The following is a 111,693-nucleotide window of genomic DNA, read 5'->3' on the forward strand; positions in this document are numbered from 1 at the left end:
CGGCTTCGCCACGCTACCGCGGAGCCGCCCCGCCCCGGGGCTTGAGGAGACGCGCCTTGCCGGAGCCGCAGCGGGAGCCCCCGATCGTCACAGCTCCTGAGCGGAAGCCCGCCGCGGCGCGCCTGCGGCCGCGCGACGCCGCGACCATGATCGTGATAGACCGGCGCGGACGGGGCGGCCCGAAGGTCCTGATGGGCCGGCGCAACCCCAACCTCGCCTTCATGCCGGGCAAGTTCGTCTTTCCGGGCGGCCGGATCGAACTCGGCGACCGCCACATGCCGGTGGCCGGGGCGCTCCCCGACTACGCCGAGGCGGCGCTGACCCGGCAGGTGTCCCGGCCGCCGCACCATCTCGGCCGGGCGCTGGCGCTCGCCGCGATCCGCGAGACCTACGAGGAGACCGGTCTGCTCCTCGGCACGACCGAGCACGGTGCGCCCGAGGACGTCCCGGCGGGCTGGGAGGGCTTCGCCCGACACGGCGTCCTGCCCGACCTCGAGGCGCTGCACCTCGTCGCCCGCGCGATCACCCCGCCGAAGCGCGTGCGCCGCTTCGACACGCGCTTCTTCACCGTCGACCGCCGGATGGTGGTGGCCGAGGAGCCGGGGCGGGTCGAGGCCGACGCCGAGTTCACCGAACTCGCCTGGGTCCGGCTCGACGCCGCCCGCAAGCTCGACCTGCCCTACATCACCCGCGCGATCCTCGACGATCTGGAGGCGCAGATCGCCGCCGATTTCGCGCCCTACCGGATGATCCCCTTCCATTACGAGCGCTACGGGCGGCGCGAGCGGGTGGCCTTGTGAGCGGTCCGGACGGATTGCAGGACGGGCGGCGGGGGATCAGTTCGGAGGACGTGGCGGCGATCTCGGCGGCCGTGACCTGTGTCACCGTCGTCGGCATCGGCCTCAGCCTGTCGATCCCTCTCCTCTCGATCGAGATGGAGCGGCGCGGCGCGTCGAGCACGCTGATCGGGCTCAACACCGCGGTGGCGGGCATCGCCAGCATCTGCACGGTGCCGTTCGTGCCGCGCCTCGCCGCGCGGGTCGGCGTCGCCCCGCTGCTCGGCCTGGCGCTCCTCGTCGGGGCGATCAGCCTCGCGCTGTTCCCGCTGCTGCCGGGCATCGCCCTGTGGTTCCCCCTGCGCTTCGTCTTCTCGGCAACGCTCGGCGCGCTGTTCGTCCTCTCCGAGTACTGGATCAACGCCGCCGCCCCGCCGGAGCGGCGCGGCTTGGTGATGGGCATCTACGCCACCGTGCTGGCGGCGGGCTTCGCGGTCGGACCGCTGCTGCTGGCCCTGGTCGGGACCGAGGGGCTGGCGCCCTACGCGACGGGGGCCGCCCTCATGCTCGCCGGCGGCCTGCCCATCGCCCTGGCCCGCGGCCTGTCGCCCACGATCGAGAAGGGCTCCGGCCGCGGCATCCTCGGCCACGTCCGGCTCGCCCCCGGCGCCCTGGCGGCGGCCCTGGCCTACGGGGCGGTGGAGACCGGCATCTTCGCCATCCTGCCGCTCTACGGCCTGCGCCTCGGCTACGACGCGCAAGGGGCGGCCGGCCTCGTCAGCCTGATCGCGCTGGGCAACGTGCTGTTCCAGATCCCGTTCGGCTGGCTCGCCGACCGCCTCGACCGGGGCGCGGTGCTCCTCGGCGCGGGCCTCGCAGGGGCGGCGGGCTCGGCCCTGATCCCCCTCGCGGCCGGCCATCCGGCGGCGTTCGGCGCGCTGCTCCTCGTCTGGGGCGGCATCGCCGGGACCCTCTACACGGTCGGCCTCGCGATGCTGGGCGACCGCACGCCGCCGAACGATCTCGCGGGCGCCAACGCGGCCTTCGTGGTGCTCTACAATGTCGGGTTGATGCTGGGGCCGCCGGTGATCGGCGGCGGGCTCGACCTCGTGCCGCCGAACGGGTTCGCGCTGGCGCTGCTCGCCCTGTTCCTGGCCTTCGCCGGCTGGCTCGCCGCGACGGAGCGCCGGCGCGTCCGCTCTTGACCTGCCGGGCCCGATCGGGCATTCACCCGCCCGTATTCGGCCGGGTCCTCCCGGCCATTTGCGTTTCGCTCACGCGGAATGCCGCACCCTGCAGGAGCGCCGCGCCATGGCCAAGGCCGTCACCGTCAAGATCAAGCTCGTCTCCACCGCCGACACGGGCTATTTCTACGTCACCAAGAAGAACTCCCGCACGCAGACCGAGAAGCTGACGATGCGCAAGTACGACCCGGTCGCGCGCAAGCACGTCGACTTCAAGGAAACCAAGATCAAGTAAGGCCGCGGGCCGCTTCGCGGCCTGACCGCCCACGGGAAGCCGCTCCGGAGACGGGGCGGCTTTTTCCTTGCCCGGCGCGTTCCCGCGCACGGCGTCGCCGGGATCTCCCGAACCGCGACCTGACCGGCCGACAGCCCGGCGCCAGCACGACTCGTTAACCGTCGCTCGTCCCGAACGCTGCCCGACCCGCCGGCCGATCACCGGCCCGCGTTCTCGGCCAGCTCGGCGGTTGGAGGGCGGGTTCGATGCAGCGGATCCTGCTGGCGATTCTCATCACCGCGGCGATCCTCGCGCTCTGGCGCGTCCTGACGCTGCCGGTGTACGCGCTTCGGGCGACCCGCGGCTTGCTCGCGGAACGCCGCGTTCCGGCCCGCGCCCGGAGCCGACCGCTCAGGAAGGGCCCGGCGCGGCCAGATCCGGATCGAGCGTCCGTGCCAGGGACCGCGCGATAGCCACGAGCGCCGTCACCATCGGCGTGGACGGCTCGCGCCGCGGGGCGACGAGGCCGATCGTGTGCTCCAGGTCGGGTGCGGTGATCGGGATCGTGCGCACGCCCTCCATGGGGCCCAGGGCGTCGACCAGGATCTCCGGCATGATCGAGGCCCAGCGCAGGGTGCGCACGTGGGTCAGCAGCACGATCATCGAGTTCGACTCGAGGGTCGCGGCGGGATCCGCACCCGCCTCGCGGATCTGCTGGTCGATGATCCGCCGGTTCTGCATGTTCGGCGTGAGCAGGCAGAGGGGCAGGCGGCTGGTCTCGGCCCAGGTGACGCTGGTGCGACCCTCGAAGGGCCCGCCGATCGCCGTCACGAGGCGGTAGCGCTCCCGGTAGAGCGGGACAGAGATCACCCGCCCGAGGGGCTCGTTGTCGAGGTAGGTCAGGCCCGCATCCGCCTCCAGGTTCTCGATCAGCGAGAAGATGTCGACGGAGGTGGCCGATTCGACCGTCAGCCGCACGTCCGGGTGCCGCTCGCGGTAGGGCGTCGTGAGGTTCACGATCATCGGCAGCGCCGTCGGGATCGCCGCGATGCGGAGATGGCCGGTCAGGCCCCGGCGCAGGCCCGTGACCTCCTCGTGCATGGCCCGCGCGTCGGCCACGATGCGCCGCGCCCATTCGAGGACCCGCTCGCCCTCGGGGGTGAAGCCCTGGAAGCGGGAGCCGCGCAGCACGAGCTGCACGCCGAACCGGTTCTCCAGCTGCTTCACGCCGGCCGAGAGAGTCTGCTGAGTCACGCCGCAGGCTTCGGCGGCGTGCCCGAAATGCTGCTCGCGCGCGAGCGCGAGCAGGAAGTCCAGCTTGTCGATCACGACGAAGGCATCCCGGCACGGCGAGGCGCCGGAAACCTAGCGGCCCGCCGGGCCCGCCACAACCGAGCGTGCCCGCTCAGCGGAACAGGATGAACGCCTTCGACAGGGTGATGCCGATGCCCCAGACGATCGGGATGCCGACCACCGCCCAGGCCAGCGCGGCGCCCGCGCTGAAGCCGCCGCGGCCGATCCCGAAGGAGCCGGACGGCCCCGAGGCCGTGGCGCCCGCGCGGACGTCCAGGGAGGCCCGCTCGGAATCGGACATGAACCAGCGTTGCGCCAGGGGCCGGACGAGCAGGTTGCAGAGGAAGCCGACCGCCAGGAAGCTCGCCAGCACGTACATGGTCCGGCCGTAGAGATCGGCCCCCTGCACGCCCGCGGCGACCTGCGCCTCGCGGATCTTGGTGATGACGAAGGGCCCGACGATGCCGGCCATCGACCAGGCGGTGAGCAGGCGCCCGTGGATGGCGCCTACGAACTGCGTGCCGAACACGTCGGCGAGATAGGCCGGCACGGTCGCGAAGCCGCCGCCGTACATGGACAGGATCACGCAGAAGATCGCGACGAACAGCGCCTGCGAGCCGATGCCGGCGGCCCAGGGCGCGGCCGCGTACAGGAGGCCGCCCAGGGCGAAGAAGATCGCGTAGGTGACCTTCCGCCCGATGCGGTCCGACATCGAGGCCCAGAAGAACCGGCCCAGGATGTTGAAGAGTGAGAGCAGGCCGACGAAGCCGGCCGCGATGGCCGCGACCTGCGCCTTCTGGCCGGCGTCGAGGGCCGAGAAGCCGGTCCCGGGCAGGCCGATCAGCTCGCCGCCGAAGATCTCCTGGAGCATCGGCGAGGCCAGCGCCAGCACGCCGATGCCGGCCGACACATTGAGGAACAGGACGAGCCAGATCATCCAGAACTGGACGGTCTTGTGGGCGTCGCGCAGGTGGACGTGCCCCGAGGCGATCATGGCGTTCTTGGCGGCCGGGCTGGTCCAGCCGTCCGGGCGCCAGCCGGCCGGCGGCACCCGGTAGCCGAACGCGCCGCCCAGCATGAACAGGATGTACCCCACGCCCATCACCGCGAGGGTCTGCCAGACGCCGGCCGAATCGGCGGTCCGGAAGCTCTTGATCAGGCTGTCGGCCAGGGGCGAGCCGATCATCGCGCCGCCGCCGAAGCCCATGATCGCCATGCCGGTCGCCATGCCGCGCCGGTCCGGGAACCACTTGATCAGGGTCGAGACCGGCGAGATGTAGCCGAGCCCGAGGCCGATGCCGCCGATCAGGCCCATGCCGAGCCAGACCAGCCAGAGCTGGTGGATGTAGACGCCGAAGGCGCCGATCAGGAAGCCGCCGCCCCAGCAGAGGGCCGCCGCGATGCCGGCCTTGCGCGGTCCGGCCCGCTCCAGCCAGCCGCCGAACAGGGCGGCCGAGAGACCGAGCACGACGATGCCGATGGAGAAGACCGTGACGAGGTCGCTGACCCGCCAGTCGCAGGTGGTGGTGAACAGGGCCGTCATCACGCCCATGTCGGGGCAGGCGGCGGGCGCCGGCTTGCCCACGGAGAGCGCCCGGGTCAGCGGCAGCCAGAACACCGACAGGCCGTAGGCCATCCCGATGCAGAGATGGATCGCCAGCGCCGCCGGCGGCACCAGCCACCGGTTGAAGCCCGGCTTGGCGACGATCCGCTCGCGCGACAACAGACTCGGCGTTCCCTCAGGCGCGATCGCGCCTGCCACTCCAGCACCCATGATGGACTCCTCCGCCGCGGCCTCGTTGGCGGGCCTCGCGGCGGCGGACGATGCGCGATTTGTGTGCAGGGTGCCAGCGCGCGACACGCTGAGACGTCGATTTTAATCCAGTCCGGCGCCGACTGTATGCGGATTCCTCGTCAACGCGCCGTCCGGAGGCCGTATGGACCGCCGCTGCGGGCGCCGGTCTGTCCGGCGCCCGCAGCGGCTGCCGCCCTCACATGGGCGGGGTCAGGCCGTCCTTGCCGACCGCCACGAGCTTGCCCTCGGCCTTGCTGCCGTCCTTGGCGACCACGGCGAACACCTTCGACCCGGGGGTCAGGATCGCCTTGTCGGCGGGCTCGAAGGCCACGATCGGCGCCGAGGCCGGCACCACGATCTCCTTGGAGCCGTCCTTGCCGTAGCTCACCGTCAGCGTGCGCTCGCCGCCCGAGGCCGCCTTGTCGGCCTTCACGGTGCCGTTCGTCATCGCGCTCTTCACCTTCGGGGCGTTCGACGACTCGGCCTTCACCGTGCCGTTGGTCATCGCGCTCTTCACCTTGGCGCCGGCGCCCGCGGTGTGGTCGGTGATCGAATCCCAGCCGTAATGGCCCTCGCCCGTGCCGCGCATCGACTCGGGGAAGAGGACGACCTCAAGGGCGGTCATCGGGTTCTCGCCCTTGGTGGCGGTGCCGATGAAGACGCCGTCCTTGATCGCGTCGAGGCTCGACGGGACCACCCAGGCGAACTTGGCGCCGCTCACGTCGACGGTCTCGGTCTTGCCGTCGTCGGTCTTGATCGTGACCGTGCCGCCGTCGGCCTTGTCGACGGTCCCGCGGACGCGCTCGACCTGCGCGGCGAGGGCCGCACTCGACAGCAGGGCCGTCAGGCCGGCGGCGACGAGTGTCTTGCTGAGGTGCTTCATCGGGGTCCCATCCTGGCTTCAGGAGCCGGGTTATGGGGCGGCCCGCGCGCGAAACAAGGTTGCGCGCAAGCGAAACGACCTGCTAGGCGACAGGAGCGAGGTTGTCAGACTCCACCGTCTTTGCGAGCGGAGCGAAGCAATCCAGCCGGCGCAAGGACTTCCTCCGTCGCGCCGCCCTGGATCACTTCTCTGCGCTCGCGATGACGGCGTGGCGCGTCGGACGACGGCACCGACCGAAAACGAGTCAGGCGGCACCCGGTGGGCGCCGCCTGATTACCGCGCGGGCAGCGGGGACGCTGCCCTCCGGAGGCTCACGCCGCGAGCGAGCGCAGCACGTAGGGCAGGATGCCGCCGTTGCGGAAGTACTCGAGCTCGTCGAGCGTATCGATGCGGCAGGTCAGCGGGACCTGCTTCACCGAGCCGTCGGCGGACTTGATCTCCGCGGTGAGCGTCTGGCGGGGCTTCAGCTCGCCGGCGAGGCCCTTGATGGTGACGGTCTCGTCACCCTTCAGGCCCAGCGACTGCCAGCTCGTATCGCCCTGGAAGACCAGCGGCACCACGCCCATCCCGACGAGGTTCGAGCGGTGAATGCGCTCGAAGCTCTCGGCCACCACGGCGCGGACGCCGAGCAGCTTCGTGCCCTTCGCCGCCCAGTCGCGCGACGAGCCGGTGCCGTACTCCTTGCCGGCGAAGATCACGAGCGGCGTGCCCTGTTCGGCGTACTTCATCGCCGCGTCGTAGATGAACATCTTCTCGCCGGACGGCTGGAAATGCGTCCACCCGCCCTCGACCACGCCGCCGGAGGCGTCCTTCACCATCTGGTTCTTGATGCGGATGTTGGCGAAGGTGCCCCGCATCATCACCTCGTGGTTGCCGCGCCGCGTGCCGTACTGGTTGAAGTCCTGCACGCGCACTTGGTGCGACTGCAGGTACTCGCCGGCCGGCGAGGCCGCGCGGATGTTGCCCGCCGGCGAGATGTGGTCGGTGGTGATCGAGTCGAGGAACAGGCCGAGGATGCGCGCACCCTCGATGTCCTCGACGGGCTTGGGGGTCTTCTCCATGCCGACGAAGTAGGGCGGGTTCTGCACGTAGGTGGAGCCCGGGTTCCACGCGAAGGTCTCGGCCTCGGTGACCTCGACGTCCCTCCAGTTCTGGTCGCCGCCGAACACGTCCGCGTAGCGGGACTTGAACAGCGCGGAGGTGATGTTCTCCTCGATGAACTGCTGGACCTCGGCCGAGGACGGCCAGATGTCCTTGAGGTAGACGGGCTTGCCGTCCGAGCCCTGGCCCAGCGGCTCCGTGGTGATGTCGATCTGCAGCGAGCCGGCCAGCGCGTAGGCGACCACGAGCGGCGGCGAGGCGAGGTAGTTCGCCCGCACGTCGGGATTCACCCGACCCTCGAAGTTGCGGTTGCCCGAGAGCACCGCCGCGGCGACGACGTCGTTGTCGTTGATCGCCTTCGAGATCGCCTCCGGCAGCGGGCCGGAATTGCCGATGCAGGTCGTGCAGCCGAAGCCCACGAGGTTGAAGCCGAGCGCGTCGAGCGGCTCCTGCAGGCCGGACTTCTCCAGGTACTCGCCGACCACCTGCGATCCGGGCGCGAGCGAGGTCTTCACCCACGGCTTGGAGCGCAGGCCCTTGGCGACGGCGTTGCGGGCGAGCAGGCCCGCGCCGATCATCACCGAGGGGTTCGACGTGTTGGTGCAGCTCGTGATCGCGGCGATCACCACGTCACCGTGCCCGATGTCGAAGTTGGTGCCCTCGACCGGGTAGCGGCGCGCGAGGTCGGCGGCCTTCTTGAACTCGGTCTCCATCGAGGCGGCGAAGCCGGGCTTGGCGCCGTCGAGCAGCACGCGGTCCTGCGGGCGCTTCGGGCCGGCGAGCGAGGGCCGGACTTGGCCCATGTCGAGTTCCAGCGTGTCGGTGAAGACCGGGTCGGGGGTCTGGGCGTCGCGCCACATGCCCTGCGCCTTGGCGTAGGCCTCGACCAGGGCGATCCGGTCGTCGGAGCGGCCGGTGACCTTCAGGAAGTCGATGGTCTTCTGGTCGACCGGGAAGAAGCCGCAGGTCGCGCCGTACTCGGGGGCCATGTTGGAGATCGTGGCCCGGTCGGCGACCGCCATGTCGTCGAGGCCGGGGCCGTAGAACTCCACGAACTTGCCGACCACGCCCTTCTTGCGCAGCATCTGGGTGACGGTGAGCACGAGGTCGGTGGCGGTGGTGCCCTCGGGCAGCTTGCCCGACAGCTTGAAGCCCACGACCTCGGGGATCAGCATCGAGAGCGGCTGGCCGAGCATGGCCGCCTCGGCCTCGATGCCGCCGACGCCCCAGCCCAGCACCGCCATGCCGTTGACCATGGTGGTGTGCGAATCGGTGCCGACGAGCGAGTCGGGATAGGCGACGTCGGCGCCGTTCTCCGACTTCGTCCAGACGGTCTGGGCAAGGTATTCCAGGTTCACCTGGTGGCAGATGCCGGTGCCCGGGGGGACCACCGAGAAGTTGTCGAAGGCGGACTGGCCCCATTTCAGGAAGGTGTAGCGCTCGCCGTTACGCTCGTATTCGAGGGCGACGTTGTCGGCGAGCGCCTTCGGGGTGCCAAACTCGTCGACGATCACCGAGTGGTCGATGACGAGATCCACCGGCACCAGCGGGTTGATCTTCTGCGGGTCGCCGCCGAGCGCAACCATGGCGTCGCGCATGGCCGCGAGGTCGACCACCGCCGGGACGCCGGTGAAGTCCTGCATCAGCACGCGGGAGGGGCGGAACGCGATCTCGACCTCGGCCTTGCCCTTCTGGTCGAGCCAGCCGACGGCGGCCTCGATGTCGGCCTTCTTGACCGAGCGGTCGTCCTCGTAGCGGAGCAGGTTCTCCAGGATCACCTTCATGGAGAAGGGCAGCGCGGCCGCCGAGGCGAGGCCGTTCTTCTCGGCCTCGGGGATGGAATAGTAGGTGTAGGTCTTGCCGCCGGCTTCGAGCGTCTGGCGGGCCTTGAAGCTGTCGAGTGAGGGCACGGCTGGTTCAATCCTCGCTGCGGGTTGTCGAACACGCGCAGGCAAGACCTGCGCTACGAGATCCGTGTTCGGCCTGTGTAGCGCCCGACGGGCGCGCGCCGCCCCGGGAGTGCCCGGGCAGGACGATGCGCGGGGGCGATTTGGACGCCCGTGATGCCGCGCGGCGCAGCCGCGGAGGGATATAGAACTTTTCGAATCTGGCCGCTACCGGGTCGTCATGACAGGTGCGTTTTCCTGTCGGGGACCGTGGCGGCGACTGGGCGCGCGCCGCGGAGGCCTGCGCGACTCGCGCATCTCCAGCGGGCATCGACGGTGGCGGCCGAGCGCGACAGGCCCCCTCTCCCGAGCGGGAGCGGAGAGCCGCACGGGTGTTGCCGGTGCTGCTGCGTACGTCCGCGAGCCCGCAGAAGGGCGGGAGTCGCGTGGCGCGAGCGCCCTACCCTTGCCCGGGCACGCCCGCGACGGACAGGGCCTTCGATCGATTCGGCTGGGCCGCGAGCCTGCGCAGGGACGCGACGTTCGTGGCCGCCTCCTCGGCGCTCATGTCGCGGCGCAGGACGGCCTCGGCATCGGCGAAGCGGCCCTTGAGGCCGAGCACCATGGCGAGGTTAGCCCGCACCCGCGCGTCGGCGCCGGGCTGGTCGGCGGCGAGGCGCAGGGTCTGCTCGGCCTGATCGAGGTTGCGCGACAGCGCGTAGGACAGGCCGAGATTGGACAGGAGCGAGGGCTCGTTCGGGCGGATCTTGAGGGCGGCCTCGTAGAAGCCCTGGGCGCGGGCCTGCTCGCCGAGCTGGGCGGAGGCCGAGCCCTGCGCCGACAGGATGCGCCAGTCGGGATTGGCGGGCGTGTGGGCGTTGGAGAGCACGTCGATCGCCTCGCGGAAGCGGCCCGCCTCGACCAGCGACTTTCCGTAGGCACCGAGCAGGGCCTGGTCGCGCGGGTTGCGCAGGGCGGCCTGCTGCAGCACCGCCGAGGCCTGGCCGATCTGGTCGGTGGCCCGCAGGGCGCGGGCGTAGGCCATCGCCGTGCGCCCGTCGGCGGGGTCGGCGTTGTAGCGCTCGGCCAGCCGGTCGATGTCCTGCCGCGAGGGCGCCGCGGCGGCCGCGGACGGCCCGCCGAGGGGGCCGATCGACCCGGTCGTCTCGGGCGAGCGGGTGTTGCAGCCGGCCAGGCCCAGCGCGACGACGGCGGCCGCGAGGGCGGCGCGGCGTCCGGGGCGTGCCTGGGATCGGGTGACCCGGAACAGGGCCGTCATCATGGTGCGCTCCGCCGGCATCGGGACCGGACGCGATGGCACGCGCTTCACGCTCCCGGCCGGCCGGTGATAGAGCGTTAACCCTAATCACCGGTTAAGCCGCCGGTCCGGGCGGCACGCGAGAGGCACATGACCCAGGCCGAGATTCCGGCGACGACCCGCGGGCTCCTGCCCGGCGACACCCAGGCCGTACCGGTGACGCTGGTCCCCACCGGGGGCTGGGCGGCGGTCGAGTCCGGCCTGGAGCCCGCCCAGCGGAGCTTCGCCAGGGCCATCGGCTTCAAGCCGAAGGCGGGCAGCCTCGCGCTCCTGCCCGGCCCGGACGGCGGCCTCGCGCGCGTCCTGTTCGGCCTCGGCGATCCGGAGGCCGCGGCCTACGACAGGCTCCTCGCCGGCAAGCTGCCGGGGCTGCTGCCGGAGGGGACCTTCCGCCTGGACAACGCCCCCGAGCCGGCCGAGGCCGCCCTCGCCTGGCTGATGGGGAGCTACCGCTTCGGCCGCTACCGGTCCGGCGGCGGCACGAAGGCCCGGCTCGCGGCGCCCGCCGGCATCGACGCGGCCGAGGTGGAGCGGGTCGCCGCCGCGGTGGCGCTGGGCCGGGATCTCGTCAACACGCCGGCCAACGATCTCGGACCCGCCGAGATCGAGGCGGCCGCCCGGGCGGTGGCCGAGCGCCACGGCGCCTCCGTCGCCGTCACGGAAGGCGCGGCCCTCGCCGAGGGGTACCCGCTGATCCACGCGGTCGGCGCCGCTTCGCCCCGGGCCCCGCGGCTGATCGACCTGACCTGGGGGCCGGCGGACGCGCCGCGCGTGACCCTGGTCGGCAAGGGCGTCGCCTTCGACACCGGCGGCCTCGACCTGAAGCCGTCGGCCGCGATGCTGCTGATGAAGAAGGACATGGGCGGCGCCGCCGCGGCGCTGGCCGCCGCCGACATGGTCATGGGCGCGGGCCTGAACCTGCGCCTGCGCCTGCTGATCCCCGCGGTGGAGAACGCGGTCGCGGGCAACGCCTTCCGCCCCGGCGACGTGCTGCCGAGCCGGGCCGGGCTCAGCGTCGAGATCGGCAATACCGACGCGGAGGGCCGGCTGATCCTCGCCGACGCGCTCGCCCTCGCGGACGCGGATTCCCCCGACCTGATCCTCGACTTCTCGACCCTGACCGGCGCGGCCCGGGTGGCCCTCGGGCCGGACCTGCCGGCCTTCTTCACGGAGGACGACGCGCTGGCCGAGGCAGTGGCGCGGGCCGGCCGGGCGGCGATCGACCCGGTCTGGCGCATGCCGCTGCACGCGCCCTACGCGAGCCTGCTCGATTCCAAGGTGGCCGACCTCAACAACGTGTCGGGCGGCCCGTTCGCGGGGGCGATCACCGCGGCGCTGTTCCTGCGGCGCTTCGCGCCCAGCACGAAGGCGCACGGCCATTTCGACCTCTACGGCTGGAACCCCTCCGCCAAGCCCGGCCGGCCGGAGGGCGGCGAGGTCCAGACGGCGCGGCTGACCTACGCGCTGCTCAAGGCCCGCTACGGCGGCTGATCGCCTCCCGTCATCGCGAGCGCGGCGAAGCGATCCAGTTGGCGCCCCGCTGACAGATGTCGCGCTGCCCTGGGTCGCTTCGCTGCGCTCGCGATGACGGTGTGCTTAGGGGCGCGCTCAGGCGGTGCGCGGCAGCCCGGTCTCGATCAGGCGCGCCCACAGGGAAGCCCCGTACGGCGCGGCCGCGTCGTTGAAATCGTAGTGCGGGTGGTGGAGCGAGGCGCTGTCGCCGTTGCCGATGAACATGTAGGCGCCGGGACGGCGGGCGAGCATGTAGGAGAAGTCCTCGGCGGTCATCATCGGCGCCACCGTCCGGTCGACGTTCTCCTCACCCACCAGCGCCTCGGCGACGCCGGCCATGAAATCGGTCTCGGCGGGATGGTTCTCGGTCACCGGGTAGCTCGCCCCGTACGCGACCCCGCCCCGCGCGCCGAAGCCGCCGGCGATCTCGGCCACCAGGGTCTCGATCCGCGCCTTGATCTCGCCGCGCACGGCCTGGGACAGCGTGCGCATGGTGCCGCGCATGGTGACGGTCTGCGGCAGGACGTTGAAGGCCTCGCCGGCCTCCAGCGCGCAGACCGAGACCACGGCCGACTGCACCGGGTCGAGGTTGCGCGACACGATGCTCTGCAGGGCGATGATCACGTGGCTCGACACGAGCACGCTGTCGACGGCGTTCTGCGGCAGGGCCGCATGGCCGCCCCGCCCCTCGATCGTGATCGTGAAGCGGTCGGTCGAGGCCATGATCGGCCCCGGCCGGATCGCGAAGGTGCCGACGGCCATACCGGGGATGTTGTGCATCCCGTAGACCGACTCGACCCCGAACCGCTCCATCATTCCGTCGTCGACCATCGCCTCGCCGCCGCCGCCACCCTCCTCGGCGGGCTGGAAGATCAGCACGGCCGCCCCGTCGAAATCCCGGGTCTCGGCGAGGTACTTGGCGGCGCCGAGGAGCATGGTCGTGTGACCGTCGTGGCCGCAGGCGTGCATCTTGCCCGGCACGGTGGAGCGGTAGGGCAGGTCGCGCACCTCCTGGATCGGCAGGGCGTCCATGTCGGCGCGCAGGCCGATGGCGCGGTTGGAGCTGCGTCCCCGGCCGCGGATGACGCCCACCACCCCGGTCCGACCGATGCCGGTGACGACCTCGTCACAGCCGAAGGACCGCAGCGTCTCGGCGACGAAGCCGGCGGTGCGGTCGACGTCGTAGAGCAGCTCGGGATGGGCGTGCAGGTCGTGCCGCCACGCCGTCATCGTGTCGGCGAAGGCGCGGATCCGTTCGAGGACGGGCATCGGGGCGGGGCTCTCGTGGCCTTGGCTGGTGGGCCGGACCAGCAAAGCCGGGGCCAGAGCCGCCGTCAACGGCCAAGCTCGGTATCCGCGGCGCCCCGCTCACGCCGCACCCCGCCCCGTGATCCCGCGCCCGCGCCGCCGCGGCGCGGGTGTATGGTCGCCCGCGGCGAGGTCGTCCAGGATCGGGCAGTCCGGCCGCGCGTCGCCGCAGCAGGCCTCCGCCAAGTGCTCCAGCGTCCGGGCCATGCCCTCCATCTCGGCGATGCGGCGGCGCAGATCGGCGATCTGCTCCTGCGCGATCGCCTTCACCCCGGCGCTCGGCCGGGCGCGGTCGCGCCAGAGCGCCAGGAGATCCGCGATCGCGTCCACGCTGAAGCCGAGGTCGCGGGCGCGGCGGATGAAGCGCAGCGTGTGCAGGTCCGCCTCGCCGTAGTGGCGGTAGCCGGATTCGGACCGGGCGGCCGGCGGCAGCAGGCCGGTCGCCTCGTACCAGCGGATCATCTTGGCCGAGACGCCGGTCCGGCGCGCCGCCTCGCCGATCGTGAGGGTCGCCGCGCTCATGCCGGCCTCGCGGCCAGCGCCGGCCCCTCGGCCGCCGCGGGACGCCCGCCGGCCCGGCGCAGCCGCAGGGCGTTGCCCAGGACGAACACGCTCGAGAACGCCATGGCGCCCGCGGCTAGGATCGGCGACAGGGCCGGGCCGCCGAACGGCACCAGCACGCCGGCCGCCACCGGGATCAGCGCGGCGTTGTAGGCGAAGGCCCAGAACAGGTTCTGGCGGATATTGGCCATCACCGCCCGCGACAGCGCCAGGGCCTCGACCAGGGCCTCCAGATCGCCCGACATCAGCACCACGTCGGCGCTCTCGACGGCGATGTCGGTCCCGGTGCCGATCGCCAGTCCGACATCGGCCTCGGCCAGCGCCGGCGCGTCGTTGATGCCGTCGCCCACGAAGGCCACCGGCCCGTGCGCGGCCCGGAACCGCTGGACCGCCTCGACCTTCCCGCCGGGCAGCACCCCGGCGGCCACGGCGTCGATGCCGAGGCTCCGCGCCACGCCGGCGGCGGTGACGGGATCGTCGCCCGTGACCATCGCCACCGCGAGGCCGCGCGCCTTCAGGGCCGCGACCGCCGCGCGGGCGCCCGGCTTCACGGGATCGGCCACCGCCAGGATCGCGGCGTGGCGCCCGTCGAGGACGAGGTGGATCGGGCTCCGCCCCGCGCCCGCCAGCGCCTCGGCCCGGGCAGCGAGATCCGGGTCGAGGGCGACGCCGAGACGCTCCAGGTAGCGCGGCGCGCCGAGGGCCACGGCCCGGCCCGCGACACGTCCGGCGATCCCGAAGCCCGCCACCGCCTCGAAGCTGCCCGGTTCCGGCAGGTCGAGGCCGCGCTCGCGGGCCGCCGCCACGACGGCGCCGGCCAGCGGGTGCTCGGAGCGGGTCTCCAGCGCGGCGGCGAGGGCCAGCACCGCGTCCTCCGCGACACCGGCGGCCGGGACGATCTCGGTGAGCCGGGGGCGGCCCTCGGTCAGGGTGCCGGTCTTGTCGAGGGCCACCACCCGCACGTCGCGCAGGCCCTGCAGCGCCGCGCCGTCGCGGAACAGCACGCCGCGCGCCGCCGCGCGCCCGGTGCCGACCATGATGGCGGTCGGCGTCGCCAGCCCCATGGCGCAGGGGCAGGCGATGATCAGCACCGCGACGGCGTTGACCAGGGCCGGACCCAGCGCCGGGGCCGGCGCCAGCGCCAGCCAGGCCAGGAAGGTCACCACGGCGATGCCGATCACCGCCGGGACGAACCGACCGGTGACGCGGTCGACCAGCGCCTGGATCGGCAGCTTGCCGCCCTGGGCGCGCTCCACCATGGCGGCGATCTGCGCCACCACGGTGGCGCCCCCCACGGCCTCGACCCGCAGGTCGAGGCTGCCGCGGCCGTTGAGCGTCCCGCCGACCACGGGATCGCCCGGCCCCTTGCGCACCGGGGCCGGCTCGCCCGTCACCATGCTCTCGTCGACGTGGCTGCTACCGGCCACCACGGCGCCGTCCGCCGCCACCCGCTCGCCCGGACGCACCCGGACGACGTCGCCGAGGCGCAGGGCGTCGAGGGGAACCTCGGTCTCCGCGCCGTCGCGGATGACCCGGGCGGTCTTCGGCGTCAGGTCCATCAGCCGCGCGATCGCCTGGCCGGTGCGCCCCTTGGCGCGGGCCTCCAGCGTCCGGCCGAGCAGGATCAGCGTGACGATCAGGACGCTCGCCTCGAAATAGAGGTGCGCCGCCCCGGCCGGCAGGAGGTGCGGAGCCAGGGTCGAGACCAGGGAGTACAGGTAGGCGGCGCCGGCCCCGAGGGCGACCAGGGCGTTCATGTCGGGATGGCCGCGCAGCAGGCCCGGGACGCCGCGCAGGAAGAAGCGCCGCCCTGGGCCGGCGAGGACCAGGGTGGCCAGCGCGGCCTGGACCAGGGCCGTCACGGGGCCGCCGTGCAGCGCGGGCAGAAGGTGGCCACCCATGTCGAGGACCACGACGGGCGCCGAGAGCAGGGCGGCGACGATCAGGTCGCGCCGCAGGGCGCGCCCCTCCTCGGCCTGACGGGCGGAGGGGTCCACCGGGTGGCCGGCCTCGACCGGCCGGGCCTCGTAACCGGCCGTTTCCACGGCCGCCACCAGCGCGTCCATCGGCACCACCCCCTCGGGATGGCGGATCGCGGCCCGGCCGGCGGCGAGGTTGACGCTGGCGCCGGTCACCCCCGGCACGGCGGCGAGCGCCCGCTCGACGCGGCCGACGCAACTCGCGCAGGACATCCCGTCCACGGCCAGCAGGCTCTGCGTCTCTGGGACGGGGTAGCCGGCATCCGCGAGCGCCGTCGCGACGTCGCCCGGGCTCGTCGCCCCGTCGAGGACGAGGCTGGCGCGGTGGGTGGCGAGGTTCACCGCCACGTCACGGGCGCCTGGCAGCGCCGCGAGGGCGCGCTCGACGCGGCCGACGCAGGAGGCGCAGGACATGCCCTCGACGGGGAGGGTCAGGGCGACGGATCTCGACATGGCGGTTGTCCGGTTGGAAGCATCCATGCCCGGTCAGATGGAGCTTCCCATGATGGGAAGGTCAAGGGTTCGCGGGCGAGGCTCCGGATCCGGCCGGTCGATGCGGGCCGCGGCCGTTGTCGAATCGCGCCCGCCCGGCCAAGGTCACCGCCCACCGGAGCGATGGGGACACGGATGAGCGAGCCGCTGACGATCTACGGCGACCCGGGTTCCGGCAACTGCCTCAAGGTCAAATGGGTCGCGGCGCATCTCGGCATCCCGGCGGTCTGGCGCGACGTCGACGTCCCGGGCGGCGGGACGCGCCGGCCCGAGTTCCTCGCCCTGAACCCCGCCGGCCGCGTGCCGATCGTCGTCCTGCCCGACGGCACCGTGCTGTCGGAATCGAACGCGATCATCGTCTACCTCGCGGATGGCTCCGCGCTGGTCCCCGCGGAGCCCCTGCCCCACGCCCGGATGCTGCAGTGGATGTTCTGGGAGCAGTACAGCCACGAGCCCTACATCGCGGTCCGCCGCTACCAGCTCCACTACCTCAAGCGGGCGCCCGAGGATCTCGACCCGAAGCTCGCGGAGCGCGGCGCCGACGCCCTGCGGCTGATGGAGGACACCCTCGGGCGCTCGGCCTTCATGGCGGGCGAGATCCTGACCCTCGCCGACGTGGCGCTCGTCGCCTACACGCGCATGGCCCACGAGGGGGGCTTCGACCTCACGGACTACCCGGCGATCCGCGCCTGGGTCGGGCGCGTCGAGGCCGGGCTCGGGATCGGCCCCTATACCGGGCCGGCCTGATCGGCCGCGAACTGCGGCGGCGCGGCGCCGTACTCGGGCAGGCTGACCCGCACGGTCGTCCCCTCGCCGGCCGCGCTCTCGATGGCGAGGCGGCCGCGGTGGCGGTTGAGGCTGTGCTTGACGATGGCGAGCCCCAGCCCGGTGCCGCCGCGGGCGCGACTCGAGGCGACGTCGACCCGGTAGAAGCGCTCCGTCAGCCGCGGGATGTGCTCGGGCGGGATGCCCGGCCCGTCATCGGCCACCGACAGGACGACGCGGGGCCCGAGGCGCGGGTCGTCCTCGCGGGCGAGCCCGACGCTGATCCGGCCGCCGCCGTACTTCACGGCGTTCTCGATCAGGTTCTCGATCACCCGCGCCAGCTCGTCGGCGTCGCCGGGGACCGCGTAGGGGCCCGCACCCTCCTCCAGCCGGATCGTGGCGCCCCGCGCCTCGGCGGGCGGGCCCTGGGCGTCGACCATCTGGCGGGCGAGCGCCCCAAGATCGACCACCGCGGTGGGGGCGACGTGCTCGCGCAGCTCGATCCGCGACAGCGACAGCAGGTCGTCGATCAGCCGCGTCATCCGCAGGGCCTGGACGCGCATGATCTCCAGGAAGCGCTCCCGGGCTTGCGCGTCGTCGCGGGCCGGCCCCTGCAGGGTCTCGATGAAGCCGATCAGGGTAGCGAGCGGCGTGCGCAGCTCGTGGCTGGCGTTGGCGACGAAGTCGACCCGCATCGCCTCCAGGCGCCGGGCCGCGGTGAGGTCGCGCAGGAACAGCAGCGCGCTGACGCCGGACCCGTCGGGCATCGGCAGGGCGCCGATCTGGACATCGAAGGTCCGCTCCAGCGGCACCCGGGTCGACAGCGCGACGCGGCGCGGGAGGCCGGAACTCAGCACCGCCTCGATGCCGTCGAGGACCTCCGGGTCGCGGAGCGCGAAGGACAGCGGCCGGGCCTGGTGGAGGGCCGGCAGGAGCGCCCGGGCGGCGGGATTGGCCTCCAGCACCAGGGTGCGCCGGTCGACCAGGATGACCGGGTCCGGCACGTGGGCGAGCAGCGCCTCGGCGACGGCGTGGCGCGGCGTGGTGGTGGCCGGGCGCGGCACTGGCGCCTCGCGGCCGCGCCCGCCGAGCCAGCCGCCCAGGCAGACCGCCGCGAGGCCGATCAGGATCAGCGGGAGATCGAACCGCCCGGCCAGGGCGGTGGCGAGCCCGAGCAGGCCCGCGGCGATCGCGGCGCCGGTCCAGGCGGGGGAGCTGCGCAGGCGGCCGGACATGGCGGGCGCGGCCGGCCGATCAGCGGGGCTCGGACTCGTCGTGCCACGCCCGGCCGGACGGGCCGGCCGTGCCCTCCGGAGGCCCGGGATCGCGGGCGCCGCCCGCGCGCTTGACGATCTCGTACAGCCCGAGCATCGCCAGGGCGGTCACGAACGGCACGACGTAGTAGCAGCCCCGGAACAGCAGCAGCGAGGTCAGCACCTCGTTGCGCGGCAGACTCGACAGGGCGAGCAGGATCGTCGCCTCGAACACCCCGATCCCGCCCGGCGCGTTCGACGCGATCCCCAGCATGGCGGCGAGCACGTAGATCGCCAGGAAGGTGGTGAAGCCGAGCGTCGTCTCCTGGGGCAGCAGGACGTAGAGCACCGCCGCCGCCGCGCAGACGTCGCCGATCCCGACGATCATCTGGCCGATGGAGACCGAGGCGCCCGGCAGCTCCAGGCGCCACTGCTTGACGGTGATGCTGCGCTTCTTGGCCGAGACCCAGGCGAGGTAGCCGAGCACCAGGGCGAGCGCCGCGAGGCCGACGCCCTGGTTGATCCGGATCGACGTGAAGGCGAGGCCGGCGAGCTGGCCGGCCTCGATGATCAGGCTCAGGCCCAGCACCACGCCCATGCCGAGCCAGAAGGTGAACCCGGCGATGACGGTGAGCGCGGCGATCTTGGCCGTCGAGAGCCCCTGCCGGGCGTAGATCCAGTAGCGGATCGTCCCGGCGGTGAGCAGCGGGAAGCCGAGGGTGAAACTCACCGCGTAGCTCGTGAAGGAGGCGAGCGCGGTGATCCGGTACGGCACCTTGATCTTGAGCTGGCGCAGGGCCAGCGCGTCGTAGCCGGTCAGGAACAGGTAGCTGATGCCGACGAACAGGAAGGCGAGCCCGAGCTGCTCGGCGGTCGCCGCCGCGATGGCGCTGCGCACCTCCGCCCAGCTGACGCTCTGCACGAGCTTCCACAGGACGCCGAGGGAGACGGCGAACAGCACGATGCTGGCCGCCGTGCCGATCCAGGCATAGCGGCTGCGCCGGCTCTTCCGCTTCGAGCCCGCCTCGGCATCGTGCTGGACCGGCTCGACCGGCTCGGCCGGGCTCCGGTGCTGTCCCTGAAAATTCATGCCGATCGGCGTCCGCCCTTCCGGCTGCGCGGCCCGGCCCGAAGGCCGTCAGCCCGTGCCGGAATCTCCCGGACCGCGGCCCGTTGCCCCGCATGTAGGCCGAACCGGGGCGCAAGGCCAGGGAAGGCAGGCCCGTGACGGGCGATCTATCCTCAGCCGGAGGTCCGATCGAGGATCGCGGCCGCTTCCGCGAGGCCGCGCCGGATCCGCTCCGGCACCTCCGGCGCGGTGCAGACATAGGTCGGGCTCGGGTGCGGCACCCGGATCACCGGAAGGTCGGGGCGGAGCGCCGCGAGGGCGGGCGCGGCCTCGCCGGCGAAGCGGCCGGCCAGCACCGCCACGGCGAGGCGCGGCAGCAGGTCGAGGAGCGGGGCCAGATAGGGCGCGGCCGCCGCCACCTCCGCCCGGCGGGGCGCCCGGTTGCGGGCGCCCTCGGCGTGGATGAGCCAGGGGACCGCGTTCCAGATCAGCGTGTCGGCCCGGCTGAGCCCGGCCTCGGCGAGGAAGCGGAACAGGTTCGCGGCCGTGCCGTTCGCGCTGTCGCGGGTGACGAAGCCGGTGCGCAGGACCGCCGGGCCGGGGGTCTCGAGGAGGAGGAGCATCCGCGCGCCGACGCCGCCGTCCAGGGGGTCGGGCGCCGGGACCGGGGCGCCGCGCTCGGCCGCGACGCGCGCCGCCAGCGCCCGGATCGGTGCGATGTGGGGGCTGTCGATCAGGGCGCGGCGGGCCGCGAGGGCTTCCGGATCGGCCAGCGCCTTCGGCGCCCGCGGCTCAGCCGGCATCGAGGCCGGGGATCGTGAGGCCGAGGCGGCCCGACAGGCGGAAGCGCTCGGTGCCCTCCTCCCGGGCGAGGCGCGCGTCGAGGCCGGCCACGCCGCCGAACTGGAAGCCGATCTGGCTGGCATAGGCCGCGCAGGCGGCGCGCTTCCGGGTCTGGGCCTCCGGGGCGAGGCGCATCGCCGGCTCGGCGAGGTCGGCGAACAGGTCGGCGAGGGGCGCCTTCGGGGCGGCCTCCCGCACCGTGTAGGGAAAGTCGCGCCACCAAAGGATCGGCTGCGCCGGCGCGAGGCCGCGCAGCGCCCGCACGGTCTGGACGTGATCGACGTGCCCGCCGATCGCCTGCGGAGCCAGGAGGAGATCGGGACTCCCCGCGGCGATCAGCCCCGCGATGGCCGGTGCCAGCTCGGCCGCGACGCCGTCGTCGGCGCGCGTGTCGGCGAAGAGCTCCGGCGCCGAGCCGTAGCCCCGGTGCGGCGCCTCCCTGAACGGCAGGTGGACGGGCGGCGCGATGCCGAGCGCCGCGGCAGCCCGGACATCCTCGTCCCGGCGCAGGGCCATGTAGTCGACCTCCGGTCCCAGACCCTTGTCGAGCTGGCAGGCGAGCGCGAAGCCCCTCGGCTCGGCGACGCTGCCGGTGAACAGGGTCGCCATCACCACGCGCCAGCCAGCTTGCGCGAGGCTTGCCAGGAGGCCGCCGCACGAGAAGGCCGCGTCGTCGAGATGGGGGGAGAGGGCGAGCGCGGTGGGCATGGTCCGGGGTGCGACGGTCTCGATGGGTTCCAACCCGCGCGCTCAGAGCAGGTGCGGCTCGGCGCGGAAGCGACACGTCGGATCGTGGGGCAGATCCGGCGAGAAGCCGGTGGCCGGCCGCTCGCCGCGCACGCGGGCGTAGACGTCCATGATCTGCCGCCCGACCGCGTGCCACGAGTAGACGCGGCGGCACTCCTCCAAGCCGGCCGTCGCGATGCGGCGGCGCAGATCCGCGTCCGCGATGACCCGGGTGAGCGCGGCGGCCAGCGCCGGGACGTCGCCCGGGTTCACCAGCAGCCCGTTCTCCCCGTCGCGCAGGCAGTCCGAGACGCCGACCGCGTGGCACGAGACGGTGGCGAGCCCTGCTGCGAGCGCCTCCAGGATCGTGTTGGAGAAGCCCTCCGCGTAGGTCGGCGAGACGAACACGTCGGCGCGGCGGTAGAGGTCGGGCACGGTGGCGTACTCGGCGTAGCCCGTGAAGGCGATCTCCCGCTCCGAGAAGGCGCGCTCGGCGGCGAGCGCCTTGGCCGGGTCCACGTCGGGCCCGATCCCCGAGATGGTGGCGGCGAACGGCGTGCCCTGCGCGCGCAGGATCGCCAGGGCCTCGATGAAGTCGAGCACGCCTTTCCGGCGGTCGACCCGGCCGTGGTAGAACAGCCGCACCGGGCCCGGATGGGGCGCGGGCAGCCCGTCGGGCGTGCCCTGCGCGAACCGGTCGGTGTCGACCGCGCCGGGCACGATGGTGAAGCGGGCGGGGTCCGACCCGAGCCGCTCGCAGACCTCGTCCACGAAGGAGGCGCCGCCGATCAGCAGCGCGTTGGCGTGGGCCAGCACCTCGCACATGGCGACCCGGTGGGTCTCGCAGCAAGAGCCGACCCAGTGGCCGTCGCCGCCCTGGATCGAGACGACGCTCGGCACGCCGAGTTCGCGCGCGGCGAGCAGCACCGCCCAGCCGGTCGGGTAACCGTATTGCGCGTGCAGGATGTCGAAGGGTTGTCGGGCGTGCTCGCGGCAGATCGCGTCCACCATGGCGGCGATGTCGCGCTCGAAGTCGCCCGACGCCTGCTCGCCGAGCTGCTCCAGGCCGATCACCCGCACGCCCGGCACCGGCGGCGGCGGCCCGCCCCCGTAGACCCGGGTGCCGAAGGCGTCGCCCCGGTACTGCGAGATCATCGTGACGTCGTGGCCGGCGCCGACCAGCTCGCGCAGCAGGTTCTGCGCGTAGACGCTCATGCCCGATATCGCCGGGAAGTAGCGGCGGCTGAGGAAGAGGATTCTCATCGCGCCGCACCTTCGCATCGACTGGGCGAGGCGCCGAGGCGCCCCTTCTCCCGTGCCCGATCCTCGCCTCGCCGCGGTTCGGCTCTCACTGCCATTGCCGCCGCGTCTCCTGCTCGCCGGCCAGGACCGGGCCGGGGCGCCGGCAGCCGCGGAGGTACTCCAGCGCCTGCGGGATCATCACGTCGGCCCGGTGGCTCTCGCGGGACAGCTCGACGCAGATCAGCTTGCCGAAGCCGACCGCCTCCAGGGCCTCCAGGACACCCGGCACGTCCATGTCGCCCTCGCCGAACGGCAGGTGGATGTGGCTGCCGCGCTTCATGTCCTCGATCGCCACGGTGCCGATCCGGTCGGCGAATTCCCGCACGGCGGCCGCCGGCTCGCGCTCGCCCGTGACGAGGCAGTGGCCGGTGTCGAGGGCGAGCTTCAAGCCCGGCACGGAGAGGGAAGCGTAGTCGTCGAGCGTCTCGATCAGCATGCCGGGCTCGGGCTCCAGGCAGGGCACGACACCGGCCTCGGCGGCGAACGAGGCGACCTCGTGCAGCCCCTCCTCCAGCCAGCGCCGGGCCTCGCCGGGATCCACGCCCGGCTTCGGCACGCCGGCCCAGAACGAGACCGCCTCGGCGGAGAGCATGGCGCCGATCTCGATCGCCCGCTTGAGGAAGCCGACCCGCCGGGCGCGGCCCGCGGCGTCGGCGGTCACCAGCGTCGGCTCGTGCTTGGCGGACGGATCGAGGAGGAAGCGGGCGCCCGTCTCGATGACGCAGGTCAGCTCCAGCTTCTCCAGCAGGCTCGCCACCCGGCCGGCTTCCGCCGCCCAGGTGTCGGCGAAGGGGTCGAGGTGGTGGATGTCGAGGGTGAGCGCCACGCCGTCGTAGCCCGCCGCCTTGATCAGGTGGAGCGCGTCGTCGAGGCGGTGGTTGGCCGCGCCGTTGGTGTTGTAGGCGAACCGGAGCGTCACGCCGCCCTCCCCTTCCGCTGGGCGAGGCGGAACGGCGCGTGGTGCGATTCCGGCTCGCGGTAGAGCGGATAGTGCCGCCCGACGATCCGCTCGGCCAGGGCCACGTCGAACAGCGGCTGGCCGCCGAACCGCTCCAGGGCTTCAGGGGTCAGACGCACCGGCCGCAAAGTCTCGCTCTCGGTGCCGAACTGGATGAGCGGATGGTCGCGGTCGATGAGCTTCTTGGTGTTGCGCTCGCCGATCCGGTAGTAGCTCATGGTCTCGACCTCGAGCCCCGGCACGATCGCCTTCACGACGCCGACCCCGCCGCCCGGCGGTGTGCAGTCGACGTAGAGCACGTCGAACCCGGCTTCGAGCAGCCGGTCGCAGGCGATCTTCCCCCGCGCATGGCCGTCGGCGGCCCGAGTGGAGGGCAAGTCCGTAAATCGCTTCGTGCTGCGCTCGGAATAGACCGTGTCGGCGAGCACGCCGCGCAGGTCGGCCGCCGGCATCTCGATCCATTCGAGCATGGCCTGGAGAGCGCGGCTCTCCTCGAGGTCCAGGCTGGGCAGCGCCTTCTGGATGAACGCGTCGACGTAGCCGGGCGGCGTCACCGTGGCGGCCATGTCGAGCGGGCCGTGCCCGAAGGTCTTGCGCACCCGGGCCGCCTGGAATTCCAGCAGCGCCTTGCGCAGGGCCCGCTCCCGGTCCGGATCGCAGGCCTCGCCGCAGGCCGAGAGGGCGATCGGCGCCGGGGTGCGCGCCGGGTCCTCGTCGTAGCCGACGACGTAGAGGTTGGTCAGCCCGAACTGGTCGGTGGCGAATTTCGGCAGCGCCCGGATGCCCAGGTCCTTCAGTCGGGCCAGCATGGCGGCGTTCTCCGGGCCGATGCCGTCGAGGTCGAGCATCACGCCCTGGTCGAGGGCCCGGAACAGTAGGCCGTTGCCGTCCCGCTGGAGCAGCTCCAGCACGCCGTGGCCCAGCGCGAAAGGCACGTCGGGCCCGGCGCCGAGGCCGTTGGTGATCAGGTTGGTGAAAGGCTTGTAGCCCTCCGACAGCTCGAAATAATCGGTGGCGGCGACGTCGAGCGGCATCAGGACGATCTCGCCGGTGGCGTGGCGGATCGCGGGCGTCCACTCGAGCACCGTGTCGCGGCCGACCGGGGACCCGGCGGGCAGGCACAGGGTCAGCGGGTCGGCGACCGACTTGGCGCCGTAGACGCGGACGAGATCGGTATAGCTCGCCCGCTCCTTCGCGCGGGGCAGCACCGCGAGGGACGGCATCAGGTTCTCGGCGATCTCCGCCACGGCGCCGATCAGCGCCTCGTCGTCGGTGGCGCCGTAGCCGATCCCAGACGGCATCGCGCCCACGAAGAACGGGTCGTCGAGGAACAGGGCCACGAACCAGACCGGGATGCCGGTGCGATCGAGTGGCGCCAGCGGGAAGCCGACGACGCGCCCCTCCGGCAGCACGTCGAGATAGGCCCTGACCGGGTCGGGCAGGGTCTCGGGCAGGCCCTCGATCGGCCGCTTGGCGCCGAAACGGTAGGGGCGCGGCGCCTTGATCCGCTCGTGGCGGGCGCGGTCGTCCTGGTCGTGGAAGGCGTCTGCGTTGGTCACGTCGTGTTCCCGTCTTCCTCGAACCGTGCGCCGTGCCCCCTCCCATTCATCCCCTCATCCCGAGGAGCCGAAGCGCAGCGGGGGCCTCGAAGGAGGGCTCCAGCCGGACGCGCGATCCCTGGAGCCCTCCTTCGAGGCCCGCTGACGCGGGCACCTCAGGATGAGGGCGTGGGTGGGAGATGCCGGGGTGTGGTTCCGTGGCTGCGTATCCTGTGTCCGCTACCCCTGCCCGTAGGCGCGGGCGACGAGCCGCATCGTGTGAAGGTCCCGGGACGCCGCGTACGCGGCCCGCTCCTCGGGCCGGCGCAGCGCCGAGCCGAAGGCGCGCACCTGCTCGGTGAAGGGCGAGCTGTCGGCGTCGAAGGCGAGCGGTTCCGCGCGCCCGCTGGCGCCGTCGACGAAGGTCAGCGAGCCGCCGGCCGTCTGGCCCATCGTGTTCTCGGCGACGAGCAGACCCTTCGTGCCGACCACCTCCAGGCGGCGGCGGGGCAGCGCGTCGGGGCAATTGTAGGCGACGTGCAGGCTCGCCAGTGCGCCGCCCGCGGTCCGCCCGATCAGCAGGGCGCCGTCGTCGACCGCGTAATCCTGGGCCTTGGTCTGGGTCAGGGCCGCGATGGTGGTGATCGGCTCGCCGAGCAGGAAGTCCACGAGGTCGAGCCCGTGCGGGGCGAGGTCCATCAGGGCGCCACCGCCGGCCTGGGCGGCGTCGATCCGCCAGTTCGGCTGGCTGGCCTCCGACCAGTCGCGCCCGAGCCAGCAGGCATAGACGATCCGCACCGCCGTCACGGTGCCGAGCCGGCCGGCCTCGATCTGCGTGCGGATCATCCGGTGGGCCGGGTGGTGCCGCTGGTCGAAGGCCGTGCCGTAGAAGATTTTCTGCGACTCGACGGCGTGCGCGATGGCCTCGGCATCCGCCAGCGTCGCCGCCATGGGCTTCTCGCACAGGATCGCCTTGCCGGCGGCGGCCAGCGCCTCGACGGCGCCGCGGTGCAGGTGGTTCGGCGTCGCCACGTAGACCGCCTCGACCGCGGGCTCGGCGATCAGGCCGGCGAGATCGGCGTGGACGCGGGCACCGGCCCGCTCGGCGGCCGCGCGGCTCTCCGGGTTCGGATCGCTGACCGCCACCAGCCGGTGCCCGGCCGCGCGGATGCCGGGCTCCATGTAGTCGCGGGCGACCCAGCCGTAGCCGACGATGCCCCAGCCGACCGCGTCCATCACCACCGCTCCGGCAGGTCGACGAACTCGCGCACGCGCACGCGCTGCGTTTCCGACGCATCGAGGCTTTCGTCGAAGGTCAGCGACTCCGGTCCCGGAGAGTGCAGCGGGTACGTGGCGCGGGGGGCGTACTCCGCCTCGTAGCGCTCCGAGGGCCAGCGGATGACGTAACCGCCGCCCTCGGGCACGTAGAGCGGGTTGAGCCGCAGCACGGTGCCGGGCTTCGGCAGGGTGAGGCCGTCGACCAGGGCGCGCGGCGCCGGGCGCATCCCGGGACCGCACACCACCGAGAACGCCTCGCAGCTTCGCAGGGCGGCGGGGTCCTGCGGGCCCGGCGCCCGCGCCTCGACCAGCGCCCGGGTCAGCTCCGCGTCGTCGTAGACCAGGGCGTCGGGGAAGAACTCGGCGATCTCCTCGGCCGTCACCGCGCGACCGGCCGAGAAGCCCGGGCAGTCGCGGTTGTGGATGTGGCTCAGCGCCAGCCAGCCGTCGTCGCCGGCGTTCTGGCGGAGGTTCTCGAGGAGCGCCGCCTTGTCGTCGAGGAAGTAGAAGGCGTCGTTGCAGACGACGAGGTCGACCGGCGCCCCCGGGATCGGCCAGTGGGGCGAGCCGGCGTCGAAGCAGACGAGCTGCGCCTTCTCGGCCACGACCCAGTGGCGCGCGACCCAGAGCTTGGCGAAGACCACGTCGGCGCCGGCGACCTTGCAGCCGCGCCGCTGCAACTCGCGCAGGTAGTGGCCGATGCCGCAGGCGAACTCGAAGACGCAGACGGGCTCGTTCCAGTGCGCCTCCAGCAGCGACAGGCCGGCCAGGAAGGTCGGGTCGCTCCAGCGGTGCAGGAAGTAGTCGCCGACGCGGCCCCAGCCGAGGAGCTCGACCGCCTCGCGGAGGGTCGCCTCGCGGCGGGTCTTGATCAGGCGGATAATCCCGGCGGGATCGGCCGGCGGCCCGTTCCACCAATCATCCTGATCGACCAGCAGCGCGGCCAGCGCCTCGTCGGGCTCGCCGGCGTCGAGATGGGCGAGCACCCGCTCGACCAGGGCCGCACGGTTGATCCGCAGGTACGGGATGCCATCGATCACGGGCCAGCGCGCGCCGGTCTCCGCGTCGCGCAGGGCGTGCGGGCCGTCGGCCTTCAGCGGGTTGCCGGTGTCCGGCGATCTGAGTTCGAACGGGATCATGGTTCTCGGGGCCGCCCGGGCAGATGGGCGACCGGGTCCGGCGATCAAGGGATGCGCATGTCGGCGAGGACACGATCGTGGAAGCCCTTCACCGGGCCGGCATGGACCAGCTCCCACTCGTCGAGCACCATCCCCATCGTGGTCGAGGCCCCGCGCAGGTGCTGGGCGATCTGGAGGACGCGGTCGATGCAGTCGGCCGCGTGGAAGGCGCGGCCCTCGGCGGTGGAATCGTCGGGCAGCACCGCCCGGGCGCGCTCGACCTGGGCCCGCAGGGGCGCGTCGAGCTCGGCGAGCGCCCACGCGGTGGTGGTGGCCATGATCGGGCCGAGATGGTCGCCGAGCAGCATCTCGCCGGTGAAGCCGGCATCCGGCATGGCGGCGTTGTGGAAGTGGTGGGCCATCGCGGCCAGGAACACGGTGCCGGGATCGGCCCGGTAGAACGGGCTGAGGCAGACGCCGTAGACCGCCACGATCAGGCAGTGCTCGGCGTGGTTCTCCGGCGGCTCCAGCAGGATCCGGGCGCGGCCGGGACAGGTGACGCCCGCCCGCGGCTGCTGCGCCAGGGCGCCGACGAAGCCCGGCAGCGGCCCGGGCCGGCCGGCCGGACGCGGCGCGAGCCGCGCGCGCAGGCGGTCGCGGAGGTCCGGATCGAGCTCTCCGGTGACGGCGTCGAACCCCGCCACCAGCACCGCGGAGGCGGCCTCGTCCGAGAGCCCCGCCGCGGTCAGGAAGGCCGCGTCGAGGTCGCAGAGGCGCGTCGCCGCCAGCGTGACGGCCGCGATGTCGAGGGCGACGTCGTCCGGCGCGGCGCCGCCGGTCAGCAGCCCCCACCCCTGCGCGAACAGCCGCTCGGCGATCGAGCCCGTACGGCCCGCGGAGCGGACGCGCTTGAGGTCGTTCATCTCGACCAGAAGGTCGCGCAGGGCCTCGGGCGCTGCGGCACCGGATTGCGACGGGTGGTTCTCGCGGGGCATCACTTCTCTCGGCCGGATGAGGCTCACGGCCTCACAGGCGGCTGGGACGGACTCGCCCGTCGTCCGGCTGGACGCGGGTCCCCTCTCCCATGCGGGAGAGGGACAGGGTGAGGGATGCGACCTCTCCGGGAGGACCGGGTCCCTCACCCCGACCCTCTCCCATGCGGGAGAGGGGGCCGGTTCCGGCCCGTCATCGACGAAGGGGCCGTACCGAGTTCAGACCATGCCCGTCGATGCGGGAAGCCTCAGTGCACGCCCAGCCAGTCGCGGAGCATCTGCTCCTGCTTGCCGAAGGCGTGCTCCGGACCGTGGCCGTTCTTGACCATCGGCGCCTTGAAGAAGGTCGAGAGCTGCTCCTGCACGCCGCCGTCGCCGCGCTTGCTCGCGAGATCGAGGACGCGGGCGATCTCGATGACGAGCGGCGCGGCCAGGATCGAGTCCTTGCAGAGGAAGTTCACCTTGATCTGCATCCGCTGGCCCATGAAGCCGGTGACGTCGATGTTGTCCCAGGCTTCCTTGTCGTCGCCGCGCGGGCGGTAATAGTGGATGTGCACGAGGTGGTCCTCGACCGGGTAGCCGAGGATCGAGTCGAGCACCGTGCCCTTGGTGTTGAGCTTCGACTGCAGCGAGTTCGGATCGTTCAGGGCGAGGCCGTCGCGGTTGCCCAGGATGTTCGTCGAGAACCAGCCGTCGACGTGGAGGGCGCGCGCCTTGAAGGCGGGGGCCAGCACCGTCTTCATCATGGTCTGGCCGGTCTTGCCGTCCTTGCCGGCCACCGGGACGTTCAGCTCCTTGGCGAGGTCGAGGAGCGCCGGGACGTCGGCGGCGACGCTCGGGGTGAAGTTGGCGTAGGGGATGCCGCTCTTGATCGCCGCGTAGGCGTAGAGCATCGCCGGCGAGATCGCCTCGTCGCTCGAATCCAGGCCCTTCTCGAAGGCGGCGGTCGAGTTCAGGGTCGGGTCGCTGAGGTCAGGCCAGCGCTCCGTGGAGGCGAGGTTCACCACGACCACGTCGTCGAGGTTGCTCTCCTTCTGGAAGCGGCGGAGATCGTTGGCAATCACCGAGACCGCCTCGCGGTGGTCCTTGGCGACGATCCGGTTCTGACCGTCGATGTTCTTGCAGAACTTCGCGCTGCCGACCGCCGGCCAGGGCGTGATGCCCTTCAGGACCTGGGCGCCGTTCTCGATGTCGTCCTTCGAGAGCACGCCGTGCCCGCTCGCCGCGGAGGCGAGGTCGTCGCCGTTCAGGTCCCAGCCCCCGAAGACGAGGTCCTTGTAGTCGGCCATGCCGGCCACGGAGAGACCGGCGAGCGGCAGCCCGTCGAGACGGTTGGAGCCGGATTTGATCATCTCGATGCCGGCGATGGCGGTGGTGGCGACGGCGCCTCCCATGCCAACGAAGGCGACACCGACGCGGCGACCGGACTGCATGCTCATCGGAAACTGATGTCCTTGTGCGGACGCGGGTGGCGTCTTGAAGGGTCCGTCCTGGGACGGAAGTTCACCCCCCCGGGGCCGTACCTAACTGGCTCGGCGGTGCTCCGTTCCAACCCGAATGCGACAACATCGCCCCGTCGTCGTCCCGCGCGCGGCCGGTCGGCCGCCGGTCGGCGGCGTTAACGGGGCCCTAAGCGGGAGGGTTAACCCTTCCTTGACCGTGCCACGCTTGGATCACGGGGCCGTCCCATTCTGGTCACGGCCGGCGTCGATAGGGCCGCCGCTTCCAGAAAAAACCCGGCCGTCAGAGCCGGGCGGACGCAAGGACCGATCTAGAAGAGGACCGATGATGGGGGTTTTCCCGGAGCCGGCGCGTTGCGCCGACGACGTGAACCGACTCGTGCCGCAGACCCTGACCGGCACGGGGCATTTCGAGGATGAAGCCGTGGCGTGGCTGCCGCGGGCCGGGCGCGACGCAGGGCGCCGGTCACTTCGCCGCACCGGCCTCGGCCGGATCTCCGGGACGCTGGCCCTCGGGCTCGTCGCCGGGTTCGGCCTGCCGCAGGCCGCCTTCGCGCCCGCCTACTTCGCGCCGGCCGCCCAGGCCCACGACCGGGTCGACACCAGCCCGCGCGCCGCTCAGGAACTCGCTCAACGCGCGTTCGAGCCCGCGGTTCCCGCCGAGGCGCCCGCGGCATCGGCAGAGGCACCGGCGCCGGCTCCGGCACCGGCGAAGGATGCCTGGAACGGCCTGCCCCTGCCGGAGCAGGAGCCCGCCACCACGGCCCTGATCCAGGACGACCTCGCGGCCCTGCCGCGGGTGACGCAGGAGCAGGACGCGGTCAAGTTCGGCGAGCGCAGCGTGCCGCGCAAGGTGGTCGACACGATCGTCAAGGCCTCCGACGAGGCCGGCGTCGATCCCGTCTACATGATGGCGCTCGCCGACAAGGAATCGAGCTTCGACACCGCGGCGAAGGCCGCGACCTCCTCGGCGCAGGGCCTGTTCCAGTTCGTCGCCCGCACCTGGCTGGAGATGATCCGCGACTACGGCGCGCGCTACGGGCTCGCCGAGGAAGCCGCCGCCGTGAAGGGCCGGGGCGCCGCGATCACCGTGACGGGCAGCATGCGCGCCCGGGTGCTCGGCCTGCGCAACGACCCGCGCGTCGCCGCCCTGATGGCGGCCGAGCTGATCAAGCGCGACCGTGACCGGATCGAGGCCCGGGTCGGGCGGGCGCTCACCACGACCGAGCTGTACCTCGCCCATTTCCTCGGCACCGCGAGCGCCGGGCGCTTCCTGTCGCTCTCTTCCGAGAAGCCCGACGAGGTCGCCGGCCGCGAGTTCCGCACCGCGGCGCGGGCCAATCGCGGCCTGTTCACCGAGAAGACGGGCGGCAAGCGCCGCAGCCTGACCGTGTCCGAGCTGCACGACCGGATCGACGGCATGATCGACCGGCGGCTGACCCGCTATCAGGGCGTGGCGGCGGTCGCCGAGGCGCTCGACAGGGCGCCGGCTCAGAGCGACGTCGCCGCCACCGAGGAGACGGTTCCGGTGGCCGGCAACCGCCGCGTCGAGGTGACGGAGGCGCTGCCGCCGGACGGCGTGTGAGAACCGGATCGCGGCGCCGGCCCGCCTGAGCGGGCCGGCTCGCGGCATCGGGCCGCCGGATCCGCCGGATGGGCGGCTCTCCCGGCCGCGGCCGCCGAGGAAGTCTCCCGCGCCGGCCCGCGGCCGTCCGCGGCGTCCCGAAACGCCGGGGCGGGTCGGGCGCGGCGCAGCGAGGCCGGAAGCGGCTTTCGCCCGACCGTGGAGCGGCCTCAAAGCTCGGCTTTTAAGGCACTGTTAACCATAGCAAGACCAATCCTGTCGGCAGACTACTTCTCTTAGAGATGCTTGGCGCCGATGCCCCGCTACTTCATCGACCTGCACGACGGCTCCCAGCCGATCCACGATGAGGTCGGATTCGACCTGCCGGACCTTCCGGCGGCCCGCGCCAAGGTCACCCGGATCATGTCGGCGATCGCCCGCGACATGCTGCCGGAGGTCGAGCGCCAGGATTACGTGGCCTGCGTCCGCGACGGCGTCGGCAAGGTGGTCTACCGGGCGCGCCTGTCCCTCGCTGCCGAGATGGTGGAGTGAGCCGGCGCGCTCCGGCCGCCTGATGCGTCCCTGCAGACGTCGCTGAGCGACGTCCCTGAGACGGCGCCGAAACCGCCCTGAGGCTCCCCGCCGCGCCGCGGCAGTGCTTGACCGGCCCCCGGTTCCGGCCATCTCGGACCCATGAAACGGCGCAGCCTGCTCACGGTCGCGAGTGCGGCCACGGTCATGACGCTCGGCGGCGTCGGCTACGCCGCGCACCGGCGCGGCCGGAACCCGTACTACCGCGGCCCGACCTCCGACCATTTCGACGGGTTGCGGTTCTTCCTGCCCGGTCAGTCCACCGACAAGGCGCTCCCCGACGTGCTGCGCTGGCAGGCCAAGCGGCAGCGCGAGCCCTGGCCCAAGAGCTTCCCCAGCCCCTACCCGGCCGACCGGCCGCCGGAGCGTGTCGAGGGCCTGCGGGTCGTGCTGATCGGCCACGCGAGCTACCTCGTGCAGGTCGCCGGCCGGAACATCCTGATCGACCCGGTCTTCGCCAAGCGCGCGAGCCCGGTCCGCTTCGCCGGGCCGAAGCGCGTCAACCCGCCGGGCATCGCCTTCGCCGACCTGCCGCCGATCGACGCGATCTTGGTCACCCACAACCACTACGACCATCTCGACGGGCCGAGCCTCGCCCGGCTCTGGCAGGCGCACCAGCCGCTGATCGTGGCGCCGCTGGGCAACGACACGATCCTGCGCGGCTACGACAACACGATGCATGTCGAGACCCGCGACTGGGGACAGTCGGTCGATCTCGGCGACGGGCTGCAGGTCCATCTGACGCCCGCGAACCACTGGTCGGCCCGGGGCGTCAACGACCGGCGCATGGCGCTGTGGTGCGCCTTCGTGATCACCTCGCCCCGCGGCGTGCACTACCATGTCGGCGACACCGGTTTCGGCGACGGTGCCCTCTTCTCCGACGTGCGGGCGCGGTTCGGGCCGCCGCGCCTCGCGACGCTGCCGATCGGCGCCTACGAGCCGCGCTGGTTCATGCAGGCGCAGCACGTCGACCCGGCCGAGGCGGTGAAGGTCTTCGGCCTGCTCGGCGCCGAGCAGGCGCTGGGCCATCACTGGGGCACGTTCCAGCTCACGGACGAGGGCGTCGAGCGGCCCGCCGAGGCGCTGGCGGCGGCCCTCGGCGGGGCCGGCATCCCGGCCGAGCGCTTCGTCGCCCTGAGGCCCGGCCAGGTCTGGGAGGCCTGACCCCCGGGCTGTCCGGGGAACGCCGGCGGCCATTGGGCACGATGCGTGCATCATTCTGTATGCAGCATGGGGTGGAGGCCCGGGCCGCGCCGCCGCGCGCCCGAGGGCGGGTGCCGTTCCGTGCGGCGCCCGCGCCTTCAGCCGAGAGACACGATGAACCCGATCAAGCCGACACGCCGATCCCTGATGGCCGGGGGCGTCGCCCTGGCGGCGCTGGGGGCGGCGGGCCGCGCCGGCGCGCAGGGCGCGGCCCCCGGCACCCTGACCTACGGCATCTCCATGACCGACCTGCCGCTCACGACCGGCCAGCCGGACCGGGGCGCGGGCGGCTACCAGTTCACCGGACTGACCCTCTACGATCCCCTGGTCGCCTGGGAACTCGACGTCGCCGACCGGCCGGGCAAGATGGTGCCCGGCCTCGCCACCGCCTGGGAGGCCGACCCGGCCGACCCCAAGGTCTGGACCTTCCACCTGCGGGAGGGCGTGGCCTTCCACGACGGGTCGGCCTTCGATGCCGACGCGGTGATCTGGAACTTCGACAAGGTGCTGAACAAGGAGGCGCCGCATTTCGACCAGCGGCAGGCGTCCCAGGTCCGCCCGCGCCTGCCCGGCGTCGCGAGCTACCGGAAGGTCGACGCCAAGACCGTCCAGGTCGTCACCAAGACGCCCGACAGCCTGTTTCCCTACCAGATGCTCTGGTTCCTGATCTCGTCGCCGGCGCAGTACGAGAAGGTCGGGAAGGACTGGGCGAAGTTCGCCTTCGAGCCCTCGGGGACCGGGCCGTTCCGGATGGGGCAGCTGGTGCCGCGGGTGCGCCTCGAGCTGCTGCCGAACATCGGCTACTGGAACCCGAAGCGGGTCCCGAAGCTCGCGAAGCTGACCCTCGCCTGCGTGCCCGAGGACCTCGCCCGGGTGAACGCGCTCCTGTCCGGCAGCGTCGACCTGATCGAGACGCCCGCGCCCGACGCGGTGCCGCGCCTGAAGGCCGCCGGCATGCGGGTCGTGGGCAACGAGACGCCCCATGTCTGGAACTACCACCTGTCGATGGTGGAGGGCTCGCCCTGGCGCGACCTGCGCCTGCGCAAGGCCGTCAACCTCGCCATCGACCGCGCGGGCGTCGTCGAGCTGATGGGCGGCCTCGCCCAGCCCGCCGTCGGTCAGGTCCAGGAGTCGAGCCCGTGGTTCGGCAAGCCGGGCTTCAAGATCCGGACCGACGTCGAGGCGGCGCGCAAGCTCGTCGAGGAGGCCGGCTACTCGGTGAAGAACCCCGTGAAGGCCACGGTCCTGATCCCGACCGGCGGCACCGGGCAGATGCTGTCGCTCCCGATCAACGAGTTCGTCCAGCAGAGCTGGGCCGAGGTCGGCATCCAGGTGGCGTTCAAGACCGTGGAGCTGGAGGTGGCCTACACGGCGTGGCGCCAGGGCGCCGCGGATCCGAGCCTCAAGGGCGTCAGCGCCGGCAACATCGCCTACGTCACCTCCGACCCGTTCTACGCGATCCTGCGCTTCTACGATTCGCGGCAGATCGCGCCGAACGGCGTGAACTGGAGCCACTACCGCAATCCCGAGGTCGACGCCCTCTGCGACAAGGTGAAGGCGAGCCTCGACGTGGCCGAGCAGAACCGGCTGCTCGCGCGCATCCACGAAATCGTCGTCGACGATGCCGTGCAGGTCTGGGTCGTTCACGACACCAATCCGCACGCTCTGTCGTCGCGGGTGAAGAACTACGTCCAGGCGCAGCACTGGTTTCAGGACCTGGCGACGCTCGCCTGATCAGCCCGGATCTGTGTCGGCTCCGGGAAGAACGGGAGAACATCGGGAACGATCGGCGCGAGGACGGGTTGGACCCCGAACGCACGAAGGAGAGTCCCATGAAGACCCTGCTTGCCGGCGCCGTCCTAGCCGCCTCCCTGACGAGCGTCGTCCCCGCTGCGGCGCAGCGAATCGATATCGGTCCCGACGGGCCGAGCGTCGACCTGCGCTCCCGCGCCCAGCGGGATCGCGACTTCCGCCGCGAAGAGTATCGGCGCGACCGCGTCTATGACGAGGATCGTCTCTACCGGCGCCAGCGGTTCGACGACGACCGCCCGGTGACGCGGCGCGGCTACGGATACTGAATCACCACGCGAATCGCCTGTCGGCGATTGTGCGCTCTCTTCGGGGGTCGGCTCGCGCCGGCCCCTTTTTCTATGCCGCGTCTCCGAAGCGCGGCCCGGGACAGCACGCAACCCACAGGGTCGAATTTCGCACTTGCGGCACAGTGAGTCGGAGACTAGGAAGATCGAGCATCAAATTTCGGGAGCATCTGGCAATGACCTCACGTTTCATCAGTGGCTTCGCGGCGGTCACCCTCGCGGTGTGCGGCCTCTCCGCTCCGGCCGCCTTCGCCAAGCCGATGAGCGGGGCGAGCGCCGTCAAGATGATCGACACCGACAACGACGGCACCATCGACATGAAGGAAGTGGAGGCGGTGGCCTCGGCGACCTTCGACCGTCTCGAGAAGGACGCCGACGGCACCCTCGACGCCAAGGAGCTGAAGGGCCGCCTGAGCGCCTCCGGCGTGAAGCAGGCCGATCCGGACAGCGACGGCACCCTCGACAAGAAGGAGTACCTCGCGGCCGTCGGCGAGCGCTTCAAGCTGGCCGACCCGGACAACGACGGCACCCTCGACGCCAAGGAGCTGAACTCCAAGGCCGGCAAGGCTCTCCTGGCCCTCATCAAGTAAAACCGTCCGCGCGCTCCTGATGGAGCGTGGATGAGCGAGGCCTCCGCGGCGCTGACCGCGGGGGCCTTGCTGCGTTGATGGCGACCCTGAACCTTCGCCCGGACGCGCCGATCCATGGGACCTGCACGTAAAAGTTGTGGATCGCGGCGATTGTTCTGCGGGCTCCGGCCGCTCCCGCGCCGGCGGAACGTCCGACACCCAGTCCGACCGCCGCGGCGGCTGCGACGCTCGACCGCTCGCCGGGCGCGATCGGAGGGAGTTGACGGTCCGCAACCTGTAGGTGCACCCTCGAGGTGGTTGAGGGACCAAGACGATGCGGAACGGCTCACCAGAGGACGACGGCAACGCGAGACGCCGCGCGAGACCGGTCGCGCTGACCGAGGGACCGCACGGCGCGGCGGCGGACGGACGCGACCGGATTGCCGGGAGCCGGCCGGAGCGCGCGGACGCGGAGCCGACGGCAACGCTCGGCGATCTCGGCGACGCCCTGCTCGCGGCCTATCGACTGGCCGAGCAGGACGGCGACGCGCTGACCGTGTCGCTGCTCGGGCAGGCGCTGCTGCGGACCGGGCGGCGCCTGGCGCGCGGGATGTCGCCCGCCGATGTCGGGATCGCCTGCCACTGAGGCGGCGCGCGGTCCCGGACGCTCGGGCGACTGACGGGACGGCGCCGCCGCGGCCCGCCTACGCGCCCGGCGCGGCGCGGTCGAGGAAGGCGCGCAGGTAGCCGCCGACCGCCTCGGCGCGCTCGACGGCGAGCAGGTGCGCCGCCCGGGGCAGCACGACGAGTTCGGCCTGGGCGATGCCGCCGCAGATCTCCTCGGCCATGGCCGGGGGCGTCGAGGGATCGTCGCGGCCGGCGATCACCAGGGTCGGCGCGGTGATGGCTCCGAGCGCCGGACGGAGATCCATGCGCCCGATTGCCCCGCAGCACACCGCGTATCCGGCCGGATCGCAGGCCAGGAATCGCTCGCGGACAGCCCGCACCGTCTCGGGGGCGCGCTCCGCGAAACCCGGCGTGAACCAGCGCCCCAGCGTCGCCTCGACCACGGCCGCCGTCCCCTGGGCGCGAACGGTCGCGGCGCGCTCGTCCCAGCTCTGCAGGCTCGGCAGGAAGGCCGCCGTCGCCATCAGGGTGGCGCTGAGCGCGCGTCCGGGATCGGCGCTCGCCAGCGCCTGCACGGTCATCCCGCCGAGCGAGAGGCCGACGAGATGGGCGCGTCCGATGCCGAGGGCGTCCAGAAGGCCCGCGAGATCGCCGGCCAGATCCGCGATCGCGACCGGCCGGTCGCGCGTCTCCGACCCGCCGTGGCCGCGCGTGTCGTAGCGCAGCGTCCGGTAACGCCCCGTCAGCGCGGGCACCAGCGCGTCCCACATCTCCAGGGTCGCGCCCAGCGAGTTCGAGAAGGCGACGACCGGGGCGTCCTCCGGGCCCTCGAGGTGGTAGCGGAGGCCGAGTCCTCCGACGGTGATCTGCGGCATGCGGCTCTCTCCGATCCGGGCTCTCGAGGATGTCACGCCGCCGGGCGGCGGGGCGGAGCTGGCGGGCAACGCGGCCTCCCGGACGGATCTCAGGCGCGACCGAGGGGAATCAGGCCCCAGCCGCGCTCGTGGAGGTAGTACAGCACGGTCTTGGTCACGGTCTCGGTCGAGGCGATCGATCCGGCGACCAGCACGCTGCCGGTGAACAGATAGGACAGCAGCAGCGTGTCGAGGCTCCCGACGACGCGCCAGCTCACGGCCTTGGCGATCGAGCGGAGGCGGCTCTCCCCGGCCGGGGGCGCGCGGCCATCGTGGGTTGGGACGTCGTCGGCGGGCATGCGGGCTCCCTGCGGTCGATCCGAAACGCGCGCGGTGGCACGGTCCATTATGGGGCGGCGCACCGGATGCTGCCCCGCCGGATCGCCCGGCGCGCGGATGACGATGCCGCGAGCCCCGCGCTCCGGAGGAGCGTCTTCAACATGGGTGAATGCGCGGGCGGCCGAAACGCTCGACAAGAGCGGTGCGAGCACAGAGGAGACCGGGGATGCACGAGCCTGCGATGGGCGACGCCGCGATCCGACCGGCGGAGTTCTGGGACACGGTCGGCGGCCTCGTGACCGCAAAGGTCGAGCCGGTGATCGGCCGAGCCGACAAGCAGCGTGGTCCCGTCATCGACTACCTGCGCGACCTGGAGGCCCTGGCGCGGCGCCAGTGCTCCAGCCGCGAGACGGTCCAGATCATCGCCTCGGGCCGGCGGCTCCTCGGGGACCGGAGCGAGATCGGGCCGTCGGACGGACCGTTCACCCGCGCCTGAGCCGGGCACCCGGCGGAGCCGCCCGCGCCATCCGCGACCGGACCAGATAGATCGCGGCCGCGACAGCCCAGGCCGCGTAGGTCGGCGCCACCCACTGCTGCAGATTCGGCAGGGACCAGCCGTACAGGAACTCGGCGCCGAGATGCGCCTGAACGGCGTCCCAGCCCGCGTGCTTGAGGGCGTGTTCCCGCTGCCCGGCCTCGCGGCCGTAATAGTAGGTCGAGACCACGAGCGCCGCGACGCCTTCCGGTCGGGGACTGCGCAGCAGGAGCAGAACGGCCGCCATTCCGGCGGTCTCGGGGATCGCCGTCAGGGCGTGGCTCATCGCCGGGTTCGCGACCATGAAGGCGACGAGCGTTCCGAGCATCGGCGGCGCTTACACCAATCCCGGCGCGGCGTCAGCGGCACTCCGGCCCCGCGCCTGCATCCCCGGCGGCCGCCGCGCGGTTGACGGTGCGGGACCGGAACAACGGAGCCGCGCATGAGCGACACCTACGACCTCGGCCGCTTCGTCGCCGCGCAGGAGGGCGTCTACGAGCGCGCCCTGGCGGAATTGCAGGGCGGCGACAAGCGCAGCCACTGGATGTGGTTCATCTTCCCGCAGATCGCCGGGCTCGGCGCGAGCCCGATGGCGCAGCGCTACGCCATCGGGTCTCTCGCGGAGGCGCAGGCCTACGCGGCGCACCCGGTGCTCGGCGCGCGCCTGCGCGCCTGCACGGCGGCCGTCAACGCCGTCGCCGGGCGCTCGGCCCACGCGATCTTCGGCTCGCCCGACGATCTGAAGTTCCGCTCCAGCATGACGCTGTTCGCCCGCGCCGTGCCGGAGGAGCCGGTCTTCGCCGACGCGCTGGCGCGCTACTTCGACGGCGTCCCCGACCCGCGGACGCTGGCGAAGCTCGGGACGGGCTAGGCCCTCACCGGCCCCACAGGCCGACCCGCTCGGCGCGCGCCTGCTCCTCCGCGCCCAGGAGGTCCGGCGGGGCGTCCTCGGAGGCGCGGGCGCCGCCCGCCGCCAGGATCAGCCCGGCGAGGTCGTCGCCCTCGATGCGGCAGCGGGCCGTGGCCCCGTCGGACAGGCCGGTGCAGACCACCTCGCGGCGGCGCAGGTAGCTGGCGAGCTGGCGGGCGAGATGGCCGCGCTCGCCGACCACGCCGAGGAGGCGCACGACCCGCCCGCGCAGGTTGAGGGTGCCGGTATCGATCACCTCCGGCACGCCGCGGATCTCGCCGGCCGCGACCGGTTCGGCCGCGGGCGCGGCGGCGGTCCGGGCCGGCTCGGCCCGCTCCGCCGAGGGGCGGGCCTTGCCCTTCGCGAGCTTCTCGGCGGCCCGCTGGACGAAGTCGTGGAAGATCCCGGCCGGCATCTCGCCGCCGAACATGCGGTTCATCGGGCTGTCGTCGTCGTTGCCGACCCAGATCCCGACCACGAGGTCGGGGGTCATGCCGACGAACCACGCGTCGCGGAAATCCTGGCTCGTGCCGGTCTTGCCGCCGATGATCTGGCCGGGCACCCGCGCGGCGCGGCCGGTGCCGGATTCCACCACCGCCTGCAGCGAGTCGAGCATCATGGTGCGCGGCTCCTGCGCCAGCATCGGGCCCGGGGCCGCGTCGGTGCGGACGTAGAGCGGCTGCGGCGCGGCTCCGCGGATCGCCTGGATGCCGTAGGACTGGAGCGGGGTGCGCCCGGACAGGACCGAGCCGTAGGCGCGGGTCATCTCCAGGAGGCTCACGGCGCCCGAGCCGAGGACGAGGCTCGGCACGTTGGGCAGGTCCGACTGGATCCCGAGCTTGCGGGCGGTGGCGATCACCGCCGGGATGCCGACATCCTGCCCGAGCTGGGCCGCCACGGTGTTGATCGAGAGCGCGAAGGCGGTCCGCAGGGGCACGGGCCCCCGGTAGCGGCCGTCGTCGTTCTCGGGCTGCCAGTCGCCGATCTGGACCGGGCGGTCGACCATCACGGATTCCGGCGTGTAGCCCTTCTCGTAGGCCGTCAGGTAGGCGAGGAGCTTGAACAGGGAGCCGGGCTGGCGCTTGGCCTGGACGGCGCGGTTGAACTGGCTGTCCTCGTAGTCGCGGCCGCCGACCATGGCGAGGACCGCGCCCTCCTTCGACAGCACCACCATGGCGGCCTGGCCGACCTTGCGGCGGGCGCCGTCCTTGTCGAGGCGGCGGGCCACGACGCCCTCGGCGAGGCTCTGCAGGTCGAGGTTGAGGGTCGAGCGCACCGTCATGTCGCCGTCGGTGCCGGCGAGGCGCTTCACGTCGCCCGCGATCATGTCGAGGAAGTAGTTGGTGCCGGGCGGCGCCTCGGGGGGCGATTTCAGGGTCACGCTCTGCTTGCGCGCGGCGTCGGCCTCGGCCTGCGAGATCGCGCCGGTCTCGACCATGGCCTGGAGCACCACGTCGGCGCGCTCCTTGGCACCGCCGAGGTTGCGGGTCGGGGCGAGCTGCGAGGGCGCCCGCACCAGACCGGCCAGCATCGCCGATTCCGGGAGGTTCAGCGCCTTGGCGGGCTTGCCGAAGTAGCGGCGCGCCGCCGCGTCCGCCCCGTAGGCGCCGGCGCCGAAATACGCGGAGTCGAGGTAGCCGAGCAGGATCGCGTCCTTGCTCATGGTCGTCTCGACCCGCAGCGCCAGGAAGGCTTCCTGCACCTTCCGCCAGAGCGTCTTCTCCTGGTTGAGGGAGGTCAGGCGGACATATTGCTGGGTGATCGTCGAGCCGCCCTCGCGCACGCCGCCGCCGCGGAGATTGCGCCACGCCGCCCGGGCGAGGCCGCGCAGGTCGATGCCCCAGTGGCTGTAGAAGCGGCGGTCCTCGATCGCCACGATCGCCTGGGCGAGGTGCGGCGGCAGGTCGGCCGCGGTGAGCTTCTGGCCGCGGAAGCTGCCGCGGGTGGCGAAGACCCGGCCGTCGTCGGCCTCGACGGTGATCGCCCGCTGGCCGGTATCGACCACGGCGCCGCCCAGCGGCGGTAGGCTCACGAAGGCCGCGAACAGGTAGATCGCCAGCGCCAGGGCCGGTAGCACGACCACCAGGGCTGCGGCGAGCAGGGCCGGGTGCCGGCGGCCGAGGATCGGCCGGGAACGCCGGTTCAGGGCGCGCGCGTCCGTCTCCTCGACGGCGGGCGGGCGCTCCGCCGGTGCCCGTCGCGCCCGCGACGCGCGCTCCGCCGCGCGGGCCGACAGGGCCCGGCCGGTCCGCGCGAGGCCGAGCCCGGCCGCGGCGAGGAGGGTCCGGAGATGGCGCGTGAGGTCGCGCGCGGCCCGCCCGGCCTCCCGGGCGGCGAGCCGCGGGTCCGGGGCGTCGGCGGCGGGGTCCGGCTTCGGCGGTTTCGGCCCGTCGGCCGGGGCGCGTTCCGGCGCGTCGGGCGTCATCGTGGTGCGTGTTCCGGGACCGGCCGATCCGGCCGACCGAGCCTTCTAAGCCGCATCCGTCGCGGTGTCCCGCAGCCGTTGGGTCGCGGGACGGGCGGCGCGTCGATCGCGCCGCCACCGTGTGGATCGGGCCACGGGGCCCGATCCGGTCCCGGCCGGCTCACCGGCCGAGCGGCGCTCCCGGACCGACGGCCCCGTGCTGGGCGCGCAGTTTGAAGGCCAGGATCAGCAGGAGGATGCCGAAGGCGAAGGTGTAGGAGCCGATCCACCACGTCAGCACCAGGGCCGACATGCCCGGGTTGATGAGCAGCGCGAGGCCGAACAGGATCGACACCACGCCGCCGAGGCCCAGCCACCAGCGCCCGTAATGGAGGTGCAGGCGGAAGGCGGCGGCGATCATCAGGCCGCCGGTGACCAGCGCCCACGCGGCGAGCAGCAGCACGAACGCCCAGACGGCGGCGGCCGGCACCAGCACCGCGGCGACGCCCACCACGATGTCGACGAGGCCCTCGACCAGCATGAAGCCCCAGCGCTCGTGGCGCTGCGCGGCCCGGACCGCGCCGACGACGGCGACGACGCCATCGACGAGCATGTAGGCGGCGAAGAACAGGACCAGGGACAGCACGAAGGCGCCCGGCGCGATGAACGCGACCGCCCCGAACAGGACCGCGATGACGCCGCGCAGGGCGACGAGCCACCAGTTCCGCGCCAGGGCCGCACTCATGGCGTCGAGGCGCGCCGCGCCGACGAGCGGGATGCCGGAGGGGGTGGTCGCGCGGCCGGAACCGGGGCGGTTCGGCGTCGGGGATGGGCTGCTGGTCATGGCGAACTCCTGGGCCTTGAGGCCGGGAACGGCAAAGGTTCCGGGCGCAGAACGCCGCAGTGCGGCATGCGTTCCTAGGCGGGCTGATCCGCGCGTGGAACCTTGGGCCTGCGGCCGGCTTTTGCTGCCTGAGGCGGGCGATGCGACAAGCCCGGTCACCCCCGGGTGGCCGGCCCATCGGGCGACGACTTTCCATGTTCGACGATCAGCGGCACCTCTCCGAGGACGAGGCGCGCCCGCGGCCGGCCGACGGCCGGGCCGTCGCGCGCGAGCGCGACGTGCTCGATCTCAACCGCGCCGCGCCGGCCGCGGACCGCGAGACCGACCGCGAGACCGCGCGCAAGCCCGGCGCGGACGAGGCCGACGGCGCGCCCGAGGCGCGGGACGGGCAGGCCGACGACGACGCGGCGGATTCCGACGACGACGGGGACGAGGCGCGGCGCCCCAACGTCCTGCGGCGCCACCCGCTCGCGTTCCTGCTCGGCGGGCTCGCGGTCGTCGCGCTCTGCGTCGGCGTGTTCTTCTACTGGCTGCTCTACATGCACCCCTACGAGAGCACCGACGACGCCTTCGTTGACGCGCGCAGCATCTCGATCCAGCCGAAGGTCGGCGGCTACCTCGTGGACGTGCCGGTCACCGACAATCAGCACGTCGAGGCCGGCCAGATCCTCTTCCAGGTCTTCCAGCGCGACTACGACATCGCCCTCGACCAGGCGAAGGCGCAGGTCGCCGCCGACGAGGCCGGCATCAAGAACATCGACGCGCAGATCCAGGCGCAGTACGCCAACATCGAGGTGTCCAAGGCGCAGGTCGCCACCGCCGAGGCGGCGCTGAAGTTCGCCCAGGAGGACGCGGCCCGCTACAAGGACCTCGCCGAGCGCGGCTCCGGCTCGGTCCAGCAGTCGCAGTCGGCGACCTCGACGCTGCAGCAGCGGCAGGCGGCGGTCCAGAGCGCCAATGCCAGCGTGGTCGCCGCGCAGAAGCAAGTCGGCTCGCTCCAGGCCCAGAAGGCCTCGACCCAGGCGCAGCTCGGCCGCGACCGGGCGCAGGTCGAGCAGGCCGAGCTGAACCTCGGCTACACGACGGTCCGCGCCGTGCAGGCCGGCCGCGTCGTGCGGCTCACCGGCGGCGTCGGCCAGCTCGCCCAGGCCGGCCAGACCCTGGCGATGTTCGTGCCCGACGACATCTGGGTGACGGCGAACTTCAAGGAGACGCAGATCACCGACATGCGGCCGGGCCAGCCGGTCGACATCGAGATCGACGCGTATCCCGGCCGCAAGATCCAGGGCACGGTGGCCTCGGTGCAGCCGGGCTCGGGCACGGCCTTCAGCCTGCTGCCGGCGCAGAACGCCACCGGCAACTACGTGAAGGTGACCCAGCGCATCCCGGTCAAGATCGTGGTCAAGACCTGGCCGACGGACGTGTCGATCGGCCCGGGCATGTCGATCGTCCCGACCGTCACGGTGCGGTGAGCGCCGTGGCCGGCCGGGGGAGCGCGGCCGCGCCCGGGCGCAGGCCGGGTGCGGGCAAGGCGGCAGGCGGCAAGGCGGCAGGCGGCAGGGCCGCGTCCGGGAAGGCGCCAGGCGGCCACAATCCGTGGCTGATCGCCGGCGTGGTCGCGCTGGCGACCTTCATGGAGGTGCTCGACACCACCATCGCCAACGTGGCCCTGCGCTACATCTCGGGCGGCCTCGCGGTCGGTCCGGACGAGGCGGCCTGGGTGGTGACGAGCTACCTCGTCGCCAACGCGATCACGCTCACGGCGTCGAGCTTCCTGGCCAAGCGCTACGGCCGCAAGGCGTTCTTCATGTGGTCGGTGGCGCTGTTCACCGTCTCGTCGATCCTGTGCGGCTTCGCCTGGAGCCTGGAATCGCTGCTGCTGTTCCGGGTGATGCAGGGGCTCGGCGGCGGCGGCATGGCGCCGCTCGCGCAGTCGATCCTGGCCGATTCCTTCCCGCCGGCGAAGCGCGGCCAGGCCTTCGCGCTCTACGGGGTCGCCATCGTGGTGGCGCCGGTGATCGGCCCGACGCTGGGCGGCTGGCTCTCCGACAACGCCTCCTGGCACTGGTGCTTCCTGATCAACGGGCCGGTGGGCGTGATCGCCCTCGGGCTGATGTACTGGCTGATCGAGGACAGCGACGCGGCCAAGAAGGAGCGCCGCGCCCTGGTGCGCAAGGGCATCCGCTTCGACATCGTCGGCTTCGTGCTGGTCGCCCTGTTCCTCGGCTCGCTGGAGGTGATCCTCGACGAGGGCCAGCGGAAGGACTGGTTCGGCACCTCGACGCTGATGAACGTGTCCGGCGTGCTGATGGTCGTCTCGTTCATCGCCATGATCCCGTGGCTGCTGACCCGCGAGAACCCGGCCGTCGACCTCCGCCTCATCGGCAACCGGCAGTTCGGCTCGTGCTTCCTGGTGATGATGTTCACCGGGGCGATCCTGATCGCCACCACGCAGTTCATCCCGCAGATCACGCAGGAATATTACGGCTACACCGCCACCCTGTCGGGCCTCGTCCTCGGCCCGGGCGGCATCGTCACGGTGGTGATGATGTTCCTCACCGGCCGGATCTCGTCCTTCGTCCAGCCGAAATGGCTGATCGCCACCGGCATGACCATCGTGGCGCTGGGGATGTACGACCTGACGCGGATCGACGGCAGCACGACCTTCGCGTTCTTCGCGTGGTCGCGGGTCTATATCGGCATCGGCCTGCCGATGGTGTTCCTGTCGATCACCTCGGCCTCGTACGAGGGGATCCGCAAGGACCAGACCGATCAGGCCTCGGCGCTGATCAACGTCGCCCGCAACGTCGGCGGCTCGATGGGCGTCTCGCTGGCGCAGAACATCCTGGCCTACCGGAGCCAGTTCCATCAGAGCCGCCTCGTGGAGAGCGTCAACCCGGCCTCACCGGCCTATCAGGAGACCATGCGGCAGGCGACGCAGTACTTCTCCGAGCACGGCTACGCCGGGATCGAGGCCCAGAACCAGGCGACGGCGTGGATCGGGAGCGTCCTCAGCACGCAGGTGGCCTACTGGGCCTATATCGACGTGTTCTGGGTGCTCGGCCTCGTCGCGGCCTGCGCGGTCCCGCTGGCCCTGAGCCTGAAGAGCGTCAAGCTCGGCGGCGGGGCGCCGGCCGGGGGGCATTGAGGGCGGTCGCGGCCAGGGCGCCGTCCGGACTCCGGACGCGCCGCCGGCGCGCGGACCGACCGCCGTCCCTAGCCCGGATCGTCGGCGGGCTTCTCACCCGGCGCCGCGAACAGGTCCTCCGGCGCGACCACGGTGACGCGGCGCTGCGCCACGTCGAGGACCGGCACGAAGGCCTTCGTGAAGGGCAGGAGCGCGGTGGCGCCGCCGTTCGGCGGGCGCAGTTCCAGGAGGTCGCCGCCGCCGTAATTCGGCACGGCCACGATCGTCCCGACGAGGGTCCCGGCCTCGTCCACCGCCGCGGCGCCGATCAGGTCGGCGGCGTAGACCTCGTCGTCGTCCTCGGGCGCGGCCAGACGGTCGCGGGGAACGTACAGGGCGACGCGGTTGAGCGCCTCCGCGGCGCTGCGGCCCGAGACGCCCTTGACCCGGGCGATCAGCATGTCGGGCGACGGGCCGGGGGCGGGACGCACATCGGCGAGGGTCAGCATCCGGCCGTCGGCCGTCTGGAGCGTTCCGTAGCCGGCGATCGCCTGCGGATCGCCGGTGTAGGATTTGAGCCGGACCTCGCCGGTGAGGCCGTGCGCCCGCCCGAACTCGCCCAGCAGGACGAGGTTCGGATCGGGCGGCGCGGGCCGGGGCGCCGGCTTGGGGGCCGGCGCCTTGGGCGAGGTCGCCGCGTCGGGCGCGATCTTGCCGATCGCCGAGCTCGTGCGGCCTCGGCGGCCGCCGTCGCGGGAGGTGGGACCTGCGGGGCGGCGCGCCATGACCGGTGCGCCTTACGCGGCGGCGTCCTCGGCGGGAGCGGCGGCCTTCTCGGCGCGCTTGGCGGCGCGCTCCTTGGCCTTCTCGCCCGGCTCGGCCTTCTGCGGGTTGTTGCGGGTCGGGCGCTTGGCGAGGCCGGCCTGGTCGAGGAAGCGCAGGACGCGGTCGGTCGGCTGCGCGCCCTTGGCGAGCCAGCTCTGGATCTTCTCGTTGTCGAGCACGATGCGGGCCGGATCGTCCTTGGCCTTCATCGGGTCGTAGGCGCCGACCTTGTCGATGAAGCGGCCGTCGCGCGGGGCGCGGGCGTCGGCGACGACGATGCGGTAGTAGGGGCGCTTCTTGGCGCCGCCGCGGGTGAGACGGATCTTGAGGGCCATGGTCTGACTACTTTCGCTGTTGCTCGATCTGGGACTCGTGGTCCGCCTTGATCGACTGGTGGTGCCGAATGACTTCCTTGACCACGAAGGCCAGAAACTTCTCGGCGAAGTCGGGGTCGAGCTTGGCCTCGACCGCGAGCTTGCGGAGCCGGGCGACCTGACGGGCCTCCCGGTCCGGATCGGAAGGGGGGATCCCCTTTCGGGCCTTGAGCTCGCCGACCCGCTGCGTGCAGCGGAAACGCTCGGCGAGGAGGTGGATCAGCGCCGCATCGAAATTGTCGATGCTGTCCCGCAGGCGCGCGAGTTCGGGATCGACGGCCTGGGCCGCGAGCACGCTCATTTCTTCTTCCCCGGCATGAACCCACCGAGACCCGGCAGTTTCGGGCCGCCGAGGCCCGGAAGTCCGGGAAGCTTGGGCATCCCGCCCCCGCCCAGTCCCGGCGGCATCGGCGGCAGCTTGCCGCCGAACTGCTTCTCGAGCTGCGCGATCTGCTCCGGCGTCGGCTCCGGCATGCCGGGCGGGAGACCGGGCATTCCACCGCCCATCCCGCCACCGAGGCCGAACATCGAGCCGAGCGCCTGCCCGATCCCGCGCTTGCCCTGGCCCATCGCCTTCATCATGTCGGCCATGGTCCGGTGCATCTTCAGGAGCTTGTTGATCTCCGAGACGTCGACCCCCGAGCCCGCCGCGATGCGCTTCTTGCGGCTGTTCTTGAGGAGGTCGGGATTCTTCCGCTCCTGCGGGGTCATCGACGAGATGATCGCCCGCTGGCGCTTGAACATCTTCTCGTCGAGGTTGGCGCCCTCGACCTGCTTCTTGATCTGGCCCATCCCGGGCAGCATGCCCATCAGGCCGCCGATGCCGCCCATCTTCTCCATCTGGGCGAGCTGCATGGACAAGTCTTCGAGGTCGAACTTGCCCTTGCGCATCTTCTCCGCGGTGCGGAGCGCCTGCTCGTGGTCGATGGTCTCGGCGGCCTTCTCGACGAGCGAGACGATGTCGCCCATGCCGAGGATGCGGTTGGCGACGCGGGCCGGGTGGAACTCCTCCAGCGCGTCGACCTTCTCGCCGACGCCGACGAGCTTGATCGGCTTGCCGGTGACGGCGCGCATCGACAGCGCCGCGCCGCCGCGGGAATCGCCGTCCATACGCGTCAGCACGATGCCGGTGACGCCGAGCCGCTGGTCGAAGGCGCGGGCGGTGTTGACCGCGTCCTGGCCGGTGAGCGCGTCGGCGACGAGCAGCACCTCGTGGGGCCTCGTCGCGGCCTTCACCTCGGCGGCCTCGGCCATCAGGCCCTCGTCCACCGTGGTGCGGCCGGCGGTGTCGAGCATCACCACGTCGAAGCCGCCGAGGCGGGCCGCGTCCATGGCGCGCTTGGCGATCTGCACCGCCGACTGGCCGGCGATGATCGGCAGGCTCTCCACGCCGACCTGCTTGGCCAGCACCGCGAGCTGCTCCATGGCGGCCGGGCGGCGGGTGTCGAGCGAGGCGAGCAGGACCTTGCGCTTCTCGCGGTCGGAGAGGCGCCGGGCGATCTTGGCGGTGGTCGTGGTCTTGCCCGAGCCCTGCAGGCCGACCATCAGGATCGGCACCGGGGCGGGGGCGTTGAGATCAACGGTCTCGGCGTCGGTGCCGAGCATCGCCACGAGCTCGTCGTTGACGATCTTCACGACCATCTGGCCGGGCGTCACCGACTTGAGCACGACGGCGCCGACGGCCTTCTCCTTCACCCGGTCGGTGAAGCCGCGGACCACCTCGAGGGCGACGTCGGCCTCCAGCAGGGCGCGACGCACCTCGCGCATGGCGGCGGTGACGTCGGCCTCGGTCAGGGCACCGCGACGGGTGAGCCCCGAGAGGATGCCGGAGAGGCGGTCGGACAGGCCTTCGAACATGTTCCTGACGCCCCGCCGTTACTGCTCGAGCCCGGCGCGCTCGACGCGGCGCGCCTGGAGGGCGGCCTCGAAGCCGCGCACGGCCTTGGCGAACTTGTCCCGGCAGTCCGGGTTGCAGAAGCCCACCACGGCGCCGTTGTAGAGCGTCAGCGAGTCCGCCGAGATCGGCTTGCCCGACCACGGGCAGGTCTCGTTGATCGCGTCCTCGATCTTCAACGCTTCTTGATCTCGCGTCATGCGGGTGCCTCGGCCGGCGGATCCCGTCCTCGCATATCGGCCAACGCCCATCGCGCCCGAGGGCGCGGACGCGCTGTCGGGCGTTGACCTCCGGCCTCGCGGGACCGGTCGGCTTGGCATCGGTCGATCTGCTACGGATCGGGAGGCCGGGGCGTAGCGGCAGCCGGCCGGAAAGTCAATTTTTCGGCCCGGCCGGCGCCGCGGCGGTGCCGAAACGGGCCGCCGATCGGTGTTAACTTTTACCGATCGTTAAGCATGTTGGGATTGTCTTCGGGCCATATTCGATCAGGACGCCCGCCGATGTCGGAACCCGCCCGCTCTCACTCGCCGACCGAGTCCGGCAGCTTTCCCGCGACCGGTCCGCTCCGCGACTGGCTGACGGCGATGAAGGCCCAGGCGCCGGCCGAGGCCCGCGGCGATACCCGGCCCGAGGAGACCCTGCCCGAGGCGAAGCGGCCGCGCGGCGGGGAGACGGCGTGGTCGCCCCGCGTCGTCCCCGCCCCCGAGGCGCCGCGGGCCGCGGCCGAGGATCCCGACATCGCCGAGCTGATGGCCGAGAACCTGATGCTGAAGGCCCGGCTCCGCGTCGAGGCCGAGCGCCAGGACGAGCTGCAGGCCATCCTGGCCGACGAGATCCGGACGCTCCGCGAGCATATCCGCGACGAGATCGGCTCCCTGGAGGATCTCCGGGCCGAGCAGGAGGACGTCCGCGTCGAGCGCGAGGAGTTCCGCGGCGAGCGGGAGCGCTTCCGGGCCGAGCGCGAGGAGCTGCGCGCCGAGCGCGACCGGGCGATCGCCGAGCGGGACGCCCTGCGGGCCGAGCGGCTGACCCTGGCCGGCGAGCGCGACGCCCTGCGCGAGGAGCGCGACCTGTGGCGCGCCCGGACCGAGGCGCTGGCCCAGCCGCTGTTCCAGTCCCAGCGGCGCTGAGCGGCGCTGTGCGGCGCCGACCGCATGTCCGGACCCTGAAACGCCGAAGGGCCACCCGAGAGGGTGGCCCTTCCATTGCCGAACCGTGTTGTCCGGCGGAACTGTCCCGAGATCGGGTCTCTGACGCGTCTTAGAGCGACGCGCCGGAGGCGACGGTCCAGGTCCGATGAGCCGAGACACACGGCTGATGACAATGAGACACTGGATCACCTCCTTTCGTTGGTTGCGGGTGAGGCGAAGGTAGGTGGCCGCGCCCGGCTTGTGAAGCCCCGCGCCTGCGCCCGTTTGTCCTCCCCAGCCCGGCGCTTCCCCGTCCCGGCAGCCGGGCGTATGACGGGCGCCCCGAGGTCTGCCCGAACCGCCTTGAACGCGCCCTTCGCCAACCCGCCGCGCCCTGCCGACGAGGCCGCGCTCGATCCCGACGCGATGCGCCAGCCGCTCGGCAACGCGTGGTACTGCGTCGGGCAGTCCCGGAGCCTCGGCAGGGCGGGCGGCCGGTCGGCCCTGCGGGCCGTGGCGCTGAACGGCGAGCAGATCGTCCTGGGCCGCGCCCCCGACGGCGCGCCCTTCGCGCTGCGCGACCGCTGCCCCCACCGCGGCATGGCCCTGTCGAAGGGCCGCTTCGACGGCGACACCCTGATGTGCCCGTTCCACGGCTGGCGCTTCGGCACCGACGGGCGCTGCCGCGACGTCCCGACCCTGTCGGAGCACGACGCCGCCGACTTCTCGCGCATCCAGGTGCAGCGCTTCCCCGTGCGGGAGAGCGCCGGCTTCCTCTGGGTCAACCCGCATCTCGGCCCGGCCGCGGGCGCGGTGCCGGAGGTGCCGGCGCTGGAGTTCGAGCCGGCCGGCTCCCTCGTGGTCGAGCTGGAGGTCGAGGCCTCCTTCGACTTGACGACGCTGAGCCTCGTCGATCCCGGGCACGTCGCCTTCGTCCACGATTCGTGGTGGTTCCGGCCGTCGAAGCAGCTCCGCGAGAAGGTGAAGACCTTCCAGCCGGTGCCGCACGGCTTCGTGATGACGAGCCACGCCACCACGACGAGTTCGCCGGTCTACCGCCTGCTCGGCGGCATCCCCGAGGTCGAGATCGAGTTCCGCCTGCCCGGCGTGCGCCTGGAGCGCATCCGCGCGGGGGCGAAGCGGGTGGCGAACTACACCTTCGCGACGCCGCTGACGCCGGACCGGACGCTGCTCACCAACGCCCTCTACTGGAGCATGCCGGCCCTGAACCTGCTCAAGCCGGTCGCGCGCCCGCTGATGCGGCAGTTCCTGACCCAGGACCAGCAGGTGCTCCAGCACGCGCAGGACGGGCTCGACCGCAAGCCCACCATGGTGCTGTTCGGCCAGGGCGACCTGCCCTCGCAGTGGTATTTCCGGCTGAAGCGCGAGGCCCTGGAATCGGCCCGCGACGGGCGCCCGTTCGTCAACCCGCTGGAGCGCCGCGAGCTGCGCTGGCGATCCTGAGCCACTTCTACCGCGCCGTCGCGTCGTCGCGGCAGGGCCGGATCGTCTCCGGCCTCGGGCGCGCCTCCGGCGCGGGCGCCGCGAAGATTGCCAGGTAGGCCCCGTCCGCGAGCGGCCGGAAGCCGGTCTCCCGGTAGCCCGCGGCGGCGAGCTCGCAGCGCAGGAGCGCCGGCGGCGTGCCGTGCCGCGACGGGATCGCGTCGGCGTCGACGATCCCGACCCGGGCGCCCGGGCGCATCGCGGCGGCGAGGTTGTGGAGCAGGCCGAAGGGCTGGGTGATCTCGTGGTACATGTGGACGAGGATCGCCGCGTCCACCGAGCCCGCGGGCAGGCGCGGGTCGTGCGGCTCGCCGCGCACGACCGTGACGTTCCCGAGCGCCTTCACCCGCTTCTCTAAGACCGCCAGGTAGGACGGCGTCACGTCCTCGGCGAGCACGCGGCCCCGCGGCCCGACCCGGGGGCTCAACCGCACCGCGTAGTAGCCGCTGCCGGCGCCGATATCCGCCACCGTCTCGCCGGGCGCGATGCCCATCCCCTCGGCCACCTGCTCGAACTCGCCGGCCCGGTCGCGCTCGGCCTCCGAGGACCAGCGCGGCGCGACGATCTCGGCCACGGGCCGGTCGGGCCTGGGGAAGGCGGCGGCGGGCGCGCCCGCGGGCGCCAGCGGCTCGGCGGCGCGGGCCGGGCCGGCGAGGGCGGCGGTGGCGAGAAGGGTGAGGGCGCGGATCATGGCCGACAACCCGCGGGGCGCGCCGGCGGTGCCGGGCCCGTTGACCGTGCCGCACCCCGCGCGCCATCAAGCGCCATGACGCGCGCGGACACGCCCTGGCGGGCCACGATCCTCACCCTCTACCCGGAGATGTTCCCGGGCCCGCTGGGCGTGTCCCTGTCGGGCGACGCCCTGGCGCGGGGCGACTGGACCCTGGAGGCCCGCAACATCCGCGCGCACGGCCTCGGCCGCCACCGCTCGGTGGACGACACGCCGGCCGGCGGCGGGGCCGGGATGGTCCTGCGCTGCGACGTGCTCGGCGCCGCCATCGACGCCGCGACCCTCGACGCCGCGACCGGGGCCGACGACCCGCGCCCGCGCCTGCTGATGTCGCCCCGCGGCCGGCCACTCACCCAGGCCCGGGTGCGCGACCTCGCGGCGGGTCCGGGCGCGCTGATCGTCTGCGGCCGCTTCGAGGGCGTCGACGAGCGCGTGATCGCCGGGCGCGGCCTGGAGGAGGTCTCGATCGGCGACTACGTGCTGTCCGGCGGCGAGATCGCCGCGCTGGTGGTTCTGGACGCCTGCGTGCGCCTCCTGCCCGGCGTGATGGGCAAGGTGGAATCCGGCGTCGAGGAGAGCTTCGAGGGCGGGCTCCTCGAGTACCCGCACTACACGCGCCCCCGCGATTGGGAGGGCCGCGCGATCCCGGACGTCCTCTCCGGCGGCAACCACGCCGCCATCGCCCGCTGGCGGCGGGCGGAGGCCGAGCGGATCACCGCCGAGCGGCGCCCGGACCTGCGCCCCGGGGACGGCCCCGGTCAGGCCGGCTCGAGGTCGATCACCGGGCCGTCGCGGTCGTAATCCGGCGGGTCGAGCCGCAGCGGCTGCGGCACCAGCCGCGGTGTCCGGCTCGCCTGCAGGAGGCGGGGAATTAAGGCCCCAATAACCAAGAGTAGAACGGACCAGACCGCCAATATCGCGGCGCTGTGGAAATTCATCGGCGCACCTCAAACGCTACGCGGCACCTCATTAAGGCTAACGGGCCGGGATTAATCGACTGTTCCCCGCCGCCCGAGGCCCTGTCCCGACCGGGGGCAGCGCCGCGAAGACTGCCGCCGGGACAGGCGCTTGCAAGCCGGCCGGTTTCGGCGCATGCGCGAGCCGGGACGCGCCTCCCCCGGGAGCGCGGCCCTCTGCAAGGATGGATCCGCCATGACCAGCCACCCCACGCAGCGCCCGCGCGTGCCCCACTTCTCCTCCGGCCCCTGCGCCAAGCGCCCCGGCTGGACCCCGGCCGCGCTGGCCGACGCCGCCCTCGGCCGGTCGCACCGCTCCCCCCTCGGCAAGGCCAAGCTCGGCCGGGCGATCGACCTGACCCGCACGGTCCTGCAGGTGCCGTCCGACTACCGGATCGGCATCGTGCCGGCCTCCGACACCGGCGCCGTCGAGATGGCGATGTGGACGATGCTCGGGCCGAAGCCCGTCGAGGTCGCCGCCTGGGAGGCGTTCGGCAAGGAGTGGGTCACGGACGCGCTGAAGCAGCTCAAGATCGCGCCGCGCATTCACCAGACGCCCTACGGGATCCTGCCGGACCTCGCGGCGATCGACACGAAGAACAGCGACGTGGTCTTCACCTGGAACGGCACCGCGGCCGGCGTGAAGGTGCCGGACGGCGACTGGATCGCGGCCGACCGCGAGGGCCTGACGATCTGCGACGCGACCTCGGCGGCCTTCGCCCAACCCCTGCCCTGGGACAGGCTCGATGTCGTGACCTTCTCCTGGCAGAAGGTGATGGGCGGCGAGGCAGCGCACGGCATGCTGATCCTCTCGCCCCGCGCCGTGGCGCGGCTGGAGAGCCACACGCCGTCCTGGCCCCTGCCGAAGATCTTCCGCCTCACCAAGGACGGGAAGCTGATCGAGGGCATCTTCAAGGGCGACACGATCAACACGCCCTCGATGCTGGCCGTGGAGGACTACCTCGACACCCTGGACTGGGCCGAGCGGATCGGCGGCCTGAAGGCGCTGCACGCGCGGGCCGACGCCAACGCGAAGGTCGTTTACGACTGGGTCGCGCGCACGCCCTGGATCGCGCCGCTGGCCGCCGATCCCGCGACCTACTCGAACACGGGCGTCTGCCTCGTGATCGCCGATCCGGACGTGCTCGCCCGCGGCGACGCGGCGGTCTCGGCCTTCGCGGCGGGGATCGTCGAGCGCCTCGACCGCGAGGGCGTCGCCCTCGACATCGGCGCCTACCGCGACGCCCCGGCGGGCCTGCGGATCTGGTGCGGTGCCACCGTGGAGACCTCGGATCTGGAAGCGCTGACGCCCTGGCTCGACTGGGCCTTCGCGGAGGAGAAGGCGGCGCTGACGCGGGCGGCGTAGATGCTTCGGGGTCGATGCCCGATCGCCGCCCCACATCGTCCTTGCGAGCGGAGCGGAGCAATCCAGGGCAGCGCACCACGTCCAGCCGCAGCGTTGCCCTGGGCCGCTTCGCTGCGCTCGCGATGACGGCCTGACGCGACAGAAAACCCCGGTCCTCGCGGAGCCGGGGTTTTCTCGTTCGGGAGACGCGGCCCCGCGGGGCCGCGCCGTCCGTCTCAGTAGTTGTAGGCGCGCTCGCCGTGATCGGCGATGTCGAGACCCTCGCGCTCCTCCTCCTGCGTGACGCGCAGGCCGATCGTCACGTCGACGAGCTTGTAGAGGATCGCCGAGCCGATGCCCGACCACAGCAGGGTCAGGCCGACCGCCTCCGCCTGGACGATGAGCTGGCTCATCATGTCGTAGGCACCGACGGCGAGCTCGCCCGGCTTCGAGGTGTAGTCGGGGATGCCGACGCCGCCGAGGTTCGGGTCGACCAGGATGCCGGTCGCCAGCGCGCCCAGGATGCCGCCGACGCAGTGGACGCCGAAGACGTCCAGCGAGTCGTCGTAGCCGAGCGCGTTCTTGACGGTGGAGCACATCACGAAGCAGACCACGCCGGCGACGAGGCCGAGCACGATCGAGCCCATCGGGCCGGCGAAGCCGGAGGCCGGGGTGACCGCGACGAGGCCGGCGACCGCGCCCGACAGCATGCCGAGCAGGGACGGCTTGCCCTTGAGGGCCCACTCGGCGAACAGCCACGCCACCGCGGCGCCGCAGGTCGCCACGAAGGTGTTGAGCATGGCGAGGGCGGCGGTGCCGTTGGACTCGAGGTTCGAGCCGGCATTGAAGCCGAACCAGCCGACCCACAGCAGCGAGGCGCCGATCATCGTCATGGTCAGGGAGTGCGGGGCGAGCAGGTCGCGGCCGTAGCCGATGCGCTTGCCCATGATCAGGCAGCCGACGAAGCCGGCGATGCCCGCGTTGATGTGCACGACCGTGCCGCCGGCGAAGTCGAGGGCGCCCTTCTGGAAGAGGAAGCCGGCATCCTTGTTGACCGCGTCGAGGGCCGCCTGGGCGGTCGCCTTCGAGGCGTCGTCGGTGGCGGCGGCCAGCGCCTTCGCGGCGTTGCCGACGGCGTCCGGGCCGGCCCAGTACCAGACCATGTGGGCCATCGGGAAGTAGATGATCGTGACCCAGAGGATCGTGAACACCACCAGTGCGGAGAACTTCATCCGCTCGGCGAAGGCGCCGACGATCAGCGCGGGCGTGATCATGGCGAACGTCATCTGGAAGCACAGATAGGCGTATTCCGGGATCACGACGCCGTTCGAGAAGGTCGCGACCGTCGAGTTCGCGTCGACGCCCTTCAGGAAGGCCTTCGAGAGGCCGCCGACGAAGTCGTTGAGGCCGCCGCCGCTGGTGAAGGCGAGGCTGTAGCCGTAGAACACCCAGAGCAGGCCGACGATCGACACGATCGCGAACACCTGGGTCAGCACCGACAGCATGTTCTTGGTGCGCACGAGGCCGCCGTAGAACAGCGCGAGGCCCGGGATGCTCATCATCAGCACCAGGGCCGACGAGATCAGCATCCAGGCCGTGTCGCCCTTGTTGGGGATCGGCGAGGGCGGCGGCGAGGCGGCTTCCGGTGTCGGGGTCTGCGCGAGGGACGGCTCGATCAGGAGGGCGGCGATCGCCGCCCCTCCCAAGCCGAGCATGAGGGCATGACGAAGTTTCATGGGCACGTGGCTCCCGGTCTCAAGTCCGTAGTGTTTCAGGAGGTCTGGGGATCGGCGGGCCCGGGCGCACCGGGCCGCGGATCAGAGGGCGTCGGCGTCGGTCTCGCCGGTCCGGATGCGCACCGCCTTCTCCAGCGGCATCACGAAGATCTTGCCGTCGCCGATCTGGCCGGTCCGCGCGGCCCCCGCGATGGCGTCGATCACGCTGGACGTCAGGTCCGAGGCGACGGCGACCTCGATCTTCAGCTTCGGCAGGAAGCTGACGGCGTACTCCGCGCCGCGGTAGATCTCGGTGTGGCCCTTCTGGCGGCCATAACCCTTCACCTCCGTCACCGTCAGGCCGTGCACGCCGATTCCGGTGAGCGCGTCGCGCACCTCCTCGAGCTTGAACGGCTTGATGATGGCCATCACGATTTTCATGGGCGACGCCCCCTTCGAAGTCCTCGGGAACCGTTGCCGTCACCCGACCTGCGGGACGAGCCGACCCGGACCGTCCGCAGGCTCGGGATGACCCGCGGTCGAAGGCCGCTATTCAAGGACTATGCCAGACAAGCTTGGCCGGGAACATTTTCGCCGGTCGCCATTTTGCCCATCGATTAGCCCGACGCGGCCAGATCGCGGGCAGGTCCGGTCGCGCCGCCGCACAAAGACGAGGCAATCTGCCCAATTCCGTGCATCTCGCCCCGTTGCGTGCCGGCAACACACGCGCGGCAACGCGTTTTAATCCCGCGTCGGGCGGATCAGACCCTCCTGGGCCACCGACGCCACGAGGTTGCCGGCCCGGTCGAAGATCTGGCCCCGGGCGAAGCCGCGGGCGCCGCCCGCGACGGGGCTGTCCTGGGCGTAGAGCAGCCAGTCGTCGATCTTCACGGGCCGGTGGAACCAGAGCGCGTGGTCGAGGCTCGCGGCCTGGATCGTCGGGTCGAACACCGAGCGCGCGTGCGGGATCAGCGAGACGTCGAGGAGGGTCATGTCGGACGCGTAGGCCAGCACGGCCCGGTGGAGTGCCGGATCGTCCGGCAGCGCCGAGGCCGCGCGCAGCCAGACATTGAAGATCGGGTCCGGCGCCCGGCCGCCCGCGCCGGCGGGCAGGTAGCGGTTCAGGTCGACCGGCCGCAGCGCGATCGGCCGCTCGCGGCCGAAATAGGCGGCGATCGCCTCCGGCATCCCGGTGCCGCCGGCCGCCGCCAGGGCCTTGCCGTCGAGGAGCCCCTCGGGCCCGGCCACCGCCGGCATCGCCGGCTGGTGCGTGAGCCCCTCCTCGACGACCTGGTAGGAGATCGTCGTGGCGAAGATCGCGCGCCCGTGCTGGATCGCCTTGACCCGGCGGGTCGTGAAGCTCCGCCCGTCCCGGATCCGCTCGACCTCGTAGACGATGGGCGTGCGCGGGTCGCCGGGCAGCATGAAGTAGGCGTGGAGGGAGTGGGCGGGACGGTCGTCGGGCACCGTCCGGGTCGCGGCGACCAGGGCCTGCGCCACCACCTGCCCGCCGAAGACGCGCCGCCAGCCTGTCTTAGGGTTCTGGCCGCGGAACAGGTCGACCTCCAGGCGCTCCAGGTCGAGGATGGCGATCAGCTCGGCGACGGCGTCCGTCATCGCGTCGGTGTTGGCGTCGGTCATGACCCGCGGGGTTTCCGTTCGTTGCCCGCGTGCGACATAGGCTTTTCGGACGAACCAATCCACGCGTCCCGCGCGGGACCCCTAGGAGATCCGCCCCGATGACGGCCGAGACGCCTCGCCCCGGCAGCCGCAGCCTCCTGATCGCCGGCGGCGGCCTGCCCAGCCTCGCCCTGGCCCTCGCCCTGAAGCAGGCCCACGGTCCGGCGCTGGCCGTGACGGTGATCGATCCGGGCGCCGCCGACCCCGCCCGGCATCGCGGCCGCGCCTACGCCCTCGCGGCGGGCGGGCGGCGGATGCTGGAGCGCCTCGGCCTGTGGGCCCGGGTCGCCGAAGCGGCCGAGCCGATCGGCGAGATGGTGATCAGCGACAGCCGCCTCGCCGACCCGGTGCGGCCGGTCTTCCTGACCTTCGGCAGCGAGGCGGACGCGGAGCGCGACGACGGCGAGCCCTTCGCCCACATGATCGAGGCCGAGCCGCTCGCCGCGGCCCTCGCGGAGGCCTGCCGGGCGGCGGGGGTCGCGATCGTCGCCGCCGGGGTCGTGCGCGCGGTGCCGGAGGGGGCCGCGATCCGCGCGGCGCTCACCACCGGCGAGACCCTGCGGGGCGACCTGCTGGTGGCCGCCGACGGCGCGCGCTCGCGGCTGCGCGAGGCGGCGCGGATCGGCTGGGTCGGCTGGTCCTACCCGCAGGTCGGGATCGTGGCGACGATCGGCCACGCCCGGCCGCACGAAGGCCGCGCCTTCGAGCACTTCCTGCCCGCGGGCCCGTTCGCGATCCTGCCGCTGCGGGACGGCGGCCCCCTAGGGCACCGCTCCTCCATCGTCTGGACCGAGCGGTCGGACGACGCCGAGGCCCTGCTCTCCGGCGGCCCCGACGAGGTGCTCGCCGAGATCGAGCGCCGGTTCACCCTGGATCTCGGCGCGCTCGCGCTGGAGCACGGCCCCAGCCGTCACCCCCTCGCCTTCGGCATCGCCCGCGCCTTCCGCGCCGAGCGCCTCGCCCTGCTGGGCGACGCGGCGCACGTGATCCACCCGATCGCCGGCCAGGGCCTCAACCTCGGGCTCGCGGACGCCGCGGCGCTGGCCGAATCCGTGACCGGCGCGCTGCGCCTCGGCCTCGACCCCGGCAGCCCCGACGTGCTGCGCGCCTACGAGCGCGCCCGGCGCTTCGACAGCTTCGCCATGGCGGCGGCGACCGACGGGCTGAACCGGCTGTTCTCGAACGACGCCCTGCCGCTGCGGCTCGCCCGCGACCTCGGCCTCGGGATCGTGGACAGGCTGCCGGGGCTCAAGCGCTTCTTCATCGGCGAGGCCGCGGCCGCGCGCGACTCGCGGCCCCGGCTGATGCGGGGCGAGGCGCTCTGAGGCGCTCTGAGGCGCCCGCGGGCCGCGCGCGTCAGGCCCGCCCGGGCGCGGGTCCGCCCTCGCGCGCTCCGGGGCGGAGCGCGTCCGCGGCCCGCCGCCGCCCGAGCGCCCGCGCGGCGCAGATCGCCAGGACGGCGATGACCAGCCCGGCGATCACGTCGACGAAGTAGTGGCCGCCGTCGATCGGCGTGGCGGCGATGAGGAGGACGTTGACGAGGAAGGCCGGGATCCGGGCCGCGCGCAGGTGCCAGAAGGCCCAGATGTAGAGGGCCCCCAGCGCCGCGTGGAAGCTCGGGAACGTGATGATGCCCTCGACGTGGTCGAGGGAGATCGTCCGGAGCGTGCCGTCGCGCAGGCCGGTCAGGTCCGCAACGTGGACGTAGGACGCGGCCGGGTGCAGGTTGGGGAAGTCCGCCGGGGACAGGCCCAGGAAGACGAAGTTGGCCAGGGCCGGCGTCAGCGCGGAGATCAGGACCGTCACCGTGCCGGCGAGGGCGAAGGCCAGGACGAAGTCCCGCAGGGCCCGCAGCCGACCGCTGAAGCCCAGCAGGATGACCGCCAGCATGGTCTGCAGGATCAGGCTCCGGTAGGCCAGCGAGAGCGCCAGCCCGAGCCGCGGATGGCCGTCCACAAAGGCCAGGTAGGCGCGCCAGTCCAGTCCGAGCCGCCGGTCCCAGGCGTCGAAGGTCGAATCCCAGAGTGGGCCGCCGGTGCTCGCGACCGTGTACGACAGCGCGGCCGCGCAGGCGCTGAAGGCGATGACCTGCGCCAGCGCGCTCAGCGTCGCGGCGATGCGCGGCTCGGGGCGGCGCGTGCGGTAGACCCGCGCAAGGGCCTCGAGTCCGCCGCAGGCCGCGAGGGTGACGAGGGCGCTGTCCCAGGCGAAGTGCAGCCCGGCGACCGCCAACCAGACGATCGTGGCGACCAGCGTGGCGGCGATGAGGGGCCACGCGCCGACGCCGCCGCGCGGGCGCTCAGCGAACATCGGGGCCCCTGGCGTGTGGCGCTGTCATCGAAGGTCTTGCGGCCGGAATGCTGGCGGATCGTCCCGCACAAGTCTTAAGGATCCGCCCCGGACAAGCCCGGCCGCGCGCGACGCTGGCGGCCGGCGAGCCCGTCGACCGCGCTGTCGACAACACTGTCGGCGGCCGCGCGGACGGCCCGGATCGGCCCGCGCAGCCCGCGGGCCGCGATCAGGTGCAGGGGCAGGCCGATTGCGGCGAGCAGCACCAGGCCGTCCCACCGGTCCCAGGCGGGCCAGTGCGGCGCCAGGAGGAGGAAGACGCCGCTGACGATGTAGAGCTCGAAGCTCGCCCGCCCCAGCAGGCCGGCCGCGGCGCGCGGCGGCCCGCGCAGCCGGCCGGCGACCGCCAGCGCGAACGCCGAGCCCGCCGCCGCCGTCACGACGAACAGCGCCGGGTCGCCGTAATGCCCGGTCGCGACGTGGACGAAGTTCCGCGGCGCGCAGAGCAGGAGCACCGCGAGGCCGCAGGCGCCGAGCAGCGCCGACACGTCGAACGCCCGTGGCCCGAGCCGCAGGCCCGCGACGTAGAACGGCAGGGCGCCCACGAGCGCGTGGACCTGCCAGTACGGGAACGCCCGCGCGCTGCAGGTCCACGACAGGGCGAGGGCGCCGCCCAGAACGATCCAGTAGCCGCCCGGGAAGGTCGCCGCGCGCGCCGCGGCGTCGATCACCCGCACCAGCCCCAGGGCGACCAGGAACCAGAGCACGCCCAGGCCGAAGTCGCGGCCGTAGAGCGCGGCGCGCAGCGCGTCACCGGGCGACAGGGTGCCGGCGAGGGCCTGGGGGACCAGCGCGAGGGTGCCGAACGCCAGCGCCACCGCCACGAGCCGCAGCGCGGAGCGGCAGGCTTCGCCGAGACTCGCCTCGCCCTTGATCCGGTCGACCATCCCGCAGAGCAGGAAGAAGAACGGCATGTGGAAGGCGTATATGACCCGCCAGACCGCGAGGGCCGGCCCCGGCTCGGGCCCCGACGGGCCGTAGAAGACGGGCTGCAGCAGGTGGCCGGAGAGGACCAGCAGCACGGCGAGACCGCGCGCGGCGTCGAGCTGCAGGTTGCGGGGTGGGGGCATCGGGTCGGTTCGCGGCGTCGGAGCGCCGATGATGCCGCGCCGAGCCTTAGCAAGCCGTGTCACCGGATCGCGGGATTCAACCTAGATTACGCCTCGTCGGCTCGCCGCGGCGGACGCCGCCGGCGCCCGCGCCTCAGCCGGCGACGAGCGCCCGCGCCCGGCGCAGCCACCGCAGGGACGCCTCGACCAGGGTCGGGCTGCGGTGCTTGAGGATCGCCGATTTCAGCAGCGTCCTCGGCACCTCCCAGAGCTGGACGGACCCGACCGGGAAATGCGCCACGTCGCCCGGCGTCAGGTGGTGGCGGCTGCCGTCGGCGTCGGTGACGAAGACCTCGCCGTCGAGGATGGTGATGATCTCGTCAGCGTGGTGGGTCCAGCGGAACGTGCTGGCCGTGGTGCGCCACAGGTAGACCTGCGCGCTGCCGTCATGGGTCTGCGAGACCTCCGCGACCTCGGTGACGGGGTCGCCGGAGACGACCCAGTCCGCCGGGATCGGCGCCGGGGCGAAGGCGGCGCCGCCGGACCGGACCGCCGTGCTGGCGACGGGACGACCCCGCTCGTGCAGCCGGATCTCCGCCGCGAGGCCGACCAGGGCGAGGCCGACGAGGAGGGCGGCGGCGGTGAGCGGCTTCTTCACGTTGGGCTCCCCACCCCGGCGCGGACAGTTCCGTCCGCGCATCCGCCACGATGGGTAGAGGCTCGGACTGCCCCGTTCCAGGCCGCCGCGCCGAACTTCGCGCGTTTAGCTTAACCCGGGCGCGCCGGCCGATCAGGCGGCGTCCGCCCGGCGCTCCGCGATCCAGCGCGTCGCGTCGGCCCGCGGGGCGACCACGTCGGTGTCGATGCGCAGCTGCGGGCTGTAGGCCGGATCCTCCGCGATCACGTCGCCCCAGCGGCGCAGGAAGCGGGCGATCTGCGAGCCCGGCGCGAAGCTGGTCTGCCGCGAGGCGCTCTCGTGGTGCGCCATCTCGGCGAAGGGCGTGTAGACGATGCGGTAGCCGAGCTGCCGCATTTTCAGGCACAGGTCGACGTCGTTGAAGTCGAGGGCGAAGCCCTCGTCGAAGCCGTTGACCGCCTCGAGCACCGCCTTGCGGGTGGCGAAGAGCGCCCCGGTCACCGCCGAGCAGTCGCGCTGCGTCAGCGCCCAGTCGCCGTAGGTCGGCTCCGCCGCGTCCCGGTTGTACCAGGGGTGGGCGAACACGTCGAAGATGCCGCCGGTCATGCCGGCATGCTGGATCTTGCCCGTGGGGAACAGCAGCCGGCCGCCGGCGCCGCCGACGCCGCGGTCCAGCGCGAAGGTCAGGAGCGCCTCGATCCAGCCGGGCCGGCGCACGACGAGGTCGTCGTTCATCAGGATGACGAGGTCGGTCTCGGCCGCGCGCCAGAGCGTGTTCATCTTGGCCGCGTAGTTGAACCGCTCGCCCGGAGCCCGGGTCGTCAGCAGGCGGGTCACGGTGAAGCGGTCGGAGCGGCCGCGGTAGATCGCGTCGTCGGCCACGTCGTCGCCGATCAGCACGCGGATCCGGTCGGCCGGGTAGGTGCTGCGGCCGAGACTGTCGAGCAGGTTGATCACGTGGGGCTTGGCGCCCTCGACGGCGCGGCCCTGATCGTCCTTCGGGCGGCTCTGGTTGGTCGGCACGACCAGGGTCACGGCCGGCCGCGCGTCGAAGCTCCGGCGGATCTCCAGCGTGTCCGGGGTCAGCCCCGGGGCGGTGCGCAGCGGCATGCCGGAGGCCTCGAACCAGCGATCGAGGGCGTGGGCGCGCGCCGTGCGCGTCGCCTTCGGGCGCTCCAGCGGCGAGGCGATCAGGGTCTGGGGGATCCGGTCGATGCCGATCCCCGCGGAGATCGCGCCGAGCAGGAAGCGGAACCACGCGGCGCTGCCGTGGCGCAGGCCGAAATCGGGGCTCAGGCCGGCCAGGGCCGAGACGCGGATCAGCAGCGGGAAGCCGATATAGTCGTCGGCCATCAGGAGGGCCGGGTTGAAGGCCGGCTTGCAGTGGACACTGCGGACCTGACCGGCGCCGTCCACCACGGCGTCGTCGCCGTAGAAGATGCCGATATCGGGCCGCTCCGCCAGCGCGCGCGTCAGGTGCGCCGCGAGGTCGGGGCGCAGCTCGGAGGCCGCGGGCGCGACGAAGATCGCCCGGCAGGCGGGGAACTGGCCGGCCGCGACCTGGGCGAGCCGGCGCTCGTCGAGGGGACGGAGCTGCGGGTCGAGGGGCAGCGGCAGGATCGCGTCCGGCCACGGGAGCGTGCCCCACGAGGCCGACGGGGCCGGGACCGGCTTCTTCTTCAACACGGGTCGCGTCTCCGGGGATTCAGGACCGTTCGGCGGCCAGGAGGCGGGTCAGGCTCGCCTCCATGGCCCGCGCCACCGCGCCGATGGATAGCCGCTCGCGGATGCGGGCCCGGGCGGCGGCGCCGATCCGGGCCGCGTCGCCGCCGGTCACCGCCCGGGCCGCGTCGTTGAGGGCCCGGGTGAGGTCCGCCTCGTCCACCTGGCCCCACTCGGCGCCGCGCAGGTACGGGCCGTAGGTCTGGTCGAGGGCCGTGACCTCGGCCTTCACGGGGAAGCCGCAGGTGGCGTCGAGGAAGTCGCGGCAGCCGCCGTAATCGGTGGCGACCACGACCTTGCCCATCTCCATCGCCTCGGCGATCGTCAGGCCGAAGCCCTCCGAGGAGTGCGACGACGCGTAGACCGCGCAGAGATCGAACAGCGCGCCGAGCTCGTTCTGAGAGAGCGGCTGGTCGATCACCACGACGTCGCCGGACGTGCCCACGAGGTCGAGGAGCTTCTTGCCCTCCTCGGGCAGGTCGAACACGTGCTTGGTCTTGAGCACGAGCTGCCAGCCGGCCTGCCCGAGACCCGCCGCCCGGAAGGCCCGGATCAGCGCGTGCGGATTCTTGCGGGCGAGGTAGCTGGAGCCGTCAAAGGCGTAGAGGATCACCCGCCTGGACGGGTCGATCGCGAAGGCCTTGCGCAGGTTCGCCTTGGCGGCGGCGCTCACCGGCTCGCCGGCTTCGTTCTCGACCACGTAGGGCACGACGTCGACCGGGATGTCGGTGATCTGCCGGAAGATCGCCGCGCAGAACTCCGTGGGCGCCCAGATCGCGTCGAGGCCGTCGACGGTCGGCAGCCAGCCCCCGGGCACGTGCGAGGTCTCCCAGACGAACAGCCCGATCTTCAGCCGCGCCTCGGCGGCGATCGCCCGCTGCCGGTCGCTCATCAGCGAGTGCCAGCTGTCGCCGTTGAAATGGACCAGCGCGACGTCGGCGGGGCCCGAGACGGTCCGGGCCTGCCACGCCGGCGCCACCCGGGCGTGGACGTGGAACGGCCGCTCCATCGGGTGGACGTTCAGCGCGAAGGGGGTCCGATGCAGAGCGCGGGCGTAGCTGCGGGCCGCGACGCCGAGGCCGTTGGCGTAGTTCATCGGCGAGACGTAGGCGACGCGCTGCGGCCGCTCCGGCGCCCGGGGCCGGCGCAGGTCAGCCCAGATCCTGGCCCCCGGATACGTGTAGGTCACGTCGAGCCGGTCGAGGTCGAAGCCGCGCTCGGCGATCGCCTCCCGCACCGCCGCCCCGCCGATCGCGGCGTGCTCGCCCAGCAGCGAGCGCTTCACGAACGGGAAGCCCTGGCTGAGCATGTTCTCCCAGTCGAACAGGGTGCGATTGTTGCGCGGGTCGTTGACCAGCGACATGTGCTTGTTCTGGGCCGAGAACAGGCTGCGCATGCCGAGCCCGGCCGCCCGCATCCGCTGCGAGAAGGTCAGCTCGTACTCGGTGATGACCGCGTTCTTGTCCGGCCAGTTCGCCACCGACAGGAGGAAGTGGTTGAACGCGTACGAGGACAGGCAGCGCCGCTTCAGGGCCAGGAAGAAGCTCTGGAGGTGGTGGCTGTAGTAGAAATTGTCGGCCAGCCCGATCACCGCCTCCGGGAAGGCGTCGATCTTCGCGAGCAGGCCGGCGAAGTCGTCGCGGTCGAGGGGCCCGACGAGGCTGTCATTGGCGAGGTAGAGCGTCTCGGAATCGAGGAGGTCGGTGTCCTCCAGGAGGACATGCGCCCAGGCGGCGAAGTCGAAGCCGCTGTTCTCGCGCAGGTAGACCGAGGCGCAGAGATCCAGGATCGCCTGCGGCACGGCGTTCTTGTGCTGGTCGGCGGCGATGATCAGGACGAGGTCGGTCCCGTTCTCCGCGAAGGCCTTGAGGTAGGGCTCGACGTGGCCGCGGATCCGCCCCTCGGGGCAGTGGGTGATGAACAGGGCCGTGCGGCCGTGCCGCCGGGGCTCGCGCTTCAGGCAGGAGAGGCGCGCGTCGGAGGCTTCCGGCACCGCGGCCCCGGGGACGCGGCGGGTCAGGCGGCCCGCCTCCAGGCCGGTGGTGACGTAGTCGATCAGCGGGTTGAGGCCCAGCGCTGCGACCTTCGGGTAGCGGGCGCGGTACCAGGGCGCGTCGAAGCGCGGCGACGGGCTCGTCGTGCGCCCGCCGTCGGCGAGGAAATGCGCCAGCGGGTTCTGCCCGGCCGCGTCGTCTTCAAGGTAGGTCTCGGTGTACCAGCGCGTGGCGAACCAGGGCCCCGGGTCGAGGCCCTCGGCGGCGCCGTGCTCTAGGTAATGGACCAGCGGGTTGAGGCTGTCGGCCCGCACCGCGGCGGACTGGGCCGCGTACCAGTCGGGATCGAACAGCGGGTGGGGCGCGTAGCGGCGGTAGCCGCCGGCCATCACGTAGTGCTCCAGGGGCTCGAGCCCGCTGGTCTCGGCCTCGGGGCAGCGCTCGCGGTAGAACGCGGCGTCGAAGAGCCCCGACCGCCGGATCAGGTCGACGTGCCGCGACAGGCCGGCGAACTCCTCCGGGTTGCGCAGGTAGCCCTGCTTCCGGCCGGTCTCGAAGAAGTGGCTGAGGGCGTTGCCGCCGGCCGCGCGGGCATCCGGGTAGCGGGACAGGTACCAGGCGGTGTCGAACTGAGGCGACGGGTCGGTGTCGCCCCGCGACAGGAAGTCGGAGAACGCCCGGGCGCGGTGCTCCGCGCCGCCGAGGTAGCGCGTCGCGTACCAGTCCGGGTCGAACAGCGGGTTGGGGCGGATGCCTGCCGCGGCGCCGCGGTCGAGGTAGTGGAGCAGCGGGTTGGTGCCCTCGGCCCGGAGGCCCGGGACGGAGTCGAGGTAGAGGTCGCCGTGGAAGAGCGGGTGCGGCCAGCGCCCCTCGCGCCCGCCGTGGACCGCGTAGTGCACCGCCGGATCGATCCCCTCGCCGACCACGTCGGGGTAGCGCCTCGCGTACCAGGCCGGGTCGAACAGGCCGGATTCCTTGACCGCGCGGACGAGGTCCGCCTGGCGGGGTTCGGTGCGGCGGCGGCCCTTGAGGCGCCGGGTCAGCGGGCGCGCGAGGGACTGCGCCGCGCCTGCGAGGCCGGCCTTCTCCGACGATCCGACGACGAACACATCTCGAAGGCGCATGGTCAGGTCCGGATACGCGGGAAGCCCGCAAAGCTGCCCACGCCGCGATCCGCGAGAGACATCAGAGGGTTCGGCCGGTCCGGCGGTCGCGGGTGAGGATCGCCCCGGCTTGGGCGCCTTCCTAAAGGTCCGGGTCGCCCACGCCAAGAGCGGGGCGGGATCGGCGTCCGACCCATCGCGGGCGGCTCCGGTCTCGGCGAGGGCGCCGGACGCCGCCAACGCGGCCGCGAACGGGCGTGCGGCGATCCCGACCTTGCCAGCCCGGCACCTGAAGCCTCACACTTGCGGGATTGGCCGGCGGGTCCCGCGGGGCCCGGGCAGGAGATGGATATCGGCATGACGCAGGGGATCAGCCCGGCCACCACCCTGGACGACGGCATCGTGGCGACGGCGGAGAGCTGCCTCGCCGACGTCGGCGCGGCGCGGGAGGCGATCCACGGGGTGATCTTCGGCCAGGAGAAAGTGGTCGATCTCGCACTCGTGACCATCCTGGCCGGCGGCCACGGCCTGCTGGTCGGCCTGCCGGGCCTCGCCAAGACCAAGCTGGTCGAGACGCTGGGCACGGTGCTGGGCCTCGACGCGCGGCGCGTGCAGTTCACGCCCGACCTGATGCCCTCCGACATCCTCGGCACCGAGATCCTGGAGGAGGACGCCGAGCGCCGCCGGGCCTTCCGGTTCGTGCAGGGGCCGGTCTTCACCCAGCTCCTGATGGCCGACGAGATCAACCGGGCGAGCCCGCGCACGCAGTCGGCGCTGCTGCAGGCCATGCAGGAGGGCCACGTCTCGGTGGCGGGCGCCCGCCACGACCTGCCCCGGCCGTTCCACGTGCTGGCGACCCAGAATCCGATCGAGCAGGAGGGCACCTATCCCCTGCCCGAGGCGCAGCTCGACCGCTTCCTCCTGGAGATCGACGTCGGCTACCCCGACCGCGCCGCCGAGCGGCGGATCCTGATCGAGACCACCGGCGTGGACGAGGCGCGCCCGCGGGCCGTGATGTCCACCGAGCAGCTGCTCACCGCCCAGCGCCTCGTGCGCCGGCTGCCGGTGGGCGAGGCCGTGGTCGAGGCGATCCTCGACCTCGTGCGCGCCGCCCGGCCGGACAGCGGCGACGCCATCGTGAAGGACAAGCTCCTCTGGGGGCCCGGCCCCCGCGCCAGCCAGGCGCTGACGCTCGCCGCCCGCGCCCGGGCGCTGATCGAGGGCCGGGTCGCGCCGTCGGTGGCCGACGTGAAGGCGCTCGCCGAGCCGGTGCTCAAGCACCGGATGGCGCTGAGCTACACCGCCCGCGCCGACGGCGAGACCATCGAGGGCCTGATCGCCAAGCTCGCGGAGAAGCTCTGACTTTGGTCGCGACGAACGCCCTCGACGCCGGCAGGCGCACCCCCGGCCGGCGCGAGAGCGAGGGCGCGACCGCCCTCTCCGACAAGATGCCCCGCCTCGTCCTGGAGGCGCGCCGCGTGTCGAGCCTGCTGGCCCACGGCCTCCACGGCCGCCGCCGCGCCGGGCCGGGCGAGAGCTTCTGGCAGTTCCGCCCCTTCGTCACCGGCGAGGCCGCGGCCCGCGTCGACTGGCGCCGCTCGGCCCGGGACGACCGGCTCTACGTCCGAGAGCGCGAATGGGAGGCGGCCCACAATATCTGGCTGTGGATCGACCGCTCGGCCTCGATGGGCTTCGTGTCGGACCTCGCCTCGGCCCCGAAGATCGAGCGCGCGCTGATCCTGGGCCTCGCCCTGGCCGACGTTTTCGTGGAGGGCGGCGAGCGGGTGGGCCTGCTCGGCCTGACCCGCGCGAGCGCCTCCCGCGGGATCGTCGAGCGCCTGGCCCAGGCGCTCGTGGCCGACACGGCCGGCCTCACCCAGGACCTGCCGCCCCGGGCCAGCCCCGCCCGCTTCGACGAGGTGGTGCTGATCGGCGACTTCCTGACCGAGCCCGACCGGATCGCGGCCTCCGTGCAGAGCCTCGCCGGCCGCGGCAGCCGCGGCCACCTCCTCATGGTGGCGGACCCGATCGAGGAGACCTTCCCGTTCACCGGCCAGGCCGTCCTGCACGATCTCGAGGGCGGCCTCAGTCTCGATATCGGCGACGCCGACGCCTGGGGCGCGCGCTACCGGGCCCGGATCGCCGAGCACCGGGCCGCGCTGGCGTCCATCGCCCGCGGACAGGGTTGGACGCTGACGATCCACCGCACCGACCGGCCGGCGAGCGAGGCGGCCCTGCGGCTCGCCACGCTGATCGCCGCCCGCGGCACCGAGTGAGGCCGCCATGCTGGGTCTGACCTTCGCGGCGCCGCTGGCGCTCGCCGCCCTGATCGGCCTGCCGGCCCTGTGGTTCCTGCTGCGGGTGACCCCGCCGCGCCCGCGGCGGATCAACTTCCCGCCGCTGAAGCTCGTCGCCGACCTGATCCCGCAGCGGCAGACCCCGGCGCGCACGCCGCCCTGGTTGCTGATCCTCCGGCTCCTGATCGCCGCCGCCCTGATCCTCGCGGTCGCCGGCCCGGTCTGGAACGCCGGGGGCGTCGGAGCCGGGGGCGGCCGCAGCGCGCTCCTTGTGCTCCTCGACAACGGCTTTCCCGCCGCCCACGACTGGCGCGACCGCCTGCGCGTCGCCACCGACGCGGTGGAGGGCGCCGCCCGGGACGGACGGCCCGTCGCGGTGATCGGCCTCGCCGACGCCCCCGCGGCCTTCGAGGCGAAGACGCCGGCCGCCGCCCTGGAGCGCCTGCGCGCCCTCGCGCCGCGCCCAATCCTCCCCGCCCGCGACGCGCATCTCGCGACGATCGAGACCTTCCTCGACAAGAACCGGGGCGCCGGCCTCGTCTGGATCAGCGACGGCGTCGCCGGCGCGGGCGACACGCGCTTCGCCAAGGGGCTCGCCGACCTCGCGGGCGACAGGGGCGCGGCCCTGACGGTGCTGCGGGCCGACAGGCCGCCGGCCCTCGCCCTGACCGCCACCGAGAACGCCGGCAAGCTCGTGACCCACGTCCTGCGGGCGGCGCCGAACGGGCGCGACGCGGGCGTGATCCGGGCGCTCGACCAGAAGGGCCTGCCGCTCGCCGAGCGCGACTTCGCCTTCGGGGCCGACGCCACCGAGGCGGACGCGACCTTCGAGATGCCGGTGGAGCTGCGCAACAGCATCAGCCGGCTGGAGATCGCGGGCGAGCGCTCGGCCGGCGCCGTGGTGCTGCAGGACGAGCGCGGCAAGCGCCGCCGGGTCGGGCTCGTGTTCGGCGGCACCCTCGACCAGGCGCAGCCGCTCCTGGCGCCGACCTACTACCTGTCGCGGGCGCTCCAGCCCTTCGCGGACGTGCAGGAGCCCCGGGGCGCCAAGGGCACGGCGGACTCGATCAACCAGCTCCTCGACAATCAGGTCTCGGTCCTCGTGCTGGCCGATGTCGGCGCGCTCGACGAGAAGACCACCGCGCGGATCGAGAGCTTCGTGAAGGACGGCGGGATGCTGCTGCGCTTCGCCGGCCCGCGGCTCGCCGCCGGCAACGATCCGCTCGTGCCCGTGCGGCTGCGGCGGGGCGGCCGGACGCTCGGCGGCACGCTCTCCTGGGACAGCCCCAAGACCCTGGCCCCGTTCCCGCCCGAGAGCCCCTTCACGGGCCTGACGCCGCCGGCCGATATCGGCGTGCGCCGCCAGATCCTGGCCGAGCCGGACGGCGACCTGCCGAACCGGACCTGGGCGTCGCTCCAGGACGGCACGCCGATCGTCACCGCGCAGAAGCGCGGCCAGGGCACGATCGTGCTGTTCCACGTGACCGCCGACACGACGTGGTCGAACCTGCCGCTCTCCGGCCTGTTCATCGACATGCTCCGGCGCGTCGTGGCGCTGGCCGGCGCCGCGGCGCCGGTCCAGGGGGACGCGACGCGGGCCGCCGCCCCGGTGCTCGCGCCGCGGGTGACCCTCGATGGCTTCGGCGCGCTGGGATCGCCGCCGGCCTCGGCCACCGCGGTGTCGGCCGACTACGCCGACCGGGCGAACCTCGAACATCCGCCGGGCTTCTACGGCCCGCCGGACGGAGGCATCAGCGTGAACGCCCTGAAACCGGATGACCGGCTGAAGCCCCTCGACACCGCCGCGCTCGAGGGCGCCCGGTTCGGGTCCCTCGCCGGCGCCGAGACCCTGGACCTGCGGCCGAGCCTGTTCACCCTGGCGCTGCTGCTGCTGGCGCTCGACACCCTGGCGGGGCTGTGGCTCGGCGGCTTCCTGCGCCGCGGCGGTCTGGCGGCCCGCCTGCGCGGCCGGCCGGCCGTGCTGGCCCTCGCCGGCCTCGTCCTGCTCGCCGCCCTGCCGGCGCGCCCGGTCCGCGCGGAGGAGCCGCCGGCCAACCGGCCGAACGGCATCGAGTCGGCGCTGGTCACGCGCCTCGCCTACGTGATCACGGGCGACGCCGCCGTCGACGAGGCGAGCCGCACCGGCCTCACCGGCCTGACCCAGATGCTGGCCGCGCGCACCGCGCTGGAGCCGGGCGAGCCGGCCGGGATCGATCCGGCGAAGGACGAACTGGCCTTCTACCCGCTGATCTACTGGCCGATCGCCCCGAACCGGCCACAGCCCTCGGACGTCGCGATCCGCAAGATCGACGCGTTCATGCGCAACGGTGGCACGGTCCTGTTCGACACCCGCGACGCGCTCACCGCGCGGCCGGGCGGGCCGCCCACCCCGGAAGGAGCCTATCTCCGGAAGATGCTGGCGACGCTCGAGGTGCCGGAACTGGAGCCGGTGCCCCTCGACCACGTGCTGACCAAGGCCTTCTACCTCGTGGACAGCTTCCCCGGCCGCTACGCCACGGGCCAGACCTGGGTGGAGGCGCTGCCGCCCGCCGCCGAGGGCGCCGAGCGCCGCCCGGCCCGCGCCGGCGACGGCGTGAGCCCGATCATCATCACCGGCAACGACCTCGCCGCCGCCTGGGCGGTGGGGCGCCGGGGCGAGCCGCTCTACCCGGTCGTGGGCGGCGACCAGCGCCAGCGCGAGATGGCGTTCCGGGGCGGCGTGAACATCGTGATGTACACGCTCACCGGGAACTACAAGGCGGACCAGGTCCACGTGCCCGCGCTGCTGGAGCGGCTGGGGCAGTGATGGGTTCGGACACACGGCGCGCGGCCGCCTTCCCTCCCTCCTCTGCATGCCTGCAGATTCGAAGCGCGCGCGCGGCGCCGCGTCGGCAGGACGGGGCGCGGGTCCCCTCTCCCGTGCGGGAGAGGGACACGGTGAGGGGTCAGATCTCCCCGGACGCGGCGCTCCCTGCCGGCACATCGACGGCGTGCTCGAGCCTGAACCTTCCCGACCCTTACCCCAGCCCTCTCCCGCGCGGGAGAGGGAGCCCGTCGCGCCTGCCCGCGCCGCCGCGTGAGCGTGGCGGTGCCCGGAACGAAGCGCGGCGCAGCCTCACGGATTCGGAGCGCTCCGCCCCATGCTGAGCCTCAGCTTCACGCCCCTCCTGCCCTGGCCGGCCATCGCCGTCCTCGGCGCGATCGTCGCCGTCCTGGCGGTGTTCGCCGTCCTGGCCCGGGGCCGCACCGCGCTGCTGCGCGTCCTCGTCCTCGCCCTGGTTCTGGCGGCGCTCACCAACCCGGCGCTGGTGCGCGAGGACCGGGAGCCCGTGAAGGACGTGGCCGCCATCGTGGTCGACCGGTCCGGGTCCCAGCAGCTCGGCGATCGGCCGCAGATGACCGACGCGGTCCGCGCCGAGCTCCAGCGCCGGTTCGGCGCGCTCACCGACATCGAGCCGCGCTTCATCGACGTGCCGGATTCCAAGGACGGCGACGACGGCACCAAGCTGTTCACGGCCCTGAGCCAGGCGCTGGCCGACGTCCCGCCGGAGCGCCTCGCCGGGATCGTGATGCTCACCGACGGCGTGGTGCACGACATCCCGTCCTCGCTGGCCCAGCTCGGCATCAAGGCGCCGCTCCACGTCCTCGTCACCGGTCACCCGGACGAGCGCGACCGGCAGATCAAGCTCCTGGAGGCGCCGCGCTTCGGCATCGTCGGCAAGGACCTGACGATCCGCGCCGAGGTCATGGAGCGCGGCGGGACCGGCCACGCGGTCGTCACCGTGCGCCGCGACGGTGAGGAGATCGGCCGGCGGGACGTCGCCACCGACAAGCCGTTCTCCCTGAACCTGCGCATCGAGCACGGCGGCCCGAACGTGGTGGAGATCGAGGTCGAGCCGCTGCCGGGCGAGCTCACCACGGTCAACAACCGGGCAGTCCTGCCGATCGAGGGCATCCGCGAGAAGCTCCGGGTGCTGCTCGTCTCCGGCGAGCCGCACCAGGGCGAGCGCACCTGGCGCAACCTCCTGAAGTCGGACGCCAACGTCGACCTCGTCCACTTCACCATCCTGCGGCCGCCGGAGAAGCAGGACGGCACGCCGATCTCGGAACTCTCCCTGATCGCCTTCCCGACGCGCGAGCTGTTCGTCCAGAAGATCAAGGACTTCGACCTGATCATCTTCGACCGCTACGCCAATCAGAGCGTGCTGCCGCAGGCCTATTTCGACAACATCGTCCGCTACGTCCGCGAGGGCGGCGCCCTGCTGATCGCCGCCGGCCCCGAATTCGCCGGACCGGCCAGCCTCGCCCGCACGCGGCTCGCCGGCATCCTGCCCGGCGACCCCGACGGCCGGGTCGTCGAGAAGCCCTACAAGGCGACGCCGACGCAGGTCGGCCAGCGCCACCCGGTGACCCGCGCCCTGCCGGGCTCGGACGCGAACCCGCCCGCCTGGGGCGACTGGCTGCGCATCGTCGAGGCCCGCACCCGGCCGGGGATCCAGCCGATCCTGTCGGGGGCCGAGGGTCTGCCGCTGCTCGCGCTGTCGCGCGAGGACAAGGGCCGCGTCGCCCTGCTCCTGTCCGACCACGCCTGGCTCTGGGCGCGGGGCTACCAGGAGGGCGGCCCCTATCTCGACCTGCTGCGCCGCCTCGGCCACTGGCTGATGAAGGAGCCGGCCCTGGAGGAGGAGGCGCTGCGCGCCCAGACCACCGGGCGCGGCCGCGAGGTGCGGGTCGAGCGCCAGACGATGGCGGACCAGGCCGAGCCGGTCACCGTCACGGGCCCGACCGGCAAGGTGACGACGCTGACGCTCAAGTCCCAGGAGCCCGGCCTGTTCACCGCGACCTTCGACGCGGAGACCCTGGGCCTGCACACCCTGCGGTCGGGCAACCTCGTTGCCTTCGTCAGCGTCGGGCCGGCCAACCCGCGCGAGCTCGCCGACGTGTTTAGCGACACCGAGCGCCTGAAGGCCGCGGCCGACGGGTCGGGCGGCTCGGTCCGCCGGGTCGCCGAGTCGGGCGGCATCCAGGTGCCGCGCCTCGCGCTGGTGCGCGGCGGCCGCCTCGCCGGCAGCGACTGGATCGGCTTCCGGCCGAGCGACAGCGCCAACATCCGCGGCGTCGAGGTCTACCCGCTGGCGCTCGGCCTCGCGGCGCTCGCAGCGCTGGCGGCCGCCCTGCTCGCCATGTGGCTGGTCGAGGGTCGGCGGGGGCGGGCGGTTTGACGCGGACTTGCGGCTGGGCGCGCCTTCGGACCCGTGCGGCCCTGTGCGCTCCCGCATGGTCGACGGGCGGCGGTCCGCGTCCTATGACCCCTTACATGTCGAGAGAGTCCGCGTCCGGCGCGGGCTCGAACCAACGGAGACAGCCTGCCCGTGACAGCGCAGACCGTGACTGGACGCCTCCTCGCCGCGACACTCCTCGTCGCCTGCCTCCAGCTCGCCCCGGCCCGTGCGCAGGAACCGGCCGCGATGCCGTCGACGCCGCCTGCCGTGCCGGCCACCCTGCCGGCCGCCAACGGCCAGTGGACCCACGCGATCACGCTGATGGGCCAGCCGAAATACGGCCCGGACTTCAAGCATTTCGACTACGCCGACCCGGCAGCCCCCAAGGGCGGCATGGTCCGGTTCGGGGCCCAGGGCGGGTTCGACAATTTCAACATCGTCGTCGCCGGCCTGAAGGGCGACCTCGAGAACGGCATCCAGCAGATCTACGATCCGCTGATGACCGAGTCGTCGGACGAGCCGTTCACCTCCTACGGCCTGCTCGCCGAGGCGGTGCGGATCGCCCCCGATCTCGGCTCGGTCTCGTACCGGCTGCGCGAGAACGCCCGCTGGCACGACGGCAAGCCGATCACGCCCGAGGATGTGGTCTGGTCCTTCGACGTGCTGAAGGCCAACAGCCCGTTCTACGCCGCCTACTACCAGACCGTGGCCAAGGCCGAGGTGACCGGGCCGCGCGAGGTGACCTTCACCTTCACCGAGACCGGCAACCGCGAGCTGCCGCAGGTGATCGGGCAGCTCCGCGTCCTGCCCAAGCACTGGTGGACCGCCACGGATTCCAACGGCAAGGCGCGCAGCGTCACCGAGACGACCCTGGAGCCGCCGCTGGGCTCGGGCCCCTACCGCCTCGCGAAGTTCGAGCCGGGCCGCACCACCACCTACACCCGCGTGCCCGATTACTGGGGCAAGGACCTGCCGGTGAATGCCGGTCGCTATAACTTCGACACCGAGCGCTACGAGTATTTCCGCGACGGCACCGTGCTGGTCGAGGCGCTGAAGGGCGACCTCTACGATTTCCGCGTCGAGAACATCGCCCGCAATTGGGCGACCGCCTACGAGGATTTCCCGGCCGTGAAGGAGGGCCGGCTGATCAAGGAGGCGTTCCCCGAGCGCGGCATGGGCATCATGCAGGCCTTCGCCTTCAACACGCGCCGGGACAAGTTCAGGGACCCGCGCGTCCGCCGGGCGTTCAACCTCGCGATGAACTACGAGGAGATGAACAAGGCGCTGTTCTACGGCCTGTACAAGCGAATCAACTCCTACTTCTTCGGCTCGGAGCTGGCGTCATCGGGCCTGCCGGAGGGCGAGGAGAAGGCGATCCTCGAGAGCGTCAGGGACAAGGTCCCGGCCTCGGTCTTCACCACCCCCTACGCCAACCCGGTCAACGACGGCCCCGAGGCGGTGCGCAGGAACCTCCGCGAGGCCGTCGGCCTGCTGCGCGAGGCCGGCTACGAGCTGCGCGGCGGCAAGATGGTCAGCAAGGCGACCGGCGAGCCGCTGACCGTCGAGTTCGTGGAGTTCCAGAACACCTTCGAGCGGGTCATCCTGCCGTTCTCGGCGCAGCTGAAGCTGATCGGCATCGACGCCACCCTGCGGGTCATCGACCAGGCGCAGTATCAGAACCGCATCCGCAACTTCGACTTCGACGTCACTACGGCGTCGTGGGGCGAGTCGCTCTCGCCCGGCAACGAGCAGCGCGAGTACTGGGGCTCGGCCGCGGCCGACAAGCCCGGCTCGCGCAACCTGATCGGGATCAAGGATCCCGGCATCGACGCCCTGATCGAGACGGTGATCTTCGCCAAGGACCGGCACACCGTGATCGCGGCGACCCGGGCCCTGGACCGGGTGCTCCTCGCCCACGACTACGTCGTCCCGCAATGGTCCTCCGACCAGCAGCGGACACTGCGCTGGAACCGGTTCGGCCACCCGGCGATCCTGCCGCTCTACGCCAGCTCCGGCTTCCCGACGACGTGGTGGTACGACGAGACGCTCGCGGCCAAGACCGGGGCGCCCCGTTGACGGGGGCGCCCGGGATGCCGACCCGGCGCGGGCTGGTCCTCGGGGCCGGCGCGCTCGCGGCGATGCCGCCGTGGCGCCCCGCCCGGGCGGCCGACGCGCAGGAGCGCCACGGCCTGTCCAGCTTCGGCGAGCTCAAATACGGCCCGGACTTCGCGCATTTCGACTACGTGAACCCGATGGCGCCCCGCGGCGGGCGCTTCTCGGCGCAGCTCGCCGCGACGACCGGCAATCAGTCGCTCAACACCTTCAACACGCTCAACATCTACGTGCTGCGCGGCGACGGGGCCGCCGGCATGCCTCTGACCTTCGACAGCCTGATGGTCCGCGCCCTCGACGAGCCGGACGCCCTCTACGGGCTGGCGGCGCGCGCCGTCACGGTCAGCCCGGACGGCCTGACCTACACCTTCGCGCTGCGCCCGCAGGCGCGGTTCCACGACGGCTCGCCGCTGACCGCGCGGGACGCGGCCTTCAGCCTCAAGCTCCTGCGCGACAAGGGCCACCCCGAGATCGCCGAGGTGATCCGGCCCATGACCGACGCCCGGGCCGAGGGCGACGGGCGGCTCGTGGTGACCTTCGAGCCGGGCCGCGCCCGGGACCTGCCGCTGTTCGTCGCGCAGCTGCCGCTCTTCTCCGCCGCCTACTACGCCGGCCGGGACTTCGAGGCCTCGACCTTGGAGGCGCCGCTCGGCTCCGGTCCCTACCGGGTCGGCACCGTCGATCCGGGCCGGTCCATCGGCCTGGAGCGCGTCCCGGATTACTGGGCCGCCGAGCTGCCGGTGAATGTCGGCCAGAACAACTTCGACGCGATCCGCTACGAGTATTTCCGCGACCGCACCGTGGCCTTCGAGGCGTTCAAGAGCGGTGCCTTCACGTTCCGCGAGGAGTTCACCGCCCGGGTCTGGGCGACCGGCTACGACTTCCCGGCGATGACCGAGGGCCGCGTCGTCCGCGAGACGGTGCCGGACGCGCGGCCGAGCGGCACGCAGGGCTGGTGGATCAACACCCGGCGCGCGGCGTTCCGCGACCCGCGGGTGCGCGAGGCGATCGGCCTGTGCTTCGATTTCGAGTGGTCGAACCGCAACCTGATGTACGGCGCCTACGCGCGCACGGCCTCGTTCTTCGAGAATTCCGACCTCAAGGCGACCGGCAAGCCCTCGGCCGAGGAGCTCGCCCTGCTGGAGCCGCTCAAGGACTTGCCGCCCGAGGTGTTCGGCGAGGCCTGGGCGCCGCCGGTCTCCGACGGGTCCGGCCAGGACCGGGCGCTGCTGAAGCGCGCCGACGCGCTCCTGCGGGAGGCCGGCTGCACCCGCCAGGGCGGCAACCTGCTGCTGCCCGGCGGCCAGCCCCTGACCCTCGAGTTCCTCGACGAGGATCCGGTCTTCCAGGCGGTCACGCAGCCCTTCATCCGCAACCTGGGGCTGCTCGGCATCAAGGCGAGCCTGCGCACGGTCGACCCTTCTCAGTACCAGGCGCGGCTGAAGGATTTCGACTTCGACGTCACACCGCGCCGCTACAGCAGCGGGCTCACCCCCGGCGCGGAGCTGCGCGAGACCTACGGGTCCCGCTCCGCCGGGACCGCGGGCTCCAACAACCTGTCGGGGATCGCGAGCCCGGCGATCGACGCGCTGCTCACCGCCGTCGCCGACGCGACGTCGCGGGCGGACCTGACCACCGCCTGCCGGGCGCTGGACCGGGTCCTGCGGGCCGGGCGCTACTGGGTGCCGATGTGGTACGCCTCGACCCATCGCCTCGCCCTCTGGGACGTGTACGGCCGCCCGGCGACCCCGCCGAAATACGACCTAGGCGCCCCCGGGACGTGGTGGTTCGACGCCGACAAGGCCAAGCGGATCGGGCGGGACTGACGCCATGCTCGCCTACATCCTGCGCCGCATCGGCCTGATGATCCCGACCCTGTTCGGGATCATGCTGATCACCTTCACCATCGTGCAATTCGCCCCCGGCGGACCGGTGGAGCGGGTGCTGTCGCAGCTCCAGGGCCAGCGCGACGGGGCCATGTCCCGCGTCACCGGCGGCTCGGGCGACCTCGGCGGCGCCAGCCGGCCATCGGGCGGCGGCGGCGACGCCAGCTCCCGCTACCGCGGCGCCCAGGGGTTGAGCCCGGAATTCATCGCCAAGCTCGAGAAGCAGTTCGGCTTCGACAAGCCGGCGCCCGAGCGCTTCGCCAAGATGCTCTGGGACTACGTCCGGTTCGATTTCGGCCGCAGCTACTTCCGCGACGTCACGGTCATCCAGCTGATCAAGGAGCGGCTGCCGGTCTCGATCTCGCTGGGCCTGTGGATGACGCTGCTGTCCTACGCGATCTCGATCCCGCTCGGCATCCGCAAGGCCGTGGCGGACGGCACGCGCTTCGACCGCGCGACCTCCTTCGTGGTGATCATCGGCTACGCGATCCCGGGCTTCATGTTCGGGCTGATGCTCATCATCCTGTTCGCCGGCGGCTCGTTCTACCAGTGGTTCCCGCTGCGCGGCCTGACCAGCGAGGGTTGGGAGAGCTTCTCGCCCTGGCACAAGGTGACCGATTACGCGTGGCACATGGTGCTGCCGCTGACCGCCCTGGTGATAGGCGCCTTCGCCACCTCGACCCTGCTGACCAAGAACTCGTTCCTCGACGAGATCCGCAAGCAGTACGTGCTGACCGCGCGGATGAAGGGGCTCTCCGAGCGGCGCGTGCTCTACGGGCACGTGTTCCGCAACGCGATGCTGATCGTGATCGCGGGCTTTCCGGGCGCCTTCATCTCGGCCTTCTTCACCGGCTCGCTGCTCATCGAGACGATCTTCTCCCTCGACGGCCTGGGCGAGCTGTCGTTCCGGGCGATCGTCGGGCGCGACTATCCGGTGGTATTCGCAACGCTCTACATCTTCTCGCTGCTCGGGCTCGCGGTGAACCTGCTGTCCGACCTGATCTACGTCTGGATCGACCCGCGGATCGATTTCTCGGCGCGGGCGACCTGACCGCGCGGCGCGCGGATCCTCAGGCCTCCGGGAGGCTCGCGGCGCCGGCCGGCACCGGCGGCTCGTCGCGCGGGGGGCCGGCCAGGCCCAGCAGCGCCGCGATGGCGTCGCCGTCCGGCGCGCCGAGGAGGTCCGCCAGGGTGTAGCGGTCGAGGACGGCGAGGAACGCCGCCAGGGCCTCGCCCAGCACCCGCCGGAGCCGGCACGGGGCCGTGATGGCGCAGGCGCCGCCGCCGAAACACTCGACCAGCGCCAGGTCGTCCTCGGTCTGGCGCACCACCGCACCGACGACGATCTCCTCCGGCGGCTTCGCCAGCCGAAGGCCGCCGCCCCGGCCGCGGGTCGTCCGGATCAGGCCGAGCCGACCCAGCTGGTGGACCACCTTGGTCAGGTGGTTCTCCGAGATGCCGTAGGCGCGCGCGATCCCGGCGATCGAACTCTGCTCGGGCTCGTGGAGCCCGACGTAGATCAGCGTGCGCAACGCGTAATCCGTGTAGCGGGTCAGGCGCATCTCAACTCCAGAAGACGATCCCTGCCGTGGGGCGATGCGATGTCCGCCGCGGTTCGAGTCCGTACGCGCAGCTGCGGACCGGCGCCACCGCTGGCAGGCGAACAGGCATCGTCCCTATAAGATGTATTTCACTTGCATCTTTTCGAGGGGGCGCTAAAAGAAGCATGTCGTATGCACCTTTTGAGCTGTGCCATGCCCGCGCCCCTCTCCCCCGCCACCGTCGCTCTCATCAAGGCCACCGTGCCGGCCCTGGAGGCCCACGGCCTCACCATCACGAAGCGCATGTACGAGCGCCTCTTCGAGAACGCCGAGATCCGCGACCTCTTCAACCAGTCCCATCACGGCGAGACCGGCTCTCAGCCGAAGGCCCTGGCCCAGGCCGTGCTCGCCTACGCCCGCAACATCGACAATCTCGGCGTCCTGGCGGGCGCGGTCGAGCGCATCGCGCAGAAGCACGTCGCCCTGAACATCCTGCCGGAGCACTACCCGCACGTGGCCGACGCCCTCCTCGGCGCGATCGGGGATGTCCTCGGCGAGGCCGCCACGCCGGAGATCGCCACGGCCTGGGGGGAGGCCTACTGGTTCCTGGCGGAACTGCTGATCGGCCGGGAGGCCGCGATCTACCGCGACCATGCCTCCAAGCCGGGCGGCTGGAACGGCTGGCGCGACTTCGTGGTCGACAGCGTGACCCAAGAGAGCGAGACGATCCGCTCCTTCGTCCTCGTGCCGGCCGACGGTGGCCCGGTGCTGCGGCATCGGCCGGGCCAGTATCTCGGCTTCCTCCTGGACCTGCCGGGCCGCGGTGTGCTGAAGCGGAACTACTCGGTGTCCTGCGCGCCGAGCGACCGGGCCTACCGCATCACCGTCAAGCGCGAGGCGGCGCCGGGCCGTCCGGCCGGGATCGCCTCGAACTGGCTGCACGACCACGCGCGGCCCGGCACCGTGCTGAAGGTCGCCGCACCGGCGGGCGACTTCAGCCTCGACACCGAAAGTGACGCGCCCGTGGTGCTGGTCAGCGGCGGCGTCGGGCTGACCCCGATGATCAGCATGCTCGAGACCATCGCGGCGGACAGCCCGGACCGGCCGACCTGGTACGTCCACGGCGCCCTGTTCGGCCGCGTCCACGCCCTGCGCGACCACGCCCGGGCGCTCGCGGCGCGGGCCCGCGCCGCGACGCTCGTGACGTTCTACGCGGAGCCCGAAGCCGCGGACCGGCCGGGTGAGCACTACGACGTCCAGGGCCTGATCACGGCGGACTGGCTCGCGGAGCACACGCCGCACGACCGCGCGACCTACTACCTGTGCGGTCCCAAGCCGTTCCTGCGGGATCTCGCCACCGGCCTGCTGCGCCGCGGCGTCCCGGCCGAGCGGGTGAAGTTCGAGTTCTTCGGCCCGGCCGACGAGCTCTTCGAGGAGCCCCGGCAGGCAGCCTAAGCGGCGCTCACGCCGACCCGCCGCGGAGCGGACGCGCGGCGCCGAGCACCCGCGCCACGGTCGTGCGCAGCGCCTGCGCGCTCCGGTAGCCCACGGCCGCCGCGACCGCCCGCGGCGGCCGCCCCTCGGCCGCCAGCGCCAGCGCCCGGATCACGCGGGCTCTCGCCCGCCAGTCGCCGAAGCTGAGACCGGTCTCCGCGCGGAACCCGCGCGTGAGCGTGCGCCGACTCGCGCCGGCACGGTCGGCCCAGGCGTCGAGATCGGCCTCCGAGGCCGGATCCTCGATCAGCGCGAGGCAGACGCGGCGCAGGCGCGGGTCGCGGGGGAGCGGCAGAGCGAGCGGCGTCGCGGGGGCCCGGCCGATCTCGTCGAGCACGAGGGCGGCGAGGTGGCCGCCGCGACCCGCCTCCGCGTAGAGCACCGGCTCCTCCGCCAGGGCGGTGAGCGCGGCGGCGAGGAGCCGCGACACCGCGATCACCCGGCAACTCGCCGGGAAGGACCGGACCGCGGCGGGATCGAGATAGGCGGAGCACATCGCGACAGCCCCGTGGGTCGCGACCGCGTGCGGCAGAAGCGGCGGGATCCAGAGGGCGTGCCCCTCGGGAACCACCCAGGTGCCGTCCTCCGCGAACGCCATCATCAGCCCGGACGTGGCGTAGAGCAGCTGCGCGCGGGGATGGAAGTGCCGTGCGAGGTGCATCCCGGCCGCGTAGGTCTTGGGCATCACCGCGACCGGGCGGGGCACGTCCTGATAGTCGGCCGCCTCGGTCGACCGCCCCGCGGCGCCGCGCGCCTCCGTCGAGATTGGCCCGTTCGCGTACATATCCGGCCCAACACCGCCATCGGGTCAGGCTATCAGCATGCCGTCCCGGAGGATACGCCGCGATGGATTCGGACACGCTGTCCCGCCGCACCCTGCGCTTCGTCAACGTCGCGCACGCCCTCGACCATTTCGTGCTGCTGATCTACCCGACCGCGGTCATCGCCATCGCGGCCCAGACCGGGCTCGGCTACGGCGAGCTGATCGGGCTCGCCACCGGCGCCTTCGTGGCCTTCGGCCTGTGCTCGCTGCCGATGGGCTCGCTGGCCGACCGGTTCGGGCGGCGCAACATGCTGGCGGTGTTCTTCTTCGGCTACGGCCTGTCCTGCCTGGGTGTCGCGAGCGCCTCGACGCCGCTGGGCTTCGCCCTCTGGCTCTGCGTCCTCGGGCTCGCCTCGGCGATCTACCACCCGGTCGGCTCGGCCATGCTGGTGACCCATGCGCGCCGGCTCGGGCACGATCTCGGCATCAACGGCGTCTGGGGCAATCTCGGCGCGGCCTCGGCCTCCGGCCTGACCGCGCTGCTCGCCGCCGCGGTCAGCTGGCGCGCGGCCTTCATCGTTCCCGGCCTCGTCTGCCTCGCCTGCGGGGCCGCCTTCGTGGCCCTGGTCCCGGGGGACGGCGACGCCGCGGGCCGGAAGGCCGGCGGCGCGGCCGTGATCCCGGTGACCCGGCCGTGGGCGCTCATGGCGATGTTCGCCCTGTCGATCTTCGCGGGCGGCCTGACCTTCAACCTGACGACGATCAGCCTGCCCAAGGTGATCGACGAGGGCGTCGGGCAGGCGCTGCCCCTGGCGCTGACCGGCTCGATCACCACCGGCGTCTTCCTGTTCGGCGCCCTGATGCAGCTCGCCATGGGCCGGCTGATCGACCGCTACAGCCTGCCGTCCCTGTTCGTGGCCCTGTCGGTGCTGCAGCCGCTCGGGCTCGGGATCGCGGCCGTCTCCACCGGCCTGCCGCTGCTCGCCGGGCTCGTCCTCGCCATGACGGCGATCTACGGGCAGGTGGTGATCAACGACGCGATGATCGCCCGCTACGTGCCGCCCGCCTACCGGGCCCGCGCCTACAGCGTGCGCTACTTCGTCGGCTTCACGGCGAGCGGCTTCGTGGTGCCGGCGATCGCCCTCCTGCACGACCGCGGCGGCTTCGCGCTGGTCCTCGGCGCCGCCTCCGCCTGCGGCGCGGTGATCTGGCTCGCGGCCCTGGGCTTCCTGAGGCTGACGCAGGGCGGCGCGCGGCCCGCCCTGGCCGCCGCCGAGTAGCGCGACGGTTTGCGGGTCCGGCCCGGCGCTGCTACGCGGCGCCCGTCCGACCCGCGAGTACCCCGTGACCGATCTGTCCCTCGTCATCCGGCCGGAGCGGCCGGAGGATGCCCCCGCCATCGAGCGCCTCCATGCCCGGGCCTTCGGCCCCGGCCGCTTCGCCCGCACCGCGTACCGCCTCCGCGAGGGCGCGGCCGAGCGGATCGATCTCGGCATCACCGCCTCGGTCGGCAGCTTCCTCGTCGGCTCGGTCCGAATGGGACCGGTGCGGACCGGGGCGACGCCCTTCGTGATGCTCGGCCCCCTGGCGGTCGATCCGAGCTTCGAGGGCCGCGGCATCGGCGGCACCCTGACCCGCGCGGCGATCGAGGGGGCGCGGCGGGCGGGCGACGGTCTGGTGATCCTCGTCGGCGACGCGCCCTACTACGCCCGCTTCGGGTTCACGCCGGTTCCGCCCGGGCGCCTGAGCCTGCCGGGGCCGGTCGACCCGGCGCGCCTGCTGTGGCTGGAACTGGCCGAGGAGTTCCGTGCGGGCGTGACGGGCCCGATCGAGGCGGTCAGGACCTGAAACGGGGCCCGACGGGCGTGCCTCAGCTCTCCGACGGTGATTTCGATCCGCACCGGGCTGGTCTTCTGCATGCGCGTGAATGGCTCAGCGCAACCCACACGCAGCCGCCGTCATTGCGAGCGAAGCGAAGCAATCCAGTAGCGCCACACTTACGGAGGGCGCGCTGACCCTGGGTCGCTTCGCTGCGCTCGCGATGACGGAGAGGGCCGACGGCTCCGCCGAGCAGCGAGCGCCTCCAGGGCCGGCGCTCGACCGTTCGAAACCCGGTTCAGGCCCGCCGGAGCGCCAGCGCGGCGATCAGCCCGGCCGCGAGCAGCGCCAGCGCCACCGGCGTCGCCGAGGTCGCCGGCCACGCGGAGGCGGCGGCCGTGAACAGCGCCCCGAACGTCATCTGGGTAAAGCCGTAGAGGCTGGAGGCCGACCCGGCGGCGTGCGGGTCGACGTTCATCAGCCCCGCCACCGCGTTGGGGCTGAGCAGACCGACGCCCACCGCGTAGACGAAGAGCGGCACGATCAGGCTGACCACGCCGAGCATGCCGGTGCGGTCCACGACCAGCAGCGACAGCGCCGCCCCGATGCAGAGGAGGTTGCCGCTCCGCGCCGCCTTGCGGATCGGCACCCGGGCGGCGAGCCGGCTCGCCAGGACGGCGCCGCCGACCATGCCGAACACGACGATCAGGCAGTCGAAGCCCACCTCCTGCGAGGAGCGCCCGAGCCGGTCCACGAGGAGGAACGGCGCCACCGCCAGGAACGCGTACAGGCTGGTGCCGCCGCAGGCCCCCGCCACCAAGTAGGCCCGGAACACCGGGACCCGCACCAGCCGCAGGTAGCCGGACAGGACGGCGACGAAGCCCGGCAACGCCACCTTGTGGCGGTTGGTCTCGGGCAGGGTGAAGACCACGAGCGCGCCCAGCACGGCGACGAGGCCGGCCAGCACCACGAACACCGCGCGCCAGCCGAAGGCCTCGTTCACCACGCCGCCGATCGCCGGGGCCAGCGCGGGCGTGAGCGTCATCGCGGTGGTGAGGATCGCGAGCTTCCGGGCGGCGTCCTCGCGGGTCGAGACGTCGCGGACCATCGCCCGGCCGATCACCAGCGAGCCGCAGGCGCCGAGGGACTGCAGGACGCGGGCGACGAGCAGGATCCCGATATTCGGCGCGGGGATCGCGAGCAGCAGGCCGGCGAGGTAGAGGCCGAGTCCCCCGATCAGGATCGGGCGCCGCCCGTACCGGTCCGAGAGCGGCCCGTAGAGGAGCTGACCGCCCGCGAGCCCGATCAGGTAGACGGTGATCGTCAGCTGCGCGCCGGCGGCGTTGGTGCCGAGGTCGACGGCCGCCGCCGCCAGCGCCGGCACGAAGATGTGCAGCGCCACCGTCCCGGTCATGGTCACGGCGACGAGGAGCGGCAGGGGGGCCCGGCGCTCCGGCACGGCGGGACTTCGATCAGTCAAGGGGCCCTACGCGGTTCTCGATCCGGCCGGATGCCGGGGCGCAGCCGCCTTAGAGCAAGGGCCACGCCCGGAGCCATGCCGGCGGAACGCGCCAGGCACGCGAGGGGCGGGACCGTGCCCGGCCCCGCACCCGGCCGTGCCGTCTACTCCTTCGGCAGCGGCTGCGGGGTCGGCAGCGGAGCGTTCAGATCCTTGGTCGGGCCGCCGACCTCCAGATCCTTCGCCCGCTCGACCGCCTCGGGATTGGCCTTCGCGGCCGGCTCCTTGGCGGCCGGCGCCGTCGGCGCGGTCGGCTCGGCGGGGATCAGGCTCGAGGGCTGCCCCTGCTGGTCGCTGTCGTGGGCGCTGGCCGGGGGAGCCGGCGCGTTGCGGTCGCTCGACTCGCCGGTCGTGCGCGGGCTGCCGGGCGACTTCGCCTCGACCGGCTTGGCGGTGCCGGTATCGGCGGGCTTGGCCGGGCTGTCCTTACCCTCGGACGCCTTGTTGGCGGCGGGCTTGTCGGCGGACGGCTTGTCGGCGGCGGGCTTGTCCTCGGGCTTGGCCGCGGCGGGCGCGGCCGCCGGCGCGGCGTCGGTCTTCTCGACGGCCGGCAGCGGCTTCGGCGATTCGGCTAGCGTCCGCAGGTAGGCGATGACGTTGGCCCGCTCCTGCGGCGCCGCGATGCCCGCGTAGGCCATCTTGGTGCCCTTCACGTAGGCCTTCGGGTTCGTCAGGAACTCGTCGAGGTCGGCGTAGGTCCAGGTGCCGCCCTTCTCCTTCATGGCCGCCGAGTAGTCGAAGCCCGCATGCGCGCCCTTCGGCCGCTCGACGATGCCGTACAGGTCGGGGCCGACCTTGTTCGGGCCGCCCTTCTCGAAGCTGTGGCAGGCGTGACAGGCCTTGGTGCCGGCCTCGCCCTTCTCGGCATTGGCGCTGGCGAGGCGGACGGCGATCGGCTCGACCTTGGCCTCGGGCGCCGCCGCGGCGGCCTCGGGCTGCGGCTCGGGCAGGTCGTAGCCGGCATTGCCCGCCGGCTTCGGGTGGTAGATCAATTCGGCGACGAAACCCGATCCGGCCGCGAACAGAAGGGCGCCGAGGACCGCACCCAGGACCTTGTTCACCTCGAACGAGTTCATGCTCTTCTCGCAACTCGGCCGTGCCGAACGCGCGCCTGACACGGGCGAGCGGGCTCGGACACCGGACATTGGAAGATTTCGAGGTTGCCTTAGCGGTTCCGGGCCGCTCCTGACAATGCCGCAGGGGCGTTCCGCGTCGCTCCGGCGCAGGATTGTTCCACCGAATTGTCCAGCTTGTCACCGGGTGGCACCTTTTCTCCACCGCGGCCCGGCCCGTTTCCGCAGGCCCGTTCCCGGGGGACGACAACCGGAGGCCGGCCTGTTAAGCAGCCGGCCGCCTCCCGTCGCGGCCGCTCGATCCGCGCATCCGGATCCGAATCTCGATGTCCGATCCCCTGGTCCTGATCCCGGCGCGCCTCGCCGCGACCCGCCTGCCGAACAAGCCGCTGGCCGACATCGCCGGCGAGGCCATGATCGTCCACGTTTGGCGCCGCGCCGTCGAGGCCGGGATCGGCCCGGTGGTGGTCGCCACCGACACGGCGGAGATCGCCCGCACGGTCGAGGCCGCGGGCGGCCTCGCGGTGATGACCCGGGCCGACCACCCGTCGGGCTCCGACCGCCTCGCCGAGGCCCTGGAGATCGTCGATCCGGAGGGCCGCCACGACGTGGTCGTCAACGTGCAGGGCGACCTGCCGACCATCGACCCGGCGATCATCGGCGCCTCCGTCGCGCCGCTCGCCGACCGCACCGTCGACATCGTCACCCTCTGCGCGCCGATCACCGATCCGCACGAGGCCGACAACCCCAACGTGGTCAAGCTCGTCGGCCACGCGGTCGGTCCCGGGCGCCTGCGCGCCCTCTACTTCACCCGCGCCCGCGCGCCCTGGGGCGACGGGCCCCTCTGGCACCATATCGGCCTGTACGCCTACCGGCGCACGGCGCTCAGCCGGTTCGTGGCCCTGCCGCCCGGCGAGCTGGAGGTGCGGGAGAAGCTGGAGCAGCTGCGGGCCCTCGAGGCCGGCATGCGCATCGACGTCGCCATCGTCGACGACCTGCCGCTGGGCGTCGACACCCCCGCCGACCTGGAACGGGCCCGCGCCCTGCTGCAGGGCCGGCGACTGAACTGACCCGACGAACGAATCCGCGCCGCCATGACCGACCGCACCATCGCCTACCAGGGTGAGCCCGGGGCCAACTCGCACATCATCTGCGCGGAAGCCTACCCGGACTGGACGCCGCTGCCCTGCCCGACCTTCGAGGACGCCTTCGCGGCGGTGACGGAGGGGCGCGCGCAGCGGGCGATGATCCCGATCGAGAACTCGATCGCGGGCCGCGTCGCCGACATCCACCACCTGATCCCGATCTCGCCGCTGCACATCGTGGCCGAGCACTTCCTGCCGATCCACTTCCAGCTGATGGTCCTGCCGGGCACGAAGCTCGAGGCGCTGAGGAGCGTCCACAGCCACGTCCACGCGCTGGGCCAGTGCCGCCGCATCATCCGCCGGCTGGGCCTGAAGGCCGTGGTCGCCGGCGACACCGCCGGGGCAGCCCGCGAGATCGCCGAGATCGGCGATCCGAGCCGGGCGGCCCTGGCGCCCGCTCTCGCCGCCGAGGTCTACGGCCTGGACATCCTCGAGCGCGACGTCGAGGACGAGGCGCACAACACCACCCGGTTCGTGGTGTTCTCCCCCGAGCCCGAGCCAGTCGCCCAGGGCGCCGAGCCCTGCGTGACGAGCTTCGTGTTCCGCGTCCGCAACATCCCGGCCGCCCTCTACAAGGCGCTCGGCGGCTTCGCGACCAACGGCGTCAACATGTCGAAGCTCGAGAGCTACATGGTCGACGGCGAGTTCACCGCCACGCAGTTCTACGCCGAGGTCGACGGCCATCCGGAGGATACGGGCCTCCGCCGCGCGCTGGACGAGCTCGGCTTCTTCTCGCGCGAGTTGCGGGTGATCGGGACCTACCCGGCCCACCCGTTCCGCGAGGCGGCGCGGCCGCCCGCGGAGTGATCCTCACTCCCGCCGCAGGATACGGTCGGCGGCCAGATCCGACCAGAAGCCCGGCCGGAAATCCCGCTTGAGCGCCTCGGGATCGTAGACGGTCTCGACCCAGGTCAGGAAGTCGAGGCCCTTCGCCTCGCCCTCGACGCGGTAGCGGGCGAAGAACGCGTCGAGGATCCCGGTCTTGGCGAAGCGGAGATGGCCGTAGCGGGCGGAGAGCTGCCGGGCGGCCTCGGCCACCGGGCGGCCCTCGTGCAGGATCAGGTACAGGGCCGAGGCGAGGCCGGCCCGGTCGGCGCCGGACTTGCAGTGCATCACGGCCGGGTACTCGATGCCGGCGAAGAACGCCTTGGCGCCGAGGATGGTGGCGCGGTCCGGCGCCTCCCGCGAGCGGAGCACGAACTCGACGAGCTTGAGGCCGTGGCGCTCGCAGGCCTCGCGCTGCAGCGGCCAGGACCCGTGCTCGCGCCCGCCGCGCAGGGAGATGATCGTCCGCACGCCCTCGGCCCGGAAGCGGGCGAGTTGGTGGGGACCGGGCTGGGCCGAGCGCCAGACGGCGCCGGTGCCGACCCGGTGCCGGTTGAGGTAGGCGAGGCGGAACACGCCGTGGTCCATCAGCAGCATGCTGGCCCAGGCCATCAGCCGGTCGCCGGGGCCGGCGATCGGCCGCTCGAAGCGGGCGATCCGGGCCATGCGGCGCGCGTAGCGCGTCTCGGGCTTGAGGAAGCGGTTGAACAAGGCCGGGCTGCCGAGGGAACGAGCCCGGGCTCTACCAGCCACCCGGCGGCCCGGCAATTCGCGGGCCCAGCCCCCGACCGGCACACGGTCGACCACACACCGACGCGATCCGGCGCCGTTCTTGCCTTCACTCCGCCCGGATCGGCATCGAACCTGCGCGGACCGCGCGAGTTATCCGCCGGTCGGACGATGGGAGGCCCGAGGCCCATGAGCACGCGCACCACGAGCATCCGCCGGGCCCGCGAGGCCGACCTCGGCGGCTTGTCCAAGGTGTTCGACGCGTCGTGGCGCGAGGCCTATCGCGGCATCATCCCGGGCGTCGCCCTGGAGCGGCTGATCTCGACCCGGGACCGGGCGTGGTGGCGGGGCGCCCTGCGCCGCGGCCGGCCGATCGCGGTGGTCGAGACGGGCGAGCTCGTCGTCGGCTACGCGGCCTACGGGCGGACGCGCAGCCGGTCCCTCGGGACCGAGGCCGAGATCGACGAACTCTACCTGCTTCCGGAGTACCAGGGCGTCGGCCTGGGCCGGCGCCTGTTCCGGGCGGTGCGCAACGACCTCGCGGATCACGGCCTCGCGCGGCTCGGCGTGTGGAGCCTGGAGGACAACGCCCGCGCCAGCGCCTTCTACGAGGGGCTCGGCGGCGTCGCCGGCCCGCGGGTGCTGGACCGCGTGGCGGGCCTCCCGCTCCCGAAGGTCGGGTTTCTCTTCGGCTAACGTTTTCCAGCGCTCGTTGCCGGGCCGTACCATCGACTGATTTGCTTTGCCAGGCGGCGCCTCTAAGAGATCCGGGAAGCGGACGAGACCGCATTCCGGAAGCGACACGCCATGAAGATCGACGCCATCCCGCTCGGCAAGAAGCCGCCGCACGACGTCAACGTGATCGTCGAGGTGCCGCTCGGCGGCGAGCCGATCAAGTACGAGATGGACAAGGAATCCGGCGCGCTGGTCGTCGACCGGTTCCTGTACACGCCGATGTTCTACCCGGGCAATTACGGCTTCATCCCCCACACGCTGTCGGGCGACGGCGATCCCTGCGACGTGCTGGTGGCCAACACCCGCGCCGTGCTGCCGGGCGCGATCATCAGCGCGCGTCCCGTGGGCGTGATGGTGATGCAGGACGAGGGCGGCGAGGACGAGAAGATCATCGCGGTGCCCTCGCGCCACCTGACCAAGCGCTACGACCGGGTCGAGAACTACACCGACCTGCCCGACATCACGATTCAGCAGATCCAGCACTTCTTCGAGCACTACAAGGATCTCGAGCCCGGCAAGTGGGTCAAGTTCGTCCGCTGGGGCGACAAGGAGGAGGCCCACCGGCTGATCGAGGAAGCGATCGAGCGCGGCAAGGCCAAGAAGTAAGGGCTGACCGGCCGCTCCCGCCCGGGAGCGGCCCGGGCCGTCAGCCGTCGATGCGGCGCAGCCCGGCCCGGTAGCGCCGGGCATTCTCCACGTAGCGCAGGGCGGCCTGCCGCAGACCCTCGATCGCGGCCTCGTCGAGGGTGCGCACGGCCTTGGCCGGCGCCCCGACGATCAGGCTGTGATCCGGGAACTCCTTGCCCTCGGTGACCAGCGCGTTGGCGCCGACGAGGCAGCCGCGGCCGATCCGGGCCCCGTTCAGAACCGTCGCCCCCATGCCGACGAGGCTGCCGTCCCCGATGGTGCAGCCGTGCACGATCGCGCCGTGCCCGATCGTGACGTCGGTCCCGATCACGAGGGGGAAGCCGGGATCGACGTGCATGATCACGCCTTCCTGGACGTTGGTGCGGTCGCCGATGCGGATCGGCTCGTTGTCGCCGCGCAGGGCCGCGCCGAACCAGATGCCGACATCGAGGCCGAGATGCACCCGGCCGATCACCTGCGCGTCGGGCGCGATCCAGACCCGGGCCGGGTCGGCGAGGTCGGGGACGTGCTCGTCGAGGGCGTAGAGCGGCATGGCGGCCTTTCACGGAAGAGCGGTGGTATCGGCCGCGCGGCGCGGCCGGGATCGCGACAGATGACGCGCGGCACGTGTCGCGGGAATGGTACGGCGCGTCCAGGCTGCCAATGCTAGGCTGGCTCCGCAAGCGGTCGCGACCCGGATCGGAGACAGAGATGGCACGCCTCCCGGCCCTGATCGGTCTGACGCTTCTCCTGCTGACGCAGGGGGCCGGGGCCGCGGACCTGCGGGGGCCGGCGGCGCTGGGCCGGTTCCGGGCGACGTGCGAGGATCTCGGGACCTTCTGCTTCGCCGACGCCTGCGGCGGCGATCAGATCGCGGCGGCCGAGGGCTGCCGGGCGCGCTGTCCGAGCGCGTCGATCGTCGAGGTCGTCCCGGCCGCCTGCCCGCTGCCGGACGGTCGGTCCGTGCCGATCCTCCGGCGCCGCGGCTGAGAATCGGCCGCGATCGAGGGCCGGGAGAAATATCGGACGTCCGCGGCAACGAAACGCGGAACGCGGCATTGACCGTTTCGAACAAGCGAACAACGGAGACGCGGACAGATGCTCGCGAACGCGCGCGATGCCCGCCGGCGCACGAAGCTGACCAGCGATCTCCGTCCGCCCGAAGCGGGAGCGAACGCCGACCCCGTCCTGTACGGCGTGGCCGCGGGTCTGGCGGCCCTGTTCCCGCCCGTGATGCTGCGCTCGGAGGCCGCGCCCGAGACGCACCGCGCCTCCGAGACCTCGCGGGCGCCGGACGCGACCGGCACCCGCTGAGGCTAGGACCGGTCGGCGCAGGCTTCCCCTCAGGCCGCGAGCCGGACGAGGAGGAGGAGGGTCGCCAGGAGCGGCGCCGCCGCGGCGAGCCAGAGGGCGCCCGGATGGAAGCCCTCGGGCCCCGAGAAGCGCGCGGTCCGCGTCACCGCGGGACGCAGGGGATCCCCGCGTCCGATCCCGATCCCGACTGGCATCCGCGCCCTCCTCGATACCGGAGGAGTGAGCGCCGACGTCCCTCAAGAGCGTCTGAATCGGCGGCCGTCGTCGTTCGGCGTGGTGAACCGGCCCTTAAAGGGCCCGGTCGAACTTCAGCTCGCCGTTCGGGCTCTTCAGAACGAGCTGCGAGCCGACCATGTCCCACGCCGCCGAGGTGCGCAGGGCGATGAAGAACGCCTGCTCGGCGGCTGCGAGGCCCTTGTCGCAGCTCTTCTTGGTGAGCGCGAGCGGGCCGACGGCGATGTGCTGCTCCTTGAGCGGGAAGGCGGTCGCCGCGAAGGTGTTGCAGCCGCCGTAGCCGCGGGCGCGGTACTGCTTGTCGATGATGAAGCTCGGCCGGTCGCCGCCCGTGAACGGCTTGCCGTTCAGGCTCACGGCGGTCCAGGTCGAGTCCAGCGGGAACATCTTCTCGCTGGCCTTGGTCCCCGGCACGTACTGGGGCTTCTTCTCCTCCTCGCCGCCCGGCCGGCGGTTGCCCCGGCCGAAGCCCGTGGGCGAGCCGCCCATCTGCGCCTGCGCCTGCGTCGCCGCGGTCAGGTCCATGGCCAGCACGGCACAGGCCAAGCTCGCGATCAGCACCCCTCTCATCGTCCAGTCCCCATGTCGCGCGCGCCGCGCGCAGGTCATCCCGGTCCGGAAGCGCCGCGCGGGCCGCGCGGTCCGGCCCCTCGCGGGGGCCGCTCCGAATCCTTGCGCCTTGCCGGATGCGACAGGATTTCAGCACAATTATGGTCGCGCTCGGCCGAAGACCGCCCGGAAACGATCCGGGACCGCGATCGTTGTTAATCGATGCGAAGCAGGAGGATCACCTTGGCAGGATCGGACGAGGGCGCGCAGAGCGGGACCCGGGCGCTCGCCATGACCCCGGCGCAGTCGCGGGCGGCCCGCGGGCTGCTCGGCTGGTCGGAGGCCGATCTCGCCGGCAAGGTCGGCCTGGACGAGCGATTCGTGCGGGATTTCGAGGGCGGCTACAGCGACGCGCCCAGTGGCCAAGTCGAGGCCCTGCGCAGCGCCCTCAGCGCCGCCGGTGCGGTCTTCCGCGACGCGCCGACGCCCGGCGTCCACCTCGCGGCGGGCCGGGGCGTCGACGAGGGCACCCGCGCCGACGCGCTCACCACCGAGAACGATCGCTGACACTCGCCGGCCGGCCCGAACGCGCCGCTCATGGCGCGTTCATGCGCCGCGCCTGACAACCCGGGACGCCACAACCCGCGCACCGTCCGTGGAGCGTCCCGTGATCGATCCCGTCAGCAGCCCGTCGCGGTGCGACCGGCGCTTTCCCTTGGCCTTCGTCTTGTCGGCCTCCGACCGGATCGGAGGCCGCTGATGCGCGCCGACGCCTTCCTCGCCGCCGCCGACGCGCTGCCCGTGGCGAGCCTCGACGCCCTCCTGGGGAGCCGGGGGCTCGTGGTGGTCGCGCCCCATCCCGACGACGAGAGCCTTGGATGCGGCGGGCTGATCGCCGCCGCCCGGGCGTCGGGACGGCCCGTGCATCTCGTCGTGGTCAGCGACGGCTGCGGGTCGCACACGCATTCCCGTCTCTACCCGCCCGAGAAACTGCGCGCCCTCCGCGAGGCGGAGACCCGGCGGGCCGTGGCGGTCCTCGGCCTCGGGCCCGAGGCCGTCACCTTCCTGCGCCTCCCGGACGCGCACGTCCCGAGCGACGGCCCCGAGGCCGAGGCCGCCGCGTCCGCGGTCGCCCGCGCGGCCGCGGCGATCGGGGCCGGCGCGGTCTTCGTCACGTGGCGCCACGATCCCCACTGCGACCACAAGGCGGCCGCGGCGATCGTCGCCCTCGCGCGGCCGCAGATGCCGGGGGTCCGCGTCTACGAGTACCCCGTCTGGGGCTGGACCCTGCCGCCCGAGACCGAGGTCGGGCCGAGCCCCGCCGGCCTGCGCCTCGACGTCTCCGCCTATCGCGAGACCAAGGCGCGCGCCGTCGCCGCCCACGAATCGCAGACCACCGACCTGATCGCGGACGATCCCCAGGGCTTCCGGCTCGAGCCCGCCATGATCGACCGGCTCTGCGGCCCCTACGAGCGCTTCGTCGCGGTCCCCGCATGAGCCGCCGGACGCAGACCCTGCCGGAAGACTACTTCCTCGGCATGTACGCCAGCGACCCGGATCCCTGGCGCTTCACCTCGTCGTCCTACGAGCGCGACAAGTACGCGGCGACGCTGGCGGCCCTGCCGCAGGCGCGCTACCGGGCCGCGTTCGAGCCGGCCTGCTCGATCGGCGTCTTCACCCACGCCCTGTCCGAGCGCTGCGAGCGTCTGCTCGCCACGGATCTGGTTCCGGCCGCCCTGGAGGACGCCCGGGCGCGCTGCGCGGATCGCCCCCACGTCGAGATCCGGCAGGGCACGATGCCGGCGGACTGGCCCGAGGAGCGCTTCGACCTGATCGTCCTCTCCGAGTTCCTGTACTTCCTGGCCCCGGAGGATTTCGCCGCGCTCGTGTGCCGGGCCGGCGCGACGATCGCGCCCGGCGGCGACATCGTGCTGGTGCACTGGCTGGGCGAGACCGACTACCCGCTCTCGGGTGACGGCGCCGCCGAGGGCTTCATCCGGCTGTCGGCGCCCTTCGCACAGGTCCTGAGTCAGGCGCGGACGGACAAGTACCGCATCGACGTCCTGCGCGCCGGAACCGCCCCGTGAGCGTCGCGGTCATCACCCTCAACAAGGGCCGGCGCGCGCACCTGACCCGTCTGCTCGAAGGCCTCGGCCGCGGCGACCCGCCCGACCGCTGCGTCGTCGTCGAGATCGGCGACGACGCGGCGCCCTACCCGGCCCTGCCCTTCCCGGTGGAGCGCGTGCCGTTCCCGCGTGCCGGCCTGCCGCTCGCCGCGGCGCGCAATGCCGGGCGCCGGGCCGCCGGTGCCGACACGCTGATCTTCCTCGACGTGGACTGCATCCCCTCGGCGGGGCTCGTCGCGGGCCTGTCGCGGGCGGTGGCCGAGCGGGACGGCCTGATCTGCTGCGAGATCGGCTACCTGCCGGCCGGCGCGGTCGCGGACGGGTGGCGCGAGACGGATCTGGCGCGTCTCGGCGCGCCGCACCCGGTGCGGGTCTTCCCGCCCGCCGGCACGGTGGCGCCGGCGCCGCAGCCCGGCCTGTTCTGGTCCCTCGCCTTCGCGGTGCGGGCCGCGACCTATGACCGCCTCGGCGGCTTCGACGAGACCTTCTCGGGCTACGGCGCGGAGGACACCGACCTCGCCTTCCGGGCCGAGCGGGCCGGCGTGCCGATCCTGTTCCTCGGCGGCCCCCGGGCCTACCATCAGCATCATCCGGGCTACGACCCGCCGCTGCAGCATTTCCGCGACATCGTCGCCAACGCGGCGCGCTTCCACGACCGGCACGGGATCTGGCCGATGGACGGCTGGCTCGACGGGTTCGCCCGGCTCGGGCTGATCGCGGCGGACCGCTCCACCGGGATCGTGGTTCACCGGGACCCGACGCCGGACGAGATGGAAGCGGCGCGGCTGCCCGACGATCGGCCGTTCTGACGGGACTTCGGGCCACGCGGCGCCGCCGTCCTCGCCGCCGTCCTCGCGAGCGCAGCGAGGCAACCCGGCAGCGACACGCATGTCGCCGTAGCCGCGACCCTCGATTGCTTCGCTGCGCTCGCAAGGACGAGACGTTCCTCGCCGTGCGGAGGGCGGATCCCGGCCAGGGGGCCGGGATCCGCCCGCGTCAGAGCCGTCTTCAGCCCTTCATGGCGTTCGCCTTCTCGATCAGCGCCTCGGCCATGCGGATCGAGGCGATGTCGATGAGGCGGCCGTCCAGGGACACGGCGCCGCGGCCGGCCTTGGCGGCCTCTTCCATGGCCTCGAGGATGCGCCGGGCCTTGGTGACCTCGGCCTCGGAGGGCGTGAACACCTCGTTGGCGAGCTCGATCTGGCTCGGGTGGATCGCCCACTTGCCCTCGAAGCCGAGGGCCGCGCAGCGGCGGGCCGCCGAGCGGTAGCCGTCCGGATCCGAGAAGTCGCCGAACGGTCCGTCGATCGGGCGCAGGCCGTAGGCGCGGCAGGCGACCAGCATGCGGTTCTGGGCGAACAGCCACGGGTCCTGCCAGTGGGTCTGGCGGCTGCCGGACTCGTCCTTGTCGGTCAGCACCGAGAAGTCGGGGTTCACGCCGCCGATGACGGTGGATCGGGCGCGGGTCGAGGCGGCGTAGTCGGCGACGCCGAAGGACATCGCCTCCAGCCGCTTCGACGACTGGGCGATCGCCTCGACGTTGGCCATGCCGAGGGCCGTCTCGATCAGCACCTCGAAGCCGATCTGCTTCTCGCGCTTCTTGGCCTGCTCGATCTGGGTGACCAGCACGTCGATGGCGTAGACGTCGGCCGGCACGCCGACCTTGGGGATCAGCACCATGTCGAGCCGCGGGCAGGCTTCGACGATGTCGACCACGTCGCGGTACATGTAGTGGGTGTCGAGACCGTTGATGCGGATCATCATGGTCTTGTTGCCCCAATCCAGGTCGTTCAGCGCCTGGATAATGTTGGTGCGGGCCTTCTCCTTGTCGTCCGGGGCGACCGCGTCCTCGAGATCGAGGAAGATCACGTCCGCCGCCGAGGAGGCCGACTTCTCCATGAAGGTCGGGTTGGAGCCGGGCACGGCGAGTTCGGAGCGGTGCAGGCGCGGCTTGGCCTGCTGGATCAGGGTGAAGCTCATCTTGGGTTCTCTCTCCTGGTGACGGTTCTGATGCCGTTGCGGGATGCGGTCCCGTTCATCGGCGGCAAATGGCGCGCGCGTGGATCGCTGACAGGGCGCGGCTGCACGAATGGACCGGGTCCCCGGTACGGGATCGCGGCAGGGGTCCCGTCTCCCGCGCGGGAGAGGGAGCCCGCTGGACCCTCCCCTATCCGGTCGCCCCGAAGCCGACCGCGATGCAGTTGATGGACAGGAGCAGGGCCGACTTCACCGCCTCGCGCCGGTCCTCGTCGGTCTCCGCGCGGTAGCGGGCGAGCAGCTCGACCTGCTCGCGGCTGACCTGGTTGATCGTCGGGAGCCGGCCCTTCAGGCGGTCCCGGAACAGGGGGAAGCGCTCGGCCAGCTCCGTGCCGCCGCTCACCCGCAGCACCATCTCGCGGGTGAGCGCGTACTCGGCCTCGATCATCGAGAAGATCCGGTCCCGCACGCCCGCGTCCTGGACGAGGCCCGCGTAGGCGCGGGCGATGTCGAGATCGACCATCATCAGCGTCTTCTCGACCTCGTCGAGGACGAGGCGGAGGATGCGGGACTCGTTGAACAGCCGCTTGAGGGTCGCCTCGCCGTCGCGGCCGCGCACGTCGATGAAGCTCGCCAGCCCCGAGCCGACGCCGTACCAGCCGGTGATCACGTGCCGGTTCTGCGACCACGCGAACACCCAGGGGATCGCGCGGAGGTCCGAGAGCGAGCGCGCGCCGAAGCGGCGGGCCGGACGCGAGCCGATGTTGAGAAGGGAGATCTCGTCCAGCGGGCTCGCCGCCTGGAAGTAATCGACCAGGCCGTCGGTCTGGAGCAGCTGGACGTAGGCCGCCCGCGAGGCCCCGGCGAGCGCCTCGAGGGCGTCGTCGTGGCCGGGGCCCGCCCGCTCGCCGTCGCCGGCGAGCGCGTGCTCGAACACCGAGGCCGCCAGCAGCTCCATCTGGTAGGCGGCCGTGCCGCGGTTGGCGTACTTGAACGAGACGACCTCGCCCTGCTCGGTGGTCCGGAACCGGCCGCGGATCGAGCCCGGCGGCTGGGCCATGATGCCCTTCTGGGTCGGCACGCCGCCGCGGCTCACCGAGCCGCCGCGCCCGTGGAAGAAGGCGATCCCGACGCCGAGCTCCTCGCCGAGCCGGGTCAGCTTGCTCTGCGCCTTGTAGAGTTCCCAGTTGGCGGCGACGAAGCCGCCGTCCTTGTTGGAGTCGGAGTAGCCGATCATCACCTCCTGCACGCCGCCCTGCCAGCGGGTGGAGCGGCGGACCACCGGCACGTTGAGCAGCGCCCGCATGATCGCCGGGGCGGCGCGCAGGTCGTCGATGGTCTCGAACAGGGGCACGATCGGCAGCGGGCAGATCTCCGTGCCGGCGGCGTCGAGGAACACCCCCGCCTCCTTGGCCAGCAGGTACGCGCCGAGCACGTCCTCCACCGAGCGGGTCATCGACAGCACGAAGGCGCCGAACGCCTCGCGGTCGAGGGCCTCGCGCATCTCGGCGACGAGGGCGAAGGTGGCCAGCGTCTCGCGGGCCGCGTCGGGCAGGTCCTCGAAGGACCGCTCGGGATCGCGCGGCCGGGCGAGCTCCGTGTCGAGCCACTGGCGCCACGCGGCCGAGCCGAGGGCCGGCGGCTCGCCGTCGCCGTGGCGCTGGCGCCAGAGGGCGTGGAGCGTGTCGGTGGTCCGGGTGGTGTTCTCGCGCAGGTCGAGGCGGACCGTCGAGAAGCGGAAGATCTCGACCATGCGCCGGACCGGACGCACGAGGTCCCGCGCCAGTGCCCCGCACTTGGCCTCGGTCAGGCCGCGCTCCAGGGTGCGCAGGTCCTCGATCAGCCCGTCCGCGCTCGCGTAGTCGGGGCCGGACGGGTGCTCGCCCTCGTTGCGGGCGATCGTCGCCTCGATCTTGCGCAGGACGCAGGAGAGGTACTGGCGATAGGGCTCGCCCGGGTTGCGCCGGGTGATGGCGCGGGCCTGGCCGCTCTCGGCGAGATTCCGGTCGAGCTCCGCGCGGAAGCTCTCGGGCAGCGGCAGCGAGCGCTCGGTGAGCGAGAGGGTCCGCCCCAGCTCGCGGACGCCGTCGCGGTAGCGCGTGAGCGAGGCGAGCGCGTTGCGGTGCAGGGTCTGCCGGGTGACCGCCGCCGTGACGTAGGGGTTGCCGTCCCGGTCGCCGCCGATCCAGGAGCCGAACTGGAAGAACGGCGGCACCCTGAACTCCGTGCCCGGATAGGTCTCGGCCAGCGCCTCGTGGAGGGTCTCCAGGGTCTCGGGCAGCATCTCGAACAGGGTCTCGTCGAAGAAGTGCAGACCCCAGGCCACCTCGCGCTCGACGGTGGCCTTCTCCAGGTGCAGCTCGCCGGTCATCCAGACCAGCTCGATCTGGTCGCGCAGTTCGTTCATGAGCCCGTTGCGCTCACGGTCGGTCCAGCGCGGCATCTCCAGCTCGCGCAGGACGAGGTAGATCCGGCGGAACTTCTCCAGCACCGTCACCCGCTTGCCCTCGGTCGGGTGGGCGGTGAGCGTCGGGCGGATGCGCAGGTCGCTCAGCAGCGCCTGGATTTTTTCAGGGGGCACGCCCTGCTTGCGCGCGTCGGAAAAAACCTTGGCGAAGGAGCCGCCGAGCGCGGCCCGCCCCTCCGTGCGCTCCACGTGCCGGCGGCGGCGCATCGCGGCGTTCTGCTCGGCGATGGAGATCAGCTGGAACCAGATGCCCTGCACCTGCAGCGCGCGCGCCAGCATCTGCGGCGAGAAGCGCGAGATGTCGGCCGTCCCGTGCAGGACCGCCTCGAGGTCGGGGTCGTGCCGGCGGGCGACGTCGAGCAGCGCCTGGAACAGGATGTCCAGCGCCTGTTCCGACGACGTGCCGACGATCACCGGCGGCGCGAAGGCCGTGGCATCGACGAGACCGGGGGTTGCGTGAAGGGTGCGGGTCATGGAGCCACCTCGTGGCGCACGGTCTTTCTCGAGGATGTTCAGCGCGATGCGCCGTCACCTCCGGGAGGGAGGCGCGCATCGGCCGGTGCCCAGCGCGACGCGCGCCCTCTCCCGCTCGGGAGAGAGGACCCGCGCCGCGTTCCGGGACGTAAGGCGGGCCGGCCGCGCTACGCGGCCCGGGCCAGCACGTCGGCCACCGTCTGCCCGAAGGAGCCCGGATCCGGCGCCACCGTCAGCCCGTAGGAGCGCATGATCTCGGCCTTCTCGGCGGCGCTGTCGCCGGCCGCCGATATGATCGCGCCCGCATGGCCCATGCGGCGACCCTTCGGGGCGGTCAGCCCGGCCACGAAGCCGATCACCGGCTTCGACATGTTCTCGCGGATCCAGGCCGAGGCCTCGGCCTCCTGCGGGCCGCCGATCTCGCCGATCATCAGGACCGCGTCGGTGTCCGGGTCGGTCTCGAACAGGGCGAGGTGGTCGAGGAAGGACGAGCCGTTGATCGGGTCGCCGCCGATGCCCACCGAGGTCGAGATCCCGAGCCCGAGTTCCTTGAGTTGCGAGGCGGCCTCGTAGCCCAGCGTCCCGGAGCGGGAGATCACCCCGACATTGCCCGGAAGGTAGATGTGGCCGGGCATGATGCCGAGCATCGCCTTGCCGGGCGAGATGATGCCGGCGCAGTTCGGGCCGACCACCATAGTCCGCTTCTCTTTGGGGTAGCGGTACAGGTAGCGCTTCACCCGCATCATGTCCTGGGCCGGGATGCCGTCGGTGATCGAGCAGACCAGCCGCAGGCCGGCATCGGCCGCCTCCATGATGGCGTCCGCCGCGAAGGGGGGCGCCACGAAGGTGATCGACGTGGTGGCGCCGGTCGCCGCCACCGCCTCCTTGACGGTGTTGAACACCGGCAGGCCGAGATGGGTGCGCCCGCCCTTGCCCGGGGTGACGCCGCCGACGACGTTCGTGCCGTAATCCAGCATCTCCTTGGCGTGGAAGGTGCCTTTGTCGCCCGTGATGCCCTGGACGATGATCGGGGTGGTCTCGTCGATGAGGATGCTCATGGCGCGGTCTCCCCTCTCAGTGCTGCGTCTTGGCGGCGGAGCAGGCGTCGACCGCCTTCTTGGCCGCCTCAGCCAGCGTGTCGGCGGTGATGAGATCGAGGCCGCTCTCGGCCAGGATCTTCTTGCCGGCCTCGACGTTCGTGCCGGCGAGCCGGACCACGAGCGGCACGTCGATCTTCACCTCGCGGGCGGCCTGGACGACGCCCTCGGCGACCCAGTCGCAGCGGTTGATGCCGGCGAAGATGTTGACCAGGATCGCCTTCACGTTGCGGTCCGAGAGCACGAGCCGGAAGGCCGTGGCGACCCGCTCAGGAGACGCGCCGCCGCCGACGTCCAGAAAGTTCGCCGGCTCGCCACCCGCGTGCTTGATCATGTCCATGGTGGCCATGGCGAGGCCCGCGCCGTTGACGATGCAGCCGATCTCGCCCTCGAGGCCGATGTAGCTGAGGTTGTGCTCGGCGGCCTGCGCCTCGCGGGGATCGCCCTGGGACGGGTCGTGCATGTCGGCGATGCCCGGCCGGCGGAACATCGCGTTGTCGTCGAAGCTCATCTTGGCGTCGAGCGCCAGCACCCGGTCGTCCTTGGTGACGACGAGCGGGTTGATCTCCAGCATGGTGCCGTCGCAGTCGCGGAACGCCCGGTAGGCGTTCATGATCGTCTTCACCGCGGCCGAGACCTGCTTGATGTTGAGCCCGAGCTGGAAGGCGATCTCCCGCGCCTGGAACTGCTGCAGGCCGACCGCCGGCTCGACCACCACCTGGATGAGCGAGTCGGGCTCCTTGGCGGCGATCTCCTCGATGTCCATGCCGCCGCGCTGGCTGGCGATGACCCGCACGCGCTCGGCCTTCCGGTCCAGCACGTAGCCGAGGTAGAGCTCGCGCTCGAACGGGTCGGCGGTCTCGACGTAGACCCGCTGCACCGGCTTGCCCTCGGGGCCGGTCTGGTGCGTGACGAGGCGCTTGCCGAGGAGGTCCTTCGCGGCATCGCGGACCTCGTTGTAGGTCCGGCACAGCTTGATGCCGCCGGCCTTGCCGCGGGCGCCGGCGTGGATCTGCGCCTTCACGGCCCAGAACGAGCCGCCGAGCTCGGTGGCCGCGTAGACCGCTTGGTCCGGGCTGAAGGCGATCGCGCCTTTCGGGACGGCCACGCCGAAGCTCGCGAGCAGCTCCTTGGCCTGATACTCGTGGACGTCCATTCGGCGCCTCCTCCGCGGTTCGTTGCCGCCGTTGACGCCCTCTACTTTAGTTGAGTCGAAAGATTACGCCCGTCAAATTTTTTAAGCTCCTGATTGACCGCGACTTTTTCGCGGTCGCAACACAGATCGTATTTCATATTGCAACGCAGCATACAGAAAAACAGCGAGGCCGGGAGCACGATGCACCCGGCCTCGACTGTTGAATCGCTACAAAGTACGTCGGAACGCTTCGTTCAGGACGCTCTGTCCGTCATCGCGAGCGCAGCGAAGCGACCCAGGGCAGCGCGACGCCTGCGAGGGTGGCGCCGACTGGATTGCTTCACTGCGCTCGCAGAGACGGCGGCGTCGACGGGGCCGACCGGGCACGCTGTGACGCGCGGTGCTGACCCAAGTCGCCGCTTCAGTTCACCTTGTCCTTGACGACCGCGTAGACCTTCTCGGTGAGTGCGCCGGCCTCGCCGAGCAGATCCTCCAGCTCCTTCAGCCGCTCCTCGGCGAACGCGCGGTCCTCGAGACCCTTGGCGTTCACGTAGACGTTCAGCGCCGCGCTGCGCAGGCCGGCATAGGCGGAGAGCACCGCCACGCCGGCATCCGACACGACGTTGAGGTTGCCCTTGTCGGCGGTGATGGCCGCGAGGTCGATCACCGCGCGGCAGGCCCGGCAACAGGCGAGCGGCACGTCGCAGGCGGTCTTCAGCGCCGCCTGGATCTTCTCGGCGCGGGCCGCCTTCTCGTCGTCGGTGGCCTTGGGCAGGCCGTAGGCGCCCATGACGGCGTCGAAGGCCTGGACGTCCTCGCCGATCATGCCGGTGAGCACGACCCGCAGGCCCTCGGACTTGGCCAGGACCTCCTTCAGCTCGGCCTCGACCTCGACGTACTTCTTCTTGCCGATGGTGAGGTTGCAGACCATCGACACCAGGGCCGCGCCCATGGCGCCGGAGATCGCCGCCGCGCCGCCGCCCCCGGGGGTGGGGGCAGCGCTCGCCAGCTCCGTCAGGAATTTCTCGATGCTGTCGGTCTCGGGGCGATGCGTCTCGGTCACCGGCGCCTCCTCAGGCCATCGTCTTGGCGAGGGCGTAGATCTCCTCGGCGTCGAGCACCTTGTCGGTGCTCTCGAAGAGCTGGCCGACGCAGGCGCGGTGCAGCTTGAGCTTCAGGCCGCCGATGCCCAACGCCCCGAAGGCCTGCTTGCCGTTGCGCTCCTTGCCCTTGTCCATCACGTCGATGCCGCCGATGCCCGTCGGGGGCTGGGCGTTGTAGTCGGCGACGAACTCGATCGACGATTCCTGCGCCCAGGCGGCTTCCGGCAGCAGCTCGACGCCGATGGCGCCGGCCGTGAACACGAGGTTCGTGCCCTTCACCAGGGCGACGCGGGAGGCCTCGTCGGGGGTGGCGGCGGCCTTCACGTTGACCTTGAAGCGCGTGTTGATCTGGTCCGCGGCGGCCTGGGTCTTGTCGAGGGCGCGGCCCGCGATCGTCACCTCGGCGCCCTCGCCGGCGAGCAGAGCGGCCGAGCGCATGCCGACCGGGCCGGTGCCCGCCAGAACGACGGCCTTCTTGCCCTGGAGCGAGCCCGCGGCCTTGGCCACCAGCGCGACGCCCGCGGCGGCCGTGGTGTTGGAGCCGTTGGAATCGAGCATCACCGAGACCCGGAACGGGCCGAAGAAGCGCTTCTTGACGGCGGTGAACAGCGCCTCGCCCGCCGCCATGCTGCCGCCGCCGACGAAGATCGCCGTCGACTTCTTCTCGGAGCCGCCGCGGGTGTAGATCGTGCCGTCAACCAGGGCGCCGACATTGTCGGGATTCACGCCGCCGTAGCCGGTGATGTGGTCGGCGCCGCCGTCGTAGCCGACGACCGTGTCGAACACGTTCGGCACGGCATCGGTGTCGAACAGGAACAGCAGCTTCTTCGTCACGTTTCGGACCTTTCTGTCGCGCCCTGCGGCGCTATCGTCTTGCTTTCATAGGGCGGTCGCACCGAGCGACCCATTCGCGTCGTCGTCCGCCCGAGCTGTCAGTTCGCTTATTCGGCGCGGCGCGCCCTCTCTCCCGTGCGGGAGAAGAGGCCTGTCGCGCCTACTCGACCACGTTCTGCGGCTTGCCCGCCACGAAGGCCTCGACGTTGTCGACGAGCTGGTCGGCCAGGATCTGCATCGCCTCCTTGCTCGCCCAGGCGACGTGCGGCGTGACGATCAGGTTCGGCAGGTCGGCCTCGCACAGGATGTTGCCGTCCTTGGGCGGTTCCTGCGCCACCACGTCGAAGCCGGCGCCCGCGATGGTGCCGTCCTTGAGCGCTTCGAGAAGGGCCGCCTCGTCCACGAGGCCGCCGCGGGCCGTGTTGATGAGGATGGCACTCTTCTTCATCTTCTTGAGCTCGGCGGCGCCGATCATCCCCTTGGTGTCGGGGGTCAGCGGCACGTGCAGCGTGATCACGTCGGACTGCGTCAGGATCGTCTCGAAATCGACCAGCCCGTCCTGCGGGAACACGTCGTAGGCGATGACCTTCATGCCCAGCGCCTCGGCGCGCTTGGCGATCGACTTGCCCAGCGCCCCGTAGCCGACGATGCCGAGCGTCGAGCCGGCGATGTCGTAGATCGGGTAGTCGAAGTAGCAGAACTGCTTGGACTTCGCCCAGTCGCCGCGCCGCACCGAGTTGGCGTAGGGCACGATCGCCCGGCGCAGGGCGAACATCAGCCCGACCACGTGCTCCGGCACGGTGTTGAACGCGTAGTTGCGGATGTTGACGACCGTGACCCCCTGGGCCTTGGCCTGGGCCTTGTCGACCACGTCGGTGCCGGTGGCGGCGACCGCGATCAGCTTCAGGTCGGGGAGCTGCTTCAGCGTCTCGGCCCGCATCGGGACCTTGTTGATCAGCGCGATCTCCGCGCCCTGGAGGCGGGAGACGATCTCCTCCGGCGTCCAGGTCGACTCGTGCTCGACGTATTCGTGGGGGAAATTGAACGGTCGGACCCTGGCATCGAGGGATTCACGATCCAGGAACACGATCTTCTTGGTCATAGGACCCCTCTCGTACGACGGGCGGTTTCCTCGATAGTCTTGTTCTTACTTGCGCGTCGGGGCGGGCCCGGCAACCCGGTCCCGCCCCGATCGCGGGCGCAGATCACGCCTTATGCAGCGGATTCTCGCGCAGGTAGCTGGAGGCGGCGGCGACGCCCGAGCCCGGCGTGACCTTGATGCCGCAATCGAGCATGGCCATCTCGGCGCCCGCGATGGCACCCAGCAGCGACAGCTCGTTCAGGTCGCCCAGGTGGCCGATGCGGAACACCTTGCCGGCGACTTTCGACAGGCCGGCGCCGAGCGAGAGGTTGTAGCGCTCGTAGGCGTGGGTGATCACCTTGGCGGCGTCGGCGCCCTCCGGCACCACGATCGCCGTGACCGTGTCGGAGTTCCACTTCGGCTCCTTGGCGCAGGGCTTGAGGCCCCAGGCCGCGACCGCCTGGCGGGTCGCCTCACCGAGCACGTGATGGCGGTGGTAGACGTTCTCCAGCCCCTCCTCCTTCACGATCTCCAGGGCCTCGCGGAGGCCGTAGAGCAGCGGCAGGACGGGGGTGTAGGGGAAGTAGCCGGTGGCGTTGGCGGCCAGCTGGTCCTTCCAGGCGAAGTAGGCGTGGCCGAGCCGGTCGTTGCGGCCGGTGCCGCCCTCGGCGATCTTGAGCGCCTTCGGGCTGATGCAGATCAGGCCGAGGCCGGCCGGCAGCATGAAGCCCTTCTGGGAGCCCGCGATGGCGCAGTCGACCTTCCAGTCGTCCATGTAGAACGGCAGCGAGCCGATCGACGAGATGCCGTCCACGAACAGCAGGGCCGGGTGGCCGGCGGCGTCGATCGCCTTGCGCACCGCGCCGATGTCGCTGGTGACGCCCGTGGCGGTCTCGTTGTGGACGACCATCACAGCCTTGATCTTATGGTCCTTGTCGGCGCGCAGGGCCTCCTCGATCTTCTGCGGATCGGCGCCGGTGCCCCACTCCTCCTCCTGGACGACCACGTCGAGGCCGAGGCGCTGGGCCATGTCGACCCAGAGGTGGCTGAACTGGCCGTAGCGCGAGGTCAGCACCGTGTCGCCGCGGCAGAGGGTGTTGGACAGGGCCGATTCCCAGATGCCGGTGCCCGAGGACGGGAACAGGATGACCGTCCCGGCGGTCGAGCCGAACACCATCTTGGAGTCCTGCAGGAGCGGCTTCACCAGCTCGGGGAAGCTCGGCGAGCGGTGATCCTCCGACGGCACGTGCATGGCGCGCAGGACGCGCTCCGGGATGTTGGTGGGGCCCGGGATGAAGAGGTGGTTGCGACCGGGGCGCCGGGTTGCGGCCATGATGTTTCCTCCGAAAAGTCCATTGCGCGCGGGCGTGAACCCGCGCCGGGTTGTCCAAGCGTCCTCAGGGAGTCGGTCCGGCGCCGTCGAGAGCGGCTCGCGCCGCACCCCCTCGAACGCCATCCTCTGCCGTGATCGGGGGGTCTCCGCGGAGCGGCAGGCGGCCTCACGCCGCTCGCGTCGCGGCGCGCCCCCGCGCGCCGGTCGCCTCCGAATTGCCGTCCCGTCCAACGGCTCCAGGGCCGTCCTCGCCGCCTTCCTGTCAAGGTCCGGCCGTGCTCGTGCCGAGCGGCCGGTTCTTGGTATTATGAGGCGGTGAAGCTCGAAAGGAAAACCGGAAAAACTTCCGGAACTTGCCAAAAAAATTTTTTGTGCGCCGCAACGAAGTCGCACTCCGGTTGAGAGGCTTCGCGGCATCGCACACCGAAGTCTTTCCGCCCCGTCGGAACCCGCGTCATCAAACTGAGATCGGATCGCGCTCTGGATCCCGGCACCGTTCAGCCGCCGGGAGAGGATGCCGTGGCCGAGGTTGAGGAGATGCCGGTCCGCGTGCGGACGCTGTTCCTGTCCGACCTGCATCTCGGCACGCGCGGCTGCCAGGCCGGCCTGCTGCTGTCGTTCCTGAAGGACTACGACGCCGACACGATCTACCTCGTCGGCGACATCGTGGACGGCTGGCAGCTGCGCTCGGGCTGGTACTGGCCGCAGGAGCACAACGACGTGGTGCAGAAGCTCCTGCGCAAGGTCCGCAAGGGCGCGCGGATCGTCTACCTGCCCGGCAACCACGACGAGTTCCTGCGCGACTACGTGGGCACGAGCTTCGGCGGCATCGAGCTCGCCGAGACCGCGATCCACGAGGCGGCCGACGGCAAGCGCTACCTCGTCATCCACGGCGACCAGTTCGACATGGTCGTGCGCCACTCGCCGTGGCTCGCCCATCTGGGCGACGGCGCCTACACGCTGGCGCTCTCCCTCAACACGCTGATCAACAAGGTGCGGCGGCGGCTCGGCCTGTCCTACTGGTCGCTGTCGGCCTGGGCGAAGCTGCGCGTGAAGAACGCCGTGAGCTTCATCGGCCGCTTCGAGACGATCCTGGCCGAGGAGGCCCGCCGCCAGGGCGCCGACGGGGTGATCTGCGGCCACATCCACCACGCCGCGGACCGGCCGATCGGCGACCTGCGCTACCTCAACACCGGCGACTGGGTGGAATCCTGCACCGGGCTCGTGGAGCACTACGACGGCCGCATCGAGGTGCTGCACTACCCGAGCCTCCTGCGGGCGCGGGAGGCCGAGGTCGTGCCGCAGCCCCTGCCGGGCCGGCGCGCGGTGGCGTGAGGGCGGCGCCGTGAAGCTCCTGATCGCCAGCGACGCGTGGCACCCCCAGGTGAACGGCGTCGTGCGCTCCCTCGAGCAGATGGTCCGGCGCGCGCCGGAGCACGGCTTCGCCACGACGCTGCTGTCCGTCGCGGATTTCCGCTCGCTGCCGCTGCCGGGCTACCCGGAGATCCGCCTCGCCTATGCCGGGCGCGAGCGGGTGGCGGCGCGCTGGCGGGCCGAGCGGCCGAGCCACGTGCACATCGCCACGGAGGGGCCGGTGGGCCTCGCGGCGCGCCGGCACTGCCTCGCCCACGACCTGCCCTTCACGACGAGCTACCACACGCGCTTCCCGGAATACCTCGCCGCCCGCGCGCCGGTGCCGGAGGCGTGGTCCTACGCGTACCTGCGCCGGTTCCACGGCGCCGCCCGCGGGACGATGGTCAGCACCGCCTCGCTCCAGGGCGAGCTCGCGGCGCGGGGCTTCGGCCGGCTGATGCGCTGGACCCGGGGCGTGGACACGGAACGATTCCGGCCGGCCGAGCCCGGGACGCCCCGGCCGGCGGAACTCGCCGGCCTGCCGGGGCCGCTGTTCCTCTACGTCGGGCGACTGGCGGTGGAGAAGAACGTCGCGGCCTTCCTCGCCCTCGACCTGCCCGGCACCAAGGTGGTGGTCGGCGACGGTCCGGACCGCGCGCGGCTGCAGGCCCTCGCGCCGGCGGCGCACTTCCTCGGCACCCGCACCGGCGCGGACCTCTCGGCGGTCTACGCGGCCTGCGACGTCTTCGTCTTCCCGAGCCTCACCGACACGTTCGGCATCGTGCTCCTGGAGGCGCTGGCCAGCGGGCTCCCGGTGGCGGCCTTCCCGGTGCCGGGTCCGAACGACGTCGTCGGCGGCACGCGGGTCGGCGTGCTCGACCCGGATCTGCGGGTCGCCGCGCTGGCGGCCCTGCGCCTGTCGCGCGCCGAGTGCCGGGCCGAGGCCCTGCGCCGCGGCTGGGACGTGAGCGCTCGGCAGTTCTTCGGCAACATCGTCGAGGCGCATGGCGGCGCCCGGAGCACCCGCGACGCCGCCTGACGCGTGACGGCGTCCGCGCGGAATGGCAGGAGGGCGCGATGCCGCCCGCCAAGCCGCCAGCCAAGCCGCCAGTCAGATCGCCAGTCAGATCGCCCGCCGGACCGGCCGGGTCCGCCAGAGCCCGCCCCCCAGTCGCCGGACCGTTCGACCCCGCCCGGGCCGCCGCGTATCCGGCGGCGATCGGCTGCGACGAGGTCGGGCGCGGCGCGCTCTGCGGACCCGTGGTGGTGGCCGCGGTCTGGTTCGATCCGGCGGCGATCCCGGCCGACCTGCTCGCGGCCCTCGACGACAGCAAGCGCGTCCCCGAGCCCGTGCGCGACCGGCTGGCCCCCCTGATCCGCGCCCACGCGCGGGTCGCGGTGGCGGCGGGGTCGCGCGCCCTGATCGACCGGATCAACATCCGCGGCGCGACCCTCGACGCCATGGCGCGGGCGGTGGCGCGGCTCGGCCTCGCCGAGCCCGTGCTGGTCGACGGGCGCGACGCCCTGCCGGGCTTGCCCGGCCGCGCCGTCGTCGGCGGCGACCACTTGGTGCCCCAGATCGCCGCCGCGTCGATCGTCGCCAAGGTGCTCCGGGACCAGCTGATGCGGCGGCTCGCCCGGCGCCATCCCGGCTACGGCTGGGAGCGCAATGTCGGCTACGGGACGGCCGTCCACCGCGCCGGCCTGACGCAGCTCGGGCGCAGCCCCCACCACCGGCTCAGCTTCACCCGCGGCTTCGACTGAGCCGGGCGACGGGTCACGCGGCCCGGACGCCCGTGAGGAAGCGCTCGACCTCCGCGGCGAGCTCCTCCGACTGACGCGTGAGCGCGGTGGCGGCCGTCAGCACGTGGTCGGCCGCGTGGCCGGTCCGGTCGGCCGCCTGCGCCACGCCGGCGATGTTGCCGGTGACCTCCTGCGTGCCGGCATTGGCCTGGGCGACGTTGCGGACGATCTCCTGCGTCGCCGCCCCCTGCTGCTCCACCGCGGCCGCGATGGCGGCGGCCACGGCGTCGATCTCCCCGATCCGGCCGGTGATCGTCCCGATCGCCCGCACCGCCTGACCGGTCACGGTCCGGATCTCGCCGATCTGCCGGCCGACCTCGTCGGTGGCCCGACCGGTCTGGGCGGCCAGTTCCTTGACCTCGGTTGCGACGACCGCGAAGCCGCGCCCGGCCTCGCCGGCCCGCGCCGCCTCGATCGTGGCGTTGAGCGCCAGCAGGTTCGTCTGCGCGGCGATGCGGGCGATCAGCTCGACGACGGCGTCGACCCGGGCGACGGACGCGTTCAGCGCCGCCACCAGGGCGGCCGTCTGGTCGGCCTCGCCGACCGCGCTCCGGGCCAGCTCGGACGAGCCCTGGACCTGCCGCCCGATCTCCTGGACGGAGGTGCCGAGTTCCTCCACCGCGGCGGCCACCGTCCTGACGCCGGCGGACGCCTCCTCGGCGGCCGCGGCCACGGTATCGGACTGGCTGGCCGTCTCCTGGGCTGTGGTGGTCATCTCCCAGGCCGTGGTCTGCAGTTCGGCCGCGGCGGCGGAGACCTGCCCGACGATGCCGGCCACCGCCGCCTCGAAGGTCTGCGCCATCGTGTGCGTCATGGTCCGGCGCTGCGCCTCCGCGGCGCGCGCCGCCTCGTCCGCCTCTGCCTCCAGGGCGCGGGTGCGGACGAGGTTGTCCCGGAAGACCTCCACGGCCGCCGCCATCGCGCCGATCTCGTCCCGCCGCCCGCGGGCCGGGATCTCCACGGCGACGTCGCCGGAGGCGAGCGCCCGCATCGCCTGGATCATGGCCCGGAGCGGCCCGAGCACGCGGCGGACGACGACGACGGCGCCGGCACCGGCGAGCAGCACCGATGCGGCCAGGAACAGGCCGGTGTGCAGCAGCGTCGCCCCCGCCTCAGCGAAGAGTGCCTGCGCGCGGGCCACCATCGCGTTCAGCGCCGCCTCGGCGAGGTCGGCGATGGTGTTGACCTCCCGCGTGTTGCGGTCGCGCAGGTCCTGGATCGCGACGCTCGGCGGCTGGCCCCGGCTCAGGGCCGCCCGCAAGGCTTGCCGCCGCGCCGCGACCTCACCCTCGAAGTTGCTGGCGCCCGCCCTCACGAAGGCGTCCTGGACCGCCCGCGGCAGCGTGTCGTCCATGTGATCGACGAGATTCGCCCAACTCGCCGCGACGCGGCCGCGCTCTTCGGCCTCCGCGAGGCGCTCCTCCTCGGACCAGCCCGTGCCCCGTGTCACGGCCGTCTCGGCCCGCGCCACGTTGCCGCCGATCGCGACCCGCGTGATCCAGGCGGCGCGCTTGATGTCCAGGGCGCGGGCCAGCGCCGCGTCCCGGCGCGGGATCGTGACGTCGACGGCCCCGCTGGTCGCCGTGAGCGCGTCGAGCAGATCCCGGAAGGCGGTCGCGGCGACCTCCTCGGTCGCGGCCTCGCGCTCCGCGACCGGGACCGCGAGGGCCGCGTCGATCCGCGACGTCAGGCCGGTGACGGCCTCGTGCGCCCGTCGGAGCGGATCGACCGTCTTCGCCACCGCGGCGGTGTCGATCGCGCGCACCAGACTCAGGAGCGCCGCCAGCCGATCGATCCGGGTCGCGCGCTGTCGGGCGATCAGGGCCGCGTCGGCGGGCGGGATCCTGTCCGCGACGATCAGCGCCTGCAGGGTCCGCCCCCGCTCGAGGCGCACGGCGAGCAGGATCTCGAGGAGGATCCGGCTGCCTTCCGTGAGCGCGACGACGCGGCGGCTCTCCCGCTCCTGCGCCCCGGCCTCCAGCGCCGTCCGGGCGCCCGCGGCCAGCAGCATGGCGCTGAGTGAGAACAGGATCGCGCACAGGATCGTGCCGATGGACGGACGCGGAAGACGCAGCATGAGGGTCGGGATCTCTCTTCGCGGTGCGTCGAGGCGTGCGGCCCGCCGCCGGGCTGCCCGGTTCGAGCAGGGCAGCCGGTCGGCCTCGGTCGACGGAAAGGCTGAGCGACGCGACAGGCACCCCGACGCGGCGCCGGCCCGGTTCGCTCGAAGGGCGCGGCGAGGGCGTGGCGAGTCCGGGTCCCACCGGCGCTCCCGGTCCGGTCATCGGACCGGGAGTTCGCCCGGTCGGCATCGGAGGTCGAAACCCCGACACTCTACCGTCTCAAGGAAGGCCGGCAGTCGCGACCGGCAGAACCGAGCCGGGCCGCGGCGCGCGGCTCGCCCGAGACCGGATCACGGCGCACAGCGTCCATTGGCGGGATCTGCGGACACGGACGCCGGACAAAATCGCGCTCTTACACACAGAACGACCCTCAATATAGAACTGAAATTCGATAACTCAATCAAACTTGGTCAAAATCTCGCAGTAAACCTCGCGATCTCAGGCATTTGAACCACAATGACACAGATGTCAATCTTACGTTCTGCGATTTTCCTCACGCCTTAGACATCCGATCATCGACTTTGGGAGCAACATTTGAGCCGTTTTCAATCTTTGGAATTATATTTTTACG

At 72.4% G+C, this 111,693-nt stretch carries 100 protein-coding genes (1 of these 100 running past the window's edge); 45 read left to right on the top strand and 55 right to left on the bottom strand.

Going from position 1 to position 111,693, the window contains the following annotated elements; genetic code table 11:
* The 4 genes from ACLBX8_RS16675 to rpmG form a co-directional block, all read left to right on the top strand.
* Positions 1-100 carry the end of a DUF983 domain-containing protein gene (locus tag ACLBX8_RS16675; protein WP_447715533.1) on the top strand. It extends 365 nt beyond the left edge of the window, so the window shows 100 of its 465 coding nt (coding positions 366-465); its start codon lies beyond the left edge, outside the window; it ends in the stop codon at positions 98-100.
* Complete coding sequence (locus ACLBX8_RS16680) at positions 57-800, top strand: NUDIX hydrolase (protein WP_447715534.1); 744 nt, start codon at positions 57-59, stop codon at positions 798-800. Before ACLBX8_RS16675 ends, ACLBX8_RS16680 begins: the two co-directional genes overlap by 44 nt.
* Positions 797-1,981, top strand: a complete 1,185-nt coding sequence (locus ACLBX8_RS16685) for an MFS transporter (RefSeq protein WP_447715535.1) — start codon at positions 797-799, stop codon at positions 1,979-1,981. The genes ACLBX8_RS16680 and ACLBX8_RS16685 overlap by 4 nt, the downstream gene beginning before the upstream one ends.
* Before the next feature lie 106 nt (positions 1,982-2,087).
* The gene (gene rpmG / locus ACLBX8_RS16690; protein WP_020092568.1) at positions 2,088-2,255 is read left to right on the top strand and encodes a 50S ribosomal protein L33; all 168 of its coding nucleotides are present in this window, start codon (positions 2,088-2,090) and stop codon (positions 2,253-2,255) included.
* 390 nt (positions 2,256-2,645) lie between these two features.
* Here rpmG and ACLBX8_RS16695 read toward each other — a convergent pair whose 3' ends face one another.
* The 5 genes from ACLBX8_RS16695 to ACLBX8_RS16715 all read right to left on the bottom strand — a co-directional run bounded on the left by ACLBX8_RS16695 (position 2,646) and on the right by ACLBX8_RS16715 (position 10,471).
* Complete coding sequence (locus ACLBX8_RS16695) at positions 2,646-3,563, bottom strand: LysR family transcriptional regulator (protein ID WP_447715536.1); 918 nt, start codon at positions 3,561-3,563, stop codon at positions 2,646-2,648.
* 76 nt (positions 3,564-3,639) lie between these two features.
* Positions 3,640-5,301 (bottom strand): OFA family MFS transporter, encoded by a 1,662-nt coding sequence (locus ACLBX8_RS16700; RefSeq protein WP_447715537.1) that lies wholly within the window; start codon positions 5,299-5,301, stop codon positions 3,640-3,642.
* A gap of 217 nt (positions 5,302-5,518) precedes the next feature.
* The gene (locus ACLBX8_RS16705; RefSeq protein WP_447699421.1) at positions 5,519-6,205 is read right to left on the bottom strand and encodes a metal ABC transporter permease; all 687 of its coding nucleotides are present in this window, start codon (positions 6,203-6,205) and stop codon (positions 5,519-5,521) included.
* A 311-nt stretch (positions 6,206-6,516) separates the two neighbouring features.
* Entirely contained in the window at positions 6,517-9,216 is a 2,700-nt protein-coding gene (gene acnA / locus ACLBX8_RS16710; RefSeq protein WP_447715538.1) for an aconitate hydratase AcnA, read from the bottom strand.
* A 436-nt stretch (positions 9,217-9,652) separates the two neighbouring features.
* Entirely contained in the window at positions 9,653-10,471 is an 819-nt protein-coding gene (locus ACLBX8_RS16715; protein WP_056526184.1) for a hypothetical protein, read from the bottom strand.
* 129 nt (positions 10,472-10,600) lie between these two features.
* Here ACLBX8_RS16715 and ACLBX8_RS16720 point away from each other — a divergent pair, with 129 nt between their 5' ends.
* Positions 10,601-12,001 carry a leucyl aminopeptidase family protein gene (locus tag ACLBX8_RS16720; RefSeq protein ID WP_447699423.1) on the top strand — a complete coding sequence of 467 codons (1,401 nt, stop codon included), beginning with the start codon at positions 10,601-10,603 and terminating at the stop codon, positions 11,999-12,001.
* A 117-nt stretch (positions 12,002-12,118) separates the two neighbouring features.
* On the opposite strand, the gene ACLBX8_RS16725 is transcribed toward ACLBX8_RS16720, so the two are convergent.
* The 3 genes from ACLBX8_RS16725 to ACLBX8_RS16735 all read right to left on the bottom strand — a co-directional run bounded on the left by ACLBX8_RS16725 (position 12,119) and on the right by ACLBX8_RS16735 (position 16,323).
* On the bottom strand, positions 12,119-13,291 hold the full coding sequence (locus tag ACLBX8_RS16725; protein ID WP_020092575.1) for a M20 aminoacylase family protein: 1,173 nt from the start codon (positions 13,289-13,291) through the stop codon (positions 12,119-12,121).
* A gap of 99 nt (positions 13,292-13,390) precedes the next feature.
* Entirely contained in the window at positions 13,391-13,852 is a 462-nt protein-coding gene (gene cueR, locus ACLBX8_RS16730; RefSeq protein WP_091679471.1) for a Cu(I)-responsive transcriptional regulator, read from the bottom strand.
* Positions 13,849-16,323, bottom strand: a complete 2,475-nt coding sequence (locus tag ACLBX8_RS16735) for a heavy metal translocating P-type ATPase (protein ID WP_447699424.1) — start codon at positions 16,321-16,323, stop codon at positions 13,849-13,851. Before ACLBX8_RS16735 ends, cueR begins: the two co-directional genes overlap by 4 nt.
* Positions 16,324-16,497: 174 nt before the next feature.
* On the opposite strand from ACLBX8_RS16735, the gene ACLBX8_RS16740 reads away from it, so the two are divergent.
* Positions 16,498-17,109, top strand: coding sequence for a glutathione S-transferase family protein (locus ACLBX8_RS16740; protein ID WP_447699425.1), 612 nt, complete (start codon positions 16,498-16,500; stop codon positions 17,107-17,109).
* On the opposite strand, the gene ACLBX8_RS16745 is transcribed toward ACLBX8_RS16740, so the two are convergent.
* The 11 genes from ACLBX8_RS16745 to ACLBX8_RS16795 form a co-directional block, all read right to left on the bottom strand.
* Complete coding sequence (locus ACLBX8_RS16745; protein WP_447699426.1) at positions 17,091-18,362, bottom strand: ATP-binding protein; 1,272 nt, start codon at positions 18,360-18,362, stop codon at positions 17,091-17,093. The genes ACLBX8_RS16740 and ACLBX8_RS16745 overlap by 19 nt on opposite strands.
* Before the next feature lie 19 nt (positions 18,363-18,381).
* Entirely contained in the window at positions 18,382-19,470 is a 1,089-nt protein-coding gene (locus ACLBX8_RS16750) for a lysylphosphatidylglycerol synthase domain-containing protein (RefSeq protein ID WP_020092580.1), read from the bottom strand.
* Between the two features lie 152 nt (positions 19,471-19,622).
* On the bottom strand, positions 19,623-20,252 hold the full coding sequence (locus ACLBX8_RS16755) for a uracil-DNA glycosylase (RefSeq protein ID WP_020092581.1): 630 nt from the start codon (positions 20,250-20,252) through the stop codon (positions 19,623-19,625).
* Entirely contained in the window at positions 20,242-21,000 is a 759-nt protein-coding gene (locus ACLBX8_RS16760) for a PIG-L deacetylase family protein (RefSeq protein WP_447699495.1), read from the bottom strand. The genes ACLBX8_RS16755 and ACLBX8_RS16760 overlap by 11 nt, the downstream gene beginning before the upstream one ends.
* 42 nt (positions 21,001-21,042) lie before the next feature.
* The gene (locus ACLBX8_RS16765) at positions 21,043-22,281 is read right to left on the bottom strand and encodes a glycosyltransferase family 4 protein (protein ID WP_091679479.1); all 1,239 of its coding nucleotides are present in this window, start codon (positions 22,279-22,281) and stop codon (positions 21,043-21,045) included.
* A gap of 85 nt (positions 22,282-22,366) precedes the next feature.
* Positions 22,367-23,239 carry a sugar phosphate isomerase/epimerase family protein gene (locus tag ACLBX8_RS16770; RefSeq protein WP_447699428.1) on the bottom strand — a complete coding sequence of 291 codons (873 nt, stop codon included), beginning with the start codon at positions 23,237-23,239 and terminating at the stop codon, positions 22,367-22,369.
* Entirely contained in the window at positions 23,236-24,837 is a 1,602-nt protein-coding gene (locus ACLBX8_RS16775) for a YcaO-like family protein (RefSeq protein WP_447699429.1), read from the bottom strand. The genes ACLBX8_RS16770 and ACLBX8_RS16775 overlap by 4 nt, the downstream gene beginning before the upstream one ends.
* A gap of 219 nt (positions 24,838-25,056) precedes the next feature.
* Positions 25,057-26,052, bottom strand: coding sequence for a Gfo/Idh/MocA family protein (locus ACLBX8_RS16780; protein WP_447699430.1), 996 nt, complete (start codon positions 26,050-26,052; stop codon positions 25,057-25,059).
* Positions 26,052-27,233 (bottom strand): class I SAM-dependent methyltransferase, encoded by a 1,182-nt coding sequence (locus ACLBX8_RS16785; protein ID WP_447699431.1) that lies wholly within the window; start codon positions 27,231-27,233, stop codon positions 26,052-26,054. Before ACLBX8_RS16785 ends, ACLBX8_RS16780 begins: the two co-directional genes overlap by 1 nt.
* Before the next feature lie 44 nt (positions 27,234-27,277).
* Complete coding sequence (locus tag ACLBX8_RS16790) at positions 27,278-28,207, bottom strand: hypothetical protein (protein WP_447699432.1); 930 nt, start codon at positions 28,205-28,207, stop codon at positions 27,278-27,280.
* A 245-nt stretch (positions 28,208-28,452) separates the two neighbouring features.
* Entirely contained in the window at positions 28,453-29,643 is a 1,191-nt protein-coding gene (locus ACLBX8_RS16795) for an inositol-3-phosphate synthase (protein ID WP_056526026.1), read from the bottom strand.
* Between the two features lie 349 nt (positions 29,644-29,992).
* Between ACLBX8_RS16795 and ACLBX8_RS16800 the strand changes: the two genes are divergently transcribed.
* From ACLBX8_RS16800 to ACLBX8_RS16830, 7 genes are all read left to right on the top strand, one after another.
* Complete coding sequence (locus ACLBX8_RS16800; protein ID WP_447699496.1) at positions 29,993-31,249, top strand: transglycosylase SLT domain-containing protein; 1,257 nt, start codon at positions 29,993-29,995, stop codon at positions 31,247-31,249.
* A gap of 294 nt (positions 31,250-31,543) precedes the next feature.
* Complete coding sequence (locus ACLBX8_RS16805) at positions 31,544-31,780, top strand: DUF6894 family protein (protein WP_020092591.1); 237 nt, start codon at positions 31,544-31,546, stop codon at positions 31,778-31,780.
* Between the two features lie 141 nt (positions 31,781-31,921).
* Complete coding sequence (locus tag ACLBX8_RS16810; protein WP_447699433.1) at positions 31,922-32,983, top strand: MBL fold metallo-hydrolase; 1,062 nt, start codon at positions 31,922-31,924, stop codon at positions 32,981-32,983.
* 153 nt (positions 32,984-33,136) lie between these two features.
* Complete coding sequence (locus tag ACLBX8_RS16815) at positions 33,137-34,756, top strand: ABC transporter substrate-binding protein (protein ID WP_447699434.1); 1,620 nt, start codon at positions 33,137-33,139, stop codon at positions 34,754-34,756.
* Between the two features lie 98 nt (positions 34,757-34,854).
* Positions 34,855-35,100 (top strand): hypothetical protein, encoded by a 246-nt coding sequence (locus ACLBX8_RS16820; protein ID WP_447699435.1) that lies wholly within the window; start codon positions 34,855-34,857, stop codon positions 35,098-35,100.
* Positions 35,101-35,294: 194 nt separating this feature from the next.
* Positions 35,295-35,708 (top strand): EF-hand domain-containing protein, encoded by a 414-nt coding sequence (locus tag ACLBX8_RS16825; RefSeq protein WP_447699436.1) that lies wholly within the window; start codon positions 35,295-35,297, stop codon positions 35,706-35,708.
* A gap of 313 nt (positions 35,709-36,021) precedes the next feature.
* On the top strand, positions 36,022-36,333 hold the full coding sequence (locus ACLBX8_RS16830) for a hypothetical protein (protein WP_056526013.1): 312 nt from the start codon (positions 36,022-36,024) through the stop codon (positions 36,331-36,333).
* Between the two features lie 58 nt (positions 36,334-36,391).
* On the opposite strand, the gene pcaD is transcribed toward ACLBX8_RS16830, so the two are convergent.
* Positions 36,392-37,189, bottom strand: coding sequence for a 3-oxoadipate enol-lactonase (gene pcaD / locus ACLBX8_RS16835; protein ID WP_427508669.1), 798 nt, complete (start codon positions 37,187-37,189; stop codon positions 36,392-36,394).
* Between the two features lie 89 nt (positions 37,190-37,278).
* Positions 37,279-37,527, bottom strand: a complete 249-nt coding sequence (locus tag ACLBX8_RS16840) for a DUF2061 domain-containing protein (protein ID WP_447715539.1) — start codon at positions 37,525-37,527, stop codon at positions 37,279-37,281.
* Positions 37,528-37,733: 206 nt separating this feature from the next.
* Between ACLBX8_RS16840 and ACLBX8_RS16845 the strand changes: the two genes are divergently transcribed.
* Positions 37,734-38,003 carry a hypothetical protein gene (locus ACLBX8_RS16845; RefSeq protein ID WP_091926206.1) on the top strand — a complete coding sequence of 90 codons (270 nt, stop codon included), beginning with the start codon at positions 37,734-37,736 and terminating at the stop codon, positions 38,001-38,003.
* On the opposite strand, the gene ACLBX8_RS16850 is transcribed toward ACLBX8_RS16845, so the two are convergent.
* Positions 37,990-38,370 carry a hypothetical protein gene (locus ACLBX8_RS16850; protein WP_447715540.1) on the bottom strand — a complete coding sequence of 127 codons (381 nt, stop codon included), beginning with the start codon at positions 38,368-38,370 and terminating at the stop codon, positions 37,990-37,992. The genes ACLBX8_RS16845 and ACLBX8_RS16850 overlap by 14 nt on opposite strands.
* A 114-nt stretch (positions 38,371-38,484) precedes the next feature.
* On the opposite strand from ACLBX8_RS16850, the gene ACLBX8_RS16855 reads away from it, so the two are divergent.
* Positions 38,485-38,913 (top strand): DUF1810 domain-containing protein, encoded by a 429-nt coding sequence (locus ACLBX8_RS16855; protein ID WP_447715541.1) that lies wholly within the window; start codon positions 38,485-38,487, stop codon positions 38,911-38,913.
* Positions 38,914-38,917: 4 nt separating this feature from the next.
* Here the strand turns inward: ACLBX8_RS16855 and ACLBX8_RS16860 are convergent, their stop codons facing one another.
* Entirely contained in the window at positions 38,918-41,377 is a 2,460-nt protein-coding gene (locus ACLBX8_RS16860; RefSeq protein WP_447715542.1) for a PBP1A family penicillin-binding protein, read from the bottom strand.
* 160 nt (positions 41,378-41,537) lie between these two features.
* Positions 41,538-42,200 carry an HdeD family acid-resistance protein gene (locus ACLBX8_RS16865; protein ID WP_447715543.1) on the bottom strand — a complete coding sequence of 221 codons (663 nt, stop codon included), beginning with the start codon at positions 42,198-42,200 and terminating at the stop codon, positions 41,538-41,540.
* A 194-nt stretch (positions 42,201-42,394) separates the two neighbouring features.
* On the opposite strand from ACLBX8_RS16865, the gene ACLBX8_RS16870 reads away from it, so the two are divergent.
* Entirely contained in the window at positions 42,395-43,672 is a 1,278-nt protein-coding gene (locus ACLBX8_RS16870) for an HlyD family secretion protein (RefSeq protein ID WP_447715544.1), read from the top strand.
* Positions 43,669-45,348, top strand: a complete 1,680-nt coding sequence (locus tag ACLBX8_RS16875; protein WP_447699442.1) for a DHA2 family efflux MFS transporter permease subunit — start codon at positions 43,669-43,671, stop codon at positions 45,346-45,348. The genes ACLBX8_RS16870 and ACLBX8_RS16875 overlap by 4 nt, the downstream gene beginning before the upstream one ends.
* Positions 45,349-45,416: 68 nt before the next feature.
* On the opposite strand, the gene rimM is transcribed toward ACLBX8_RS16875, so the two are convergent.
* Genes rimM through ACLBX8_RS16900 form a run of 5 tightly spaced genes read right to left on the bottom strand, consistent with a single transcriptional unit; the run spans position 45,417 to position 48,620 of the window.
* Positions 45,417-46,112, bottom strand: coding sequence for a ribosome maturation factor RimM (gene rimM / locus ACLBX8_RS16880; protein ID WP_447699443.1), 696 nt, complete (start codon positions 46,110-46,112; stop codon positions 45,417-45,419).
* A 12-nt stretch (positions 46,113-46,124) separates the two neighbouring features.
* Positions 46,125-46,487: a 30S ribosomal protein S16 gene (gene rpsP, locus ACLBX8_RS16885; RefSeq protein ID WP_020092607.1), complete on the bottom strand. Its 363-nt coding sequence runs from the start codon at positions 46,485-46,487 to the stop codon at positions 46,125-46,127.
* A gap of 7 nt (positions 46,488-46,494) precedes the next feature.
* Positions 46,495-46,827 carry a chorismate mutase gene (locus ACLBX8_RS16890; protein WP_012320554.1) on the bottom strand — a complete coding sequence of 111 codons (333 nt, stop codon included), beginning with the start codon at positions 46,825-46,827 and terminating at the stop codon, positions 46,495-46,497.
* Positions 46,824-48,383 carry a signal recognition particle protein gene (gene ffh, locus ACLBX8_RS16895; RefSeq protein WP_042675612.1) on the bottom strand — a complete coding sequence of 520 codons (1,560 nt, stop codon included), beginning with the start codon at positions 48,381-48,383 and terminating at the stop codon, positions 46,824-46,826. Before ffh ends, ACLBX8_RS16890 begins: the two co-directional genes overlap by 4 nt.
* Before the next feature lie 18 nt (positions 48,384-48,401).
* Positions 48,402-48,620, bottom strand: coding sequence for a glutathione S-transferase (locus ACLBX8_RS16900; RefSeq protein WP_026604841.1), 219 nt, complete (start codon positions 48,618-48,620; stop codon positions 48,402-48,404).
* 300 nt (positions 48,621-48,920) lie between these two features.
* Between ACLBX8_RS16900 and ACLBX8_RS16905 the strand changes: the two genes are divergently transcribed.
* A complete protein-coding gene (locus ACLBX8_RS16905; protein ID WP_100251408.1) occupies positions 48,921-49,550 on the top strand; it encodes an ATPase in 630 nt (209 codons plus the stop codon).
* 426 nt (positions 49,551-49,976) lie between these two features.
* Positions 49,977-51,014, top strand: a complete 1,038-nt coding sequence (locus ACLBX8_RS16910; RefSeq protein WP_447699497.1) for an aromatic ring-hydroxylating oxygenase subunit alpha — start codon at positions 49,977-49,979, stop codon at positions 51,012-51,014.
* Positions 51,015-51,021: 7 nt separating this feature from the next.
* On the opposite strand, the gene ACLBX8_RS16915 is transcribed toward ACLBX8_RS16910, so the two are convergent.
* Positions 51,022-51,744: a class I SAM-dependent methyltransferase gene (locus tag ACLBX8_RS16915; RefSeq protein ID WP_447699444.1), complete on the bottom strand. Its 723-nt coding sequence runs from the start codon at positions 51,742-51,744 to the stop codon at positions 51,022-51,024.
* Between the two features lie 75 nt (positions 51,745-51,819).
* Between ACLBX8_RS16915 and trmD the strand changes: the two genes are divergently transcribed.
* A complete protein-coding gene (gene trmD / locus ACLBX8_RS16920) occupies positions 51,820-52,584 on the top strand; it encodes a tRNA (guanosine(37)-N1)-methyltransferase TrmD (protein WP_447699445.1) in 765 nt (254 codons plus the stop codon).
* Between the two features lie 351 nt (positions 52,585-52,935).
* A complete protein-coding gene (locus tag ACLBX8_RS16925) occupies positions 52,936-54,105 on the top strand; it encodes a phosphoserine transaminase (protein WP_447699446.1) in 1,170 nt (389 codons plus the stop codon).
* Positions 54,106-54,320: 215 nt separating this feature from the next.
* Here the strand turns inward: ACLBX8_RS16925 and ACLBX8_RS16930 are convergent, their stop codons facing one another.
* From ACLBX8_RS16930 to tesB, 3 genes are all read right to left on the bottom strand, one after another.
* Entirely contained in the window at positions 54,321-55,820 is a 1,500-nt protein-coding gene (locus ACLBX8_RS16930; RefSeq protein ID WP_026604842.1) for an ammonium transporter, read from the bottom strand.
* 81 nt (positions 55,821-55,901) lie between these two features.
* On the bottom strand, positions 55,902-56,240 hold the full coding sequence (locus ACLBX8_RS16935; RefSeq protein WP_010683623.1) for a P-II family nitrogen regulator: 339 nt from the start codon (positions 56,238-56,240) through the stop codon (positions 55,902-55,904).
* 300 nt (positions 56,241-56,540) lie between these two features.
* On the bottom strand, positions 56,541-57,440 hold the full coding sequence (tesB, locus tag ACLBX8_RS16940; RefSeq protein WP_447715545.1) for an acyl-CoA thioesterase II: 900 nt from the start codon (positions 57,438-57,440) through the stop codon (positions 56,541-56,543).
* A 98-nt stretch (positions 57,441-57,538) separates the two neighbouring features.
* Between tesB and ACLBX8_RS16945 the strand changes: the two genes are divergently transcribed.
* Entirely contained in the window at positions 57,539-58,804 is a 1,266-nt protein-coding gene (locus ACLBX8_RS16945; protein WP_447699448.1) for an FAD-dependent monooxygenase, read from the top strand.
* Positions 58,805-58,835: 31 nt separating this feature from the next.
* Here the strand turns inward: ACLBX8_RS16945 and ACLBX8_RS16950 are convergent, their stop codons facing one another.
* The 5 genes from ACLBX8_RS16950 to ACLBX8_RS16970 all read right to left on the bottom strand — a co-directional run bounded on the left by ACLBX8_RS16950 (position 58,836) and on the right by ACLBX8_RS16970 (position 66,354).
* Positions 58,836-59,789, bottom strand: coding sequence for a phosphatase PAP2 family protein (locus ACLBX8_RS16950; protein WP_447699449.1), 954 nt, complete (start codon positions 59,787-59,789; stop codon positions 58,836-58,838).
* 74 nt (positions 59,790-59,863) lie between these two features.
* Positions 59,864-60,898: an acyltransferase family protein gene (locus tag ACLBX8_RS16955; protein ID WP_447699450.1), complete on the bottom strand. Its 1,035-nt coding sequence runs from the start codon at positions 60,896-60,898 to the stop codon at positions 59,864-59,866.
* 133 nt (positions 60,899-61,031) lie between these two features.
* The gene (locus tag ACLBX8_RS16960; RefSeq protein ID WP_020092621.1) at positions 61,032-61,535 is read right to left on the bottom strand and encodes a cupin domain-containing protein; all 504 of its coding nucleotides are present in this window, start codon (positions 61,533-61,535) and stop codon (positions 61,032-61,034) included.
* Positions 61,536-61,667: 132 nt separating this feature from the next.
* Positions 61,668-63,200, bottom strand: coding sequence for a glycosyltransferase family 2 protein (locus ACLBX8_RS16965; protein WP_447699451.1), 1,533 nt, complete (start codon positions 63,198-63,200; stop codon positions 61,668-61,670).
* Positions 63,201-63,219: 19 nt separating this feature from the next.
* Entirely contained in the window at positions 63,220-66,354 is a 3,135-nt protein-coding gene (locus ACLBX8_RS16970) for a rhamnan synthesis F family protein (protein WP_447715546.1), read from the bottom strand.
* A 336-nt stretch (positions 66,355-66,690) separates the two neighbouring features.
* Here ACLBX8_RS16970 and ACLBX8_RS16975 point away from each other — a divergent pair, with 336 nt between their 5' ends.
* The 7 genes from ACLBX8_RS16975 to ACLBX8_RS17005 all read left to right on the top strand — a co-directional run bounded on the left by ACLBX8_RS16975 (position 66,691) and on the right by ACLBX8_RS17005 (position 78,901).
* Entirely contained in the window at positions 66,691-67,695 is a 1,005-nt protein-coding gene (locus ACLBX8_RS16975) for an AAA family ATPase (RefSeq protein WP_026604846.1), read from the top strand.
* A gap of 2 nt (positions 67,696-67,697) precedes the next feature.
* Positions 67,698-68,609 carry a DUF58 domain-containing protein gene (locus ACLBX8_RS16980; RefSeq protein ID WP_447699453.1) on the top strand — a complete coding sequence of 304 codons (912 nt, stop codon included), beginning with the start codon at positions 67,698-67,700 and terminating at the stop codon, positions 68,607-68,609.
* Positions 68,610-68,616: 7 nt separating this feature from the next.
* Positions 68,617-71,436, top strand: coding sequence for a DUF4159 domain-containing protein (locus ACLBX8_RS16985; RefSeq protein WP_447699454.1), 2,820 nt, complete (start codon positions 68,617-68,619; stop codon positions 71,434-71,436).
* 334 nt (positions 71,437-71,770) lie between these two features.
* The gene (locus ACLBX8_RS16990; protein ID WP_447699455.1) at positions 71,771-73,852 is read left to right on the top strand and encodes a hypothetical protein; all 2,082 of its coding nucleotides are present in this window, start codon (positions 71,771-71,773) and stop codon (positions 73,850-73,852) included.
* A 150-nt stretch (positions 73,853-74,002) separates the two neighbouring features.
* Positions 74,003-75,928, top strand: coding sequence for an extracellular solute-binding protein (locus ACLBX8_RS16995; RefSeq protein ID WP_447699456.1), 1,926 nt, complete (start codon positions 74,003-74,005; stop codon positions 75,926-75,928).
* A gap of 14 nt (positions 75,929-75,942) precedes the next feature.
* A complete protein-coding gene (locus tag ACLBX8_RS17000; protein WP_447715547.1) occupies positions 75,943-77,790 on the top strand; it encodes an extracellular solute-binding protein in 1,848 nt (615 codons plus the stop codon).
* A gap of 4 nt (positions 77,791-77,794) precedes the next feature.
* Complete coding sequence (locus tag ACLBX8_RS17005; protein WP_132367173.1) at positions 77,795-78,901, top strand: microcin C ABC transporter permease YejB; 1,107 nt, start codon at positions 77,795-77,797, stop codon at positions 78,899-78,901.
* Positions 78,902-78,920: 19 nt separating this feature from the next.
* Here the strand turns inward: ACLBX8_RS17005 and ACLBX8_RS17010 are convergent, their stop codons facing one another.
* Positions 78,921-79,412 (bottom strand): Rrf2 family transcriptional regulator, encoded by a 492-nt coding sequence (locus ACLBX8_RS17010; protein WP_447699458.1) that lies wholly within the window; start codon positions 79,410-79,412, stop codon positions 78,921-78,923.
* A 192-nt stretch (positions 79,413-79,604) separates the two neighbouring features.
* Here ACLBX8_RS17010 and hmpA point away from each other — a divergent pair, with 192 nt between their 5' ends.
* Positions 79,605-80,846 (top strand): NO-inducible flavohemoprotein, encoded by a 1,242-nt coding sequence (gene hmpA, locus ACLBX8_RS17015; protein ID WP_020092632.1) that lies wholly within the window; start codon positions 79,605-79,607, stop codon positions 80,844-80,846.
* 7 nt (positions 80,847-80,853) lie between these two features.
* On the opposite strand, the gene ACLBX8_RS17020 is transcribed toward hmpA, so the two are convergent.
* Entirely contained in the window at positions 80,854-81,669 is an 816-nt protein-coding gene (locus tag ACLBX8_RS17020) for a helix-turn-helix domain-containing protein (RefSeq protein WP_447699459.1), read from the bottom strand.
* 62 nt (positions 81,670-81,731) lie between these two features.
* On the opposite strand from ACLBX8_RS17020, the gene ACLBX8_RS17025 reads away from it, so the two are divergent.
* Complete coding sequence (locus tag ACLBX8_RS17025; protein WP_447699460.1) at positions 81,732-82,928, top strand: MFS transporter; 1,197 nt, start codon at positions 81,732-81,734, stop codon at positions 82,926-82,928.
* 64 nt (positions 82,929-82,992) lie between these two features.
* Positions 82,993-83,496, top strand: a complete 504-nt coding sequence (locus ACLBX8_RS17030) for a GNAT family N-acetyltransferase (RefSeq protein WP_447699461.1) — start codon at positions 82,993-82,995, stop codon at positions 83,494-83,496.
* 268 nt (positions 83,497-83,764) lie between these two features.
* On the opposite strand, the gene ACLBX8_RS17035 is transcribed toward ACLBX8_RS17030, so the two are convergent.
* Together ACLBX8_RS17035 and ACLBX8_RS17040 are read right to left on the bottom strand one after the other, a co-directional pair.
* A complete protein-coding gene (locus ACLBX8_RS17035; protein WP_447699498.1) occupies positions 83,765-84,925 on the bottom strand; it encodes a multidrug effflux MFS transporter in 1,161 nt (386 codons plus the stop codon).
* 164 nt (positions 84,926-85,089) lie between these two features.
* Positions 85,090-86,061, bottom strand: a complete 972-nt coding sequence (locus tag ACLBX8_RS17040; protein WP_447699462.1) for a c-type cytochrome — start codon at positions 86,059-86,061, stop codon at positions 85,090-85,092.
* Between the two features lie 323 nt (positions 86,062-86,384).
* Between ACLBX8_RS17040 and ACLBX8_RS17045 the strand changes: the two genes are divergently transcribed.
* Positions 86,385-87,128: a 3-deoxy-manno-octulosonate cytidylyltransferase gene (locus ACLBX8_RS17045; protein ID WP_447715548.1), complete on the top strand. Its 744-nt coding sequence runs from the start codon at positions 86,385-86,387 to the stop codon at positions 87,126-87,128.
* 24 nt (positions 87,129-87,152) lie between these two features.
* Positions 87,153-88,010 (top strand): prephenate dehydratase, encoded by an 858-nt coding sequence (locus ACLBX8_RS17050; protein WP_020092639.1) that lies wholly within the window; start codon positions 87,153-87,155, stop codon positions 88,008-88,010.
* 3 nt (positions 88,011-88,013) lie between these two features.
* Here the strand turns inward: ACLBX8_RS17050 and ACLBX8_RS17055 are convergent, their stop codons facing one another.
* Complete coding sequence (locus ACLBX8_RS17055) at positions 88,014-88,739, bottom strand: tyrosine-protein phosphatase (RefSeq protein ID WP_091926161.1); 726 nt, start codon at positions 88,737-88,739, stop codon at positions 88,014-88,016.
* A 207-nt stretch (positions 88,740-88,946) separates the two neighbouring features.
* Between ACLBX8_RS17055 and ACLBX8_RS17060 the strand changes: the two genes are divergently transcribed.
* Together ACLBX8_RS17060 and ppa are read left to right on the top strand one after the other, a co-directional pair.
* Positions 88,947-89,453, top strand: a complete 507-nt coding sequence (locus ACLBX8_RS17060) for a GNAT family N-acetyltransferase (RefSeq protein ID WP_056525909.1) — start codon at positions 88,947-88,949, stop codon at positions 89,451-89,453.
* Between the two features lie 111 nt (positions 89,454-89,564).
* Positions 89,565-90,098, top strand: a complete 534-nt coding sequence (gene ppa, locus ACLBX8_RS17065) for an inorganic diphosphatase (RefSeq protein WP_020092642.1) — start codon at positions 89,565-89,567, stop codon at positions 90,096-90,098.
* A 40-nt stretch (positions 90,099-90,138) separates the two neighbouring features.
* Here the strand turns inward: ppa and ACLBX8_RS17070 are convergent, their stop codons facing one another.
* A complete protein-coding gene (locus ACLBX8_RS17070; RefSeq protein WP_020092643.1) occupies positions 90,139-90,672 on the bottom strand; it encodes a gamma carbonic anhydrase family protein in 534 nt (177 codons plus the stop codon).
* A gap of 158 nt (positions 90,673-90,830) precedes the next feature.
* On the opposite strand from ACLBX8_RS17070, the gene ACLBX8_RS17075 reads away from it, so the two are divergent.
* Positions 90,831-91,109 carry a hypothetical protein gene (locus ACLBX8_RS17075; protein ID WP_020092644.1) on the top strand — a complete coding sequence of 93 codons (279 nt, stop codon included), beginning with the start codon at positions 90,831-90,833 and terminating at the stop codon, positions 91,107-91,109.
* Positions 91,110-91,217: 108 nt separating this feature from the next.
* Complete coding sequence (locus tag ACLBX8_RS17080; RefSeq protein ID WP_091679600.1) at positions 91,218-91,433, top strand: hypothetical protein; 216 nt, start codon at positions 91,218-91,220, stop codon at positions 91,431-91,433.
* 29 nt (positions 91,434-91,462) lie between these two features.
* Here ACLBX8_RS17080 and ACLBX8_RS17085 read toward each other — a convergent pair whose 3' ends face one another.
* Both ACLBX8_RS17085 and ACLBX8_RS17090 read right to left on the bottom strand, forming a co-directional pair.
* A complete protein-coding gene (locus ACLBX8_RS17085; RefSeq protein ID WP_170862923.1) occupies positions 91,463-91,627 on the bottom strand; it encodes a hypothetical protein in 165 nt (54 codons plus the stop codon).
* Between the two features lie 94 nt (positions 91,628-91,721).
* Positions 91,722-92,237 carry an META domain-containing protein gene (locus ACLBX8_RS17090; RefSeq protein WP_056525903.1) on the bottom strand — a complete coding sequence of 172 codons (516 nt, stop codon included), beginning with the start codon at positions 92,235-92,237 and terminating at the stop codon, positions 91,722-91,724.
* A gap of 222 nt (positions 92,238-92,459) precedes the next feature.
* Between ACLBX8_RS17090 and ACLBX8_RS17095 the strand changes: the two genes are divergently transcribed.
* The 4 genes from ACLBX8_RS17095 (at position 92,460) to ACLBX8_RS17110 (ending at position 95,151) form a co-directional block, all read left to right on the top strand.
* Positions 92,460-92,783: an XRE family transcriptional regulator gene (locus ACLBX8_RS17095; RefSeq protein WP_020092648.1), complete on the top strand. Its 324-nt coding sequence runs from the start codon at positions 92,460-92,462 to the stop codon at positions 92,781-92,783.
* A gap of 192 nt (positions 92,784-92,975) precedes the next feature.
* A complete protein-coding gene (locus tag ACLBX8_RS17100; RefSeq protein WP_100251386.1) occupies positions 92,976-93,713 on the top strand; it encodes a PIG-L deacetylase family protein in 738 nt (245 codons plus the stop codon).
* Entirely contained in the window at positions 93,710-94,303 is a 594-nt protein-coding gene (locus ACLBX8_RS17105) for an SAM-dependent methyltransferase (protein WP_100251385.1), read from the top strand. Before ACLBX8_RS17100 ends, ACLBX8_RS17105 begins: the two co-directional genes overlap by 4 nt.
* Positions 94,300-95,151 (top strand): glycosyltransferase family 2 protein, encoded by an 852-nt coding sequence (locus ACLBX8_RS17110; RefSeq protein ID WP_100251384.1) that lies wholly within the window; start codon positions 94,300-94,302, stop codon positions 95,149-95,151. Before ACLBX8_RS17105 ends, ACLBX8_RS17110 begins: the two co-directional genes overlap by 4 nt.
* A gap of 199 nt (positions 95,152-95,350) precedes the next feature.
* Here ACLBX8_RS17110 and ACLBX8_RS17115 read toward each other — a convergent pair whose 3' ends face one another.
* The 8 genes from ACLBX8_RS17115 to ACLBX8_RS17150 all read right to left on the bottom strand — a co-directional run bounded on the left by ACLBX8_RS17115 (position 95,351) and on the right by ACLBX8_RS17150 (position 105,843).
* The gene (locus tag ACLBX8_RS17115; RefSeq protein WP_012320599.1) at positions 95,351-96,322 is read right to left on the bottom strand and encodes an HpcH/HpaI aldolase/citrate lyase family protein; all 972 of its coding nucleotides are present in this window, start codon (positions 96,320-96,322) and stop codon (positions 95,351-95,353) included.
* A 187-nt stretch (positions 96,323-96,509) separates the two neighbouring features.
* Positions 96,510-99,260 carry a phosphoenolpyruvate carboxylase gene (locus ACLBX8_RS17120; protein ID WP_447699463.1) on the bottom strand — a complete coding sequence of 917 codons (2,751 nt, stop codon included), beginning with the start codon at positions 99,258-99,260 and terminating at the stop codon, positions 96,510-96,512.
* Positions 99,261-99,427: 167 nt separating this feature from the next.
* Positions 99,428-100,318, bottom strand: a complete 891-nt coding sequence (sucD, locus tag ACLBX8_RS17125; protein ID WP_010687110.1) for a succinate--CoA ligase subunit alpha — start codon at positions 100,316-100,318, stop codon at positions 99,428-99,430.
* 16 nt (positions 100,319-100,334) lie between these two features.
* Positions 100,335-101,513: a malate--CoA ligase subunit beta gene (locus ACLBX8_RS17130; RefSeq protein ID WP_020092653.1), complete on the bottom strand. Its 1,179-nt coding sequence runs from the start codon at positions 101,511-101,513 to the stop codon at positions 100,335-100,337.
* 400 nt (positions 101,514-101,913) lie between these two features.
* Positions 101,914-102,555: a methenyltetrahydrofolate cyclohydrolase gene (gene fchA / locus ACLBX8_RS17135; RefSeq protein WP_100251382.1), complete on the bottom strand. Its 642-nt coding sequence runs from the start codon at positions 102,553-102,555 to the stop codon at positions 101,914-101,916.
* Positions 102,556-102,565: 10 nt separating this feature from the next.
* On the bottom strand, positions 102,566-103,429 hold the full coding sequence (locus ACLBX8_RS17140; protein ID WP_042673897.1) for an NADP-dependent methylenetetrahydromethanopterin/methylenetetrahydrofolate dehydrogenase: 864 nt from the start codon (positions 103,427-103,429) through the stop codon (positions 102,566-102,568).
* A 160-nt stretch (positions 103,430-103,589) separates the two neighbouring features.
* Positions 103,590-104,531, bottom strand: a complete 942-nt coding sequence (locus tag ACLBX8_RS17145; RefSeq protein WP_091679618.1) for a D-2-hydroxyacid dehydrogenase — start codon at positions 104,529-104,531, stop codon at positions 103,590-103,592.
* A 103-nt stretch (positions 104,532-104,634) separates the two neighbouring features.
* The gene (locus ACLBX8_RS17150; RefSeq protein WP_091679620.1) at positions 104,635-105,843 is read right to left on the bottom strand and encodes an aminotransferase class V-fold PLP-dependent enzyme; all 1,209 of its coding nucleotides are present in this window, start codon (positions 105,841-105,843) and stop codon (positions 104,635-104,637) included.
* A gap of 537 nt (positions 105,844-106,380) precedes the next feature.
* Between ACLBX8_RS17150 and ACLBX8_RS17155 the strand changes: the two genes are divergently transcribed.
* The 3 genes from ACLBX8_RS17155 to ACLBX8_RS17165 are packed head-to-tail and all read left to right on the top strand — an operon-like array spanning position 106,381 to position 108,960.
* Entirely contained in the window at positions 106,381-107,178 is a 798-nt protein-coding gene (locus ACLBX8_RS17155; protein ID WP_376738913.1) for a UDP-2,3-diacylglucosamine diphosphatase, read from the top strand.
* Between the two features lie 10 nt (positions 107,179-107,188).
* Entirely contained in the window at positions 107,189-108,235 is a 1,047-nt protein-coding gene (locus tag ACLBX8_RS17160; RefSeq protein ID WP_091679623.1) for a glycosyltransferase family 4 protein, read from the top strand.
* 38 nt (positions 108,236-108,273) lie between these two features.
* Complete coding sequence (locus ACLBX8_RS17165; RefSeq protein WP_100251379.1) at positions 108,274-108,960, top strand: ribonuclease HII; 687 nt, start codon at positions 108,274-108,276, stop codon at positions 108,958-108,960.
* A 13-nt stretch (positions 108,961-108,973) separates the two neighbouring features.
* On the opposite strand, the gene ACLBX8_RS17170 is transcribed toward ACLBX8_RS17165, so the two are convergent.
* Entirely contained in the window at positions 108,974-111,076 is a 2,103-nt protein-coding gene (locus ACLBX8_RS17170; RefSeq protein ID WP_447715549.1) for a methyl-accepting chemotaxis protein, read from the bottom strand.
* Positions 111,077-111,693: the final 617 nt, after the last annotated feature.

The organism is Methylobacterium sp. D48H, from assembly GCF_053345715.1.

Excerpts from the sequence above, each read along its gene's own strand:
- rpmG (WP_020092568.1), top strand. The coding sequence starts at position 2,088 with ATGGCCAAGGCCGTCACCGTCAAGATCAAGCTCGTCTCCACCGCCGAC.
- ACLBX8_RS16700 (WP_447715537.1), bottom strand. The coding sequence starts at position 5,301 with ATGGGTGCTGGAGTGGCAGGCGCGATCGCGCCTGAGGGAACGCCGAGT.
- ACLBX8_RS16705 (WP_447699421.1), bottom strand. The coding sequence starts at position 6,205 with ATGAAGCACCTCAGCAAGACACTCGTCGCCGCCGGCCTGACGGCCCTG.
- ACLBX8_RS16715 (WP_056526184.1), bottom strand. The coding sequence starts at position 10,471 with ATGACGGCCCTGTTCCGGGTCACCCGATCCCAGGCACGCCCCGGACGC.
- ACLBX8_RS16720 (WP_447699423.1), top strand. The coding sequence starts at position 10,601 with ATGACCCAGGCCGAGATTCCGGCGACGACCCGCGGGCTCCTGCCCGGC.
- ACLBX8_RS16725 (WP_020092575.1), bottom strand. The coding sequence starts at position 13,291 with ATGCCCGTCCTCGAACGGATCCGCGCCTTCGCCGACACGATGACGGCG.
- cueR (WP_091679471.1), bottom strand. The coding sequence starts at position 13,852 with ATGAGCGCGGCGACCCTCACGATCGGCGAGGCGGCGCGCCGGACCGGC.
- ACLBX8_RS16735 (WP_447699424.1), bottom strand. The coding sequence starts at position 16,323 with ATGTCGAGATCCGTCGCCCTGACCCTCCCCGTCGAGGGCATGTCCTGC.
- ACLBX8_RS16740 (WP_447699425.1), top strand. The coding sequence starts at position 16,498 with ATGAGCGAGCCGCTGACGATCTACGGCGACCCGGGTTCCGGCAACTGC.
- ACLBX8_RS16745 (WP_447699426.1), bottom strand. The coding sequence starts at position 18,362 with ATGTCCGGCCGCCTGCGCAGCTCCCCCGCCTGGACCGGCGCCGCGATC.
- ACLBX8_RS16750 (WP_020092580.1), bottom strand. The coding sequence starts at position 19,470 with ATGAATTTTCAGGGACAGCACCGGAGCCCGGCCGAGCCGGTCGAGCCG.
- ACLBX8_RS16755 (WP_020092581.1), bottom strand. The coding sequence starts at position 20,252 with ATGCCGGCTGAGCCGCGGGCGCCGAAGGCGCTGGCCGATCCGGAAGCC.
- ACLBX8_RS16760 (WP_447699495.1), bottom strand. The coding sequence starts at position 21,000 with ATGCCCACCGCGCTCGCCCTCTCCCCCCATCTCGACGACGCGGCCTTC.
- ACLBX8_RS16765 (WP_091679479.1), bottom strand. The coding sequence starts at position 22,281 with ATGAGAATCCTCTTCCTCAGCCGCCGCTACTTCCCGGCGATATCGGGC.
- ACLBX8_RS16780 (WP_447699430.1), bottom strand. The coding sequence starts at position 26,052 with ATGGACGCGGTCGGCTGGGGCATCGTCGGCTACGGCTGGGTCGCCCGC.
- ACLBX8_RS16785 (WP_447699431.1), bottom strand. The coding sequence starts at position 27,233 with ATGATCCCGTTCGAACTCAGATCGCCGGACACCGGCAACCCGCTGAAG.
- ACLBX8_RS16790 (WP_447699432.1), bottom strand. The coding sequence starts at position 28,207 with ATGCCCCGCGAGAACCACCCGTCGCAATCCGGTGCCGCAGCGCCCGAG.
- ACLBX8_RS16795 (WP_056526026.1), bottom strand. The coding sequence starts at position 29,643 with ATGAGCATGCAGTCCGGTCGCCGCGTCGGTGTCGCCTTCGTTGGCATG.
- ACLBX8_RS16800 (WP_447699496.1), top strand. The coding sequence starts at position 29,993 with ATGGGGGTTTTCCCGGAGCCGGCGCGTTGCGCCGACGACGTGAACCGA.
- ACLBX8_RS16805 (WP_020092591.1), top strand. The coding sequence starts at position 31,544 with ATGCCCCGCTACTTCATCGACCTGCACGACGGCTCCCAGCCGATCCAC.
- ACLBX8_RS16810 (WP_447699433.1), top strand. The coding sequence starts at position 31,922 with ATGAAACGGCGCAGCCTGCTCACGGTCGCGAGTGCGGCCACGGTCATG.
- ACLBX8_RS16815 (WP_447699434.1), top strand. The coding sequence starts at position 33,137 with ATGAACCCGATCAAGCCGACACGCCGATCCCTGATGGCCGGGGGCGTC.
- ACLBX8_RS16820 (WP_447699435.1), top strand. The coding sequence starts at position 34,855 with ATGAAGACCCTGCTTGCCGGCGCCGTCCTAGCCGCCTCCCTGACGAGC.
- ACLBX8_RS16825 (WP_447699436.1), top strand. The coding sequence starts at position 35,295 with ATGACCTCACGTTTCATCAGTGGCTTCGCGGCGGTCACCCTCGCGGTG.
- ACLBX8_RS16830 (WP_056526013.1), top strand. The coding sequence starts at position 36,022 with ATGCGGAACGGCTCACCAGAGGACGACGGCAACGCGAGACGCCGCGCG.
- pcaD (WP_427508669.1), bottom strand. The coding sequence starts at position 37,189 with ATGCCGCAGATCACCGTCGGAGGACTCGGCCTCCGCTACCACCTCGAG.
- ACLBX8_RS16840 (WP_447715539.1), bottom strand. The coding sequence starts at position 37,527 with ATGCCCGCCGACGACGTCCCAACCCACGATGGCCGCGCGCCCCCGGCC.
- ACLBX8_RS16845 (WP_091926206.1), top strand. The coding sequence starts at position 37,734 with ATGCACGAGCCTGCGATGGGCGACGCCGCGATCCGACCGGCGGAGTTC.
- ACLBX8_RS16850 (WP_447715540.1), bottom strand. The coding sequence starts at position 38,370 with ATGCTCGGAACGCTCGTCGCCTTCATGGTCGCGAACCCGGCGATGAGC.
- ACLBX8_RS16855 (WP_447715541.1), top strand. The coding sequence starts at position 38,485 with ATGAGCGACACCTACGACCTCGGCCGCTTCGTCGCCGCGCAGGAGGGC.
- ACLBX8_RS16860 (WP_447715542.1), bottom strand. The coding sequence starts at position 41,377 with ATGACGCCCGACGCGCCGGAACGCGCCCCGGCCGACGGGCCGAAACCG.
- ACLBX8_RS16865 (WP_447715543.1), bottom strand. The coding sequence starts at position 42,200 with ATGACCAGCAGCCCATCCCCGACGCCGAACCGCCCCGGTTCCGGCCGC.
- ACLBX8_RS16870 (WP_447715544.1), top strand. The coding sequence starts at position 42,395 with ATGTTCGACGATCAGCGGCACCTCTCCGAGGACGAGGCGCGCCCGCGG.
- rimM (WP_447699443.1), bottom strand. The coding sequence starts at position 46,112 with ATGGCGCGCCGCCCCGCAGGTCCCACCTCCCGCGACGGCGGCCGCCGA.
- rpsP (WP_020092607.1), bottom strand. The coding sequence starts at position 46,487 with ATGGCCCTCAAGATCCGTCTCACCCGCGGCGGCGCCAAGAAGCGCCCC.
- ACLBX8_RS16890 (WP_012320554.1), bottom strand. The coding sequence starts at position 46,827 with ATGAGCGTGCTCGCGGCCCAGGCCGTCGATCCCGAACTCGCGCGCCTG.
- ffh (WP_042675612.1), bottom strand. The coding sequence starts at position 48,383 with ATGTTCGAAGGCCTGTCCGACCGCCTCTCCGGCATCCTCTCGGGGCTC.
- ACLBX8_RS16900 (WP_026604841.1), bottom strand. The coding sequence starts at position 48,620 with ATGACGCGAGATCAAGAAGCGTTGAAGATCGAGGACGCGATCAACGAG.
- ACLBX8_RS16905 (WP_100251408.1), top strand. The coding sequence starts at position 48,921 with ATGTCGGAACCCGCCCGCTCTCACTCGCCGACCGAGTCCGGCAGCTTT.
- ACLBX8_RS16910 (WP_447699497.1), top strand. The coding sequence starts at position 49,977 with ATGCGCCAGCCGCTCGGCAACGCGTGGTACTGCGTCGGGCAGTCCCGG.
- ACLBX8_RS16915 (WP_447699444.1), bottom strand. The coding sequence starts at position 51,744 with ATGATCCGCGCCCTCACCCTTCTCGCCACCGCCGCCCTCGCCGGCCCG.
- trmD (WP_447699445.1), top strand. The coding sequence starts at position 51,820 with ATGACGCGCGCGGACACGCCCTGGCGGGCCACGATCCTCACCCTCTAC.
- ACLBX8_RS16925 (WP_447699446.1), top strand. The coding sequence starts at position 52,936 with ATGACCAGCCACCCCACGCAGCGCCCGCGCGTGCCCCACTTCTCCTCC.
- ACLBX8_RS16930 (WP_026604842.1), bottom strand. The coding sequence starts at position 55,820 with ATGAAACTTCGTCATGCCCTCATGCTCGGCTTGGGAGGGGCGGCGATC.
- ACLBX8_RS16935 (WP_010683623.1), bottom strand. The coding sequence starts at position 56,240 with ATGAAAATCGTGATGGCCATCATCAAGCCGTTCAAGCTCGAGGAGGTG.
- tesB (WP_447715545.1), bottom strand. The coding sequence starts at position 57,440 with ATGACCGACGCCAACACCGACGCGATGACGGACGCCGTCGCCGAGCTG.
- ACLBX8_RS16945 (WP_447699448.1), top strand. The coding sequence starts at position 57,539 with ATGACGGCCGAGACGCCTCGCCCCGGCAGCCGCAGCCTCCTGATCGCC.
- ACLBX8_RS16950 (WP_447699449.1), bottom strand. The coding sequence starts at position 59,789 with ATGTTCGCTGAGCGCCCGCGCGGCGGCGTCGGCGCGTGGCCCCTCATC.
- ACLBX8_RS16955 (WP_447699450.1), bottom strand. The coding sequence starts at position 60,898 with ATGCCCCCACCCCGCAACCTGCAGCTCGACGCCGCGCGCGGTCTCGCC.
- ACLBX8_RS16970 (WP_447715546.1), bottom strand. The coding sequence starts at position 66,354 with ATGCGCCTTCGAGATGTGTTCGTCGTCGGATCGTCGGAGAAGGCCGGC.
- ACLBX8_RS16975 (WP_026604846.1), top strand. The coding sequence starts at position 66,691 with ATGACGCAGGGGATCAGCCCGGCCACCACCCTGGACGACGGCATCGTG.
- ACLBX8_RS16985 (WP_447699454.1), top strand. The coding sequence starts at position 68,617 with ATGCTGGGTCTGACCTTCGCGGCGCCGCTGGCGCTCGCCGCCCTGATC.
- ACLBX8_RS16990 (WP_447699455.1), top strand. The coding sequence starts at position 71,771 with ATGCTGAGCCTCAGCTTCACGCCCCTCCTGCCCTGGCCGGCCATCGCC.
- ACLBX8_RS17000 (WP_447715547.1), top strand. The coding sequence starts at position 75,943 with ATGCCGACCCGGCGCGGGCTGGTCCTCGGGGCCGGCGCGCTCGCGGCG.
- ACLBX8_RS17005 (WP_132367173.1), top strand. The coding sequence starts at position 77,795 with ATGCTCGCCTACATCCTGCGCCGCATCGGCCTGATGATCCCGACCCTG.
- ACLBX8_RS17010 (WP_447699458.1), bottom strand. The coding sequence starts at position 79,412 with ATGCGCCTGACCCGCTACACGGATTACGCGTTGCGCACGCTGATCTAC.
- hmpA (WP_020092632.1), top strand. The coding sequence starts at position 79,605 with ATGCCCGCGCCCCTCTCCCCCGCCACCGTCGCTCTCATCAAGGCCACC.
- ACLBX8_RS17020 (WP_447699459.1), bottom strand. The coding sequence starts at position 81,669 with ATGTACGCGAACGGGCCAATCTCGACGGAGGCGCGCGGCGCCGCGGGG.
- ACLBX8_RS17025 (WP_447699460.1), top strand. The coding sequence starts at position 81,732 with ATGGATTCGGACACGCTGTCCCGCCGCACCCTGCGCTTCGTCAACGTC.
- ACLBX8_RS17040 (WP_447699462.1), bottom strand. The coding sequence starts at position 86,061 with ATGAACTCGTTCGAGGTGAACAAGGTCCTGGGTGCGGTCCTCGGCGCC.
- ACLBX8_RS17045 (WP_447715548.1), top strand. The coding sequence starts at position 86,385 with ATGTCCGATCCCCTGGTCCTGATCCCGGCGCGCCTCGCCGCGACCCGC.
- ACLBX8_RS17050 (WP_020092639.1), top strand. The coding sequence starts at position 87,153 with ATGACCGACCGCACCATCGCCTACCAGGGTGAGCCCGGGGCCAACTCG.
- ACLBX8_RS17060 (WP_056525909.1), top strand. The coding sequence starts at position 88,947 with ATGAGCACGCGCACCACGAGCATCCGCCGGGCCCGCGAGGCCGACCTC.
- ppa (WP_020092642.1), top strand. The coding sequence starts at position 89,565 with ATGAAGATCGACGCCATCCCGCTCGGCAAGAAGCCGCCGCACGACGTC.
- ACLBX8_RS17070 (WP_020092643.1), bottom strand. The coding sequence starts at position 90,672 with ATGCCGCTCTACGCCCTCGACGAGCACGTCCCCGACCTCGCCGACCCG.
- ACLBX8_RS17075 (WP_020092644.1), top strand. The coding sequence starts at position 90,831 with ATGGCACGCCTCCCGGCCCTGATCGGTCTGACGCTTCTCCTGCTGACG.
- ACLBX8_RS17080 (WP_091679600.1), top strand. The coding sequence starts at position 91,218 with ATGCTCGCGAACGCGCGCGATGCCCGCCGGCGCACGAAGCTGACCAGC.
- ACLBX8_RS17085 (WP_170862923.1), bottom strand. The coding sequence starts at position 91,627 with ATGCCAGTCGGGATCGGGATCGGACGCGGGGATCCCCTGCGTCCCGCG.
- ACLBX8_RS17090 (WP_056525903.1), bottom strand. The coding sequence starts at position 92,237 with ATGAGAGGGGTGCTGATCGCGAGCTTGGCCTGTGCCGTGCTGGCCATG.
- ACLBX8_RS17100 (WP_100251386.1), top strand. The coding sequence starts at position 92,976 with ATGCGCGCCGACGCCTTCCTCGCCGCCGCCGACGCGCTGCCCGTGGCG.
- ACLBX8_RS17105 (WP_100251385.1), top strand. The coding sequence starts at position 93,710 with ATGAGCCGCCGGACGCAGACCCTGCCGGAAGACTACTTCCTCGGCATG.
- ACLBX8_RS17115 (WP_012320599.1), bottom strand. The coding sequence starts at position 96,322 with ATGAGCTTCACCCTGATCCAGCAGGCCAAGCCGCGCCTGCACCGCTCC.
- ACLBX8_RS17120 (WP_447699463.1), bottom strand. The coding sequence starts at position 99,260 with ATGACCCGCACCCTTCACGCAACCCCCGGTCTCGTCGATGCCACGGCC.
- sucD (WP_010687110.1), bottom strand. The coding sequence starts at position 100,318 with ATGAGCATCCTCATCGACGAGACCACCCCGATCATCGTCCAGGGCATC.
- ACLBX8_RS17130 (WP_020092653.1), bottom strand. The coding sequence starts at position 101,513 with ATGGACGTCCACGAGTATCAGGCCAAGGAGCTGCTCGCGAGCTTCGGC.
- ACLBX8_RS17145 (WP_091679618.1), bottom strand. The coding sequence starts at position 104,531 with ATGACCAAGAAGATCGTGTTCCTGGATCGTGAATCCCTCGATGCCAGG.
- ACLBX8_RS17150 (WP_091679620.1), bottom strand. The coding sequence starts at position 105,843 with ATGGCCGCAACCCGGCGCCCCGGTCGCAACCACCTCTTCATCCCGGGC.
- ACLBX8_RS17155 (WP_376738913.1), top strand. The coding sequence starts at position 106,381 with ATGCCGGTCCGCGTGCGGACGCTGTTCCTGTCCGACCTGCATCTCGGC.
- ACLBX8_RS17165 (WP_100251379.1), top strand. The coding sequence starts at position 108,274 with ATGCCGCCCGCCAAGCCGCCAGCCAAGCCGCCAGTCAGATCGCCAGTC.
- ACLBX8_RS17170 (WP_447715549.1), bottom strand. The coding sequence starts at position 111,076 with ATGCTGCGTCTTCCGCGTCCGTCCATCGGCACGATCCTGTGCGCGATC.